General features: G+C 53.4%; 112 protein-coding genes, 1 tRNA gene, 3 pseudogenes and 3 riboswitches (2 of these 119 cut by a window edge). Of the genes and pseudogenes, 61 read left to right on the top strand and 55 right to left on the bottom strand.

Annotated features, from left to right (window positions below; all coding sequences use genetic code 11):
* From uvrB to ACZ5PT_RS04130, 6 genes are all read right to left on the bottom strand, one after another.
* A protein-coding gene (gene uvrB, locus ACZ5PT_RS04155) for an excinuclease ABC subunit UvrB (protein WP_464265544.1) crosses the window boundary here: on the bottom strand, positions 1-1,894 show its 5' portion. It extends 104 nt beyond the left edge of the window; only the first 1,894 of its 1,998 coding nucleotides appear in the window; its start codon is at positions 1,892-1,894; its stop codon lies beyond the left edge, outside the window.
* A gap of 85 nt (positions 1,895-1,979) precedes the next feature.
* Positions 1,980-3,833, bottom strand: a complete 1,854-nt coding sequence (locus ACZ5PT_RS04150; RefSeq protein ID WP_464265543.1) for a two-component system sensor histidine kinase NtrB — start codon at positions 3,831-3,833, stop codon at positions 1,980-1,982.
* Between the two features lie 245 nt (positions 3,834-4,078).
* Positions 4,079-6,160 (bottom strand): putative bifunctional diguanylate cyclase/phosphodiesterase, encoded by a 2,082-nt coding sequence (locus ACZ5PT_RS04145; protein WP_464265542.1) that lies wholly within the window; start codon positions 6,158-6,160, stop codon positions 4,079-4,081.
* 157 nt (positions 6,161-6,317) lie between these two features.
* Positions 6,318-7,112 (bottom strand): M23 family metallopeptidase, encoded by a 795-nt coding sequence (locus ACZ5PT_RS04140; RefSeq protein WP_464265541.1) that lies wholly within the window; start codon positions 7,110-7,112, stop codon positions 6,318-6,320.
* 23 nt (positions 7,113-7,135) lie between these two features.
* Entirely contained in the window at positions 7,136-10,708 is a 3,573-nt protein-coding gene (locus ACZ5PT_RS04135) for a DUF748 domain-containing protein (RefSeq protein WP_464265540.1), read from the bottom strand.
* A gap of 158 nt (positions 10,709-10,866) precedes the next feature.
* The gene (locus ACZ5PT_RS04130; RefSeq protein WP_464265539.1) at positions 10,867-11,022 is read right to left on the bottom strand and encodes a hypothetical protein; all 156 of its coding nucleotides are present in this window, start codon (positions 11,020-11,022) and stop codon (positions 10,867-10,869) included.
* 256 nt (positions 11,023-11,278) lie between these two features.
* Between ACZ5PT_RS04130 and ACZ5PT_RS04125 the strand changes: the two genes are divergently transcribed.
* The 4 genes from ACZ5PT_RS04125 (at position 11,279) to hcp (ending at position 14,341) form a co-directional block, all read left to right on the top strand.
* On the top strand, positions 11,279-11,500 hold the full coding sequence (locus tag ACZ5PT_RS04125; protein ID WP_464265538.1) for a hypothetical protein: 222 nt from the start codon (positions 11,279-11,281) through the stop codon (positions 11,498-11,500).
* A gap of 4 nt (positions 11,501-11,504) precedes the next feature.
* Positions 11,505-11,963, top strand: a complete 459-nt coding sequence (locus ACZ5PT_RS04120; RefSeq protein ID WP_464265537.1) for an iron-sulfur cluster-binding oxidoreductase — start codon at positions 11,505-11,507, stop codon at positions 11,961-11,963.
* Complete coding sequence (locus ACZ5PT_RS04115) at positions 11,963-12,505, top strand: hemerythrin domain-containing protein (protein ID WP_464265536.1); 543 nt, start codon at positions 11,963-11,965, stop codon at positions 12,503-12,505. The genes ACZ5PT_RS04120 and ACZ5PT_RS04115 overlap by 1 nt, the downstream gene beginning before the upstream one ends.
* A gap of 222 nt (positions 12,506-12,727) precedes the next feature.
* Complete coding sequence (hcp, locus tag ACZ5PT_RS04110; RefSeq protein ID WP_464266706.1) at positions 12,728-14,341, top strand: hydroxylamine reductase; 1,614 nt, start codon at positions 12,728-12,730, stop codon at positions 14,339-14,341.
* A gap of 90 nt (positions 14,342-14,431) precedes the next feature.
* Here hcp and ACZ5PT_RS04105 read toward each other — a convergent pair whose 3' ends face one another.
* The 4 genes from ACZ5PT_RS04105 to ACZ5PT_RS04090 all read right to left on the bottom strand — a co-directional run bounded on the left by ACZ5PT_RS04105 (position 14,432) and on the right by ACZ5PT_RS04090 (position 18,302).
* On the bottom strand, positions 14,432-14,938 hold the full coding sequence (locus ACZ5PT_RS04105; protein WP_464265535.1) for a hypothetical protein: 507 nt from the start codon (positions 14,936-14,938) through the stop codon (positions 14,432-14,434).
* A 284-nt stretch (positions 14,939-15,222) separates the two neighbouring features.
* Complete coding sequence (locus ACZ5PT_RS04100; RefSeq protein ID WP_464265534.1) at positions 15,223-16,035, bottom strand: alpha/beta hydrolase; 813 nt, start codon at positions 16,033-16,035, stop codon at positions 15,223-15,225.
* Positions 16,032-17,873, bottom strand: coding sequence for an ABC transporter ATP-binding protein (locus tag ACZ5PT_RS04095; protein ID WP_464265533.1), 1,842 nt, complete (start codon positions 17,871-17,873; stop codon positions 16,032-16,034). The genes ACZ5PT_RS04100 and ACZ5PT_RS04095 overlap by 4 nt, the downstream gene beginning before the upstream one ends.
* Positions 17,874-17,912: 39 nt before the next feature.
* Positions 17,913-18,302: a hypothetical protein gene (locus ACZ5PT_RS04090; protein ID WP_464265532.1), complete on the bottom strand. Its 390-nt coding sequence runs from the start codon at positions 18,300-18,302 to the stop codon at positions 17,913-17,915.
* Positions 18,303-18,415: 113 nt separating this feature from the next.
* Between ACZ5PT_RS04090 and ACZ5PT_RS04085 the strand changes: the two genes are divergently transcribed.
* The 11 genes from ACZ5PT_RS04085 (at position 18,416) to ACZ5PT_RS04035 (ending at position 26,282) form a co-directional block, all read left to right on the top strand.
* Entirely contained in the window at positions 18,416-18,922 is a 507-nt protein-coding gene (locus tag ACZ5PT_RS04085; protein WP_464265531.1) for a DUF309 domain-containing protein, read from the top strand.
* 378 nt (positions 18,923-19,300) lie between these two features.
* On the top strand, positions 19,301-19,588 hold the full coding sequence (locus ACZ5PT_RS04080) for an antibiotic biosynthesis monooxygenase family protein (protein ID WP_464265530.1): 288 nt from the start codon (positions 19,301-19,303) through the stop codon (positions 19,586-19,588).
* A gap of 27 nt (positions 19,589-19,615) precedes the next feature.
* Entirely contained in the window at positions 19,616-21,163 is a 1,548-nt protein-coding gene (locus ACZ5PT_RS04075; protein ID WP_464266705.1) for an acyl-CoA carboxylase subunit beta, read from the top strand.
* A gap of 39 nt (positions 21,164-21,202) precedes the next feature.
* A complete protein-coding gene (locus ACZ5PT_RS04070; RefSeq protein ID WP_464265529.1) occupies positions 21,203-21,571 on the top strand; it encodes an OadG family protein in 369 nt (122 codons plus the stop codon).
* Positions 21,564-21,998 carry a biotin/lipoyl-containing protein gene (locus ACZ5PT_RS04065; protein ID WP_464265528.1) on the top strand — a complete coding sequence of 145 codons (435 nt, stop codon included), beginning with the start codon at positions 21,564-21,566 and terminating at the stop codon, positions 21,996-21,998. Before ACZ5PT_RS04070 ends, ACZ5PT_RS04065 begins: the two co-directional genes overlap by 8 nt.
* Positions 21,999-22,060: 62 nt before the next feature.
* Entirely contained in the window at positions 22,061-23,188 is a 1,128-nt protein-coding gene (locus ACZ5PT_RS04060) for a sodium ion-translocating decarboxylase subunit beta (protein ID WP_464265527.1), read from the top strand.
* Between the two features lie 77 nt (positions 23,189-23,265).
* Positions 23,266-23,481, top strand: a complete 216-nt coding sequence (locus ACZ5PT_RS04055; RefSeq protein WP_464265526.1) for a hypothetical protein — start codon at positions 23,266-23,268, stop codon at positions 23,479-23,481.
* Between the two features lie 643 nt (positions 23,482-24,124).
* The gene (locus tag ACZ5PT_RS04050; protein ID WP_464265525.1) at positions 24,125-24,325 is read left to right on the top strand and encodes a DUF2905 domain-containing protein; all 201 of its coding nucleotides are present in this window, start codon (positions 24,125-24,127) and stop codon (positions 24,323-24,325) included.
* A 10-nt stretch (positions 24,326-24,335) separates the two neighbouring features.
* A complete protein-coding gene (locus ACZ5PT_RS04045) occupies positions 24,336-24,797 on the top strand; it encodes a pyridoxamine 5'-phosphate oxidase family protein (RefSeq protein WP_464265524.1) in 462 nt (153 codons plus the stop codon).
* Complete coding sequence (locus ACZ5PT_RS04040; RefSeq protein ID WP_464265523.1) at positions 24,790-25,818, top strand: nucleoside recognition domain-containing protein; 1,029 nt, start codon at positions 24,790-24,792, stop codon at positions 25,816-25,818. Before ACZ5PT_RS04045 ends, ACZ5PT_RS04040 begins: the two co-directional genes overlap by 8 nt.
* Entirely contained in the window at positions 25,812-26,282 is a 471-nt protein-coding gene (locus tag ACZ5PT_RS04035) for a dihydrofolate reductase (protein ID WP_464265522.1), read from the top strand. Before ACZ5PT_RS04040 ends, ACZ5PT_RS04035 begins: the two co-directional genes overlap by 7 nt.
* A gap of 6 nt (positions 26,283-26,288) precedes the next feature.
* Here the strand turns inward: ACZ5PT_RS04035 and ACZ5PT_RS04030 are convergent, their stop codons facing one another.
* Positions 26,289-27,185, bottom strand: coding sequence for a patatin-like phospholipase family protein (locus ACZ5PT_RS04030; RefSeq protein WP_464265521.1), 897 nt, complete (start codon positions 27,183-27,185; stop codon positions 26,289-26,291).
* A gap of 177 nt (positions 27,186-27,362) precedes the next feature.
* Here ACZ5PT_RS04030 and ACZ5PT_RS04025 point away from each other — a divergent pair, with 177 nt between their 5' ends.
* From ACZ5PT_RS04025 to pncB, 3 genes are all read left to right on the top strand, one after another.
* Positions 27,363-28,100, top strand: a complete 738-nt coding sequence (locus ACZ5PT_RS04025) for an SIMPL domain-containing protein (protein WP_464265520.1) — start codon at positions 27,363-27,365, stop codon at positions 28,098-28,100.
* 95 nt (positions 28,101-28,195) lie between these two features.
* The gene (locus ACZ5PT_RS04020) at positions 28,196-28,843 is read left to right on the top strand and encodes an isochorismatase family protein (RefSeq protein WP_464265519.1); all 648 of its coding nucleotides are present in this window, start codon (positions 28,196-28,198) and stop codon (positions 28,841-28,843) included.
* Complete coding sequence (gene pncB / locus ACZ5PT_RS04015; RefSeq protein ID WP_464265518.1) at positions 28,840-30,060, top strand: nicotinate phosphoribosyltransferase; 1,221 nt, start codon at positions 28,840-28,842, stop codon at positions 30,058-30,060. The genes ACZ5PT_RS04020 and pncB overlap by 4 nt, the downstream gene beginning before the upstream one ends.
* A gap of 530 nt (positions 30,061-30,590) precedes the next feature.
* On the opposite strand, the gene ACZ5PT_RS04010 is transcribed toward pncB, so the two are convergent.
* Both ACZ5PT_RS04010 and ACZ5PT_RS04005 read right to left on the bottom strand, forming a co-directional pair.
* Positions 30,591-31,820: a TraB/GumN family protein gene (locus tag ACZ5PT_RS04010; RefSeq protein ID WP_464265517.1), complete on the bottom strand. Its 1,230-nt coding sequence runs from the start codon at positions 31,818-31,820 to the stop codon at positions 30,591-30,593.
* Between the two features lie 91 nt (positions 31,821-31,911).
* Positions 31,912-32,649 carry a DUF1722 domain-containing protein gene (locus tag ACZ5PT_RS04005; RefSeq protein WP_464265516.1) on the bottom strand — a complete coding sequence of 246 codons (738 nt, stop codon included), beginning with the start codon at positions 32,647-32,649 and terminating at the stop codon, positions 31,912-31,914.
* 116 nt (positions 32,650-32,765) lie between these two features.
* Here ACZ5PT_RS04005 and ACZ5PT_RS04000 point away from each other — a divergent pair, with 116 nt between their 5' ends.
* Positions 32,766-33,530 carry a TSUP family transporter gene (locus ACZ5PT_RS04000; protein ID WP_464265515.1) on the top strand — a complete coding sequence of 255 codons (765 nt, stop codon included), beginning with the start codon at positions 32,766-32,768 and terminating at the stop codon, positions 33,528-33,530.
* 34 nt (positions 33,531-33,564) lie between these two features.
* Here the strand turns inward: ACZ5PT_RS04000 and ACZ5PT_RS03995 are convergent, their stop codons facing one another.
* From ACZ5PT_RS03995 to ACZ5PT_RS03970, 6 genes and pseudogenes are all read right to left on the bottom strand, one after another.
* Positions 33,565-33,807 (bottom strand): DUF6868 family protein, encoded by a 243-nt coding sequence (locus ACZ5PT_RS03995; protein WP_464265514.1) that lies wholly within the window; start codon positions 33,805-33,807, stop codon positions 33,565-33,567.
* A 35-nt stretch (positions 33,808-33,842) separates the two neighbouring features.
* Positions 33,843-34,202 (bottom strand): VOC family protein, encoded by a 360-nt coding sequence (locus ACZ5PT_RS03990; protein WP_464265513.1) that lies wholly within the window; start codon positions 34,200-34,202, stop codon positions 33,843-33,845.
* A gap of 20 nt (positions 34,203-34,222) precedes the next feature.
* A complete protein-coding gene (locus ACZ5PT_RS03985) occupies positions 34,223-34,864 on the bottom strand; it encodes an alpha/beta hydrolase family protein (RefSeq protein ID WP_464265512.1) in 642 nt (213 codons plus the stop codon).
* 27 nt (positions 34,865-34,891) lie between these two features.
* Positions 34,892-35,572, bottom strand: a complete 681-nt coding sequence (locus ACZ5PT_RS03980; RefSeq protein WP_464265511.1) for a type 1 glutamine amidotransferase domain-containing protein — start codon at positions 35,570-35,572, stop codon at positions 34,892-34,894.
* 65 nt (positions 35,573-35,637) lie between these two features.
* Positions 35,638-35,760, bottom strand: a pseudogene (locus ACZ5PT_RS03975) (RidA family protein); the annotation flags it as partial.
* Positions 35,761-35,970: 210 nt separating this feature from the next.
* Positions 35,971-36,324: a winged helix-turn-helix transcriptional regulator gene (locus tag ACZ5PT_RS03970; protein WP_464265510.1), complete on the bottom strand. Its 354-nt coding sequence runs from the start codon at positions 36,322-36,324 to the stop codon at positions 35,971-35,973.
* A 146-nt stretch (positions 36,325-36,470) separates the two neighbouring features.
* Between ACZ5PT_RS03970 and ACZ5PT_RS03965 the strand changes: the two genes are divergently transcribed.
* From ACZ5PT_RS03965 to ACZ5PT_RS03915, 11 genes are all read left to right on the top strand, one after another.
* The gene (locus tag ACZ5PT_RS03965) at positions 36,471-37,472 is read left to right on the top strand and encodes a YhdH/YhfP family quinone oxidoreductase (RefSeq protein WP_464265509.1); all 1,002 of its coding nucleotides are present in this window, start codon (positions 36,471-36,473) and stop codon (positions 37,470-37,472) included.
* Positions 37,473-37,616: 144 nt separating this feature from the next.
* Positions 37,617-38,753, top strand: a complete 1,137-nt coding sequence (locus tag ACZ5PT_RS03960; RefSeq protein WP_464265508.1) for an HD domain-containing phosphohydrolase — start codon at positions 37,617-37,619, stop codon at positions 38,751-38,753.
* Between the two features lie 63 nt (positions 38,754-38,816).
* Positions 38,817-39,569, top strand: a complete 753-nt coding sequence (locus ACZ5PT_RS03955) for a TatD family hydrolase (protein ID WP_464265507.1) — start codon at positions 38,817-38,819, stop codon at positions 39,567-39,569.
* 58 nt (positions 39,570-39,627) lie between these two features.
* A complete protein-coding gene (locus ACZ5PT_RS03950; RefSeq protein ID WP_464265506.1) occupies positions 39,628-40,398 on the top strand; it encodes a tRNA threonylcarbamoyladenosine dehydratase in 771 nt (256 codons plus the stop codon).
* Positions 40,398-41,153, top strand: coding sequence for a sulfite exporter TauE/SafE family protein (locus ACZ5PT_RS03945; RefSeq protein WP_464265505.1), 756 nt, complete (start codon positions 40,398-40,400; stop codon positions 41,151-41,153). The genes ACZ5PT_RS03950 and ACZ5PT_RS03945 overlap by 1 nt, the downstream gene beginning before the upstream one ends.
* 143 nt (positions 41,154-41,296) lie before the next feature.
* Positions 41,297-41,821 carry a peptide deformylase gene (def, locus tag ACZ5PT_RS03940; RefSeq protein WP_464265504.1) on the top strand — a complete coding sequence of 175 codons (525 nt, stop codon included), beginning with the start codon at positions 41,297-41,299 and terminating at the stop codon, positions 41,819-41,821.
* Entirely contained in the window at positions 41,811-42,752 is a 942-nt protein-coding gene (gene fmt / locus ACZ5PT_RS03935) for a methionyl-tRNA formyltransferase (protein ID WP_464265503.1), read from the top strand. The genes def and fmt overlap by 11 nt, the downstream gene beginning before the upstream one ends.
* A 46-nt stretch (positions 42,753-42,798) precedes the next feature.
* Complete coding sequence (gene htpX, locus ACZ5PT_RS03930) at positions 42,799-43,626, top strand: zinc metalloprotease HtpX (RefSeq protein WP_464265502.1); 828 nt, start codon at positions 42,799-42,801, stop codon at positions 43,624-43,626.
* On the top strand, positions 43,627-44,985 hold the full coding sequence (gene rsmB, locus ACZ5PT_RS03925) for a 16S rRNA (cytosine(967)-C(5))-methyltransferase RsmB (RefSeq protein WP_464265501.1): 1,359 nt from the start codon (positions 43,627-43,629) through the stop codon (positions 44,983-44,985).
* Positions 44,986-45,100: 115 nt separating this feature from the next.
* Entirely contained in the window at positions 45,101-45,766 is a 666-nt protein-coding gene (rpe, locus tag ACZ5PT_RS03920) for a ribulose-phosphate 3-epimerase (RefSeq protein ID WP_464265500.1), read from the top strand.
* Positions 45,766-46,341, top strand: a complete 576-nt coding sequence (locus ACZ5PT_RS03915; RefSeq protein WP_464265499.1) for a CoA pyrophosphatase — start codon at positions 45,766-45,768, stop codon at positions 46,339-46,341. The genes rpe and ACZ5PT_RS03915 overlap by 1 nt, the downstream gene beginning before the upstream one ends.
* Positions 46,342-46,372: 31 nt before the next feature.
* Here ACZ5PT_RS03915 and grxC read toward each other — a convergent pair whose 3' ends face one another.
* Positions 46,373-46,636 (bottom strand): glutaredoxin 3, encoded by a 264-nt coding sequence (grxC, locus tag ACZ5PT_RS03910; RefSeq protein ID WP_464265498.1) that lies wholly within the window; start codon positions 46,634-46,636, stop codon positions 46,373-46,375.
* 165 nt (positions 46,637-46,801) lie between these two features.
* On the opposite strand from grxC, the gene ACZ5PT_RS03905 reads away from it, so the two are divergent.
* The 4 genes from ACZ5PT_RS03905 (at position 46,802) to ACZ5PT_RS03890 (ending at position 52,510) form a co-directional block, all read left to right on the top strand.
* On the top strand, positions 46,802-47,212 hold the full coding sequence (locus tag ACZ5PT_RS03905; protein WP_464265497.1) for a hypothetical protein: 411 nt from the start codon (positions 46,802-46,804) through the stop codon (positions 47,210-47,212).
* Positions 47,213-47,458: 246 nt separating this feature from the next.
* Positions 47,459-49,483: an FAD-dependent oxidoreductase gene (locus ACZ5PT_RS03900; protein WP_464265496.1), complete on the top strand. Its 2,025-nt coding sequence runs from the start codon at positions 47,459-47,461 to the stop codon at positions 49,481-49,483.
* Positions 49,484-49,560: 77 nt separating this feature from the next.
* The gene (locus ACZ5PT_RS03895) at positions 49,561-52,110 is read left to right on the top strand and encodes a molybdopterin-dependent oxidoreductase (protein WP_464265495.1); all 2,550 of its coding nucleotides are present in this window, start codon (positions 49,561-49,563) and stop codon (positions 52,108-52,110) included.
* A gap of 82 nt (positions 52,111-52,192) precedes the next feature.
* Complete coding sequence (locus ACZ5PT_RS03890; protein ID WP_464265494.1) at positions 52,193-52,510, top strand: cupin domain-containing protein; 318 nt, start codon at positions 52,193-52,195, stop codon at positions 52,508-52,510.
* A gap of 137 nt (positions 52,511-52,647) precedes the next feature.
* Here ACZ5PT_RS03890 and ACZ5PT_RS03885 read toward each other — a convergent pair.
* The 16 genes and pseudogenes from ACZ5PT_RS03885 to ACZ5PT_RS03810 all read right to left on the bottom strand — a co-directional run.
* Positions 52,648-53,535 (bottom strand): annotated as a pseudogene (locus tag ACZ5PT_RS03885) (transposase); the annotation flags it as partial.
* A gap of 31 nt (positions 53,536-53,566) precedes the next feature.
* Positions 53,567-54,781 (bottom strand): IS256 family transposase, encoded by a 1,215-nt coding sequence (locus tag ACZ5PT_RS03880; protein ID WP_464265493.1) that lies wholly within the window; start codon positions 54,779-54,781, stop codon positions 53,567-53,569.
* A gap of 67 nt (positions 54,782-54,848) precedes the next feature.
* Positions 54,849-55,418 (bottom strand): annotated as a pseudogene (locus ACZ5PT_RS03875) (transposase); the annotation flags it as partial.
* A gap of 144 nt (positions 55,419-55,562) precedes the next feature.
* Entirely contained in the window at positions 55,563-56,534 is a 972-nt protein-coding gene (gene arsS / locus ACZ5PT_RS03870) for an arsenosugar biosynthesis radical SAM (seleno)protein ArsS (protein ID WP_464265492.1), read from the bottom strand.
* Positions 56,535-56,867: an arsenosugar biosynthesis-associated peroxidase-like protein gene (locus ACZ5PT_RS03865; RefSeq protein WP_464265491.1), complete on the bottom strand. Its 333-nt coding sequence runs from the start codon at positions 56,865-56,867 to the stop codon at positions 56,535-56,537. It abuts the gene before it with no gap.
* A 59-nt stretch (positions 56,868-56,926) separates the two neighbouring features.
* Entirely contained in the window at positions 56,927-57,925 is a 999-nt protein-coding gene (mltG, locus tag ACZ5PT_RS03860; protein ID WP_464265490.1) for an endolytic transglycosylase MltG, read from the bottom strand.
* A gap of 11 nt (positions 57,926-57,936) precedes the next feature.
* Entirely contained in the window at positions 57,937-58,524 is a 588-nt protein-coding gene (gene plsY / locus ACZ5PT_RS03855; protein WP_464265489.1) for a glycerol-3-phosphate 1-O-acyltransferase PlsY, read from the bottom strand.
* A gap of 344 nt (positions 58,525-58,868) precedes the next feature.
* Positions 58,869-59,273 carry an exosortase system-associated protein, TIGR04073 family gene (locus tag ACZ5PT_RS03850; protein ID WP_464265488.1) on the bottom strand — a complete coding sequence of 135 codons (405 nt, stop codon included), beginning with the start codon at positions 59,271-59,273 and terminating at the stop codon, positions 58,869-58,871.
* A 188-nt stretch (positions 59,274-59,461) separates the two neighbouring features.
* Positions 59,462-59,538 (bottom strand) — tRNA-Pro (locus ACZ5PT_RS03845).
* A 169-nt stretch (positions 59,539-59,707) separates the two neighbouring features.
* Positions 59,708-60,175 (bottom strand): Crp/Fnr family transcriptional regulator, encoded by a 468-nt coding sequence (locus tag ACZ5PT_RS03840; protein ID WP_464265487.1) that lies wholly within the window; start codon positions 60,173-60,175, stop codon positions 59,708-59,710.
* A 5-nt stretch (positions 60,176-60,180) separates the two neighbouring features.
* On the bottom strand, positions 60,181-60,789 hold the full coding sequence (locus ACZ5PT_RS03835) for an MlaC/ttg2D family ABC transporter substrate-binding protein (protein ID WP_464265486.1): 609 nt from the start codon (positions 60,787-60,789) through the stop codon (positions 60,181-60,183).
* Between the two features lie 17 nt (positions 60,790-60,806).
* The gene (locus ACZ5PT_RS03830; RefSeq protein WP_464265485.1) at positions 60,807-61,556 is read right to left on the bottom strand and encodes an MlaA family lipoprotein; all 750 of its coding nucleotides are present in this window, start codon (positions 61,554-61,556) and stop codon (positions 60,807-60,809) included.
* An 11-nt stretch (positions 61,557-61,567) separates the two neighbouring features.
* Complete coding sequence (gene mlaD, locus ACZ5PT_RS03825; RefSeq protein ID WP_464265484.1) at positions 61,568-62,014, bottom strand: outer membrane lipid asymmetry maintenance protein MlaD; 447 nt, start codon at positions 62,012-62,014, stop codon at positions 61,568-61,570.
* On the bottom strand, positions 62,001-62,801 hold the full coding sequence (locus tag ACZ5PT_RS03820) for an ABC transporter ATP-binding protein (RefSeq protein WP_464265483.1): 801 nt from the start codon (positions 62,799-62,801) through the stop codon (positions 62,001-62,003). Before ACZ5PT_RS03820 ends, mlaD begins: the two co-directional genes overlap by 14 nt.
* Before the next feature lie 12 nt (positions 62,802-62,813).
* Positions 62,814-63,608 carry an MlaE family ABC transporter permease gene (locus ACZ5PT_RS03815; RefSeq protein ID WP_464265482.1) on the bottom strand — a complete coding sequence of 265 codons (795 nt, stop codon included), beginning with the start codon at positions 63,606-63,608 and terminating at the stop codon, positions 62,814-62,816.
* Between the two features lie 498 nt (positions 63,609-64,106).
* A complete protein-coding gene (locus ACZ5PT_RS03810) occupies positions 64,107-65,567 on the bottom strand; it encodes a SpoIIE family protein phosphatase (RefSeq protein ID WP_464265481.1) in 1,461 nt (486 codons plus the stop codon).
* A gap of 147 nt (positions 65,568-65,714) precedes the next feature.
* Between ACZ5PT_RS03810 and ACZ5PT_RS03805 the strand changes: the two genes are divergently transcribed.
* The 5 genes from ACZ5PT_RS03805 to ACZ5PT_RS03785 all read left to right on the top strand — a co-directional run bounded on the left by ACZ5PT_RS03805 (position 65,715) and on the right by ACZ5PT_RS03785 (position 68,943).
* A complete protein-coding gene (locus tag ACZ5PT_RS03805; protein WP_464265480.1) occupies positions 65,715-66,065 on the top strand; it encodes an MmcQ/YjbR family DNA-binding protein in 351 nt (116 codons plus the stop codon).
* A gap of 235 nt (positions 66,066-66,300) precedes the next feature.
* On the top strand, positions 66,301-66,624 hold the full coding sequence (locus ACZ5PT_RS03800) for a zinc ribbon domain-containing protein (protein WP_464265479.1): 324 nt from the start codon (positions 66,301-66,303) through the stop codon (positions 66,622-66,624).
* A gap of 100 nt (positions 66,625-66,724) precedes the next feature.
* Positions 66,725-67,096: a SpoIIAA family protein gene (locus ACZ5PT_RS03795; RefSeq protein WP_464265478.1), complete on the top strand. Its 372-nt coding sequence runs from the start codon at positions 66,725-66,727 to the stop codon at positions 67,094-67,096.
* A 16-nt stretch (positions 67,097-67,112) separates the two neighbouring features.
* A complete protein-coding gene (locus ACZ5PT_RS03790; RefSeq protein WP_464265477.1) occupies positions 67,113-67,463 on the top strand; it encodes a hypothetical protein in 351 nt (116 codons plus the stop codon).
* 58 nt (positions 67,464-67,521) lie between these two features.
* Positions 67,522-68,943 carry a hypothetical protein gene (locus ACZ5PT_RS03785; RefSeq protein WP_464265476.1) on the top strand — a complete coding sequence of 474 codons (1,422 nt, stop codon included), beginning with the start codon at positions 67,522-67,524 and terminating at the stop codon, positions 68,941-68,943.
* A 248-nt stretch (positions 68,944-69,191) separates the two neighbouring features.
* On the opposite strand, the gene ACZ5PT_RS03780 is transcribed toward ACZ5PT_RS03785, so the two are convergent.
* The 10 genes from ACZ5PT_RS03780 to ACZ5PT_RS03735 all read right to left on the bottom strand — a co-directional run bounded on the left by ACZ5PT_RS03780 (position 69,192) and on the right by ACZ5PT_RS03735 (position 78,624).
* A complete protein-coding gene (locus tag ACZ5PT_RS03780) occupies positions 69,192-69,317 on the bottom strand; it encodes an entericidin A/B family lipoprotein (protein ID WP_464265475.1) in 126 nt (41 codons plus the stop codon).
* A 91-nt stretch (positions 69,318-69,408) separates the two neighbouring features.
* Positions 69,409-70,026 (bottom strand): YigZ family protein, encoded by a 618-nt coding sequence (locus ACZ5PT_RS03775; protein ID WP_464265474.1) that lies wholly within the window; start codon positions 70,024-70,026, stop codon positions 69,409-69,411.
* 55 nt (positions 70,027-70,081) lie between these two features.
* Positions 70,082-70,570, bottom strand: a complete 489-nt coding sequence (gene lspA / locus ACZ5PT_RS03770) for a signal peptidase II (RefSeq protein WP_464265473.1) — start codon at positions 70,568-70,570, stop codon at positions 70,082-70,084.
* 1 nt (position 70,571) lies between these two features.
* Positions 70,572-73,352, bottom strand: coding sequence for an isoleucine--tRNA ligase (ileS, locus tag ACZ5PT_RS03765; RefSeq protein ID WP_464265472.1), 2,781 nt, complete (start codon positions 73,350-73,352; stop codon positions 70,572-70,574).
* 248 nt (positions 73,353-73,600) lie between these two features.
* The gene (locus ACZ5PT_RS03760; protein ID WP_464265471.1) at positions 73,601-73,777 is read right to left on the bottom strand and encodes a hydrogen-dependent growth transcriptional repressor; all 177 of its coding nucleotides are present in this window, start codon (positions 73,775-73,777) and stop codon (positions 73,601-73,603) included.
* A 245-nt stretch (positions 73,778-74,022) separates the two neighbouring features.
* On the bottom strand, positions 74,023-74,340 hold the full coding sequence (locus ACZ5PT_RS03755; protein WP_464265470.1) for a lipid-A-disaccharide synthase N-terminal domain-containing protein: 318 nt from the start codon (positions 74,338-74,340) through the stop codon (positions 74,023-74,025).
* Positions 74,337-75,047: a glycosyltransferase family 2 protein gene (locus ACZ5PT_RS03750; RefSeq protein ID WP_464265469.1), complete on the bottom strand. Its 711-nt coding sequence runs from the start codon at positions 75,045-75,047 to the stop codon at positions 74,337-74,339. Before ACZ5PT_RS03750 ends, ACZ5PT_RS03755 begins: the two co-directional genes overlap by 4 nt.
* A 102-nt stretch (positions 75,048-75,149) precedes the next feature.
* Positions 75,150-76,031: an ElyC/SanA/YdcF family protein gene (locus tag ACZ5PT_RS03745; RefSeq protein ID WP_464265468.1), complete on the bottom strand. Its 882-nt coding sequence runs from the start codon at positions 76,029-76,031 to the stop codon at positions 75,150-75,152.
* Entirely contained in the window at positions 76,031-77,905 is a 1,875-nt protein-coding gene (locus ACZ5PT_RS03740) for an ArnT family glycosyltransferase (RefSeq protein WP_464265467.1), read from the bottom strand. The genes ACZ5PT_RS03745 and ACZ5PT_RS03740 overlap by 1 nt, the downstream gene beginning before the upstream one ends.
* A 62-nt stretch (positions 77,906-77,967) precedes the next feature.
* Entirely contained in the window at positions 77,968-78,624 is a 657-nt protein-coding gene (locus ACZ5PT_RS03735) for an endonuclease III domain-containing protein (protein WP_464265466.1), read from the bottom strand.
* Between the two features lie 70 nt (positions 78,625-78,694).
* Here ACZ5PT_RS03735 and ACZ5PT_RS03730 point away from each other — a divergent pair, with 70 nt between their 5' ends.
* The 6 genes from ACZ5PT_RS03730 (at position 78,695) to radC (ending at position 85,154) form a co-directional block, all read left to right on the top strand.
* Positions 78,695-79,618: a DUF3179 domain-containing protein gene (locus ACZ5PT_RS03730; RefSeq protein WP_464265465.1), complete on the top strand. Its 924-nt coding sequence runs from the start codon at positions 78,695-78,697 to the stop codon at positions 79,616-79,618.
* A 520-nt stretch (positions 79,619-80,138) separates the two neighbouring features.
* Complete coding sequence (locus tag ACZ5PT_RS03725) at positions 80,139-82,661, top strand: helicase C-terminal domain-containing protein (RefSeq protein WP_464265464.1); 2,523 nt, start codon at positions 80,139-80,141, stop codon at positions 82,659-82,661.
* Between the two features lie 13 nt (positions 82,662-82,674).
* On the top strand, positions 82,675-83,289 hold the full coding sequence (locus ACZ5PT_RS03720) for an arylesterase (protein ID WP_464265463.1): 615 nt from the start codon (positions 82,675-82,677) through the stop codon (positions 83,287-83,289).
* Between the two features lie 91 nt (positions 83,290-83,380).
* Positions 83,381-83,878: a ferritin-like domain-containing protein gene (locus tag ACZ5PT_RS03715; protein ID WP_464265462.1), complete on the top strand. Its 498-nt coding sequence runs from the start codon at positions 83,381-83,383 to the stop codon at positions 83,876-83,878.
* Positions 83,879-83,885: 7 nt separating this feature from the next.
* Positions 83,886-84,401 carry a c-type cytochrome gene (locus ACZ5PT_RS03710; protein WP_464265461.1) on the top strand — a complete coding sequence of 172 codons (516 nt, stop codon included), beginning with the start codon at positions 83,886-83,888 and terminating at the stop codon, positions 84,399-84,401.
* 54 nt (positions 84,402-84,455) lie between these two features.
* Entirely contained in the window at positions 84,456-85,154 is a 699-nt protein-coding gene (gene radC / locus ACZ5PT_RS03705; protein ID WP_464265460.1) for a RadC family protein, read from the top strand.
* 20 nt (positions 85,155-85,174) lie between these two features.
* On the opposite strand, the gene ACZ5PT_RS03700 is transcribed toward radC, so the two are convergent.
* Positions 85,175-86,536, bottom strand: a complete 1,362-nt coding sequence (locus ACZ5PT_RS03700) for a sigma-54-dependent transcriptional regulator (protein ID WP_464265459.1) — start codon at positions 86,534-86,536, stop codon at positions 85,175-85,177.
* Between the two features lie 201 nt (positions 86,537-86,737).
* Here ACZ5PT_RS03700 and ACZ5PT_RS03695 point away from each other — a divergent pair, with 201 nt between their 5' ends.
* Positions 86,738-86,998, top strand: a complete 261-nt coding sequence (locus ACZ5PT_RS03695) for a hypothetical protein (protein WP_464265458.1) — start codon at positions 86,738-86,740, stop codon at positions 86,996-86,998.
* Between the two features lie 147 nt (positions 86,999-87,145).
* On the opposite strand, the gene sucD is transcribed toward ACZ5PT_RS03695, so the two are convergent.
* The 5 genes from sucD to folK all read right to left on the bottom strand — a co-directional run bounded on the left by sucD (position 87,146) and on the right by folK (position 91,104).
* Positions 87,146-88,024: a succinate--CoA ligase subunit alpha gene (gene sucD, locus ACZ5PT_RS03690; protein WP_464265457.1), complete on the bottom strand. Its 879-nt coding sequence runs from the start codon at positions 88,022-88,024 to the stop codon at positions 87,146-87,148.
* 17 nt (positions 88,025-88,041) lie between these two features.
* Entirely contained in the window at positions 88,042-89,253 is a 1,212-nt protein-coding gene (sucC, locus tag ACZ5PT_RS03685; RefSeq protein WP_464265456.1) for an ADP-forming succinate--CoA ligase subunit beta, read from the bottom strand.
* Between the two features lie 395 nt (positions 89,254-89,648).
* Positions 89,649-90,290: a fructose-6-phosphate aldolase gene (gene fsa / locus ACZ5PT_RS03680; RefSeq protein WP_464265455.1), complete on the bottom strand. Its 642-nt coding sequence runs from the start codon at positions 90,288-90,290 to the stop codon at positions 89,649-89,651.
* A 45-nt stretch (positions 90,291-90,335) separates the two neighbouring features.
* Positions 90,336-90,587, bottom strand: a complete 252-nt coding sequence (locus tag ACZ5PT_RS03675; RefSeq protein WP_464265454.1) for a PP0621 family protein — start codon at positions 90,585-90,587, stop codon at positions 90,336-90,338.
* Positions 90,580-91,104 (bottom strand): 2-amino-4-hydroxy-6-hydroxymethyldihydropteridine diphosphokinase, encoded by a 525-nt coding sequence (gene folK / locus ACZ5PT_RS03670; RefSeq protein WP_464265453.1) that lies wholly within the window; start codon positions 91,102-91,104, stop codon positions 90,580-90,582. Before folK ends, ACZ5PT_RS03675 begins: the two co-directional genes overlap by 8 nt.
* A 57-nt stretch (positions 91,105-91,161) precedes the next feature.
* Between folK and ACZ5PT_RS03665 the strand changes: the two genes are divergently transcribed.
* The 4 genes from ACZ5PT_RS03665 (at position 91,162) to ACZ5PT_RS03650 (ending at position 96,766) form a co-directional block, all read left to right on the top strand.
* Positions 91,162-91,554 (top strand): VOC family protein, encoded by a 393-nt coding sequence (locus tag ACZ5PT_RS03665; RefSeq protein WP_464265452.1) that lies wholly within the window; start codon positions 91,162-91,164, stop codon positions 91,552-91,554.
* Between the two features lie 245 nt (positions 91,555-91,799).
* Positions 91,800-91,876: riboswitch (cyclic di-GMP riboswitch) on the top strand.
* Between the two features lie 59 nt (positions 91,877-91,935).
* Positions 91,936-92,012, top strand: a riboswitch (cyclic di-GMP riboswitch).
* 62 nt (positions 92,013-92,074) lie between these two features.
* Positions 92,075-92,151, top strand: a riboswitch (cyclic di-GMP riboswitch).
* Between the two features lie 159 nt (positions 92,152-92,310).
* Positions 92,311-93,096: a hypothetical protein gene (locus ACZ5PT_RS03660; RefSeq protein WP_464265451.1), complete on the top strand. Its 786-nt coding sequence runs from the start codon at positions 92,311-92,313 to the stop codon at positions 93,094-93,096.
* 66 nt (positions 93,097-93,162) lie between these two features.
* Positions 93,163-95,394 (top strand): TolC family protein, encoded by a 2,232-nt coding sequence (locus ACZ5PT_RS03655; RefSeq protein ID WP_464265450.1) that lies wholly within the window; start codon positions 93,163-93,165, stop codon positions 95,392-95,394.
* 40 nt (positions 95,395-95,434) lie between these two features.
* Positions 95,435-96,766 carry a tetratricopeptide repeat protein gene (locus tag ACZ5PT_RS03650; RefSeq protein ID WP_464265449.1) on the top strand — a complete coding sequence of 444 codons (1,332 nt, stop codon included), beginning with the start codon at positions 95,435-95,437 and terminating at the stop codon, positions 96,764-96,766.
* Positions 96,767-96,790: 24 nt separating this feature from the next.
* Here the strand turns inward: ACZ5PT_RS03650 and ACZ5PT_RS03645 are convergent, their stop codons facing one another.
* From ACZ5PT_RS03645 to ACZ5PT_RS03635, 3 genes are all read right to left on the bottom strand, one after another.
* The gene (locus ACZ5PT_RS03645; protein WP_464265448.1) at positions 96,791-98,695 is read right to left on the bottom strand and encodes an AMP-dependent synthetase/ligase; all 1,905 of its coding nucleotides are present in this window, start codon (positions 98,693-98,695) and stop codon (positions 96,791-96,793) included.
* Between the two features lie 211 nt (positions 98,696-98,906).
* Positions 98,907-101,078 carry a HAMP domain-containing methyl-accepting chemotaxis protein gene (locus ACZ5PT_RS03640; RefSeq protein ID WP_464265447.1) on the bottom strand — a complete coding sequence of 724 codons (2,172 nt, stop codon included), beginning with the start codon at positions 101,076-101,078 and terminating at the stop codon, positions 98,907-98,909.
* 70 nt (positions 101,079-101,148) lie between these two features.
* A complete protein-coding gene (locus tag ACZ5PT_RS03635; RefSeq protein WP_464265446.1) occupies positions 101,149-101,934 on the bottom strand; it encodes a substrate-binding domain-containing protein in 786 nt (261 codons plus the stop codon).
* A 411-nt stretch (positions 101,935-102,345) separates the two neighbouring features.
* On the opposite strand from ACZ5PT_RS03635, the gene ACZ5PT_RS03630 reads away from it, so the two are divergent.
* The 11 genes in view from ACZ5PT_RS03630 to ACZ5PT_RS03580 are tightly spaced (at most 53 nt apart) and all read left to right on the top strand, a layout consistent with a single transcriptional unit that may run on beyond the window.
* On the top strand, positions 102,346-104,742 hold the full coding sequence (locus tag ACZ5PT_RS03630; RefSeq protein ID WP_464265445.1) for a tetratricopeptide repeat protein: 2,397 nt from the start codon (positions 102,346-102,348) through the stop codon (positions 104,740-104,742).
* Positions 104,743-104,785: 43 nt separating this feature from the next.
* Positions 104,786-105,199 carry a flagellar basal body rod protein FlgB gene (gene flgB / locus ACZ5PT_RS03625; RefSeq protein WP_464265444.1) on the top strand — a complete coding sequence of 138 codons (414 nt, stop codon included), beginning with the start codon at positions 104,786-104,788 and terminating at the stop codon, positions 105,197-105,199.
* An 8-nt stretch (positions 105,200-105,207) separates the two neighbouring features.
* A complete protein-coding gene (flgC, locus tag ACZ5PT_RS03620) occupies positions 105,208-105,639 on the top strand; it encodes a flagellar basal body rod protein FlgC (protein WP_464265443.1) in 432 nt (143 codons plus the stop codon).
* Positions 105,640-105,648: 9 nt separating this feature from the next.
* Positions 105,649-105,951 carry a flagellar hook-basal body complex protein FliE gene (gene fliE, locus ACZ5PT_RS03615; protein WP_464265442.1) on the top strand — a complete coding sequence of 101 codons (303 nt, stop codon included), beginning with the start codon at positions 105,649-105,651 and terminating at the stop codon, positions 105,949-105,951.
* Positions 105,952-106,004: 53 nt separating this feature from the next.
* Positions 106,005-107,600 (top strand): flagellar basal-body MS-ring/collar protein FliF, encoded by a 1,596-nt coding sequence (gene fliF / locus ACZ5PT_RS03610; RefSeq protein ID WP_464265441.1) that lies wholly within the window; start codon positions 106,005-106,007, stop codon positions 107,598-107,600.
* A gap of 31 nt (positions 107,601-107,631) precedes the next feature.
* Positions 107,632-108,642 (top strand): flagellar motor switch protein FliG, encoded by a 1,011-nt coding sequence (gene fliG, locus ACZ5PT_RS03605; protein ID WP_464265440.1) that lies wholly within the window; start codon positions 107,632-107,634, stop codon positions 108,640-108,642.
* Positions 108,629-109,291 carry a FliH/SctL family protein gene (locus ACZ5PT_RS03600; RefSeq protein ID WP_464265439.1) on the top strand — a complete coding sequence of 221 codons (663 nt, stop codon included), beginning with the start codon at positions 108,629-108,631 and terminating at the stop codon, positions 109,289-109,291. The genes fliG and ACZ5PT_RS03600 overlap by 14 nt, the downstream gene beginning before the upstream one ends.
* Positions 109,291-110,613 (top strand): FliI/YscN family ATPase, encoded by a 1,323-nt coding sequence (locus ACZ5PT_RS03595; protein WP_464265438.1) that lies wholly within the window; start codon positions 109,291-109,293, stop codon positions 110,611-110,613. Before ACZ5PT_RS03600 ends, ACZ5PT_RS03595 begins: the two co-directional genes overlap by 1 nt.
* Before the next feature lie 51 nt (positions 110,614-110,664).
* Complete coding sequence (fliJ, locus tag ACZ5PT_RS03590) at positions 110,665-111,105, top strand: flagellar export protein FliJ (RefSeq protein ID WP_464265437.1); 441 nt, start codon at positions 110,665-110,667, stop codon at positions 111,103-111,105.
* On the top strand, positions 111,102-111,608 hold the full coding sequence (locus tag ACZ5PT_RS03585) for a MotE family protein (RefSeq protein WP_464265436.1): 507 nt from the start codon (positions 111,102-111,104) through the stop codon (positions 111,606-111,608). The genes fliJ and ACZ5PT_RS03585 overlap by 4 nt, the downstream gene beginning before the upstream one ends.
* A 40-nt stretch (positions 111,609-111,648) precedes the next feature.
* Positions 111,649-112,382, top strand: partial view of a flagellar hook-length control protein FliK gene (locus ACZ5PT_RS03580; protein WP_464265435.1) — the start only. 895 nt of this gene lie beyond the right edge of the window; only the first 734 of its 1,629 coding nucleotides appear in the window; the start codon lies at positions 111,649-111,651; its stop codon lies off the right edge, out of view.

Genomic DNA, 112,382 nt, shown 5'->3' with positions numbered 1-112,382 from the left:
TCTTTAATTCGACAATTTTTTTCTTCAGTTGATCTGGATTGCCATATTCGGCCAGCTCCTCAGCGATCAGTAACTGGTCGAACTCCTCGCTGCCAGAAAGTTCCTCGAAGATCGAGCGGAACGACTTTTTAATCGTTTGTGGAATGATGCCATGTTCTTTGTTGTGAGCCAACTGCCTTTCGCGGCGGCGTTCGGTTTCATCCAGGCAGGTCTGCATCGATTTGGTGATTTTGTCGGCGTACAAGATTACTCGGCCGTTAACGTTGCGCGCGGCGCGACCACAGGTCTGGATCAGCGATCGTGCCGAGCGTAAAAAGCCTTCTTTGTCGGCATCGAGGATCGTTACCAGCGAAACCTCGGGGATATCGAGCCCTTCGCGAAGCAGGTTGATGCCGACCAGCACGTCGATCTCTCCGGCGCGTAAACTACGGATAATCTGCATCCGTTCCATGGTGTCGATGTCGGAATGCATGTAGTTAACGCGGATGCCGAGTTCCTGCAGGTAGCCGGTCAGGTCTTCGGCCATCCGCTTGGTCAGCGTGGTGACCAGCACCCGCTCGCCTTTGGCGGTGGTGATGCGGATTTCTTCTATCAGATCATCGACCTGCTCTGTTGCCGGGCGGATTTCGATCGGCGGATCGACCAGCCCGGTTGGCCGGATCACCTGTTCAACAAAGACGCCGTGAGCTTTTTCCATTTCGTAATCGGCGGGGGTGGCGGAGACATAAACCGTTTTCGGTTGACGTTCGACAAACTCTTCGAACATCAGCGGCCGATTGTCCAGAGCCGAAGGCATGCGAAAGCCGTAGTTGGTCAGGGTTTCTTTGCGCGAACGGTCACCACGGTACATGGCACCGACCTGGCTGACACTGACGTGGCTTTCGTCGATGAACATCAGCGCATCGTCCGGCAGATAGGAAAGCAGGGTTGCCGGTGCTTCACCGACGTTGCGCCCATCCAGAAAACGGGAGTAGTTCTCGATCCCCTGGCAGTATCCCATCTCCTCTATCATCTCGATATCGAACATGGTCCGCTGCTCGATCCGTTGTGCTTCGACCAGCATGTTGCGCTCTTTAAAATATTGAATCCGCTCCTGCAGTTCGTCCTGAATCTGTTTGATCGCCCGCTTCAGGGTCGGTTTGGTGGCGACGTAGTGGCTGGCCGGGAAGATGCCGGTGCGCTCGAGGCGGTCGATCACCTGACCGCGCAGCGGGTCGATTTCGCTGATGGCATCGATCTCGTCGCCAAAGAATTCAATCCGTAGGGCGCGTTTCTCTTCGTAGGCGGGGAAAACTTCGACGCAGTCGCCCCGAACTCGAAAGGTGCCGCGATGAAAGTCGATGTCGTTGCGCTGGTACTGGATATCGACCAGATGGTGCAGAAACTGGTTACGATCCAGTTCTTGACCGACATGCAGATTGACCAGCATGCCGTAGTAGGCTTCTGGCGAGCCGAGGCCGTAGATACAGCTGACCGAGGCGACGATCAGCACGTCGCGGCGGGTCAGAAGGCTGCGGGTGGCACTGTGGCGTAGCTTGTCGATTTCTTCGTTGATCGAGCTGTCTTTATCGATAAAAGTGTCGGTTGAGGGGACGTAGGCTTCCGGCTGGTAGTAATCGTAATAACTGACAAAATATTCGACGGCGTTGTTTGGGAACAGCTCTTTGAATTCGCCATAGAGCTGTGCCGCCAGGGTCTTGTTGTGGGCCAGCACCAGCGTCGGTCGTTGCAACTGGTTAACCACATTGGCCATGGTGAAGGTTTTTCCCGAACCGGTGACGCCGAGCAGCACTTGATGCTGGTCGCCCCGCTCCAGCCCTTCGACCAGTTCCTTAATTGCCTGTGGTTGATCGCCGCACGGCTGGTATTCGGATATCAGTTCAAATCGGGCCATCTGATTTCTGCTTTCTTGACGAGTCACTTTTAACAGAAACTAGCATAACCTGAAGCAGGGGGCGGCTGTAAAGTGGGGAGTCGATTCAGTTTTGCGCGAGAGGGAGTTCGATAATAAAACGGCTGCCGTGATCCGGTGCCGATTCGACACGCATCCGGCCGTTGTGATTTTTGGTGATGATGAAATAGCAAATCGACATGCCGAGGCCGATTCCTTCGCCCATTTTTTTCGTCGTGTAAAAAGGTTCAAAAATCCTGTTGCAGACTTCTTCACTCATACCGCAACCATTGTCTTCAATTTCACAAATTATTGAACCTTGTTGATGCTGTAGGCGTAGGGTGAAGCGGGGCTTGTCCTGCTGAGGTCGTGTGTTTAGTCCGCCTTCCCGGTCCACTAGTCGGTGGGTCATCGCATAGGTGCCGTTGTTCAGCAAGTTGAGAAAAACCTGTTGTATCTGCGCCGGGTTGCAATAGACCAGCGGGAGGTCTTCTGCATAGCTGCGGACGATATTTATGTCACGAAAGTCATATTTGTCCAGCAGATTGTAGTTGCTAGAGGCCAGGTCGACAGTTTTGTCCAGCAGGACCCTCAGGTCGTGAAGCTGAAAGGTGTCCTCGTTTTTGCGACTGAAATCGAGCATGTTCTGGACGATATCCACCGCCCTGATTGCCGAGGACATGATCGTGTCGATGGTCGCGAGAATGCCACGCTTGTGCACGTAGTGGTGCAGCGCTTCTATCTGGAAGCCTGAGGCTTTGGCTTGAGCGATGTTTTTCGGCAGCACTGGGCTGAGCCGATTTTTTACCACCTGTAGATTTTGCAAAACACCAGCGAGGGGATTGTTGATTTCATGGGCGATGCCGGTGGCAAGGTTGCCGATGGAAAGCATCTTCTCGTGTTGGACGAAAAGCTCTTCCATGCGCCTTTGTTCGGTGACATCGTCGATCCTGATAACCGCTTCGGCAGGGTCATGGTCGGCAATCGGAGAGATCGAGATTTCCAGTTGTTTGATGTGGCCGTCTATTTCCCAGTTGAGTCGCTGCTGATCATCAGTGGAGCGGGGAGCGAAGGCCTTTTCTAGCTGTTTATTGGACAACGGGAAACCTGGTAGCAGCTGATATAGCTCCTGGTCAAGCGCGATTTCAGCTGGAACTTTGAACATTTTTTCCGCTTGCTGGTTCCATAGGCTGATCCGTCCACAGTGGGTGATGCCGATCATTATCGATGGCATTGTATCGATGGTGTTCTGCAATCTGATTTGCAGCTGTTTTTTGTTGTGCGTGGCATTTTGCTGCTCGTCCAAATGGGCTAAGCCATCTCCCAGTCGTCGACTGAATTCGGTGAACAAATCAATTTCGTCGCTGGGCCAAAAATGGCTGCTACGACCTTGGTTCAAACCGAGCAGGAGTGTGGTTTCATGGGCAGGCGTGACCGCTATCAGCAGGATCGAATCACAGTCGAAGCGCTCGCAAAGCAGGGGCGGGCAGTTTTTTTTATCAGCAGTGCGCAAACAGGTTGGTTTCGTTAGCGTAACGGCCGCTGCGAAAAAATCGTACAGTTCGTCTAGCTCCTGGCTTTTAGATGAGGCTTTTTTGCATGTATCGCTGCTTTCTTGTTTGCAAAAGGCAGCGCGCCAAGGTTCCGTTTCGCTCTGTGGGAAAGGGAGTAGCCAGGCCTGATCACAGGCAAAAACGTTCAGACAAAGATCGAGAAAGTCCGTACAGAGCATCTCAAAATCAGCGGCAGAGCGGAGCAGTTGATTGATCTGTTCAAATGCCTGAAGCAGCTGTGAGTTGTTGATGCCATTGTGTTGCTTTGTTCGGGTGGGCGGCTGTTGCTGGTGAGCGGTGAGCGATTTAGTCCGGGGGAGTTCAGTCTCCCCGTTTTTTGAACGCAGCAGCAGCCCTTGGAACAATTCTTCCGAGGGCTTGTCAGCCATCTAGTTTCCCCCTCCTTCTGGTTGAAGAATAGTTAATGCTATCAGTTTTAAAATGGAAATCAAGAACGAAGGTGTTTGTTGCTGCTGTTCCTTGTGGGGTTCAATATAATTGAGAGGTTATCTTTTTGTATGCGCTGGTTTATAACGAACATGGATTAATTATACTGATGGTGATTTTCTCAAGCCACCCGAGATCTTGGTCTCAAGAAAGCCTGTTGTTGGGCTTGTTTTAATGGGGGGGAATCTTAAGCTGAATTCAGTTCGCTGTTAAATTGCGAGGCGAACAGCCGTTCGGCAAACTCGTCCGGTGGCACCGGTCGGCTAAAAAAGAAGCCTTGCGCCCGGTCGCAGCCGAGTTCTTTAAGGTAGGCGAACTGTTCGTAGGTTTCCACGCCTTCGGCAACGACCGTCAGGTTGAGGTGGTCGGCCATGGAGAGGATGGTTTTTACCAGCAGCGTATCGTCATTGTTGATCTTGATCCCCTTGATAAAAGACTGGTCTATTTTGACTTGGTCAAAAGGGAAGCGTTTTAAGTAACTGAGCGATGAATAACCGGTGCCGAAATCATCCATCGCCAGAGTGAAGCCACGTAGCTTGAGTTGCTTGAGTAAAGCGGCAGTTTTCTCGATATCGGCTAGCATCGTGCTTTCCGTTAATTCTAATTCCAACTGGTGCGGATTTACCCCAGTTTCGCGTAAAATTTCTTCCACCTGCTCGATAAAGTCGACCTGTTCCAAGCGGTGCGCAGAAAGATTGATCGCCAACTTGAAATCGTCCAGGCCCTGTCCACTCCAGATTTTCAATTGCTCACATGCGGTGCGAAAGACCCACTCGCCAAGCGGTTGAATCAGCCCGGTCTCTTCGGCTATCGGAATAAAATCATTCGGCATGATCAGGCCACGCTGCGGATGTCTCCAACGGATCAGAGCTTCAGCGCCAATGATTTTTTCGGTAGCAACGTCGACTTGCGGTTGAAAGTGGAGCTCGAAGTCCTGGCGTTGAATCGCCACGCGCAGTTCCTCCGCTATTTTGTGTTTTTGTACGATCTCCTGATGCATGTTGGCCGAAAAAAGATGGTAGCGGGATCGCCCTTCATCCTTAGCCGCGTACATAGCCATGTCGGCATGTTTGAGCAAGGTTTCGGCGTCATCACCGTTTTCGGGATAGAAAGCCAGACCGATACTGGTGGAGGAAAAGATCTGCAGGTTGTTGATTCGGAACTCTCGCTGCATCTGTTCCAGAACCTTATCGGCAACAGCCACCGCAGCGTTGGTATTGACGATATTGGGTAGCAGGATGACGAATTCATCCCCACCTAGCCGGGCCAGGGTATCGCCTAAGCGCAGGCATTTATTCAGCCGCTCGGCAACTGCAGCCAGCAGCGAGTCGCCACAGGCATGACCGTGGCTGTCGTTAATCGCCTTAAAACGATCCAGATCGAGAAACAGCAGGGCAAAACGATTGTCGGAACGTGCCGCGAGGGCCATTGTTTGTAGCAGGCGGTCGTGAAACAAGGATCGGTTGGGCAGGCCGGTAAGGGTATCGTAGTAGGCAAGTTTGCTGATCTGTTCCTTTGCTTTTTTGCGCTCCAGCGCCTGCTCACGCAGATAGACAAAGGCGAGCACAAAGATGCCGAGCAGATAGCAACTGTGGCGGATGGGGGTGAAGTTGGCTTCGTAAACCTCATTGAGGGCCAGATCGGGTATCTTTAGGAATTCGGTCAAAAAGAAGAGCAGCAGTGCTAGAGAAATCAACTGTCGCAGGGTACTTTTGCGACTGCGTAGAACGACAACCAGAGCAATGCCCAGCCATAGCGAAGCATTGCCGCGGAACAACCAGTCACACCAGGTCTGTCCAAACTTTGATGCCGGGTTGGCAAGAATGTATGTGCCCCACCACCAGAAAGTCGCCAGATAACAGAACGCCAAGCTGATCAGGCTGCAGCGCAAATAACGCCGCGCCAGATTCCGATCATGCCGCAGGAAAAGCAGAAAAGCGCCGGAGACGACAAACATGGCTGCGTTGGCCAGGGCATGTTCCAAGGGAGGAAAAACCACGTGTAGCAGTTGGTGGTCAACGAGGCCCAGAGCGAGGCCGAAGGCCAGCCCCAACATAAACAGTTCGCGCGCCAGGCCGAGGGTGAAGCCGAGGATCAGAAGCCGTTCGCGTCCGGAGTTATTTTCATGCTGCCGTTCACGGGCATAAACCAGCAGCGTTCCCCACAGTATTGCCGCCAGGCCGAATTGGACCACGTTGTGGTCAATGCCACCACTGCCACCGGAAAATTGGGACATGAAATTTAGTAAGACATGGAAAAAATCAGACATCAACCCCCCGGTTGAGAACAATTCTTCGAGCGTTGCGGACGCATTTCACATTTGCTAACAAAGTTATAGCCTAGTCGGCAAAAGATTTCAATTTTCTAATGGGTTGCCGTGGTTAGTATACGGTTTGCACAGAAAATTGCGCCGTTGGGGTGCGGGATTATTGGGTAGGCATTGCCGGAACCAGCAGGGCTGGATCGAGGCGCTCGGCAAACCAATTGATCCGCCAGTCGAGATGTGGACCGGTCACCCGGCCGCTGGCACCGACCAGCGCAATCGTCTCGCCCTGTTTTACCCGCTGCCCTTTTTTTACCAGAATTTTTTTCAGGTGCAGATAGCTGGAGGAAAGGCCGTGACCGTGGTCGATGATCAGGGTGGCCCCGGAGAAAAACATTCCCTGGTGCGCCAGTGTGACTAGTCCTGCGAGCGGGGCTTTAACCGGGGTGCCGGTTGGTGCCGCGATATCGACGCCGAAATGCGGTCGGCGTGGTTCGCCGTTGAGAATCCGCTGGCTGCCGTACACTCCGCTGATCCGGCCGCTGACCGGCCAGATAAAGCTGTCCGCAAAGTGGGGGAGGTCGCTGTCGATCTGCCGTGCCCGTCGGGCTTGTGCCGCTTCGCGCTTTATCCGTTTCAGATCTTCTGCACTTGGTGCCATCATCCGTTTGCTGATGCCATCAATCCGTTGAATCCGATAGTCCCGTTTGGCGATGGTGAGCTTTTCAACCGAGACCGTTCCGGAGGGATCGATCAGCGTAAGGCTGTATTTGTCGGTTGCATCCCGGCCAAAACCGAGAATGAACTGTCCGGTCGGCGTCACTTTCAGGGGTGTTTCGCCCCAATAAACACGACTGCCAGGGGAGGTCTGTCCACGGACCAGGCCACCTTGGATCAATGACCCGGTAAGGGCCAGTTCCGCTTGGCTGACAACCGGACAAAGAAACAGGACCAACATCACTATGTAAAATCCGCTGCGACTCATTTGGTTTTGATATTGAACTCAACCCGACTGGCAGGTCCCTTTTCCGGCGCTTGATAGATATCGACGGCTTTTAGAAAAACTTGCTGTTTAATCGCTTCGTTGTCGGCCAGCAACAGATCACGAACCAGCAGGGCGCGGGTCTGGGCCAAGCTCTGCAATTCTTCATTTCCGGCTTGGATATTGGCTAACAACAGTTTTTTCATCTCACTTTCCGGTAATTTTTTCAGCAAACCGACAAAATTACGTGGTCGGGGAAACTCGGCTTCTTTGTAAGCCGTCAGCAGGTATTTTGAGTAGTTTTCATCGCTGATGACAAGCTGCTCACGGCTTGCTGGTGCTTGGTCTTGTTCCTTCAGGTCGCGCCACATGGCGTCGATCATCTGTTGCTTTAACCTCTCCTGCCGATAGCCTTCCGGATCCTTTTCCTGATCGGCAAAGGCGCTGATTTCGAGGATTAACGAGGGGCGCTTTTTCAGCATTTCGGCCAGCTTACCGAGCATCTCCTGCTGCTGGTCGTCAAGCCGGGCTCTGCCGCTGACAAAGGACAGACTGGAGAAGTCCTCTTCTCCTCCGAGCATCGAGGCCAGCAGCGAAAAGGGCGAGGTGGCGGCTTTGACCAGCAGATTTTTGAGGATGGTAAAGACCGTGCCCATAATGCTGAAACTGGGGTCATTGAGATCCCCGGAGATCGGTAAATCAAGATTGATTTCGCCATTGCTGTCTTTCAGCAGGGCGATCGCCAGCCCGACTGGTAGGGAGGTGGCCTGGTCGCTTTTAACCGAGTCGCCAAAGGTAAACTGGTCGATCATCACCTTGTTGGCGGCGGTTATTTTCTGATGCTCGATATGGTAGCTGAGGTCGAGGTAGAGCTTCCCCTTGTCGATGACATAGCCAAGATAGGTTCCGGAATAAGGTGTCATCGGTGCCAGATCGATATCCTTGAAGCTGATGGTCAAATCAGCGAAAAGGTCTTTGCTCAACGGATTAAGTTTGCCGACAATCGTCAACGGTGAATGGTTTTCCAGCTCTCCACGCAGATCAACATCTGCCTGCATCTGTTCTTCGGCGGACAGGCCGGTGATCCGTCCGCCTAACTTATACATGGTGGCACTAAAGGTGCTCGGCAGATGGCGGTCGGTAAAACTGACCGTACCACCCTGCAGGGTGACGGCATCAATGCGGATATCGGCCGGTGGCTCTGTGTCGACCGGTTCTTCCGCCGTGGCAACCACCTCCGGTTGCGGTGCAGAATCCTCTCCGGTCGGCTGCTGCTCTGCGGTCGCCTCGGGTGCGGCAACGTTGTTCAGATTGACCCGCCCTTCGGGATCTATCTGGATTTTTGCCAGATAATTGCTCAGGGCAACTTCCTTAATGGCCAGTTTAAATGGGGTGATTTCACCTTTGATCCCTTCCAGGTTGAGACTCTCCCACGTCAGCAGTTCGCCGGCGTCAAGCGGATCACGCAGATTGAAATCGCTGACCGTGATCCGTCCAGCGAAACTGCCGGTCATGGCCTCTGGTTGTTCGCGTAAATTCACCGCCAGGTTGGTGTGCAGCTTACCGTCATTGAGGCTGACGTTGATATTCTCTGGGAGAAAATCGTTGAAGTCGGCCAGTGGCAGTGCCTTGATCTGGGTTTGTGCTTGTACCCGCAGCGGGCTGTGAGCCAGACTTCCAGAGAGCGCAATTTTGCCTTTCTTGCCGATGCTGGCCTTTACTTTGAAGGGACTCTGTTGCGATTTCGGATAGGCCAGATTAGCCAGGCTGATATTCAGTTGATCGACTTTTAACTGCGGTTTTTTTGCCAGACTGGCGTCGCTTAGCAGAAGGTTGAAATTATTCAGCTCCACCTGCCCGATTTGGGCAGAAAGGGGCGGTGCGGACTCTTTTGTGTCCGTTGACTGTGTCCTGGTTTGCTCTGGCTGTGGGCGCAGCAGTTTTAGGGGCGACAAGCTGCCATCGGCCAGGCGAGTGGCGCGTAGATCGCCGCCGCTCAAGGTCACAGTTGCCAGCGCCGCCTGCTGCTGCTGCAGATCGAAACTGCCGCCGGTGATCAGCAGATCATCCAGGCTGAAACCATCTTTGCCGCTGAAAGGGACGTGCAGTTTATGCAGCGCTAGTTGGGCATGCTGTAGTTGTAGATTTCCCGTGTCATCGTAATTGACGCTGCCAGCCAGATTCAGTTTGCCGGCAATGGGAGCGGTGATAAATTCAGCCAGATAAGGATAGTAGGGTTTCAGTGGAACGCCGTTGATAACCAGATCAACGGCTGCGGTTGGCGGATCGATGCCCACCTCGCCATCGATTTTGGTGGTTAGCTTCCGGTCGGTTGCAAACCAGAACTCCAGCGCGGTTTTCTGATCGAACAGGGTGGATAATTGATTCAGGCGCAGATTGATGCCGTGCAGTTCTTCATTGACTTCGCCCGTCGGGAATTGATCCTGAAAATGAACTTTACCGTCAAACAAGGCCAGCTCTTCAATTTTCAGCAGCGGTAGGGTTGTTTTCTGCTCTTTTTCTGCAGTGACATCTGTGCCTGTTTCAGCCTGCGTCGTTGCCAACGTCTGGAAATTCCACACTCCTTCGTTGTTGCGATTGACGAACAGTTGAGGCTCGTAAACATCGAGGCTGCTCAGATTGAAATCCTGCTGCATCAGGTCGGCCCAATCGAGGTCGAGAATCAGGGTCGGCATGCGGAACAGGTCGGCACCGTTCAGCTCGCGGATATAGATATCGGAAAGTGCCAGTTCGCCGCCGAGGAGCAGTTTGGGTTGTTCGGAGGAAGAAATTCGATAGGTCAGATCGATCTGGGTGTCGAGGGTTCCCGATGTGACCTCAAGCGGTAATGGGATCGGTGAATGGTAGGCATAAAAGGCCAGGTCGATTTCGTTGAGCACTAACGACAGTGAGGTTTCCAGTGATTCATGGAAGGGTTTGAGCTGACCGGCAGCGCTGATTTCCGAACCGTTCAGCAACAGGCGCAGCTGCGGTTCGACATAATCATCGGTCAGGTAGGGGACATTGCCGATAAATGGCACCGATAATGCCAACTCCGTGATCTGGTGCTTCGATTTTTTTGCCGAGGTTTGGTCGGTAAAGTCGACTTTTCCACCGGTGATAATAATGTTGTTAAAGGAAAACAGGAACGGTTTATCCGGTTCATCACTGGCCGGTTGTGGTGTCTCCCCGCCCAAACGGGTGAAATCGGAAAAGTTGAATTCCTGCTTGCCGAGTAGTTCGATCGCCACTGCAGGCTCGTTCAGCTCAACCCGGTCGAGGATCAGCGCCCGGTCGATAATGGAGCGGACGCTGGCGGACAGCATCAGGCGCTTGAAAGAGACAAAAGGTGTCGTGCTTTGCTGTTCGCTCAGCACCACCCCCTCGACTTCGACCGTTAAGACAAAGGGGTTAAAAAAGGCTTTTTCTATCTGGAGGGTCCGGGTGGTGTTTTCAGCGACCCAATTGCTGCCCTGTTTTTTTATCTGCCAGGGAACAACCAGCATTGACAACAGCATTAAGCCAAGAATGACGGCAACGGTAATCAGGGAATATTTTTTCCAGCGTGGCATCGCAGACTCCAAGGGAGATTTAAATGACTGACATAATTCTGAAGTTTAGCATATCCAGGAATTATTTTGCGCCCCGTTTGTTGTTGCCAAAGCTCTCCCTCGAATGATGGATTTCCAGTCTTGCAGGTGTTGGAACGGCAAGTAAATAGCTATTTTATTTATCGGGACAAGCCGCTCTCTGACGGGGTGCGATCCCAGATGTAGCCACAGGACGGACACTTGAGGTTGAGCGGGTTTTCTTTACGGAAGCTGGTACAGGCGCTCAACATGGATAACAGCAGGACGAATAAAATCAGAGCAGTCAGTTTTTTCATAACAATCCCCTTTTCGGCCAAAGGAGGGAAACGACAACGGTCTCCTTATATAGTGCCGCGAAATGCTGAAGATGCAAATCGGTGGGCAATAGTTTTGCAGCTCAGTGGGAGTGTTTTGGTTTGCTAACTGAGCCTTTGGGGTAGTCTCTGAATAGGATATATGACAAAATTGGTTAGAATTTGACCCAGGTCATGTTTTACTCTGTTCTTCTCGCTTATAGTCAGGTCATCAAGAGACAATAAAAGGAGCGACACAATGAAACTTCCTGAAGGTATCGGCGATCAGCCGATCAATAAAACCATCGAGCAGCATCCCTTTATTGGTGAGGTGTTGGAAAAGTACGAGATCGGTTGTGTGACCTGTGGCGTCGGCATCTGTCTGATGAATGATGTGGTCAGTATCCACTCTCTCGGCGACGAAATCGAAGCTAAAATTGAACAAGAAATTACCGACTATTTGAACAATAAAGGAGCATAAAATCATGACCAAACTAGCTTGCGGTTGCCCTGGTTCTCAGGTCCGGACGGTGGAAAAGAAAGAAAACGCTGAAAATGCTGCAGCCGGTCGGGTGGACTCGGAACTGCGGCAGTGGCCAACTCAACTACACCTGGTGCCTCCTTCTGCGCCATATCTACAGAACGCCCACCTGCTGATTGCCGCCGACTGTGCACCTTTTGCCTACGCAGAATTTCACCGTGATTTTATCAAGGGGCGGGTGCTGGTTAACGCCTGTCCGAAGTTGGACGATACCAGCCCTTATGTGGATAAATTGGCGGAGATGATTGCGCAGAACGATATCCAGTCGGTTACCGTAACCATTATGGAAGTTCCCTGCTGCCGTGGCTTGGGCATGTTCGCCAAGCAGGCGATCGAGCAGTCGGGCAAGGATGTGCCGCTGGAGATTGTGGTTATCGGCGTTGACGGACAAAGGAGAGACTGATGAAAACCAACGTCACCCAGGTGATGAGCGATGAGCATCAACTGATCCTGCGGATGATCGCGCTGGTGGAAAAGAATACCGCGTTGCTGGAGCAGGGCAAGTTTCGCAACTGGCAGTTTTTTCTCGACGCGGTTGATTTTATTCGCAACTACGCTGATCGCTTTCACCATGCCAAAGAGGAAGATGTCCTTTTCATTGAGTTGGTAAAAAACGGCATGCCGGAAAAACAGTCGCCGATCGAAGCGATGCAGATGGAGCATGATCAGGGTCGCGCTTTTGTCCGTGCGGTAGAAACTGCCGCGGAAAAGGCCCTGGCCGGTGAGACGGGGCAGATGTCGCTGATTGCCGAAAATGCCAAGGGCTACGCCGAGCTGCTGCGTGGTCATATCGACAAGGAAGATAATATCCTTTATCCACTGGCTGAACGGGTGTTGCCGCAAGAGGTGCGCGCCGGGATGTTGCAGGCCTACCAGCAGGCCGAAGCTAAGATGCCCAAGTTGGAAGACAAATATCGCCAACTGGTCATAAAATACGAACAATAACGGTTTTTTGACTCAGGTCATATTTTTCACTTTCATTCTCGAATATGCTCGCGCCAGCAATTGGGAACGATAAACGCAATATCTTCAAGTCTTGACGCAGCAGTTGAACGAAAAGACTCTTTACGAAAAGGAATAAACAGCATGGGTATTCTCGATATTCTCGGTTTAGGCAAGAAACAGGCGGCAGCAGCCCCTCAAACAAAGGAGACAAATGATATGTCGATGTTCTGTTATCAGTGCGAGCAGGCCGCAAATGGTGGCTGTTCCGTCGTTGGTGTCTGTGGCAAGCAGCCGGATGTAGCCGCCCTGCAGGATTTACTGGTTCATGCGCTAAAGGGGATCGCCTTTTGGGCCGATAAAGCCCGCGCCAATGGAGCCAAGGACCCGGAAGTCGATCGTTTTATGATCGACGGGCTTTTTGCCACAGTGACCAACGTCGACTTTGACGCTGAAGAGATCGTCAAGCTGGTTGTTACCGCTGTTGCTCTGCGTGACAAGGCCAAGCAACTTTGTGGTGCTTATGATGGTGCTGTCCCACATGCCGCGCAAAGCTGGGCCCTACCAGCTTCACGCGAAGAGCAGGTCGCTCTAGGTCAACTGCATGGGGTCAAGAGTTTTACCGTTGACGCCGATATCCATTCCGTTCGCGAGATGACCATGTACGGCATCAAGGGGTACGCCGCTTATGCTGACCACGCCCGGATTCTTGGCAAGGAATCGGATGATATTTACGCTTTTACCCATAAAGCGCTGGCCGCAATGCTCGATGACAGCCTCGATCTGATGGCCAATGTTGGTCTGGCGATGGAAGCTGGGCGCATTAACTATGTGACCATGGAACTGCTCAATCAGGCTCACGTTGAAGCCTACGGTCACCCGGAGCCGACTCCGGTGCAACTCGGCACCAAGGCGGGCAAGGGCATTCTGGTTTCCGGTCACGATCTCAAGTTCCTCGAGGAACTGCTCAAGCAGACCGAAGGCACCGGCGTTAACATTTACACCCACGGTGAGATGCTTCCCGCCCACGGCTACCCGGGCCTGAAGAAATACGACCATCTTGTGGCCAACTTCGGAGGCGCCTGGCAGGACCAGCACAAAGAATTCGCCCAGTTCCCCGGCGCGATCATCTTTAACACCAACTGTATTCAGAAACCGGCCGAAAATTACATCGACCGTCTCTTCACCTGGGGACTGGTTCAGTGGCCGGGCGTCAAGCACGTCGAAGGCTGGGACTTTTCCGCTGTGATCAAAAAAGCGCAGGAATGTGATGGTTTCGAAGATGCTCCGGGCCAGGAAATTCTCACCGGTTTCGGTCACAACGCCATCCTCGGCGTTGCCGACAAGATCATCGAAGCGGTCAAAGGCGGCGACATCAAGCACTTCTTCCTCGTTGGTGGTTGCGATGGTGCCAAATCGGGCCGGAACTATTACACCGAGTTCGCCGAGCAAGCACCAAAGGACACCGTCATTCTGACGCTGGCTTGTGGCAAGTTCCGCTTCAATAAAATGGAGTTGGGTGATATCGGCGGCATTCCACGTCTGCTCGATGTTGGTCAGTGTAACGATGCCTACAGCGCAATTCAGGTTGCCATTGCCCTGGCAGGTGCCTTCGAGTGCGAGGTGAATGACCTGCCACTGTCGATGGTCCTCTCCTGGTATGAGCAGAAGGCGGTGGCGATCCTGCTGACCTTGCTCCATTTGGGAATCAAGAACATCAAGATCGGGCCGACCTTGCCGGCCTTTATCACCCCGAACGTGCTCAACTTCCTGGTCGAGAATTACAATATCGGCCCGATTACCACCGCTGAAGCGGATCTCAAGCAGATCCTCGGTTAAACTGTCCTTTGGAATATTGACAAAAAAAACGGGCTGCTCTTTTGAGCGGCCCGTTTTTTTATCTATTGTTTAAATTTTCAATCTGCTTGATCAGAATTTCCCCAATAATTCGTTTTGCTGCTGGACCGCTTTAGAGTTGTACAGCCAGATGTGACATTGGTCCAGGGCGTAGAGGAATAAGCCGATCAACAGTACTGGAATGAAGTGTGTGGCGATTGCGCCGGAGAAGCTGTAAAACAGATAAAAAGCGCTCCGATAACCGAGATGTTTCCAGGTGGAAGGTGGCCGGACATCGCTGGCCATCGAGGTTAAGGTAATGATCACACAGGACAGGCAGTAAACTGCCAGCGCAACGCTGATCAGAAACGCCGGGGGTGGATAGCCGAGCAGTTGGCGGACAGGTTCGGAAGCAGACTCGAACAGATTGAAATCTCTAAAACCGTAAGCATCGATACTGATCAACATAAACAGCAGCAGGCTCCACAAATTACGCCGTGACCGGGTGTAGCGTTGATCGGTTCGTTCCCACACCTGTGATCCGGTTTCGGTTGATTGTTTGGAGCTGCGACTGGTTTTTGCTTTCAGATATCCACTCATCGATTGTCTCCACCTTTAAGATTTATGTTCTCGTTGATATCTTGTCTATCGCAGGACTCGTGCCAATTTTCAATAAATTATAAAATCGTTAGTATCCGGTAGGTTAGGGTTTTTGCACCGGATTCGACTGTACTTCATCGAACAGGAAAATTCTTGTCTGGCAGGAAAATTCTTGAATCGTGGGAACGATCTGCCCAGGGTTGTCGGCAAAAAAAACGGCCGATTCATTTGCTGAATCGGCCGTCGGATTGGAGCGGGAAGAGTTTATCGTTGTCTATAAGCTATTAGAAGGTCGCCTGAATAAACCTCTGCCATTGCCGCCAATAGCTTTGACCACCGACATCATAAGTATCGTTGTGTCCGGCTCGCGGTATCGAGTAGAAGGTTTTCGGCGCTGGCGCCTGTTCGAACAGCTCCAATCCCATCTGTTGCGGGATGATATCATCCCGGTCGCCGTGGAAAAGCAGCAGCGGTACTTGGATTTGGGCAATTTTTGCCAGGTTGTCGTAGCGAGCTTCTAGTGCCCAGCCGGCCAACATCCAGAGCAACGGGTAGTGGTGCTGTCCCATTTTCTTGATTGAGGTGAAGGGGGATTCCAGCACCAGCCCCCCCGGTGGTTTTTCAAGTGCCAGTTGCAGGGCAACGCTGGCGCCGACCGAGCGGCCGAAGTAGATCAACTGCTCAGTTTTCCAGCCTTTTTTTTGCAACCATTCGATGGCACCGCGCATATCGCTGTAGGTCCCTTTCTCGCTAGTCTTGCCTTCGCTTTGGCCATAACCGCGGTAATCGAAAATAAATACTGCAAGGCCCAGCTCGCGCAACAGGCGTAGGTTGTCGACTCGGTGAGAGATGTTACCAGCGTTGCCGTGGCAGAAAACGACGAGCGGTTGCCCCGCTTCACCCGGCAGGTACCAACCGTGCAGTCTGGTGCCGTCTGCTGCGCTAAAAAAAACGTCCTCAAATTCTAGCCGCATGGTCGCCGGGGTCATGATTATTTCGCTGTCAGGAAAAAAGAGGAACATATGTTCCAGCGCGGCACAGACCGGTGATGGCAGCAGCAAGGTGCTAAGTAGTAAGGGCAGAGTCGTCAGTTTCATCGATAGCCCTCCGCTTGTAGCGAAAAGAGGTAGGCATACTGGCCGTCATGTTCCATCAATTGTTCGTGACTGCCGCGTTCGACGATCCGTCCTTTATCGATGACGACGATCTGATCGGCCATCCGCACGGTAGAAAAGCGGTGCGAAATCAGGATGGTCATCTTGCCACGACTTAAGTCGCGAAAGTGCTCGAAGATGGTCGCTTCGGCGGCGGCGTCCATGGTCGCGGTCGGCTCGTCGAGCACCAGCAGGTCGGCATCGGTGCGCATGAAGGCGCGGGCCAGGGCGATCTTCTGCCACTGGCCACCGGACAGCTCGCGGCCGCCTTTGAACCATTTCCCGAGCTGGGTGTCGTACTGCTGCGGCAGTTTGTCGATAAACGGTTGCGCCATGCCCTTCTCGGCCGCCTGTTGCCAGCGCTGGCGGTCCTCGAAATGGGTCACATCACCAGCCCCGATATTCTCTCCGACCAGAAACTGATAACGGCCGAAATCCTGAAAAATAACGCCGATCCTTTGCCGCAGAGCCTCAGAATCCCACTGCTGCAGATCGAGGCCATCGAGCAGGATGCGGCCGTTGTCCGGTTGGTAAAGGCGGGTCAGCAGTTTGATCAGGGTGGTTTTGCCGGCGCCGTTTTCACCGACCAAGGCCAAACTATCGCCCGGTTTGAGATGCAGATCAACTTCCAGCAGCGCCGCCTCATCGGCGTCTGGATAGCTGAAGCTGACCTTCTCGAAGCGCACTCCGTCGCCCGGTTGTGGGCCCTGTTGTAATTGTCCGCTTTGCTGCGGGACCTCCTGCTCCAGGTATTCGTAGAGGTTGGAGAGGTAGAGGTTATCCTCGTACATACCGCTGATCGCCGAGAGACTGGCCGAGACCGCCGACTGCCCCTGCTTGAAGAGCAGCAGGTACATGGTCATCTGCCCCAGGCTGATACTGCCTTTGATCGCCGACAGGGCGATCCAGGCGTAGGCGCCATAAAAGGCGGCGGTGCCGATCAGCCCGAGTAAAAATCCCCAGGAGTCCCGGCGCAAGGTTAGCTTGCGATCTTCGGCGAACAGTTTTTCAAAGATGCTCCGGTAGCGTTGCAGCAGCTTTGGTCCGAGTCGGAACAGTTTGACTTCTTTGGCGTAATCCTCGCGCGCCAGCACCGTTTCCAGATACATCTGCATCCGTGTTTCCGGCGAGCGCCAGCGGAACAGGCGGAACTTGTCGCCGGAGAATTTCGCCTCGGCGATAAATTCCGGGATACCGCCGATAATCAGGATCAGCACTGCCCAGGGGGAAAACTGTACCAGCAGCACCGCGTAGCTGAGCAGCGAGATGCCATTTTGTACCAGGCCGAAGGTGCGGGTGACCAGACTCAAAGGGCGGGTCGACGCCTCGCGGCGGGCGCGGGTCAGCTTGTCGTAGAATTCCGAATCTTCGAAATGGGCCAGCTTCAGAGTCAGGGCTTTTTCCAGGATCAGCATATTGATCCGTTGCCCCATCAGTGCTCGCAGCAGCGCCTGACAGGTGGAGATGCCGCGTTGCGCCCCGGCGATCAGCGCCACGATCCCGGCTTCGGCAGCGACAAACAGCAGCACGAAAGTGGTATCGGCGTTGCCGGTCTGCTGCTGTTGACCCATCGCTGCGACCACGCCATCGACGATCAATTGACCGATCCAGGCGACTGCCGCCGGCAGGACTCCAGCGATCAGGGTCAACGCGGCGAAGATCAGCGCCAGGCGTTTGCTGGTCGTCCAGACCAGTTCCAGGGCGCGGCGGCTGTAACGGAAGACGTCGAATAAACGCTTCGATGGTGGATCAGTGTCGCTGGCAAGGGGTGGGTATTTCAAGGTGCCTCGGTCATGGTGAAAAAGTTATCAGTTGTGTTTTTAGTTGCTCGGGGGCAGCGACCAGCCCTGATAGTTGCGCAGCAGTTCACAGAGAATCTCGATCTGCGCGTGATCTAGATTGTACGTCAGTCCGCAGAACGATTTGTGGCTGTCGATCAGATCCACCAGCTCCTCGCCCCAGGCGGGATCGAAGAAACTGACCATCGCGGTGAGAAACTGCTCTTCGCCACAACTCTCTTTGGCCAGCTCGTCGGACACCCGTTCCGGGTTTGGTTGCAGGTCATCCCTGTTTTTGGCGCTGTCTGGAGTTTTGGGGCCGAACAGCTCGCTTCCAACCAGTTCTACCCCCAACTTCCACGCGGTAAAAAAGCGCTGCTCTTTCTCTTCGGTCTGTTCGAGCACGCTGAGGACGTAATCTTTATTGACCATGGCTTTTGCTCCTTAAAAATTGCGTGGGCCTGTCTACTATTCTAGCAAAGAAGCAGCGATTTCGGTTTTTTGTTATGCTGAAATTCTTCCCCAGCTATGGACAGGACTGAACTATGCAACCGACCGGGACCGATCCCGACGTGCCGCGCTACACCCAGCAATCGTTCCCGGCTTATCGTTATCTGCCTTTTACACCCGGCATGCCGCACCCGATCCGTGACCCGGACGGTCATTCCTACGGCCGTGATGAGGTTTATTTGCCCAGCTTTAGCGCCGCCGAGTGGCGTGGTTGCCAGCCTTATTTGTACGGCATCGACCTGTTCAACGACCGCTATTGGTGGGAGGCGCATGAAGCGCTGGAGACGGTCTGGCTGGCCGCCGGGCAGGAGACACTGACCGGTAATTTTGTGCAGGGTTTAATTCAATTAGCGGCGGCGCAACTGAAGCGTTTTATGGGCCAACCTCGGGGAGCACAAGTCTTGACCGAAAGCAGCGTCGCCAAGCTGTCCCTCGTCGAAGGGGGTTATCTCGGGATTGATATTACCTCTTTGGTCACCACTGGCGAGCGTTGTCTGCGGGAAAATAGTGATGAGTACCCCCGGATTAAACTGACTTTTTAGCCCTTGGCAGGAGGGGCGCAATGGCTAAATTTATTGCTCCCCTCCTACTGAGTTGATCCTTCTGTCTAGGTCTGGTTGCCAGCCCACTTCGATGATCTTTTTCTTTCCATATCTTGTTCAATAAATAATTCTTTAGGTTCCTCTAATTCCGATTGTTGTGCTTCACCAAGTCTGTCGATTAATCGTTCAAAAATAGAACGTTTTTCTAAGCTGTATAGGAAAAAAACTATGTATTACGAGTATTTATAAAACACAGTTTTTTTTAATGACAATTTACTATTCTTCTTGCAATTCCCATGGATGGGGTATTTTATACCAAATAGTGATGTTTAGGCGTCGTCGTAGCGGGCACAAAAATCAGTCTAAGGAGGGTGTTTTATGTCGGTCAGAATTATCATCGTTCGTCATGTCCCCAAGGAAAAAGCGGTCGAGCTTCGGCCCCTGCTTTTACAGATGCGTTCGCTGGCCAATGCCCAGTCGGGTTACATCTCCGGTGAGACGCTGGTCAATTATGACGACCCCAGCGAGCACCTGGTTATCAGCACTTGGAAGACCCTGGAGGACTGGAACGTCTGGCTGCGCGATGAGCAGCGCCGCAATTTGCAGAACCGGGTCGACCAGATTACCGGCTCGGAAACCATGTATTCGGTCTATTACAACGGTTAATCAACCAAATAAAGGACAGAACTGATGATGGAAGCTAAGATCAATCAACTTCTGGAAATGCAGCAAAAGGCTCTTGAGGGCGGCGGTGCGGAAAAAATCAAAAAGCGCCATGCCAAGGGGCTGCTGTCCGCGCGGGAGAGGATTGAACTACTGGTTGATGACGGCAGTTTCGAAGAATTCGACATGTTTAAGACTCACCGTTGTCACCACTTTGGCATGGAAGAGAATCAGGTTTATGGCGACGGCGTGGTCACCGGCTACGGAACCATCGACGGCCGGCTGGTCTATCTGTTCTCGATGGATTTCACCGTGCTCGGTGGTTCGCTGTCAGAAACCTTTGCCGAAAAGATCTGCAAAGTGATGGACATGGCGGTCAAAAACGGCGCACCGATCATCGGCCTCAACGATTCCGGCGGCGCGCGGATTCAGGAGGGCATCGAAAGCCTGGCCGGGTATACCGATATCTTCCTGCGTAATGTCACCAGCTCTGGCGTGGTCCCGCAGTTGTCGGGAATTTTCGGCCCCTGCGCTGGCGGTTCGGTCTACTCCCCGGCATTGACCGATTTTACCGTTATGGTGCGCAACAATAGCTACATGTTTTTGACCGGTCCCAAGGTGGTTAAGGCGGTTACCCACGAGGATGTCGATGTCGAAACCTTAGGCGGCGCCAGCGTCCACACCACCAAAAGCGGTGTTGCCCATTTGGCGGCCGATAGTGAGGAACAGGCCATCGCCTATTTGCGCGAGCTGTTCTCCTTTATCCCGCAGAACAATATGGAGCCAGCTCCACGGCGTGAGACCGAAGATCCGGTCGCTCGCGAGGATGATGGTCTCTGCCGCTTGATCCCCGACAACTCAAATCAGGCGTACGATATCAAGCAGGTTATTGCCGCGACCGTTGACGATGGCCACTTCTTCGAGATTCAGCCTGACTTTGCCCCCAACCTGGTGATCGCCTTTGGTCATTACGGTGGCCAGTCGGTCGGCATCGTCGCCAATCAGCCGCTGCATCTGGCCGGGGTGCTGGATAACGATTCTTCGATCAAGGGCGCGCGCTTTGTCCGTTTTTGCGATGCCTTTAATATCCCCATCGTCACCTTTGTTGATGTGCCCGGCTTCCTGCCCGGTACCATCCAGGAATATGGCGGTATTATCCGCAACGGCGCCAAACTGCTCTATGCTTATGCCGAAGCGACCGTCCCCAAAATCACCATCACCACCCGCAAGGCTTACGGCGGGGCCTACTGCGTGATGAGCTCCAAACATCTGCGTGGCGATATCAACTATGCCTGGCCGACAGCGGAAATTGCCGTGATGGGTGCCAAGGGCGCGGCGGAAATCCTTTTTGCCAAGGAGGCCAACAAAGATCCCGAGCGTGCGCAGGAAATTTTGGCCGCACATGGGGAAGACTATTCGGACAAGTTCGCCAATCCCTACGAGGCGGCCAAGCGGGGCTACATCGATGCGGTGATTTTGCCACAGCGCACCCGCTTCCGCATCTGCAACGCACTGGTGATGCTGGAAGGTAAACAGGACAGTAATCCGCGCAAAAAGCATGGCAACATTCCGCTTTGAGCAGAAGATGAAAACTAACAAGAAACGGAACAGACGATCATGAATTACAGCTGGCAAAATGTCATCGATGGTAACGCCATCGGCATTACCCTGACCGGGATGCTGATTGTTTTCTCCGGCTTGGCGCTGATCAGTCTCTTTATTGCCGCCCTGCCGCGAACCATTACTTGGGGGACTCAACTTCGCGCCGGCAAGGACGCCTCGGCAAAGACACCTGCGGTGGCCGCAGCGAGCGATCCGACCGAGGCGGAAATTATGGCGGCGCTCTCGCTGGTGCTGCACCTGGAATTGCAACACAGCCTTGGCGAAGATTCCCATCTGACCATTTCCCGACAACAGCGCCAGGGCTCGATCTGGGCTTCTGCCGGTAAAATGCGCTCCCTCTCCGAAGGTGGATCACATGCGTAAATATCAATTAAAACTGAACGATAAGGATTTTACCGTCCGCCTGCGCAGCATAAGCGCCGATGAAGCGACGCTGGAAATCAACGGCAAGGAATACCAGGTGGCGATTACCTCGGTTTCCGAAGTGATCCCCGAAGGGGGGCTGCCGAACATCGGCCCGTCTCCGGTGGCAGCGCCGGTCTCGGTGGCTAAAAGTAAAAGCGGTGGCGGAGGAGAGGGCAGCGTTCTGGCTCCGATTCCCGGTTCGATCATGGAGGTCTATGTGCAGGTCGGCGATAAGATCAAGGCCGGTCAGCCGCTGTTTAAAATGGAAGCGATGAAGATGGAGAACGAGATCAACGCCCGCCTTGACGGCACGATTTCGGTGGTCAGCATCAGCGCTGGCGATACCGTTAATCAAGGGGACGAGCTGCTGGTGATCACGCCCTAGGGAGCAGACCTTCTCTCATTTATCGATACCTTCTTGAGCTTTAAGCGTAGCGGAGACCTGGAATGGGCATGCTTTACGATTTTTTACAGAATACCGGATTTGCCGCCATGACCTGGGGCAATTTCATGATGATTGTCATCGGCATCATCTTTATCACCCTGGCGATCACCAAGGATTACGAACCGCTGCTGCTGGTGCCGATCGGCTTCGGCGTGGTGGTCGGTAATATCCCGCCGGTGGCTGGCATGGCGCTGAGCGTTTATGACGACGGCAGCGTGCTGCAGTACATCTACTTCGGTGTCAGCCATGGAATCTTTCCGCCGCTGATCTTTCTCGGTATCGGCGCGATGACCGATTTTTCCACTATGCTCAGTAACCCGAAATTGGTGTTGCTCGGTGCCGCTGCCCAGATTGGTATTTTTCTGACTTTGATCGGCGCCATGTTTCTCGGCTTTACGCCGGCTGAAGCCGGAGCCATCGGTATTATCGGTGGTGCTGATGGACCGACGGCAATCTTTCTCTCATCCAAATTGGCACCGCATCTCCTTGGTTCCATCGCCATCGCCGCCTATTCGTACATGGCGCTGGTCCCGGTTATCCAACCGCCGATCATGAAGTTGCTGACCACCAGAGAAGAACGCCTGATCCGCATGACCACCCCGCGTCAGGTCAGCCGCAAGGAAAAGATTATTTTCCCCATCGGTGCATTTTTGATCTGCGCCCTGATCGCTCCCGGTTCGATGGTGCTGATCGGTATGCTGTTTTTCGGCAACCTGCTCAAAGAGAGTCTGGTGACTGACCGGTTGGCCAATACGGCGCGCAACGGCATGATCGATATCGTCACCATCCTGCTCGGTTTCTCGGTCGGAGCCAGTACTGCCGCCAAGTATTTTCTGACTTCGCAATCGTTGCTGATTTTTGGTCTTGGAGCGCTGTCTTTCTGTATTGCAACCGCTGGTGGGGTTCTCTGTGCCAAATTTATGAACCTGTTTCTCAAGGACAAGATCAATCCACTGATCGGTGCTGCCGGAGTTTCGGCGGTTCCTGACTCGGCGCGGGTGGTTCACACCGTCGGCCTGAAGGAAGATCCGACCAACTTTTTATTGATGCATGCTATGGCGCCAAACGTTGCCGGGGTTATCGGTTCGGCGATCGGCGCCGGTATCCTTTGGACGGTCCTGGTGCTGTAAAAAAGTTCCTGCTCCCCCCTGACTTGGACACTCAAGGTGGTATAGAATGGAGCTAGGCTTGCGGATGGGAGTAGGTTATGGAAAAAGACAGATTTGAGCGACTTTGTCTGGAAACGGAAACCGGTCACGACGCTATTGTTCGTCACCAGCAAAGCAGCGAAGAAGGCGTAATCACCGGGTGTGACCTGCGTGGTGGTGTGATGTTGATTCAGACCCCGGAGCGGCAATTTCGTCGTTGGGAATTCGATGAGTGTGAGGATTTACGGTCGCCGAAATCAGATCAGACGGGTTGATTTACGCGGCTCAAAAAGACGTTGATGCCAAAAGTCTACGAGTTGACTTCCCCGCTCAGTCGGGCAAGGATGAAGAGCGGGGTGATGCTATTGCTCGGATTGGCGTTGGTACGGACGGTTTTTATTGTCAGGTTGTCGCAGGAAATTAACGGCTGTTTGTCAAACTTGCGACGCCAGCAAAGATCAAAAAGGTCGATAAAACCGTTCGTATGGTGGGCTCTAAATTGTCATAGCTGTTGAAATCGGCAGGAAGAATGTAAAGACCAGCGGCAATCAACAAAACCGACCATATTCTCTTTTTAGTTATGTATTTCATGGTTTTAATATTTTAGAGCACTAATGGTTAAAATACGTGGGGAGCGAACTGTTCGCGTTGAATATGTCAATCGATTGGAGGAGGACATTTTCGCTTTGCTTTTTACGATTAACAATTGAACAAAACCTTACCCGAAATCGGTCACTCTGGCCACAGTCTTAATGATTCCATAGCCCTTTGTTTTTTCACACGCCAAAAAAGGTTAAATTCCCCCTTAAATCTGAGAGCAATTTTATTGCGTGGTTGTTCCGCAAGGCTGCTTGTTCTTCGTTTGCAGCAGCGCTATAGTTGCCGCTGTAGTCCTTCTCATTCGAGGAACGCCGTGCCATGCAGAAAACCCTGATAATTTTGGGCATCACCATTGTTCTTGCCGGACTGTTTTGGCCTTGGTTGAGCAAAATCCCCTTTGGTCGGTTGCCGGGGGACATTATTGTCGATAAGCCCGGGTTTAAACTGTTTTTTCCGATTAGCAGTATGCTGCTGGTCAGTGGTTTGATTTCGTTGATTATGTGGCTGTTCAAGAAATAGAGGCTTTCCATTGCGAAAAAAAGAGCGCCAGATAAGCGATCCGGCAAAGATTGAAGCGATTATTGCGCAGGCCCGTGTTTGCCATCTGGCGCTGCACGATCTCCCCGCCCCCTATGTTGTCCCGCTGAGTTTTGGCTATCGGGATCGGGTTCTGTACTTTCACGCCGCCAGAGTTGGCCGCAAGGTTGATCTGATGCGCGCCAACCCACAAGTCGGTTTCGAGATCAGCCTCGATTTGGGTGATGTTGTCGGCGGCGGGCAGGGCTGTGAATGGAGCGTTAACTATCGCAGTGTCATAGGTTATGGCAAGGTCACTTTTATTGAAGAGACAGAGGAAAAACGCTTAGCGCTGGATCAGATCATGGCCCAGTATGCTCCCGGAGAATTCAGCTACACGGAGGCGATGGTCAAGCGGACATTGCTGTTTAAACTGGAGATCGAAGCGTTGAGTGCCAAAGGTTCGGATGACTGAGCAGACCGATCGGCGCAGTTTTCTAGCGCGCTACTCGGCGGTTATGCGGGAACTGCTGTACGACGCCCTGTGCACCAGTGGTGAACTGTTCAAAATCATCGTGCCGATCAGCATTATTACCCGCTTTTTGCAACAGTGGGGTTTGGTCGATCAACTCGGGGTATTGCTTGGTCCGGTGATGGAGCTGGTTGGCTTGCCGGGGCAAATCGGTCTGGTCTGGGCGACGGCAATGCTTACCAACCTTTATGGCGGCATGGTGGTATTTGCCTCGGTTGCGCCCGGTTTGGATTTGACCGTTGCTCAGGTGACGGTGCTGACAACGATGATGCTGGTCGCACACGCGCTGCCGGTGGAACTGCGCATCGCCCAAAAAGCGGGGACCCGCTTTCGTGCTATGGCCCTGCTGCGGGTCGGTGGTGCCTTGCTGCTCGGTTGGTTGCTGCATTTTGTTTATCAGTTGACGGGGACCTTGCAGCAGGCCAATCAGGCGATCTGGAATCCACCGGCGGTCGATCCAGCCTGGAGCGCGTGGCTGTTTGCCGAGCTGCGTAACATGCTGTCGATCTTTTTGATTATTCTCAGTCTGATGGCCTTGCTGCGGCTGCTGAAAAAAATCGGCATCACCGACCTGATGACCCGATTGCTCGAACCGCTGCTGGCCTTGCTCGGCATGGGGCGGGCGGCGGCGCCGCTGACTATTATCGGTATGACACTTGGCATTGGCTACGGTGGCGCGCTGCTCATCCGCGAAGCCCAAAGCGGAGGGTTGAGCAAGCAGGATGTTTTTGCTTCGTTGGCGATGCTGGGCCTCTGTCATAGTTTGATTGAGGATACCTTGGTGATGCTGCTGCTCGGCGGGCACCTTTCGGGAGTCTTTTGGGGGCGTTTGCTGTTCTCGCTGCTGGTGACCTTTCTCCTCGGTCTGTTGATCAAACGGTTGCCGCAGTCTGTTTTTGAGCGTTATCTGGTGCGGCGCACTATCGCCGACAAACCCGGCTCGAATGAGGTGAACTGTTGTTGATATCGCTGATCGTCGCTATGGCGCAGAACCGGACTATTGGTGCCAATGGCAAACTGCCCTGGCATTTGCCGGGCGATCTGCAGCGGTTCAAGCAGATTACCATGGGGCAGAGTTTGCTGCTGGGGCGCAAGACCTATCAGTCGATCGGCCGACCATTACCGGGGCGAGAGATGATCGTGCTCAGTCATAATAGCGATTTTCGCGCTGCCGGCTGCCAGGTGGTGTCTTCACTTTCGGCGGCTCTGGCGGCGGTCAAAACCGAGCGACTATTTATCTGCGGTGGCGAAGATATCTATCGTCAGGCGTTGCCGCTGGTCGCAAAAATTTATCTGACGGAACTGCTGCAAGAGGTCGCTGGCGACAGCCATTTCCCGTTGCTGCCGGCCGACCAGTATCAGCTGGTGCACTCTGAAGAGCTGGTTGATGCCGGGCAGGCCTGCCGGTTTAGTATTCTGCAGCGCTGAAGAAGCTTAGCGCTGCTTGGTTTGCGTTTCGGAGAAGAGGTGAATCGCTTTTTCTGCCTGATAGCGACCAATTTCAATCAGTTCGGCTGCCCGGTCGAATTCGTACATGGTGCAGCAGTCTTTGGGAATCTCGATGAGGATGTCCGGGCTGTAGGCGGCCAGCATAAAGCGAGCGATGCTGTTTTGCATGACATCGATACTTTGCGAGATGATCTCGAAAAAGCCAGCGTCCTCCTGCTTGTGGTTGTTCTGGAAGCCATTGATAAACTCGATCACCATCTGATGATATTTGTTGCGCGTCGCTACTGGAATCGCCACCGGCACTGGCTGCGCAAGCGGTTCATCGCCTTTGCCGCTTAAACTGACGGCGATGGTCAGGTCGGTAATGTCGTGCAGAGTCGGGGCGATCGGGATTGGGTTCATCAGTCCGCCGTCGACCAGTTTGCGCCCCCGGTAATCAACCGCAGAAAAGATCGTCGGGAAGGCGATGGAGGCGCGGATGGCATCGAACAGTGGTCCCTTGGAAAACCAGAGCTCCTTGCCCCGTTCCAGTTCGGTGGCGACGGCGGTGAAGGAGATCGGCAAGTCCTCGATGTTGCGGGCACCAATCAACTCCCGCAGGGTGTTGATGATCTTTTGCCCTTTGAAGACCGCCGAACCGCTGAAGGAAACATCAAGCAGGCGCAGCATATCGATGGTTTCCAGCGCACAGACCCAGTTGCGGTAGTTATCCAGCTCGCCGGTTGCATAGATACCTCCGACGAGTGCCCCCATAGATGATCCCGAGATCGATTCGATCTTGAAGCCCTGCTCTTCGAGCACCTCAATCACACCGATATGGGCCAGCCCGCGGGCACCACCGCTACCCAATACCAGCGAGACGGTCTGCTGTTTATTTTTCATCTTTTCCTCGCAAACAGCGGTTTTCCTGGGGGGAAAAGCAGGTTTTTTGCCATGTTCGGTCTGTTCTTCAAGTCTAGTCGCTTTAGTTGTTCCGTCAATGGCATGTGGATTGCGGAGTAAGCCTTGAACGAGTATGGTGATGAGGTCTTTTCACTTTAGTCAAAAGGGGATGAACAAATGAATAAAGCCTTTCTGCTGGTTCTGTTGTTACTGGTGGGCTGTGGCCCGAAAACTTTTAACTATGGTGCCTTGCCAACGGCGTTGCCGCAACTGGTCGTGCAGGCCGAAGGGAGCGTCAAGGCGACCCCCGATTTACTGCAGATGCGGCTAGGGGTTGTTACTGAAGGAGCGCAGGCCGGGACGGCGGTGGATAACAACAATCAGCGGATGGCTGCGGTGATGGCGATGCTGAGAGAAATCGGTATCGGCGATGCGGATATGGCCACCGGACAGTTTCAGATTCGCCCTGAATGGAGCCGTCCGCCGCGACCGACCCCCGCCGACTGGCAACGACAGATTGTCGGCTACCAGGTGAGTAATGAGTTGTTGATCTCCACCACCCAGGTCGCGCTGGCCGGTCAGCTGCTCGGCCTGGCGCAGCGGGCAGGAGCCAATCAGATCGGTGGCCTGCAATTTAGCCTGGCCGATCCGAGCGAACATCGCCAACGGGCGATTGAAAAAGCCATCGAGCGGGCGATGCGTAAAGCCGAGACGATGGCTTTGGCCGCCGGTGTTAAATTGGGAGCGGTACAGTCGCTCAGCCTCGGTTCGACCGGCGGGGCTCCGCAGCCGCGACTGATGATGGCCGAAGCGCGGATGGCTGGTGCCGAACCGGTTCCGGTTGCGGCTGGGCAGGTTGAAGTAGCAGCCGCAGTGACGATTGTCTACCGGTTGGAAGAGGGGGCAAAGGAGTAAGCTTTTGCTGAAACTTGTCAGGCTGCCCCTTTAAACTTTATGTCATGCTATGAAACTTTCCTCTGTCCTCAACTTCCACTAAAAAGGAGGTCAGAATGATCACCGTTAAAAAGAACCGCACCGCCAGTTTTGATGTCGATCCGCAGCGTGGATTCACGCCCTTCTGCCCCAACGAACTGCCGGTGGCCGAAGGCGACCAGATTTCCGCCGAGCTCAACGCGCAGGCGGCTTTTGCCGTCGTTCGTCTGGTCAGTAAAGACTGTCATCCTGCCGCCGCGCCTTGGGTCGCCAAATCCCCGAATGAGATCATGACGCCGGTTGGCGACGAATTTCCCGGTCTGGATATCAAGTGGCCGCCGCACTGCGTGGTCGGGACCGAAGGGAATCGTTTGATCCCCGGCCTGCCGGAGGAGAGCAACTACGATCTATTGATTGAAAAAGGTCAGGATCCGCTTAAACATCCCTACGGCGCCTGTTATCAGGATCTGGCGGAAACAGAAACGACCGGTGCGATTGAGTGGTTACAAAAGCGTTCGATTGACAGTGTGATCGTCGGCGGATTAGCCACCGATTATTGCGTCAAAACGACAGTCCTGCAGCTCTGCCGGGCCGGCTTTCGGGTGATTGTCAATCTGGCCGCCTGCCGTGGGGTCGCTCTGGAGAGCAGCGCCACCGCCATTGCCGAGATGGGCGCCGCCGGTGCGGAGTTGATCAGCGACAGCCGCGAACTGGCGGCGATATGAATCCTGTTAAGTTGGACCGCTGGCTGATCGACAGTCTGCTCGATACCGATCTCTACAAGATCACCATGCTGCAGGCCTATTACCATGCCCCGGAGTTTCGCACTGTCGATGTCGAATGGAAGTTTGCCTGCCGCAATACCAACGGCTTCGATCTGGCGGCGCTGATTCCGGAAATCCTCCGCCAGTTGAAACATGTCTGCACCTTGCGCTTCCGTGACGCAGAGCTCGAATACCTGACGACATTCCCCTTTATCAAACCGGACTTCATTGAATTTCTGCGCATCTTTCATCTCGATATGCGTTTTGTCCATCTGCAGCCGAAGGGAGAGGATCTCGACCTGCGTTTCCGTGGGCCGCTGATTCATGTCACGCTGTTTGAAATCTATACCCTGGCGATTATCAGTGAGCTGCACACCGAGGTTCATTGCGCTGGCATCGATCTGGCGGTGGCGCGGGAGAAGTTGGCGCAGAAAATTGACCTGCTGCGGGCACAAGGCGAAATGCCCGGTTTTACCTTTGCCGATTTCGGCACCCGGCGGCGGGCCAGCAAGGCTTGGCAGGCAGAGGTGTTGCTGACCCTTAACCGTCAGCTGCCGCAGTATTTTTCCGGGACCAGCAGTTTGCATTTCGCCTGCAGCCTCGACCTGCGACCGATCGGCACCATGGCGCATGAATGGCTGCAAAGTTGGCAGGCGGTAACGCGCTTATCCGATGCGCAGAAAGCGGCCTTGGAAGGTTGGGTGCGCGAGTATCGTGGCCGGCTTGGCATCGCCCTGACCGATTGCTATTCGATGGATTCCTTCATGCGTGATTTTTCTGACCCCTATTTCGGCAAGCTCTACGACGGTTTGCGCCACGACAGCGGCTGTCCGCTGCAGTGGGGGGAAAAGGCGATTGCCATGTACCGTGACATGGGGATAGATGCGGCGAGCAAAACCCTGGTTTTTAGCGACAGCCTCAATTTTCCGCGCATGATCGAGATCTATAAGCTGTTTAAAGGGCGGGCGAAGATCTCCTTTGGGATCGGCACCAATCTGATGAACGATGTCGGTAATCTGCCGCTCGATATTGTGATCAAGATGGTTGCCGCTGGCGGCAAACCGGTGGCGAAAATCTCCGATGAGCCGGGCAAGAGTATGTGTGAGGATCTTGACTATTTGCGTTATCTGGCCTCGGTTTATGGGATTGATCCGGCGACGGTGCGGATTAATGAATAATTGAATCAAGGTCGCGGGGTGGCGGAATCAGCGGGGATTAGATTTCCACTCCCCTTTGTCGCTGCCGGAGCGGAATAGGTATTTGGGGAGATTTGCCGCGAGGTTAAGCGCAGCGCATTGGAGCGGCCCCCCAATATCTATGGAGCGGAGGTTCCCGCAACGCGGGCAGAGGCATTGGGGTCGTTTTCTTTTGCTTCTGTTTTCTTTATCGATACAAAGAAAATGAAGTCGGCTGGCAGGGCGAGACCTGCCGGTGTTGTTTTTGCCAAAATACAGTCAAAATCAAGGTCGCGGGGTTGCGCCCCCGCCCGGCGCCTTCATTTCTTTGTGCGCCCAAAGAAACGAAGCAAAGAAATGCGCCCGACCTCCTTGCCCGCTTGCAGCGGGTTCCCTGCGTTGCGTTCCACTGTGCAGCGCAGAAAAAAACTCGCCTAGCGGCTCAAACAGTTTTTCTTCGAAACCCTGCACAGCTGCACTGCACTGCGGCGGCGTCACACGGGATGGTGCCATCAGCTGTTTTTTCCGCGTCCCTATTCACTATCGCCACTCAAATTGTTCCACAACTGTTCATACGGCAACAGCAGAAAATCGATACTCAGGCGTTGCTGCTTCTCCCGCAGGGTAAAGCCTTTGGCGAGAATCGCCTGCTCGATCCCTGGCATGTGCAGTGCTCCCCAGGGGATGACGATGGTATCGTATTTGAACAAGGCTTTTGGCAGATAGCGCAGCAGCGCCGCGTTGCGTTTTTTCACCAGATCGTCCATCACAATGCGATTGGTTTCGGCGGTGGCGTTTTTTTCGCTCCACAGATTGAAGTCGCGAAAGCCTTCGGCCAGGGAGTCGCTGTTGAGGATGTATTTGGCCAGGGCGTTGAGGATGGCAATGGTTTGGGCGTCAAACTCTTGCAGATCGATATCGGCCGGGAGGATATCGGTTGTTGCTGTGACCCGGTCATCCAATTGATCGAGGCTGTCCGCGCTGATCACCCGGCCATCAAATGGCATCTGCTCCTGTGAGGCCAAGCCCAGCAGGTCGGCAATTTTCTGGTAGCTGAAGTCCCCCTCCAACCGCCCGGTTTTGTCACTGACTCCCTCGGCCAGCAGAATCGCCTGCTGCCCTTGCAGCGAAGTGGTTAACTGGTCGTAATAGGCCTGTTGACCGAGATGAATCATGCTGGTCAGACGGATGGTTTTATCATGTTTATGGTAGTTTTTTTCGACCATGTACAGGCCGTTCGGTTTGAGCCGGATGAAATTAGCCGTGCTCTCTTCGATCACGTTACTGGCGGTTGCGAAGCATAGCAGCACGATGACCAGCGGCAGCAACGGGATGCTGATCAGGGTAAAGCCCAGCAGGTTGCGTCCGCTGAAACAGGGCCCGGCGAATTGGCTGTTGACCAACAGGCGACTTTTTTTATTGATCGTCAGATTAAGCTGCAGAACCAGTACGCCGAGGAGCAACTGGCCAATGGCGGCGTAAAAGCGGTAATCATCACCGACGACATGTTCCAGCGGCCAGAAATCGAGCATTCCCCAGAGCAGGTACACCAGCGGTGGCACCAAAACCAGTTTTGGCAGGTGCTTGTTAAAAGCAAAGCCGGGAGAGAGCAGCAGGCCGAGAAAGATCGCCAGACCAGTGGCGAAGCTCGGCAGCGAATGCAGGGTGGTCATGCCGAACAGGCGGTAGAGCAGCGCATCGGCGATGCCAAGACCGGCGGCGTTGACGAAGATAATCAGAAATGCATTGGAGAGTGTTTTCATAAAACCGTCTGCCTGTTTGAGAGTGGACAGGATTACCGAGTTTCTGCGGGGTAAATATACAGCAAAAGGGGAGTGGTTGCCGGGAAAAAGCTCATTGTTCTTTGCCGGGAGGGCGAATGTCAGGCGCTGGTTCTAAAAGCCACACCCTGAGTTCGCTCAGTGCTGTTGACGCCAGCAGGTAGGGTTGTTGTTGCCGTAAGGTGCGTTGTTGGATTTCCTGCAGCAGTCTGCTGAGCGACCAGGTTTCAACGGCACCTTTGTTTACCGCAGGAAGTTCCGAAACGTAGCCCCACATATGTTGCAGCGCATTGCGCAGCCCACCCGCGCTCGGGCAGTTCCGCAACTGTTCCGTAAACAGTTTTACCAGCGCCGAAAAATCATCGTCTGGCTTCATTTTGGCAATTTCCGGACCCAATTTTTTGTACAGATTGACATCGCGAGCCAGCAGCGAATATTTATGCTGACTCCAGAGCTGTTGAGCGGTTTTTGGTAAGGGGATGCGGCCCTGTTCTTTCTGCCGATATTTATCCGCGAGGATTTTTACCTGCCGGCCGGGCTGATCGATATAGCTTTTCGGCCACTGGTCTTTGCGCTCGCAGGTGGTCACCGGAGTTTTATCGCAATAGCCGCGCAGCGCCATTTCGGCGGCCAGCAATTGGTGGCGTTGCCGCAGTGCCCAGCCATAACCGACCCAGCGCAGCGTCTCGGGGTGTCTGGCATAGCCTTTTTTCCCCTTGGTCAGAATCGAGACAATACCGTGCAGTTCACGGTGTTCGCCGAGTAGACTCTGCCGGTTCAAATAGCCCGGATCTATATCCCAGATGCGCATGGCGTTCCTTGGTGGGGAGCAGCGTCACCGTTTCCAGCTATTTACAGCTTATCGTTATCCCTCTATCATTGCTGGCATATGGATGTCTTTTTTAGCCTGCTGAAAGGTTGTTGGTCGTGGAAATCGAGATATGGCAGTATTTTACAGTTTTTTTGCTGATCGGTTTTTCCGGCTTTATCGATTCGATCGCCGGCGGGGGCGGATTGATTTCGGTGCCGACCTATCTTGCGTTGGGGATGCCAGCCGACTTTATTCTCGGCACCAATAAGTCGGTCAGTTCAACCGGCACTTCGTTCGCCGTATTCCGCTATATTCGCAGTGGCACCATCATCTGGCCGACCGTTATTTATGCGATTGTTGCTGCCCTGATCGGCTCGGCAATCGGTGCCTCTCTTGCGTCCTACCTGTCGCGTAGCCTGATTTTTGCCCTGCTGCTGGCGGTGATCCCGATCCTGTTTTATCTCCAGGCCAGACACCTGCAGGCGGAGCGGGTCAAATTCGATCTGACGCGACGGCAGGTGATCTCTCGTGCCATTCTCGCCGGTTTTTTTATCGGCGGTTATGACGGTATCTTCGGTCCCGGTACCGGCACTTTTCTGTTGCTGGCATTCATGATTTTTCTGCAGATGAGCACTCGTGAAGCCAGTGCCAACGCCCGCATCGTCAACTACGCCTCGAACGTTTCGGCCTTTATCTACTTTTTGATTCAGGGGCGAATTTACTGGCCGGTTGCCCTGGTGGCGATTGTCGGTTCGATCTGCGGCAACTGGCTCGGCAGCGGGCTGGTGATCCGCAATGCTGACAAGGTCGTGGTGCCGGTGTTCCGTTTTGTCTTGCTGCTGTTGATGCTGAAGTGCAGCTACGATTTGTTTCTGGCGTAAGCCGCAGGGTCAGATAAGGTTTTTACTTTTCCGGTCAGCCAATAATCAGCAATGCGAGGTAGGGCGCGACATTGAAGACCAGAAAGACGATTTTGAACAGACCGAGAAACGAATAAATGATGGCGTTGAAGGTTTCGCGCGGCAGCGGGAAAAATCTGTTTTGCAGGCGGTAGACCAGATCGGGGGTAAACATGCAGAACACTGTCCACAGGGTCAGAATGCCAGCGTTGATAACTGTGCACCAGCCGAAGAAGGCTGTCAGCGTCGGGATATCCATAATGCCACTCCTTGTTTTTCGTCTATGGCCGCAGCTTAAGTCTTGATGTCCGACCATACAGCAAACTCATTGCCGCTTGGTTCTGTAAAGTGGAAACGTCGCCCACCCGGAAAAGCAAATATTGGTTTGCTCACCTTGCCGTCGGCACTTTCAATCTTTGCCAGAGTTGTCTCTAGTTCCTGACTGTAGAATACCAGCAGGGCACTGCCCTTTGCGGTGGTTGCGACCAAGTCGGACAGGTAAAAGCCGCCGTTGATTCCTTGATTGGAAAAGGCACAGTATTCGGGACCGAAATCTTCGAATGACCAGCCAAAGACTTGCTCAAAGAAAGCTTTTGTCGCGCGTAAATCCCGGGCGGGGAATTCGACATAATTTAGTTTTTCGTGCTCGTTCATGGCCGTGTCCTTTTTGTTGATCAGTCAGCAAACACCGTGCGGCAGAAATCGCTTAAGAGTTGTACCAGTTCGCTGCGGTGGTGTTGAAAAATTTCTGTCCCATGCGCATCCCCGGAGTAGATCTTCAGCACTTTCGGCGCGCTCAACAGCTGATACATCCTGCGGGTATCGGCGGCACAATCGTCATCGGCTGAGTTTATCAACAGCTTCGGGATGTTGATGCCGGCCAGTTCCGCAGTACTGTAAAAGGTCGTGCCTTCATATTCGATCGGCGCGGAAATCGCCACGACCCCGACCAGCGATTGATCTTTGTCGGGATTGGCGGCAACTTTTATCGAGGAGACACCGCCGCGGCTGGCACCGAGCAAAATGATCTGTTCGGCCCCCTGGCTACGGAGAAACCTTATCGCAGCTTCAAGTAGAGGGGTCTGGTCGTCGCCCAGCTGTAAATAATCATAACGAAGGATCATGTAGTTATTGGCCGCGAAGGTGGCCACCAGCGGCTGCCACTCTTTTTGGCAATTGGTGTCCATGTTGGAGAGGATAATCGCTTTTGTCCCACGACCGGTCAGTGTGCCATTGATCGGTCGTGTCGTATCTGCAGATATTGGTGCCGAAAAGCTGATCGGGGCACTGACGGCATGTGGTTTGGCTGGCTGCATGAGCGGCTTTCCCTCGCGTTTTCGCGTTTATTCCTTCAGCATTGCCAGCACCGCCAGGGCCGCTGCTTCGGAGGATGCGGGATTCTGCCCGGTTATCAGATTGCCGTCGGTGGTTGTATAGGGAGACCAATCATCGGATTTTGAGTAGTTTGCACCTTTGGCTTTTAACTCATCTTCCAGCAGAAAAGGGACCACCTCGGTCAGTTGCACGGCGGCTTCTTCCGAGTTGCTGAATCCCGTGACCGACTTCCCCTTGACCAGCGGGCTGCCATCTTGATTTTTGCTGTTTTTCAGCACGGCAGGGGCGTGACAAACTGCCGCCACCGGTTTTCCCGCGGCATGCATGCTTTCAATCAAGGCGATCGAATCTGGATTTTCGACCAAATCCCACAAGGGACCGTGACCACCGGGATAAAAAATCGCATCGTAATCGTCGGTTGAAACCCCGCTCAGTTTCAGTGTCTTGGCCAAAGCCGCCTGCGCTTCGATGTCGCCGTTAAAACGTTCCGTAGCGGCGGTTTGAAAATCTGGCTCAGCGCTCTTCGGATCGAGCGGTGGCTGGCCACCAGCGGGGGACGCCAGGGTGATTTCGGCACCGTCATCTTTAAAGACGTAGTAGGGGCTGGCGAATTCTTCCAGCCAAAAACCGGTTTTGGCTCCCGTGTTTCCGAGTTGATCGTGTGACGTCAGCAGCATGAGGATTTTCATGGTGATTCTCCTTTCGTTCTCCAGAGAATAGCACTGCATTAGGACTTGTGGTTTGGCGCTGCGATTTAAGTTGGCAATTCGGCTATGCACTCAATTTCTACCAGCGCGTCCAATGGGTTTTGTTTGACGGCAATCGTTGTCCGGCTCGGTTTGTGTCCCTGAAACGTCTCTGCATAGACCTTGTTCATGCCTCTCCTCCTTCGAAAAATTCAGCAATTGGGAACCACGCTAAGTTGAACAAACGAAAAAACGCCTGCCGGTTTGCAACCGTCAAGCGTCCATTATTCTAATTCGTTCTTGCTGTCCACGATTGCCCCCTGAATAACGTGACAATCACCGCACCCTATTGCAATCGGTTGCGCATGTCAATCGTCAGATTCTACCGGAGGATTAAGGTATCAGCCGACCTGACAATCGATCGGCGCTTGCCCTTCGGTCATTTCGAGATAATCTTTTCCCCACTGGTACATCTGCTGCAGAATCGGCACCACGCTCTGGCCCCGTTCGGTCAGCGAATATTCGACCCGTGGTGGCACTTCGGCGTAAACTTGGCGATGGATCAGACCATCGGCTTCAAGTTCGCGCAATTGCTGGGTGAGCATCTTCTGTGTCACTTTGGCAATGCGTCGTTGTAATTGGCTAAAACGCAGGGTTTTAAAGCTTAAATGCCAGAGGATCAGCGATTTCCATTTGCCGCCGATGATCTCCAGGGTGACAGAAACGGTGCAGCGGTAATTGTCATTCTGGTTCATAACTTATCCAAATCATGCAATAGTTTCTTTTTGGGTACTACAGTACAAAAAAGTGGGTACTTGTGTTTGCTGGTGGTACCAGTTAGTTTTATAGCAACCTAGTAAATAAAGCAAATCATTCCCATCCCAACCGAAGGAGAGCGTACATGTCTCAGGAATTCAAGGCACTGCTGGTTGAGCAGCCGGAGAAAAAGGTTTTTACCCGTAATATTATCACTCGCAAGGTTGCCGATCTTCCGGACGGTGAACTGGTCGTTAAGGTGCATTACTCCTCGCTCAATTTCAAGGATGCCCTCTCCGCCGTTGGCAACCCCGGAGTTTCACGTAATTTTCCGCATACACCGGGGATCGATGCTGCTGGTGAGGTGGTGGAGTGTAGCGACGCTTCTTTTGTGCCGGGCGATAAGGTGATCGTCACCAGTTATGACCTGGGGATGGGAACTTCCGGCGGTTTCGGCCAGATGATCCGCGTGCCGAGTAAGTGGGCGCTGAAATTGCCGGAAGGTTTGAGTCTGAAAGAGAGCATGATGCTCGGCACCGCCGGCTTGACGGCTGCTCTGTCGGTGCAGGAAATTGTCGATAACGGTGTGGTTCCAGAATCCGGTCCGATTCTGGTCACCGGGGCGACCGGTGGCGTCGGCAGTTTGGCGGTAGCGATGCTCGCCAAGGCCGGTTATCAGGTGACGGCGGTCACCGGTAAGATGGATCAGGAAGATTACCTGAAGAGCCTAGGTGCAGAGCGGGTCATCAGTCGTGAAACCCTCATGAAGGGGAGTGATCGGCCGATGCTGAAACCCACCTGGGCGGGTGTTGTCGACTGTGTCGGTGGCGAGATGCTGGCTTGCGCGATCAAATCGACCCTGCCGCTGGGGACGGTCACCTGCTGCGGGCTGGTTGGCTCTCCCGAGTTGCCGGTCAATGTCTTTCCCTTTATTCTGCGCGGTGTGCGCCTGATCGGTATCGATTCCGCCGAATGCCCAATGGAACCACGCCTCAAAGTTTGGCAACGTTTGGCCTCTGGCTGGAAGCTGGATACTCTGGAATCGATGGTCGATGAAGTGACCCTCGACGGTTTGGAAGAAAAGATCCAGGCAATGCTCAAGGGCGGTCTTAAGCGGCGGGCGCTGGTGAATTTGCTCGAGAGCTGAAACTGTTTGAAAATTGCTGAAAAAAACGACCGGGTGCTCCCCGGTCGTTTTTTTTATCCTCGCAGCGATTGCCAGCGGGCAGAACAACGGTAAAATTGTCGACTATGGAACTGTGGTTGTTTTACTTTCAATCGAGGGGGTGGCATGTCCGAATCTTTGCTGCAACAAGATTTCTTTGCCGAAATTCATCGCGGTGGGCGTCTGCAGGACCGGTTGGCCAACGCTCACCAAATGTTTTCCTCTCAGTATCCGGGGCTTGACCGGATCGGTATTGCTCTCTTTGATGATTCAACCCAACAAGTGAAGACCTTTCTCGCCAGTCCGGCGGTTGAAAATTCATTGATAAACTATCGCCTGCCACTCGTTGAAGCGGGATCCCTGGCTTCCGCAGCGGTCCCCGGACAGGCACGGATCGTCAATGATTTGCAACTTTTTGCCGAAGGGAAGCAGGAACATACCAAGAAAATATGGGACCTTGGTATGCGTGCCAGCTATACCTTGCCGATATTTGAGCAGGGGGTTTTATGTGGGTTTGTTTTTCTGAACTCCCGGCAGAAAGATTATTTCGGGCCGAATATCCTCGGGCAGGTTTCGCTGTTTGCCCATTTTCTGATGCAGATGGTGCTCACTCATCAGGCCACGCTACGAACCTTGGTCGCCGCTTTGCGGATTACCAGCAAAATGATGCATTACAAAGATCCGGAAACGGGTAACCACCTGGAACGGATGGCGCGTTTTTCCCAGCTGATTGCCGAGGAAATGGTTGCCCAGCAGCAGATTGTTCTCGACGATGAAGGCATCGATCATCTCTATCGTTATGCCCCTTTGCACGATATTGGCAAGGTGGGTATTCCTGATGGGATTCTGCTCAAGCCAGGGCAGCTCGATGGGCAGGAATGGTCAGTGATGAAAACTCACTCCGGAATCGGCCGGATGATTGTCGACCAGTTAATCAAAGACTTTGATTTTTCCTCCTTGCCCGATATCGAAACCCTGCGGCATATTGCCGAACTCCATCATGAGAAGATTGATGGCAGCGGCTATCCGCACGGACTCAGCGGAGAGCAGGTGCCGTTTGCCGCACGGATTATCAGTGTCAGCGATATCTTCGATGCTTTGACCTCAGAACGACCCTATAAGGAAGCCTGGTCCAATCAGGCCGCCTTTGTCGAGCTGGAAACGTTGGTCGGTAAAAATCGGATTGATGGCAGTTGTGTTGCGGCGTTGCGGGGCCAGATCGCGGATGTCGACCGGATCCAGCAGCTATTCAGTGACCGCTGAATAGGTCTTCCTTTTTCTGCTATTTATCTATCCTGATGGGTGGCTCTTTGCTACCATGCCGCAATGATTCCACTGGTTGATAGCCATATTCATCTTGATGCTCCGGAGTTGCGTGGTAGTGGGGTCCACCTGTTGCCAGAAGCGCGGCGACAGGGGATTGATACTTTTATCGTTCCCGGCGTGCGGGTCAGCGGCTGGCAGGGTTTGGTCGAATTGGCGGCAAAGGAAGATGACGTCTACGCGGCGCCCGGTTTACACCCTGTTTATGCCGAGCAATGGTCGGAAGCGGCCGCTCAGCAGTTACGCGCACTGTCGATCCATTGCAAGGTGATTGCCCTGGGTGAAATCGGCCTTGATGGTGCGGTCGGTCCTTCACTGTCGCTGCAGGAACAGGTGTTGCGCGAGCAGCTGCAGATTGCCCTGGAGGCAAAGCTGCCGGTTCTTCTCCATGCCCGACAGGCGACCGGACGACTGTTGGAGATCCTCCGGGAACTGGATATCGGTCCGCAGGTCGGTGGTATCTGGCATGGTTTTTCCGGTAGTTTGCAGGTCGCGCAGCAGCTGGTCGCGCTCGGTTTCAAGATCGGCGTTGGGCCGATTCTGCTGCGAGCATCTGCCCGTAAATTACCGCAGGCGGTTTTAGAACTTCCCGCTGCGGCGCTGGTGCTGGAAACCGATCTGCCCGATATGGCAAGTCGGCCGGATGCCTTGGTCGCTGTTGCGCAGAAGGTTGCCGAACTGCGCGGCTGTTCGTTGGCTGAGGTCGCCCGGTCTACTACGAACAATGCTCGTGGGCTGTTTGCCAAGATGAATTAATCCTTGTAGGGGCGACCTGGAGGTCGCCCCTACGGTAATAAAGAAGCAGGTAATTTATATGTCGGAACATCGCTTTTCCCGGATGCAGCTGCTGGTCGGCGCGGAGCAGATGAACAAGCTGAAAACTGCCTCGGTGGCGATTTTTGGCATCGGTGGGGTCGGTAGTTATGCCGCCGAAGCATTGGCGCGGGCCGGAATCGGTAAATTAACCCTGGTCGACTTTGACGAGATTTGCGTCACCAACGTCAATCGGCAGATTCACGCCCTCGATGGCACCATTGGTCGGTCCAAGGTCGAAGCAATGGCCGAGCGCTGCCGGGCGATCAATCCGCAGGCGGAGGTTGTGCCGATCCACAAATTTTATGACGCGCAAGCCAGCGAGGAACTGCTGGCCTCCGGTTACGATTATGTCCTCGATTGTATCGATCACATCACTGCCAAGTTGCACTTGCTGCAAAGCTGTCATCAACAGGGCCTGCCGATCATCGCTTCGATGGGCGCGGCCAATAAGCTTGATCCGACCCAGCTTGAGGTGGCCGATATCGCCAAGACCAAGAAGTGTCGTCTGGCGCGGATCATCCGCAAGGAACTGCGCAAGCGGGGCATCGAGAAGGGCATCAAGGTGGTTTATTCGACCGAAGAATTCCGTCCCTTAAGCGATGAGACGGCGGTCTGCGCTGAAAACTGCGTCTGTCCGAACAAAGAAGAGCAGCAGTGGAGTTGCGACGACCGGAGGGTGGTCCTCGGCAGCTCCTCTTATATTCCGCCATTGTTCGGTCTGACCATGGCCGGTGAAGTGATCCGTTCCATGCTCGGGGAGATCGATTGATGGACGCCTATTTCTGGCAACTTCCGCTGTTGTTTGTGGTCGGCATTGTCGCCGGCATTCTCAATGTGCTGGCTGGCGGCGGTTCCTTGCTGACCCTGCCGCTGCTGATCTTTATGGGCTTGCCGTCGGCGGTCGCCAACGGCACCAATCGCATCGCCATTTTCTGTCAGAATATTTTTGCCATTCGGGGTTTTCGCAAGCGCGGCGTGATGCCGATGGAGTTGGCGTTACTTTGTACGCCGCCAGCTTTGCTCGGTAGTTGGGTCGGCGCCAACCTGGCTATCACTCTCGATGATCAAATGTTTAACCGGCTGCTGGCGCTGATTATGCTCGGCGTGCTTATCTTTACCGCCGTTGACCCGATGAAGCGCTTTCGCCAGGAGAATGTCACTTTTGGCGCTTGGCGTAAGGTTATATTGGTCATTTCCTTTTTTGCTGTCGGCGTTTACGGTGGCTTTGTGCAGGCCGGGGTCGGTTTTTTGGTGATTACTGCCCTGTTGGTCCACGGACTCGATTTGGTTCGGATCAATGCCATCAAGGTGTTCGTCATTTTCGCCTACACATTTATCGCCCTTGGGGTGTTTGTCTACCACGATCAGGTCAATTATATGCTTGGTTTCGCCCTGGCGGCCGGCAATTCCATCGGCGGTATGCTCGGCCCGAAACTGGCGGTGGATAAAGGGCACGAGTGGATCAAGAAGGTGGTCAGTCTGACGGTTCTGGTGTTTGCCATGAAGCTGCTGTTTTTCCCTTGAACCGTATCCTGACCCCAGTGCTGGTTCGGATGCTGTTGACTGCTGCTGAAGCAGCACGTATCATGAAAGGTAAACCTTCCGTGTGAGGGTTTTTTCTATGTTGAACCGATGAAAAGACGGCAACTGCCGTCGGGAAGAGACAGATGGCTTTACTGAAAATATTGCACTACCCGGAACCACTGTTGAAGCAGAAGTCGGTACCAGTGACCGAATTTGATGACGAGCTGCGGCAGCTGGCTGAAAATATGGCTGAAACCATGTACGATGCGCCGGGGGTCGGTCTGGCTGCCCCGCAGGTCGGAGTGCTTAAGCGCTTCATCGTCCTCGACTGTTCGCCCAGTGAAGAACCTCCCGATCTGATCTTTGCCGCCAACCCGGAAATTATCGCCGGCGAGGGTGATTCATTGGAAGAGGAGGGCTGCCTGTCGGTGCCCGGTTTCTGGGCCAACGTAAAACGTTTTGAAACCGTCACCATGCGTTACCAGGATGTCAACGGTGACACCCATGAGCGTACTGCTGATGGTCTGTTGGGAATTTGTTTTCAGCATGAAATCGACCATCTGGAGGGGCTTTTGTTCGTCGACCGGCTCTCGCCGCTGAAGCGATCATTGTTCCGCAAAAAATATCTAAAAATGTTGAAGGAGCGGGAGCAAGAACATGAAGCCTGAAACCATCCGTACTGTCTTTATGGGGACGCCCGAGTTTGCCCTGGCAACCCTGGAAGGTCTGATCGACTTCGGTCTGAATCTGGTCGGAGTTTATACTCAGCCTGACCGGCCCAAGGGGCGCGGCAAAAAACTGGCGGCGCCACCGGTCAAAGAGTTGGCGTTGCAGCACCAAATTCCGGTTTTCCAGCCGCAGAAATTGCGCGATCCGGCGGTCGTCGAACAGCTCAAAGAGTTGCAGCCCGACTTGATCGTGGTGGTTGCCTACGGGCAGATCCTGCCAAAATCGGTCCTCGATATCCCGCAGCACGGCTGCATTAACGTGCATGCCTCGTTGCTGCCGAAATATCGCGGTGCTGCGCCGATTAATAAGTCGATTGTCGATGGTGAAAGCGAAACCGGCGTCACCACCATGTATATGGATGTCGGTCTTGATACCGGGGACATGCTGGTTAAGCGGTCTCTGGCCATTGGTGACACCGAAACCGCCGGTCAGGTGCATGATCGTTTAGCGCTGCTCGGTCGCGAGGCGATGGAAGAGACCCTCAAGCGGATTTGTGCCGGCACTCTGGTCGCCGAAAAGCAGGATGATGAATTGACCTGTTACGCGCCGATGATGAAAAAAGAGGATGGTTTGATCGACTGGAACCAACCGGCGATGACCATCCACAACCTGGTGCGTGGACTTGATCCCTGGCCGGGAGCTTACACCCACCTGGATGACGATGTACTGAAAATTGCCGCAACCAGTGTTGACCCCGAACTCTCCGGTGCGCCGGGTGAGATCCTTGCGGCGGATAAGACCGGCGTCAGGGTGGCCTGTGGGGACGGTGGGCTGGTGATCGGTGAGCTGCAACTGCCGGGCAAAAAACGCCTTGCCGCGGTCAACTTCCTTAGTGGTCGGCCGCTGTTTGTGGGCACCCGGTTAAGCTGAATAGTAATAAGTAACCAAGGAAAAAACGGAAAAAGGACAGTGTGAAATGAATACGATGCGAACCGTCATGTTGATGACCCTTTTGACTTTGGTTCTGGTCGGTGCCGGTGGTGCTCTCGGTGGCCAAGGTGGGGCTCTTTTTGCCTTAATCATGGCTGCCGTGATGAACCTTGGAAGCTACTGGTTTTCCGATAAGATCGTCGTCAAAATGTACAAAGGTGAAGAGGTGCAAAGCGGAGCCCTGTTTGAGGTTGTCGCCGAGCTTTGTCAGCGCAACAGTTTGCCGATGCCGAAGGTTTACATGTTGCCGCAGCCGACTCCCAACGCTTTTGCCACCGGCCGTAATCCGCAGCATGCCGTGGTCGCCGCGACCCAGGGGATTCTGCAGGTTCTTTCGCGCGAGGAGCTCAAAGGGGTCATGGCGCATGAGCTGGCGCACGTGCAGAACCGTGATATTTTGATCGGCTCGATCGCTGCAACCATCGCTGGCGCCATCAGCTATATGGCACATATGGCGCAATGGGCGATGATTTTCGGTGGCCGTGATGATGAAGACAGTAATCCGGTGGCGATGATTGCGATGATGATTCTGGCACCGATCGCCGCCATGCTGGTGCAGATGGCGATCTCCCGCTCCCGTGAGTATGTTGCCGATCAAAAAGGTGCCCAACTGTGCGGTAATCCACACTCGCTGGCCAACGCGCTGCGTAAACTGGAGTCCTCAAATCGGCAGATGCCGATGGAGAAGGCCAACGAGGCGACCGCGCACATGTTTATCGTCAATCCGCTTAAAGCTGGAGGTCTGCGTAAGCTTTTCTCTACCCACCCACCGATGGAAGAACGGATTCGTCGCCTTGAAGGGATGCAGATTTAATTGGCTTCACGACCGGACGACAGCCCACGCAGGGCTGCTTATGAAGTTTTATTGCGGGTTGACGAGGGTGCCTTTGCCGACCTGGTGCTCGATTCTACCCTGAATCGCTCGAACCTCGATGGCCGCGACCGAGGCCTGGTGACCGAATTGGTCTACGGTGTCTTGCGCCTGCGGATGCGGATCGACTTTGCCTTGGTGCAATTTTGCGACCGACCGTTGCGGAAAATCCAGAACGATGTGGTGCGGATCCTGCGATTGGGTGCTTATCAGCTGCTGGAACTGGACCGGATACCGGCCCACGCAGCGGTCAATTCGAGTGTGGAGCTGGCCCGCGAACTGGGACAGGACCAGTCTGCTGGTTTTATCAACGCCATTCTTCGTTCGCTGGAGCGAGGCAAGGCGGATATCGATTGGCCACAACCGGATAATATCCGTCGCTACCTGCAGCATGTTTGCAGTATGCCGGTCTGGTTGAGCAAAGAGGTGATGCGTTTGCTGCCGAACGCCGAAGCACAGGCGCTCGGTGAAGCATTGGCCACTGCTGCTCCGTTTAGTTTGCGGGTCAACACGCTGAAGGCCGATCGAGAACAGGTCCTTTTCGCGCTGGAAGAGGCGGGTCATCAGGCGCGTGCCTGCACATACGCCCCAGAAGGGGTCATCATCGAGAAACGCGGTGAAGGGCGCTTGCCGGGCGATGCCGAGGGCTGGTATCAGGTGCAGGATGAGGCGAGTATGCTGATCGCCCATCTGCTTGACGCCAAGCCGGGGCAGAAAATTCTCGATGGTTGTGCTGCTCCGGGCGGCAAAACCACTCACCTGGCGGCCTTGACCGAGAATCAAGCGGAGATTGTTGCCCTGGATAAGCACCCACAACGGGTTGAGCTGGTTGAGCAGGGGGCGAAACGCCTCGGTTGCAGCGAGATCTACGCCCATCAATGGGATTTGACCGAACGTCCCGATGCGGACGAAGATCAGCGCTACGATCGGGTGCTGCTCGATGCACCCTGCAGTGGCCTGGGGGTGCTGCGGCGCAACCCGGAAAGTCGCTGGAACAAGTCGGCGGTCAATATCCGTGAGCTGGCTGAGTTGCAACAGGAAATCCTGTTTAATGTCGCGCCGCTGGTCAAGCCGGGCGGAAAATTACTCTATTCGGTCTGCAGTTTTTCAGTACTGGAAACCGATGAGGCGGTTAAGGATTTCCTTGCTGCCCATTCACAGTTTGTGCTTGAGGATCTGCGTGAGCATACCCCGCCGGAGTGGGACGATCTGTTCACTGACCAAGGTACCCTGCGCAGTTATCCGCATCGGCACGATGGCATGGATGCCTTTTTTGCTGCCCGCTTTAGGCGGCTGGACTGATTTTCTTGATCGCGAAAGGTTGGCGACCCATGGGTCGCCCCTACGTTGTTTATGTCATAGATTCGTTCCCATCTAGGGGCGACCTACAGGTCGCCCGATGTTTTGGAGTATCCCCATGATTAAAATCGCCCCCTCGATCCTTTCTGCTGATTTCGCCAAGCTTGGTGCCGAGATTCAAGCCATCGATGCCGCTGGTGCCGATTACGTGCATGTTGATGTGATGGACGGACATTTCGTGCCGAATATCACTATCGGCCCACTGATCGTCGATGCCATCCGCCCGGTGACCACCTTGCCGCTCGATGTGCATCTGATGATTGAAAACCCCGATCAGTACATTCCCGCTTTTGCCGAAGCGGGTGCCGATATCATCGTTGTCCACGCCGAGGCATCTATGCACTTGCATCGCTCCGTGCAGTTGATCAAGTCGCTGGGCAAAAAAGCCGGTGTTTCCCTTAATCCGGCAACGCCTCTCTCGGCCTTGGAAATGGTGCTACCTGATCTCGATCTGGCGCTGTTGATGACCGTCAATCCCGGTTTTGGTGGCCAATCGTTTATTGAAAACTGTTTGCCGAAAATTGCCGAACTGCGGCGGATGATTAGCGCGTTGGGACGACCGATCGAGCTTCAGGTCGATGGCGGAGTTAAGGCCGCTAATATCGAGCGGATCGCAGCTGCCGGGGCTGACGTGTTTGTCGCGGGAAGTGCCGTATTTGGAGCTGATGATTATCAGGCGACCATCGCTCTGCTAAAAGAGAATGGTCGTCGCGGGCAGGGCTGATGTCGACGTTTAAGCAAATTTCTCTGCAGCTCTCCAACTATCCGGCTAAGCCGATGGCGCGTGGAGATTTGCGTGCCGCCGCAGTTCTGGTACCGCTGTTTCTGCGCGATGACCAACCTTGGATGTTGTTTACCCGGCGGACCGAACAGCTAAAAAATCATGGCGGTGAAATCTCATTTCCCGGTGGTGGCGCCGAAGCGCAGGATGTCGATTTCTGGCAGACAGCGTTGCGGGAAACTGAGGAGGAAATGGGGATTTCCACTGCCGATGTCAGTCGCATCGGGCAACTGGACGATTTTCACTCGATCTATGGTTATCGGGTGAAGGTCTGCGTCGGTAGCTACATCGATCCTTATCCTTATCGGATCGAGGAGAATGAAATTGCTGAGGTTATTGAGTTGCCCTTGGCGCGCCTGCGCGATCCGCAGATTTACCATCAGGAAGACTGGCAACACAAAGGGCGCACTCTGCCGGTCGATTTTTACCAGCTTGACGGGCACCATATCTGGGGCATGACGGCCGCGATTCTCAAGCAGTTGTTGGTCAGGATTGAGCCCCTTTTCCCCCCGCGATAATTTGGGGGGAAAGGTCGAAAAGCGGGCGTGATCAGCTCTGCGTTAAGGCTAAAAGGGGATCCAGTTCGCCCAATTCGTCCAGGGCAAACAGGTCGTCGCAGCCACCGACGTGTAGCGTGCCGATGAATATCTGCGGCACAGTCGTTCGTCCAGAACGTTGCTGCATTTCTTCCTCAAGAGCGTTGTTGTCGGTGACGTCGATGTTTTTGTAGGGCACAGCCTTGATGTTGAGAAGCTCAATCGCGCGCTGGCAGAAGAGGCAGTAGCTTTTGCTGTAAACTTTGATTTTATGCATTTGGTGCTGCTCCCACAAATATTAATATCGACACGGAACCAGCGGTCGAAGGAAAGACAGTTTAGCGGATAACTTTCCTCGTGCAAGCCCTTTTAACACGAATTAAATAGTTTTTTTGCTGCCCGCTAGCCGCCCTGGTTGGGTGGTTTAATTGGAGGTTTGGAAGTGCGCTTTATTGCATGTTTTTTTAGTCTGTCGCTGCTTTTTTTATCTGCATGTGCCGGAGCACTTGATGTTGGTCCCGGCTTGGATGTTATTGGCGGTCAGTTTAGAGAAGCGATGCGTTGGCAGGATTATGTCGGCGCGGGACGGCATTTACAGCAGGATGTTCGTGCTGACTTTGTGGATCAGTTTCAAGCCGAAGAAGATCTGCATGTGGTTGAAAGTCGGCTCGCCAGTATTGAGCTACGGCCGGAAACAGGCTCTGCCGAGGCTGTCTATCAGCTGGAATTTTATCGCCTGCCCTCGACTCGGGTGAAAAAATGGCAGTGGACTCAACAGTGGCAATTTTATCGGCAAAAGTCGCTGAAATCTGGGACCTGGAAGATCGTTAATTCCCCTCCTCCTCTTCCTTGAAATCAACGGTTCAATCCGGGGTATTTAAGGCTAACAAATTGTTTTTCCTCGAATTTAAACCTAAATGTCAACAAGCTAAAGTTGAAAAAATAGCCTTGATTTACGACCGCAGTTTGTGGTATCAACCTGCATACTGTATACGATTTGAAGCTAAAGAAATAGTCAGAACATCGAATGATTCTCCCCGTTTTCGGGGCTTACGGCCTTCCTCTTGGGGAAGGTCGACGCAGGTCATAGGAGGACGGTTTGTCACAGGTTGCTTTTTCCAGTTGGGGAAGACAGGTTATCGATAATCGGCAGGGTGGCGATGCTGAAGTTGACGTCGCCAAGAAGAAACTGCCGGTTGCTTTTGGTGGGGAAAAAGAGATCGCCGCTTTTATGGGTTGGGACGGGTTGATCCTGAACGATCCTAATGTTGACGTCGTGGCGATGGCTGCTGAGTACGCCAAGCGAGTGCAGGAAGATTTCTGCTGTGCCAAGTGTTCCCCAGGCAAAAAGGGTACACGGGTCATGCAGGACACTCTGGCGCGGATTATCGACGGGAATGGCGCGGAGCAAGATCTCGATACGCTGCTAAACATTGCCGATCTGCTGCAGAACTGCAAATGCACCCTCTGCCAAACTTCGGCTATCCCGGTTGCTGATACCGTCAAGCATTTCCGCGATGACTATCTCGCTTATATTGATGGGCAGAAAAAAGATAAGAAAGCGGTCGACTATAAGGTGAAAATGACCGCACCTTGTCAGGATAAGTGTCCAGCCCATATCGATATACCATCATATATTGAAGCGATCAAAGAGCGCCGTTTCGACGAGTCGCTTGAGATTATCCGCGAAAGCATGCCGCTGCCGGCGGTTTGCGGTCGGGTCTGTCCGCACCCCTGCGAGACTGCCTGTCGCCGCGCCAATGTCGACGAATCAGTCAATATCATGGTGCTCAAGCGGACCGCTTCTGATTATGAGTGGAAGCATAATCATCAGCATCCAGTGAATCAGAAGCCGATGAAAGACAAAAAGATAGCTATTGTCGGTGCCGGTCCTGCTGGTCTCGCAGCTGCTTATTATCTTGCCCTTGAAGGTTATCCCTGCACTATCTACGAATCACTGCCGGAAGGGTTCGGCGGCGGCATGATCGCTGTTGGTATCCCCGCCTACCGGATGCCGCGTCATGTCCTGCAGCGCGATATCGATATCATCGCTTCGATGGGTGTTGAGATCATCTACGACACCAAGATCGGAACCGATATCAGCCTGATGGAACTGAAAGAGAAGTTCGCTGCCGTGCTGATGGCGCCGGGTGCTCATAAGTCGAAACCGGCAGGCATCGAGGGTGAGGACGAAGGCTATAATGGCTTCCTCGCCGGAGGTATCGAGTTTCTGCGCGAAGCCTATATGGGCAAGCCGACCGGAATGGGTAAAAAGGTTTGTGTTATTGGTGGTGGTAATACCGCGATCGACTGTGTCCGCGTCGCACTGCGTGAAGGTGCTAAGGATTCGATCCTGCTCTATCGCCGGACGCGTAAAGAAATGCCAGCCGATTCCTGGGAAGTCGACGGCGCTGATGAAGAAGGCGTACAGTTTGAATTCCTGGTGCTGCCGAAAAGGATTATCGTTGATGATAAGCGTCAAGTCACCGGTGTCGAGTGTGTACGCATGGAACTGGGTGAGGCGGGCGAAGACGGTCGCCGTCGTCCTGCGCCGGTTGAAGGCAGCGAGTTTATCGTCGAGTGCGACACGCTGATTCCGGCCATCGGTCAGGATCCAGACCTGTCCTTCATTACCGAGGATACCGGGATCGCCATCACCCGCTGGAACACCGTGGTGACCAAGTATGTGCCGCTGAAGAGCCACGCCGGTCGTGATCTGAATGACGATATGGGGAACCCGCTGTCACGGATTCTGGTGACCGATATGGATGGTGTATTTGCCTCCGGTGATGCCGAGATCGGTCCGCTGACGGTGGTTGCCTGTGTTGGTAACGCCCACCGTGCCGCTAAGGTTATCCAGCGCTACCTGGAAGAGGGTCAGCCTTACCTTACCGATGAGGACTTCCATGAAGACCTCCTCAGTAACTTGGGAGTCTACGATAAAAACGAGGAAGTTCCTTGGCTTGATGCCGTCCAGCGCTTCAATCAGCATGAGATTCATGGTGCGGCGCGGGCAAGCGAGGGGAATTACAACGAGGTTGAGCTCGGTTTCAGCGATACAGAAGCGGTCAAGGAGGCAGAACGCTGCCTGCGTTGTTACCGTGTGTCGATGATCGCTGTTTAACCGCTAAACATATGAACATAAAGGCTGCGTGGTTGGTACGTTGAACTAACGCAGCCGGCATTCGAGGTGAATATAATATGGTCAGTCTGACAATTGACGGTAAGTCGGTAAGTGTGCCCAAGGAAAAAACTATCCTTGAGGCAGCGCGACAACTGGAAATCCATATCCCGACTCTCTGCTGGTTGCAGAAAGTTTCGCCGACTGGCGCCTGTCGAATCTGTGCCGTGGAGATTGAGGGCGTCGACCGGAACATGACGGCCTGCAATACCCAGGTTAAAGAAGGGATCAAAGTCACGACCCAGTCAGAGGCTTTGACGAAAACCCGCAAGCAGATCATGGAATTGATTCTGCTCAATCATCCACTCGATTGTCCCGTTTGCGATGCCGGTGGCGAGTGCGATCTGCAGAATACCTGCTACGAACTTGAGGTTAATCGCCAGTCCTTCGCGGCTGAGGATGTCAATCCTGAGACCATCGATGGCTGGCCGCTGATTCAGCAGGTCCCGTCGCGCTGCGTAATGTGCGAAAAATGTGTCAAGGTTTGTCACGAAGTTGTCGGTGCCAACTCGTTGTTGATTAACGACAAGGGTGATAAAGCGTTTATCGACAAGGATCTTGAAAAATGCATTTTCTGCGGCAATTGTGTTTCGGTCTGCCCGACAGGAACCATGATCTCCAAGCCGTTCAAGTTTAAGGCTCGCCCTTGGGCGCTGCGCAAGGTGCCATCTGTCTGTACCTATTGTTCCAGCCAGTGTCAGATCGATATCAATGTGCAGGGCAATGAAATTTTCCGTATCACCTCGGACGATGAGGGAACGACGAATAACGGGAATCTCTGTATCGGTGGCTTCTTCGGTACTGGTTATGTCAACAGTAAGGAACGCTTGACTGAACCTACGGTGGGTACCCTGCCGGTCTCTTGGGATCGGGCGATGGAAACCTTGGTTGGAGAAATTGAGCGGATCAAGGAAGCTGATGGCGCAGAGGCTATCGCCGGACTTTCTTCGCCACGTTTGACCAATGAAGAAAACTACCTGTTCCAGAAACTGTTCCGGGCCGTGATCGGGTGCAATAATATCGATTCCGAGGCCCGCTTTGGGGCGGTGAGATCGCTGCGTGCCCTCGAAAAGGGACTTGGACTGCACGGCGCCAGCACCCTGCTTTCCGCCGTAGGCAATGCCGATGCGGTTCTGGTGATCGGCGCTGATCCTTCCGCTGAAGCACCGGTCGTCGACTGGCAGATTCAGCAGGCCACCAGAAATAAGGAAGGTCAACTGGTCATTGCCAATATGCGGCAGATCCCGTTGACCAAATATGCCAACAGTCAACTGACCTATAAGCCAGGCAGTGAAATTGCCCTGGTAAACGGACTTGGTCGTTTGCTGGTCGATCGCGGTTTGATCGATGAAGATTATCTCAACAAAATGGTTGCCAATCTCGATGAGCTCAAAGAGCAGCTCGCTGCTGTCGATGTCGATAAAGCTGCGGCCGCATGTGGTTTGACTCGCGAAGCTCTCGAAGCTGCTGCCGATATCATCGGCAAAGCGGATAACGTTGTGATTGTCTTCGGTGGTGACATTACCAAGTCGGAGCTTGGCACGGCTAAGGCCGCTGCAATTGCCAATCTGGCGATCCTCAGTGGCGCCTTGCGCAATCAGGGGGGGCTTTTCCCTCTAGATGAAAAAGGCAACATGCAGGGCCTGCTCGATATGGGTGTTTATCCCGAATCTCTGCCGGGCTACCAGTCGTACGAAGAGAGTAAAGAGAAATTTTCGCGCGCGTGGGGCTCTACCCTGCCGAGCGGTGGTTTGGACGCTGAGGGGATTCTGCAAGGAATTGAGGACGGAAAAATCAAATTCCTCTACCTGGCGGCAACCAACCCGCAAAGCTTTCCGAACAGCAGCCGTTGGATGAAGGCACTGGAAAAGGTTGAGGTTCTGGTGGTGCAGGATATCCTGCCGACAGCTATCACCAAATTGGCAAACATTGTCTTGCCGGGGGTCTCTTTTGCCGAAAAATCAGGCAGTGTCACCTCACTTGATCAACGGGTTCGGGAGCTTGAACCTGCTATCCGACCGGTCGGTAATTCGCGTGAAGATTGGTCGATTTTCGCCGAACTTTATGGGCGCTTAAGTAAAACTCCGGTGACGTTCAGTCGCGCCAGCACCCTTACCGAACTGAGTACTTTAACGTCCCTGTATGGCGATGTTTGTTTTACTGGTGATGAGCGGCATCGTCCCTGTTTGAAGCAGCCTTTCAACCCTGCTGACAAGAGTCTTAATTATCAGCTGGTTTCTGTCAGTGATGGTTCCGACGGCATGCAGTTGTTGAGCGGTAAATCGGTGAGTCACTTCGGGACGACCTCGACTTGGGCCGCTGCGCCGATGGAGGTTGAGCCTGAGGGCCTGATTCAGATTAATGCGGTGGACGCAGTAGCGGCCGGAGTCAAGGATGGCGATGCTCTTAAGCTGAGCAGTGCTTCTGGATCGACCATCGGTAAGATCAAGGTGACCGACGCAGTTCCGCAGGGATTGTTATTTGCTCCGTACAACTTTACCGAGCTAGGGATTCAGCAATTGCTGCCAGATGGAAGTAATCTGACGGCGGTTACGGTTGCCAAGGCCTAAACTTGCTATTATAGTGTGATTGTAACGCCTCGGTTTCCGGGGCGTTGCTGTTTTTAGCCCCCGAGCAGGTAAGGAGTAGTCGATGGCCAGTGAGTTTTGGAATTATCAGGAGAAGATTGCCTATAGTCAAGATAAGGCAAATAAGGTCGAGCTCTGTACGACCGATCTCAGTCGTGCAACACTCTGGTGTCTGCTCCCCGAACAGCATATTCACCCGCATGTGCATGCCGGTGACCATCTCTGGATGGTTCTCGAAGGGTCTGGTCAGTTTCTGCAGGAAGGGCTTGCGCCGGTTGCTATTACACCGGGGATGATTTTGCTGGCTCCGGCCGGAGATTCACACGGGGTTAAAAATACTGGCAGTGACGGCTTGGTTTTTCTGAGTGTCTCCGCTGGCTGAGTGGGGTTCTCGCGAGCAATAAAATAAAAATGGTCAACCAGAGTTTCTGGTTGACCCAGATCACTGACAAACCCCACATTTTCGAATGCGGGGTTTTGTTTTGCTGTTTTTGCGGAAAAACTTGAAGATTCAGAACTTCATGCCCAAGCGTATTGTTGTCCCGGCCCCATAAGCTTAATACTGCGGGCCAATAGCATCAAAAATGCTCGTACAGAGCCTTTTTTGCTCTTCCCTCCTGAATTGCCCAGCATCAACGCCATCTTTTTTATATTCTGACAGGCGGCTGACAATAAACACTGCTCTTGCGCACGCAGCAATCCACGCATCCGGATATAGCGGTGCCCATGGAGCTGTTTTGCATCGGCAAAGCTGCGTTCGATGGTTTCTTTGCGTCGCTTGTAGAGGGATTTGCCGGTCTTGGTCAAACGGTGGGAATCGACTTTCTCTCGATACTCTTCCCAGACATGACGAGTGACGGTTTTCACGTATTGAGCGTAACTGGTACATTGTCCCAACAAAGGGCAATGTTGACAGAGCTTTGGGTTGGAGCGGTATGCGCGATAGCCTTCCCGGTTGGTGGTGCGGTAGGTCAAGAGTTGGCCGTTTGGACAGCGGTAGCCATCCTCTTGAGGATCATAAACATATTCGCGCTTGTAGAGTCGGCCTTTGATATGGGTTGGGCGACGGTAGCCGATAACGCCGTAGAGGTTGCGATCCTCCAAACCCTTGCAGATCGGCGCTGACATGTAGCCGGCATCAAGACCGACTGCTTCGGTTGGAAAATTGAAACGTTGCCGCTGTCGGTCGAGACGCTCCAGATAAGGAATGCTGTCGTGGATGTTGGCGGCGGTCACATGGGTGTCGGTAATCAGATTATGCTTGCCGCAGGTGGTCCGGTGATCAAGATAGAAAAAGCCTTTCGGCTTGCCTTCGCGCACCATGTAGCCACTATCGGGATCAACGGGACTCGCTTTGACCTCTCGGGTTTCTGTCTCCTGCTCTTTGGCTTTTAGAGGTTTCGGGCCTGTAACGCAGATTGTGTAAATGGCCAGTCGGTCAGAGTAGCGGCATTCGCCCTTCAAATATAATCGAAAATTGATTCAGTGCCGATCGCCAGTTGTGGATCGGCATTGTCCATTTCTTTGAAATATTCTGTAACGCTAAGTAGAGCAGCTTGATCATTGATTCGTCATTGGGAAACGATCCCCGGTTCTTCGTGACCTTCCGCAGTGACATGTTCACCGATTCGATGGCATTGGTCGTGTAAATCGCTCTGCGTATGTCGGACGGATATGAGAACAGTGGCGTAATCCGCTCCCAGTTGCGTCGCCAGGATTTAGCAATTGTCGGGTGACTGGCGTTCCATCTATCTTCGAACAGCTCTAAGTTAAACTCGGCCTCTTCGACAGTCGCTGATGAGTAAATTGCCTTCAGATCCTTGGCGACCTCTTTCCGCTGTTTCCAGGAAACGTAGTTTAAGCTGTGCCGCACCATGTGAACAATACAGAGTTGAACCTGTGTATCAGGGAAGACTGTCTCAATCGCTTCAGGAAAGCCTTTCAGGCCATCGACGCAGGCGACGAAGATATCCTTTACGCCCCGGTTCTTCAACTCTGTGACAACTTGCAACCAGAACTTGGCACCCTCAGTTTCGGCGGTCCACATGCCAAGGACTTCCTTGAGGCCATCAAGGTTGACACCAACGGCAAGATAAACAGCCTTATTAATGACTCGATTTTCTTGCCGTACTTTGATCCGAATGGCGTCGAGATAAACAATCGGCCAGATATCATCCAGCGGCCGGTTCTGCCAAAGAACGATTTCCTCTTGGGCCGCTTTCGTCACTTGGGAAACAAGCGTCGGTGAAATCTCTACACCGTACATCTCTTCCAAATGCGCCTGAATATCGCGGGTCGTCATGCCACGGGCATACAGGGCGATGATCTTGTCATCAAAACCGCTGAAGCGGCTTTGCCCTTTAGGCAGTATTATCGGTTCAAAACTGGAATCACGGTCACGGGGAACGGTAATGTCAAGATTGCCGAACTCGCCTTTGACCTTCTTCTGGTAGCTACCGTTGCGGGCGTTACCAGCCTTGTTGTTTGACGGAGCATTCTTTTCGTAGCCGAGATGTTCGGTCAGCTCGGTTTTCATTGCACGTTCCAGAAGCTGTTTGGTCAGTTGTTTCAGTAGCCCAGTTTCCCCGATAAGATCTTCAGGATTCTTGTAATCCTTCATCAGGGAGTCGAGCAAGTCGTCGGGTATGGTCATCAGTTCCTCCAGTGGTTACGGGTTGTAACCGACTGGGAGCATTTACACAAAAGATTTTACACCCTCGAGGTTTCTTGCCATGTGCTTTGCGATCGGCAGTGATTGATTCTTCCAGGTCCGCCAGGTAGCTGCGAGTTGCCTTCTCTACCTGTTTCTTTTTGAACTTATTCTTGTTCGCGCTGGCCTTGAGGTGGGTGGAGTCGGTATAGAGCACCCGACCATTGATCAATCTCTTACGCATCGCCTGCAGGACGATCTCGTCAAAGATCTCCTGGTAGATGGTGCTTTGGGTAAAACGTCTGCGCCGGTTCTGGCTGAAGGTCGAGGCTTCGGGGATCTTGTCCGTCAGACCGAAACCGATAAACCAACGATAGGCGACATTGACCTGAATCTCTCGCACCAGTTGACGTTCGGAGCGGATGCCGAACAGGTAACCGAGAAAGAGCATCTTGAAGAGCACCACCGGATCGATTGCCGGACGACCATTGTCAGCGCAGTACAGGTCTTTGACCTTGTCGCGGATAAAGTCGAAATCAATCACGCGGTCAATTTTGCGCAGCAGATGATCCTTGGGCACCAGTTCTTCGATGCAGACGAATTTCATGCCGATTTGCTTGTTGTCGTGTTCTCTTAACATGCGGATATTTTACAGGATTTCACCCTGCAAAACCAAAAAATCCCCGCCCGAAGGCGAGGACTTTGTCAGCAGTCTGGGTCAACCAGAGTTTCTGGTTGACCATTTTTGTGTCCGGCAACCTAACTAGGTTGCAATCTCACCACCTCAGGTAAAGCCGGAACCGGCGGTGCAGGCATAACAATGCTCACCGACAGCAATGGCTGTCCCCTTTGCTGGATAGTCATGCAGTTCGCTGATATGGGTGGCAGTGCCGCCAAGTGGAATGCCGGCCGCCAGATTGAAATCACAATCAAACAGGTAGCCATCCCAGTTTACCGAAAGCAAAGAACGGCACATCAGTCCCTCTGTGGTACAGGGATTAAAGCCGCTGGCTAATTTCTCCATGTAGGCTTGCAGATTTTCCGAATGCTGCAACCAGTGCAGAAAACGACCCAGGGGCATGTTGGCAAAAATGAACAACTGGTTAAATTCCAAGCCCCACTTGCGAGCGAGATCGCGCTTGAACTTTTTTTCCGCCTGCTCCTGCCCGGTCGGCAAGAAAGCTCCCGAGGGATTGGCGACCAGATCGAGCTGCAGGCCGCTTCCGGGCATGCCGTAACCCGCTTGGTTTAATCTTTTCAGCATTTGTAGAGAGATATCCATCACCCCTTCACCACGCTGTGCTTCAAGCTGTCCGGCGTTGGTCGCCGGGAAGGATGCCACCAAAACTACTTCATGTTCTTTGAACAGTTCGATAAGTCGAACATTGCTTTCCGTATTTAAGGCAGTCAAGTTGGTTCGAAGCATCAGACGTCCGGTCAATGGTGCCAGTTGTTCGACAAGATAAGGAAGGGCAGGAACGAGCTCAGGGGCACCGCCGGTAATGTCGATAGTTGAATAGGTGCACTGGCGGGCATGGGCAATCACTTGCTCCATGGTTTCCCGCTGCATGATCTCGGTCCGCTTTGGCCCTGCCTCAAGATGGCAATGGCGACAGCAGAGGTCGCAGAGCAGACCGGTGTTGATCTGCAGGGTAGTCGTTTGCTCGCGTCGTAACTCAAGGTGGTGTTTCTTGAGTTGCTCGTTAAAATGGTCTATCCCTGGAATCTCCGGGAATTTAACCGGTTGGACAGTCATCTATAGAGACACCTTTTCTGCCAGCTTACGCATCTGGATGCCATGCACCAGCGAAGCACCGCCACGGATAGCATTGGCGACGTGAACCGCCTCTGTCATCTCTCCTAGATTTGAGCCCTTTTCCAGGCAACCAGTGGTGTAGGCTTCGATGCAATACGGGCATTGGACAGCATGGGCGACCCCCAGCGCGATCAATGCCTTTTCTCGCTCAGTCAGTTCACCTTCGGCAAAGACGCTACTGTAGTAGTCGAAAAACTTATTGGCCAGTTCGGGAGCATCCTTGCCTATTTCGGCAAATCTTTTCAGATCCTCGCGTTCATAATAGTCGCTCATCCTAATCCTCCTAAAGAAATTCAGGATTTCAGAATAACAAATATGAGCAAAGATGGTAACTAGCGGCGCCGTTTTAACTGATATTGTCGAACCGCCTGATTGTGTTCTTTGAGAGTTTCGGAAAACTGGTGGCTGCCATCGCCGCGCGAAACAAAATAGAGGAAATTCGAGTCAGCCGGAGTGACGGCTGCCCGGAGTGCAGAAAGGCCTGGGCTGGCAATCGGTCCCGGTGGTAGGCCGCGTATCATGTAGGTGTTGTATGCGGTTGGTGTTTTCAGGTGCTTGCGGGTTAGATTGCCGTCGAAATTCTTGATTCCGTAGATCACGGTCGGATCGGTTTGCAATTGAATCCCACGCCGCAAGCGATTGTGGAAAACGGCAGAGATCAGTGGCATCTCTTCGACCTTGCCGGTCTCTTTTTCGATGATTGAGGCCAAGGTCACCATTTGATGTAGTGTCATCTTGCGTTGTTTGGCTTTTTTCAGCAAGGTTACGTCCAATTGGGCACGGAACTGATCGACCATCATTTTGAGGATTTCTGCTTCACTGATGCCAGGGGTGAACAGGTAGGTTTCTGGAAACAGGTAACCCTCAAGGCTGGTTGCGGTCAGTTGCAGTGTTGCAATGAAATCGGGGTCGGTGGCCAAGCGGCGTAATTTTTTCTGGTCGGCGTAGCCGTTGGCGGCAATCCGGGCGAAGATCTGTTCTTGCGTATAGCCTTCTGGGATGGTCAGGCTGACCTTTTCGACATCGCCGCTGACCAAGCGTTGCAGGACTTGTTCAGGAGTCGCCAGCTTGCTGAACAGGTAGGTCCCGCTTTGAATTTGTCCCGCTTGATCATTGAGCCGGGCAAACAATTTCAGCGCGACAGCGTTGCGTAATACGCCAACCGCTTGAAGATCATCGGCAACTTGGGAAAGGCTGGCCCCCGGTTTGACCTGATAATGAATCTGTTGCTGCGGCGCTAGTGGCGCTAGCAGCTGTTGGTCGATAAAAATGCAGAAGATCGCCAACAGGAGCAAAAATAGCAGAAGCAGGCCGAGCAGTTGCTTTCGCATCAAGTCTCTCTTTAAAAGTTAAACTTGTTTTCGGTGCCAGCGAGCAATCGATCGATATTCTCTTTGTGGCGCCAGACAATCAGTCCAGAAATACTAAATACAATCGGAAAGACCATCATTGATCGATCAAAGAACAGAACCAGATAAGGAATAACGATTGCTGTAACGATCGAGGCGAGAGAGATATAGCGCCACCGCGTCAGGACCATAGCAAAGACAGCTAATGCACAGAGCACAGCCAAGGGAGAGATAACCAGGAACGCACCTAGGGCCGTGGCGACGCCTTTGCCCCCCTTAAAACCGAGATAAACTGGATAGCAATGGCCGATAAGGGCTGCCAATCCCACCAGTGCCAGCTCCGCACCTTGAATGTGCAGCAGCAGGCTGGCAATCAACAGCGGGATGACCGCTTTCATGCAGTCGCCAACCAGGGTAATAATGCCCATTTTACGACCCGCTGTACGGTAAACGTTGGTGGCGCCAATATTGCCACTACCGACTTTACGGATATCTTCCCCACCGGTGAATTTGGTTATAACAACCCCGGTTGGAATGGCGCCGATAAGGTAGGCGGCGATTAGCAGCAGAAAAAGAGTCATATTCATTCCCTTCAAACAGAAAAAGCGACCACAAAAGGCCGCTTTTTTTAAACTCGGGGGATGGATCGGGGCGAGAGGATTTGAACCTCCGACCCCCTACTCCCGAAGCAGATTGCTGCGCTGCCGCTCCGCAAATTCGTGCGTACCCAGCAGACAGAGGACCTTCCCGAGAGACCATTCCCGATGACCAGCGGCAGAGAGCTTTTTACCATTCTTCAGGGGCCGATAGCAAGAAGGTCCATAGCGAACATGTTTTTTAGGCTATAGAGCCCATTATCCCGAAGCAGATTGCTGCGCTCTTCGCAAATTCGTGCACACCTGGCAGATACGTCCCCGAAGTGTCGTTACTGATAAACCGACCCTGAGGGAGTCCAGACGAATTCCGGATTTATGATCGATGAGAAGTCGCCGTCGAAGGAATTTGGGAAGAGGAATGTAGCCGTTTCCCATACTCCGGTCACTCCACGAAAAAACGTCATCCCGATCCCTTTGAGAGGCCCTAATAAATACCCCATAGGACCACGGTCGCGGATAGTTACTATGGTCTGCTTTACGATTTCGGCCGGGCTAGTTACAGCATTACTGATGCCCCGCACTAATTTATAAGATGATTCCTCTAGGTAGCCTTCTGGGGCAAACACCTCTTTTGCGTATGATGGTCCATCAGCGCTGCTAGCAAAAGCTACTGAAGACAGCACTGAAAACACCAGTAAACCCAAGATGCTTTTAAGGATTAATCGATAGACCATGGCTTCCCCTCCTGTTTGAATAGTGTGTATAACGAAATGTAAACAACTAGCTCTAAAGCGACCTAGATGAGATTACCTTATCATTGTATAGCAAATCGAATCGACAAGGCAAAAATATCCCAGCGTATATTGGGAGGTTGAAACAGAAAAAGCGACCTCAAAAGGCCGCTTTTTTTAAACTCGGGGGATGGTCGGGGCGAGAGGATTTGAACCTCCGACCCCCTACTCCCGAAGCAGGTGCGCTACCAGACTGCGCTACGCCCCGACATCATCTTTTCCCGAAGTACGGCGACTATTTTTAGCACTCTCAATTGCTAAAATCAAGTGATTTTGATGAGCTATGCACGTTGTGATGGGGGTTGCCGGAGCGGGAATGCAAAAGATAATCGATCGATCATTGCATGAAATAAACGAGAGTGAAAACCTACCGTCGGTTAGAAGATTGCCGCCAGTCGCTCGAAGGATTTCCGCAGCCGCATCGCGAGGGTTAAATTTGCTCGTTTCAGTACCTGCATGGCGATTGGTGGGTTTTCCTCTTGCAGGTCTTCAAAACGGGCTTGCGTGAGGCTGAGCAGTCTGGCGTTGTCCAGACAGACTGCGGTTAGCGGGCGGGGGAGGTTGTCGAGCAGGCTACTTTCACCGATCATCGAACCCTTGCCGTAGACTCCAACAACGATCTGCTTGTCGGCGAATTCGGTCGCCTTCTTTTCCTCGAAGCGTCCAGAGAGAATAAAGGCGGCGAAGGCACTTTCATCTCCCTCCATCCAGAGCGGTTCTCCGCGGGGAACTTCGCTGACTTCTAGGTAGGCCAGCAGGGTTTTGGCCTCGTTGTCAGGCAGCAAGCGGAGCGCGACCAGTTCTGCCAGGAGCTTGGCATCGACTTCGGCATCATTCGTCTGCATGTTGCTCATTGCTCCTGGTTTTCCTGCTGTAACTGAGCCAGCTTCTCTTCCATTTTTGCCAGCAGTCCGGTAATGCCACTCTTTTTTATAATCTGTCCGTAGCTGCTGCGGTAGTTGTTGACGAAGCTGACCGATTCGATGACCACATCGTATACCTTCCATTCTTCACCGTTTTGAATCAGGCGGTATGAAACGGGGATCTCTTTGTTTTTTGTCAGAATCAAGGTGTCGATGGCGGCACTATTGTTCTTGATCCTCTGCTTGACGAACTCGACCTTTTCATCGGTGTAATTTTCTATGTTATTGAGATAGTTTTTCTCCAGTAATTGCGCCAGGAGCTGGGTAAACCGTTCACGTTCCTGCACTGAGGTCTTTTTCCACTTGCGGGCCAGAATGCGCTGCGCCATGGAATGAAAGTCGAAGGCGTTGCGGATGGTTGAGGACAGTTGTTGCCTTTTTAGCGCTTGATCGAGATCCGGGGTTGTCAAGATTTCCATGACCCGGTTGACGGTTAATTTTACTTTCTCCATCGGTTCTGTGGTGGCAAAAGCAGAGGTTGTCAACAGAAGGGTAACGACTGCAATAAGGAAACAATAACGAGTGGTTTTAAACATAAGTGGACCTCGATTCTTTACTTTTCAATTTTTGCCGCGCGGTTTTGCTCGTAGGCGCTGCGCAGGAACAGGTAGGGGTCGATTTCATGCTTTTTAATGCCCTCGAAGGTGTCTTTATCGAGAGACAGCTCATTTACGCCTTCAACGGTCCTGGCAATCAGGACTTCTTCGTTGCTGAGGTAATAGGGCAGGGGATTCAGAAACACATCGCCGATGCGTCCGACGCCGTCGCGCAGATTGCAGGGACCGATAATCGGCAGCATCAGATAGGGACCCGAGCCGACGCCGTAATGGCCGAAGGTTTGTCCCAGATCCTCATCTTTTTTCGGTAGCCCATTGTCGGAGGCGGGGTCAAAAAGTCCGGCCAGACCGATGGTGCTGTTGACGACGAAGCGGCCTAGTTCGTTGCCGGCAGCCTTGATTTTGAACTGCAGCAGGGAGTTGACCAGGCGCACCGGGGTGGACAGGTTAGAAAAAAAGTTGCTGAGCGATATCCTGGCAGGCTCGGGAACGACGCGAAAACCTTTGGCGACCGGTTTGAAAAGATAGAAATAGAGCTTGTCGTTGAACCAGAAAACGCCGCGGTTGACGGTTTCGATCGGATCGTAAATTTGCAGCTGCTGCGTCTCGTCGGCGAACGGGTCGTCAAGCAGTTGCTCGTCAGCGATTGCCGTTTCTGAGTCAAGTGCTGGCTGCGCAGCCAGCAGAGAATTCGCCGCTAAAGTGAGCAACAGCAGCAAAAAAATCGGCAACAACAGTTTTTTCATCGCAAGGTTCCCTATTCTTTTTCAAAAATATATTTACTGATCAGCTCTTCAAGGTTAATGGCCGCCTCGGTTTCGATGATTTCACCACCCGGTTCGATTAAATCGTCACTGCCTCCCGGCGAAATTTTTACATAGCGATCACCGATGATGCCCGCTGTGCGGATTGCGGCAATGCTGTCGGTTTGCAGTTCGACGGCGCGATCTATTTCCATGCTGACTTCGGCTTCAAAGTCCTCTTTATCGAGTCTGATGTCGGTGACCTTGCCGACCTGGACTCCGGCGATTTCTACCGACGCGCCGGACTTAAGGCCGCTGACCGAGATGAAGCGGGCGACGACGGTCCGTGATTCACTGCCAAAAAGATCGACATCGCCGAGCATAATGGAAAGCCAAGCAAAGCAGATAAATCCGACCACCATAAAAACACCGACCGACGTTTCGAAATTAAACCGTTTCACGATACACGGCCTCCTCTGTTTCACTTGAATAGATGGGTCCCATGGTGACTTCGACAAACTGTCGTATCAAGGGGTTGTCCGAGCGTTGAAAATCTTCCGGGGGCATGCAGTCCTGTATTTCACCGCCTGCCATCAGGGCGACATAGTCGGCCAGTTTGAAAATTTTTGGCACATCATGACTGACGATGACCGCTGTGTACTTGAGGCGCTGCTGGGTGGCATGAAAGAGCCGATAGATTTCGTTGCTCTTGTGGACATCCAGGCCGGTCGTCGGCTCATCAAAAAAAACAATTTTCGGGTTGAGGGCCAGAGCTCGGCCCAGGCCGACCCGTTTTTGCATGCCGCCGCTGATCTGGGCCGGAAATTTGTCGGCCGCTCCTGCCAGGTCCATCATGGCTAACTTATCTTCAACGACGGCGCGGATTTCCGCTTCGGACAATTTGGTTCTTTCCCGCAGAGGCAGGGCCACATTGTCAAAAACCGTCATCGAATCAAATAGTGCGACATTCTGAAACAGTACGCCGTAATCGGTGCGCACTTGGTAGAGTTCCTGTTTTTTCATTCTGGCGAGATCGCGACCAAAAACCTGGACTTCGCCTTTGTCCGGCTTCATCAATCCGAGCATGTGCTTGAGGATGACGCTCTTGCCTTGACCGCTGCCGCCGACAATAACCGTCGTTTTTCCTTTGGCCACCTGCAGATTGACCCGATTGAGGACTTTCTGCTGACCGAAGGTTTTTTCGACGTTGACCAGTTCTATGGCCAGTGGGTGCTTTTCGTTGTTCAACAGGGCCTCCAGTTAAATCATCAGCGCGGTGATCAGGTAATCCCAGATCAGAATCGAAACGGAAGAGATAACCACCGCATCGGTGGTGGTTCGACTGACCCCTTCAGCACCGAATCCGCCGCCCCGTTCGAGGTGTAAGAAATATCCCTTGGCGGAGGTGATCCAGACGATCAACAGGCCGAAAACCAAAGATTTAACGATGCCCATTTCAATATCCAGCCACTGCACGCTCGAATACATCCCCTGAAAGTAGGTCCCCTCGTTGACGCCGAACATCGCCACGCCAACGATAAAACCGCCAATAATGCCAATAATGTCAAAGAGGAAGGTCAGCAGCGGCAAAGAGATGATGCTGGCGACAAACTTGGGGGCGAGCAGATATCTGATCGGATCGATGGCCATGCACTCCAGGGCGTCGATCTGCTCCGAATTGCGCATGATGCCGATTCCGGCACAAATTGCCGAACCGGCGCGACCGATGACCATCAATGCCGTGAGCACGGGGCCCAGTTCGCGAATCAGACTCAACGCAACAGCTGAGCCGAGCAGCCCTTCGGAACCGAATTTGGCCAGGGTGTAATAGCCCTGCAGGCCCAGGACCATGCCGGTAAACAGGCCGGTGAAGAGAATGACGAACCCCGAGCGGGAGCCGATAAAGTACAGTTGGCGGATGATCGGGTGGAGCTTATAGGGTGGAGTGATCACGCTGATCAGGCATACCACCAGAAAAACCCCGGCCCGGCCGACAGTCTCAAAGAAAAAAAGACTCTGGTCACCTATTTTTCTAAACGGTTCACCGATCGACATTGGTTAAAAACGCTCCCCGTGCGGAGATAGGATTAAAAGCAACAGTCAAATATCTCCGAAGTTATAAAAATGGGCCGAATCTGTTTGAGACATCGTAGCGACAGCTAGATAAACAAATATGGTTTTTGGCTAAGGGACATTATTAAATGAAATCTTATTTGAGGCATTTAATAATACAACGGTGTTTGCTGTCAAGTTAATAAGAAAAGCAGCTCTATTTCCCGATCTTATCTAGCTAAGCTGCTGAAAGCATAGATAAAATACTTAGTCCATGTGTCTGTGTGCCACGAGGGTTGGAGCGCTGGCGCGGTCTTGTTACGGCGCTAAAAGTGAGTAAGTCAATGGAATGACAAGGGACTTTAAGTTGCACCGTTGTTTCGCCGTTTGTCGGGGGATGGGCAAGCCGCACGGAGTTTTTTTAAGGGTTGGAGATATTCTTGATGAGCTGTGCGCTATTCAGACTGCAGAACGATTTGCTGGCCCGTTTTGCTACGAGGGTTAATCTGTGACCTTAATCACCATCAGCGTCATATCATCCTCTGCCGGTTGATCCTGACAGAAGTCGCGGATTTTCCGCATGATCAGCTGGTAGATTGAGCGGGCACTTTTCTCCCGATGCGAAGCGATAATCTGTCGCAGTCGCTCGCTACGGAACATCTCCCCTTGTGGATTGCGTGCTTCCCACAGCCCATCGGTGCCGATCAACAGAATATCCCCGCATTCCAGGAGCAGTGGTTCAGGATTTGGGTACCTTGCCCGTGGGTCGATGCCCAACGGAATGTCACTTGGGGGCAGCTCGATGATACGGCCCTGCTGCGGACGATAGCAGAAGACCGGCCCGTGGCCAGCGCTGTTCCAGTAGAGCAGTCGCTGGCGGGGAGCAAGTCGGCCTAAAAACAGCGTCAGAAAGCTGCTGTCGGTGGCGCTGCTGATAAGTTGTCGGTTGAGGGTTCGCAGCAGGCGATCTTGTTCCATCAAGCTATGCTCAGCTTCGTTCTGCAGGATCCCCTTGGTCAGGGCCATCAGCAGGGCGGCGCCGATATCGTGGCCGGAGACGTCGCCGATGGCAAAAGCCAGCCCGTCGCCGATTTCAGCAGGAGGGATAAAGAAGTCGTAATAATCGCCGCCGGTTTCCTGACAGTAGCAGGTTTGCACATAGATGTCGTAGCCGGGCAATTGTGGAATTTCGGCGGGCAGCAGCCGCTGTTGAAATTCTTTGGCCAAGGCCAGGTTTTGGCGTAGTTGTGCGTTTTGCAGCCGTTCACTTACATCGCGAACAATCATGACTTGCAGGTGGCAGCCCTTGAGGGTGAAGCGGCCCAGGGAGATTTCGGCAGCAAAGCAATGACCATCCTTACGACAATGACGAGCCATGCTCTGTTGTGCGCTTTGCCACTCCGGTTCGGTGGCGCTGATCAAGGCGAAAACCTTGCTCTGTAGCAGTTCTTTTTCCGTGTAACCGTAGAGACGCAGTGCGGCGTTGTTGGCTTCGCGAATTGTTCCACTTTGCTGCTCAAAGAGAATAATGGCATCCTGCTCGGCGCGGAACAGCTGTCGGTACTTTTCTTCGGTTTCGCGTAACGCCTCTTCGGCTTCCATCCGCCGGGTGATATCACGAACGATTAGCGAGGCACCGAGGATCTGCCCGAAGTTATCGATGACCGGTGAAACGGAAAGCGAGACGAAGAGGCTCCGGCCGCTTTTCTGCAGGTGGATCGTCTGCAGACGGTGGACCGGGTTGTTGCTCCGCAGGCTTTGCAGCATATCCAGAATTTCTGTACGCCGTTCCGGTAGCGACAAAAGGGCGATTGATTGTCTTTCCACCTCTTTTAGGCCGTATCCGTAGATCTGCTGGGCGCCACGGTTCCAGCTATAAATCTGGCCTTGCAGGTTCAGGCCGATGATGGCGTCATCCGAGGATTCGACTATTGCGACCAGAAAAGCGCGGAGTTCGTCCATGCTCTCTCCTTCTAAATGGCTTTGTTTAGTTTAGCTGCTTTGTTGCATTTGCCAATCTGTTATGGGCGGCCCATCACCAATTGTCTAAATTTTTCTGCTACGGTGCTAAACTGAAAGACCTGTGGCCAATAGTCAAAGGGGGCGTTGATGGATTTTGCAGTTTTACGTGGTTATTTGTTGGCCAAGCCCGAGGTGGAGGAGGATTTTCCCTTCGACCGCACGACTTTGCTCCTGAAAGTCGGCGGCAAAATGTTTGCCCTGCTGGGGATCAATGAGCAGCCGTTGCGGGTGGACTTGAAATGTGATCCGCTCAAAGCGGAACTTCTGCGGCAGCAATATCCGGCGGTACTCCCTGGCTACCATATGAATAAACGTCACTGGAATACGGTCGTATTGGATGGTTCGATTGACGAAGCTGAAATTCGGCAGATGATCGATGAATCCTACGATTTAGTCGTCAAAGGGTTGCCGAAGGCGCGTCGACCAGCCTTGGGTTGAGAAGTTCAAACTCAATCAAGAAAAAGAGGAAAATATTCCATCAATAACGAATGTTGTGGCCGAATAAGACTCTTTGTCATTGCTCTGCCAAGAGAAAACAATCAATCTATTTGGGGGTAATGGTGATAATCTTTTGTATAGAGGACAACTGCACATCGACTAAAATATGGGGCCTTAGAGAGTCAAATGGATAAGGGGAAGTGGCTTCTGCTTCCCGGTAACAAGAGAGATGACAATGGGAAAATGCTCCTTCTGCGCAGAAGAGATTCAAAAAGACGCCATTAAGTGTAAGCATTGTGGTGAGTTCCTGGATGCACCGGGCTCTCCCCATGCAGAAAAAAGGACTCCTTGGTATTTCGGAAAATCCTTTATTGTTTTTGCCTTTCTTTGTGTTGGACCACTCGCGCTACCGCTGATTTGGTGGCGTCCGCAAATATCGATGGCATGGAAAATCAGTCTGACAATAGTGACCTTGGCTCTAAGTTGGGTCCTGTTTAAAGCCACCATGGAATCGATTCACATTCTCGAAGAGTACTACCGACTGCTTGAAGATCTGTGAGGATTTAGGTTTGTGCCCCCGCTTGTCTTTCGGGTGCGTTGAGATACCATTCAAAGATGAGTGATTGCAGGTCTAACCTCAGGTAAATGGGGAGGACGTGATGTTGAAATACAAGCTGCTGCTAGACGAAAGTATTCTCATTGTCAACCCAGAAGTCCCATTGGAAACCAATGATTTTGCCGAACTAAATCGCGCCATTAATCCCTATCTCGAAGAAGTCGAAAAGCTGCAAGGTTTGATGATCTACACGGAATTATTTTCTGGTTGGGACAACTTTGCAGCATTTCTTTCACATGTAAAATTCACAACAGAACATCATCAGAAGATACAAAAAGTTGCGGATGTCACCGATAGCGGGTTCCTGTCAACTATGCCGCGTGTCGCTAGCCATTTTGTTCAGGCGGAGATCCGACATTTTGCTTTGGATGAGAAAGACGCCGCTTTGTATTGGCTTAAATCAGAACGTGCCTGAGGGGCGGAGGCGGGGATTGGTTGAGAGATTCGAGCAACATACAGAGTTCCCTGAGACCCAAAGCCACGTTTTTAACGAGGTCCAGTTGATTCTGGCTGAGAAACGTACTGCTTTGTCGGCATTGCGCACCGGCATCGCAGTCTTTGTCCTGCCGCTTTCTGTTTTGAGCGTGCTGGTTGCCACCTCAAAATTCTACGAGATCACACAGGTCATGCATTTACTCGCCCCCTTGTTGGTCATGTGCACGATTCTGATTCTGCTTGGATTCTACCTCATAGTTCACTCGATTCTCCGTATCCAGCGTCATGACCGTTTGATCCGGAAGATCAAACAGAAGCATAGTTCAATCGCAGAATTTATGGATTAGATGCGCCATGGGCGATTCGAGCATCGGCCCCCCTATCTTAGTAGAATAGGATGTCACGATGAAAAATGATAAACGGAATACTGCTTTTCGGCAGACCATCATTTCCAATCTCATCAAACTTGGGCGGGCTGATACCCTGTACCGTGATGTCTACCTGCTCCGGTCGCGCGATTATCTTGAGCTAGATCTCTCGCACCAGGGCTATATGGAGCTAAGGCGGATGCAGGTCAAAGAGGCAGGTTTGCCCAATCAGATCCGTAATGCCATGACTCACAATGATTGGCAGCAGGTACATGACTTAAGCGGACAGTATAAACGGTTTCAGGATGAACTTGAGAGCAAAAGAACGCTACAGGATTTAGCTCGGAAGATTTACGATAACCAAGATATCCCTATCGATCCTTTCTCACCCGGAATGCATAAAATAGCTGGTTATTCATCAAACCAGCTTGCTGGTTTACGCGATGAAATTATCTGCAGCCTTAAGGAACTGTCTCAAGCGGATAAAAAGTGGTTAGAGTTTTATACCCAACGCTTAACTGTTTTCACTGCATTGACCATTAACACAAATGGCTTGGAAAAATCGACTCAACCGGCATCGGCAAGTGTTCTTGAAGAAGAAGCTGCTCAGGCACTACAGGCTGGCAACATGGCCCGTTTGGAGATACTGGCAGAAAAACTTTTACAGATTCCACGCAATCCGGACAAAGCCACTACACCCGCCGAGCTATTAGAGGGGGCGCACAAACCCCCGGACGATTATTTTTTCGAGTTTTCGAAAGATACTCTCAAAAAAGCTCAATTGCTTGGACTTGACCTTTTTTCTGTCCCTTCGCGCAGAGAAGAATATGCCCCTTTTTTACGTTTTGCTTGGCATCCGACCTATTCAGATCTTCAGGGGGAGCATAAGAGCGTGCTGAGGGTGCCAGAGCTTCCCCTCCCAGCAGACTTACCAGAAGCTTTAAAAGCTCGCATCCAACTTTTCGCCTTTCATCCCTTTGTTAATTCTGGTGGCGTTCGTTTTTTGCCGAGCATGGTTGCTGAGGACGTACTGGTTGAGAATTTTGCCGAACCTGAAGCTGGATCAGAGCTCCCCTCGTCTGGGTTAATGGAAGCTCTGGGTTTAAGGCAGCGTAATCAGCTCACCCGGCAACAGATTGAAACAGTACTGTTGGAAAAGGGCAGTGAGGTTGTCCGTGATGAGCTTGGCCTCGACCCTAGAGAATTCAAACTTATCTGTATTCCACCTGATCTGCATTTGCGGATCGGGTTGGAGCGCGGATGGGGGCAGCAGCAAATCTGGACTCATTTCGACGGGTACATGATCTTGGCTGACGGAAACCGCCAGGCACTAGCCGGTGGAGATGTACGCTATGGGGGGATTTATGATTTGCTCGGAATCAGCAACAACTACGACTCTGATCGGATTATCTCGCGCTTTGCTGTTGTACAGAGACGCAGAATGGCTATCTGGCAATAAACCATCTGTAAGATAGGGCGGTCCAACTTGACCCCAATCAGTTTGGCCCTCTTAAATGATGTTGAATTGCCCCTAAACAAGTAGGCACTTTCGGATCTCAAGTATTGTAAGTTTTGTTACCCCCGGCACCTGCCGATCATTGATCGGTTTTGCAGTCATCAGCCTGATTCACTCACACCGATAAACTAAAAGCCCCACCAGGTATCATCGCTGGTGGGGCTTTGGATTTGTTGGAATATGTAGCGTGCTCAGCTGCTGCGGCGTTCCAGCCAGCTCCCGGCTTTTTGCAGGTCGCGACCGAATCCACTGATGCATTCACAACCGGAGAGGAACAGGGTCGAAAGCAGGATCAGGATCAGGAATTTGCGGATCATGGATATTTCCTCCTTGTCAGGATCAATTTAGACCCAAGCATCATAGCAGCGGTGTTGATTGAAGTCGATGCTTACTTAATGATATCAATGCTTACTCTGATGACTGGAACGAAATATTGCCAGCGGTCAGGTTGGTCAGTTGCCTTTGCAACGGATCTGCTTGCTCGGCGGGAAGTTTCAGCCGAAGCTTGATCTGTGCGGAAAATTCCCGGTCAACAATTTCTGCTTCAAGCTCTGGCAGTAAACGTTCGATGCCGCTGAGTTGCGCGTATTCAAAAGTGACAACAACTTCCAGCCAGTCGATCTTTTCTGTCAGTGTCAGCTGTTCCAAGGCGGTCTGAACTGCGCGGGTGTAGGCCTTGACCATTCCCCCCTTGCCGAGCTTGATGCCACCGAAGTAGCGGGTGACGACCACGGCAATATCGCCGATACCGGCGTGTTGCAGGACGGTCAGCATCGGCTTTCCTGCGGCGCCGTGGGGCTCGCCGTCGTCACTCAAACCGATTTTGTCACTGCTGCCGGGCGGTCCGATCAGGTAGGCCCAGCAGTTGTGATTGGCATCCGGGAATTCCTGCTTAAGGAGGGCGACAAAAGCCAGTCCGTCCTCTGCTGTTGCGGCCGGTTCGATGCTGGTGATAAAACGGCTGCGCTCAACTTCGATTTCGCTGCGCTGAAATCCGGTCGGAATGGGGTAGCGGGTTTGACTCATAACTATGAATTCACAAGAAAAATCCCCTTCTGCTTGGTGCCGAAGGGGACGGGATTTAACGGTTGGCCAATTTTTTCTGTCGCTCGTCCCGCCAGGAACAGAGGAACATGACGACCACGCCGATACAGATAGCGCTGTCGGCCACGTTAAAGGCCGGCCAGTGGTGTTGGTACCAGTGGGCGTCAAGGAAATCGATCACCTCGCCGAGGCGAATCCGGTCAATCAGGTTGCCAACGGCGCCGCTGAAGATCAGCCCGAGGGCGAAATGTTGCCAGCGGTCAGTGAAGTCAACCTTGCGCAGGTACCACATAATGCCGATACCGGCGAATACCGATACCGCGATAAAAAACGGAATCCGGATGACGCTGTCGGCGAGGATACCGAAGGCGGCACCGGGATTGCGCACGTAGGTGATATGAAAAAAATTCTCAATCACCGTGATCGATTCATAAAGCGCAAAAGTACTGTCGATATAGACCTTCGTCAGTTGATCAAGCAGCAGGCAGATGCCGGCCGTCAATATGAAGACCCTGTAGGTGCCCATGTTACTCCGCAATCAAGGCATCTGCACAGCGTTGGCAGATGCCTGGGTGTTGGTCGTTGGCGCCGACGTTGGTGACAAAGTTCCAGCAACGCTCGCACTTTTCGCCTTCCGCGGGCAGGACTTGCAACTTCAGGCCGGGTAGTTGTTCGGCTTCAACCCCTGCGCTTAACTCATCGACCAGGTCGACCTGTGAGACGATAAAGTAGCTGGCTAGCTGAGTCTGGTACTGTTGCAACAGTGGCAGCAGCTCCGCTGGTACCTGCAGGCAAACCTTGGCTTCCAGTGACTGGCCGAGCTGTTTTTCGGCACGGGCTTTTTCCAGCACTTTGGATACCTCGGAGCGCACCTTTTGCAACTGCTCGTAGCGTGCTTCCAGTTCGGCGTCGAAGCGCTGTTCCATCAGTTTCGGGAAACTGGCCAAGTGGACGCTCTCTTCGCGCTCGCCCGGCAACTGGGTCCAGATTTCGTCGGCGGTGAAGGTCATTATCGGGGCGATTAAGCGGGTGATACTGTCGAGCAGCAGGTACATGCTGGTGCGGGCACTGCGATATTCGACGCTCCCTTTGGGGCTGGTGTAAATCCGATCCTTGAGGATATCGAGATAAAAGGCCGAGAGGTCGATGGCGCAGAAGTTGTGCACCGCATGGTAGATGCTGTGAAACTCATATTTTTCGTAAGCATTTTCGACCTTGCTGACCAGCCCGGAGAGGCGCGAGAGCGCCCAGCGGTCGAGCTCGAGCAAATCGTCGTCGGCGACCATGTCGGTTGCCGGGTCGAACCCGGCTAGGTTGCCGAGCAGGTAGCGGGCGGTGTTGCGGATCCGGCGGTATGCGTCGGAGAGGCGCTGCAGGGTCTCGTTGCCGAGGCGGATATCGTCACGATAATCGGTCGCTGCTACCCACATACGCAGAATTTCAGCACCGTACTTATTGATGATCTCTTCCGGCTTGATAATGTTACCCACCGATTTAGACATCGGTCGGCCGTCTTTATCCAAAACGAATCCGTGCGTCAAAACCGCTTTGTAGGGTGCGCGATCGCGGGTACCGACCGACTCGAGCAGACTTGAATGGAACCAGCCGCGATGCTGGTCAGAGCCTTCCAGGTAGAGATCGACCGGGCTGCTCAGGTAGTCGCGGTGTTCGCAGACGGCAGCGTGGGAGACGCCGGAGTCGAACCAGACATCGAGGATGTCGGTTTCCTTAGTGAACTTGTCGTGGCCGCAAGAGGGGCAGGTGGTACCTTCCGGCAGTAGTTCGCTGGCCTCTTTTTCGAACCAGATATCACTGCCGGTCGCTTCGAACTGGTCGGCAATATGGTGCATGATTTTGCCATCGCACAGATCGTCACCGCATTTTTCACAGTAGACAACGGTGATCGGGACACCCCAGCTGCGCTGGCGACTGATGCACCAGTCGGGGCGCGCTTCGACCATGTTGTAGATCCGGTCGCGACCCCAAGCGGGAATCCATTCAACCTTGTCAATTTCCTGCAGGGCTTTTTTGCGCAGATCGTTCTGTTCCATGCCGACGAACCACTGCTCGGTGGCACGGAAGATGATTGGTTTTTTACAGCGCCAGCAGTGCGGGTAGCTGTGGCTGATCTCGCTTTGATAAAGCAGCGCACCGACTTCTTCGAGCTTTGCGTTGACCGCCGGGTTGGCGTCTTTGAGTTTCATCTTGCCGAACAGTTCCAGCTCTTCGCGGTAGCGACCGTAATCATCGACCGGGTTGTAGATCTCCAGGCCGTATTTGAGGCCGACGACGTAGTCATCCTGACCGTGACCGGGGGCGGTGTGGACGCAGCCGGTACCGGCTTCCAATGTGACGTGGTCGCCGAGCACGATCAGCGAGTTGCGCTCGTAGAACGGGTGCTGGCAGTTTTTCTTTTCGAAAATTTCAGCATCAAAGGTGGCGACGATCGAAAACTCTTCGATGGCGAGGGTTTTCATCACCTGTTCGGTCAATCCTTCGGCCAGTACCAGCAGTTCGCCGTTTGCTTCGACGATAACGTAGGGCAGCTCCGGGTTGAGGCAGATCCCCAGGTTGGCGGGAATGGTCCAGGGGGTGGTCGTCCAGATGACGAAATTCAACGTCTTACCGGTAAACTGTGTCAGTGATTCCGGCAGCTCGTCAACATAGGGGAATTTGACGAAGATCGACGGTGACGTGTGGTCGGCGTACTCAACCTCGGCCTCGGCCAGGGCGGTAACGCAAGAAGAACACCAGTGGATCGGTTTCTTGCCCTTGAACAGCGAACCGCGCTCGGCCAATTTGGCCAGTTCGCGGGCGGTCTGCGCTTCGTAGTGCGGCGTCATGGTCAGGTAGGGGTCCTGCCAGTTGCCGAAGATGCCGAGACGCTGAAACTCTTCACTCTGGATTTTGACCCAATCGGCAGCGTAGGAGCGACACTCGCGGCGCACATCGGCCTTGCTCATCTCGCGTTTCTTCTTGCCGAGTTTCTTGTCGACCATCAGCTCGATCGGCAGACCGTGGCAGTCCCAGCCCGGAACGTAGGGGGAGTAGAAGCCCTGCATCCGCTTGCTTTTGATGATGATGTCTTTGAGGGTTTTATTCAGCGCATGGCCCATATGCAGGTGGCCGTTGGCATAGGGAGGGCCGTCGTGCAGGATGAAACTTTTACCACCCTGGTTGGCATTTTCCAGTTTGTCGTTGAGGCCGATCTCTTCCCAGCGTTTGAGGATTTGCGGTTCGCGATTGGGGAGATTGGCGCGCATTGGAAAATCGGTTTTCGGTAGATTCAGGGTGTCTTTGTAATCCATGCCTGTGCCTCTTTCTTATGGTCGCCCGAAGCCGCTAATTTGCTGCGGATTTGGAGGTCGTGTCATCATGAAAAGATTAGTCAGGCAGGCTAACAAAAGCAGCAGACAAGTTCAAGGGGAAAGGCTGTGATTTACGGTAGTTTTTGCGTGTTTTGCGATGGGTCAGGTCAGCTGTGAACGTCCCCTCCAAACGTTCACGATCTGATTTCATCTAAACCGGCAACCGCCAGGTTGTTGGTTGGCCGGTTTTAGGCGCTCATGCGCTGTTGATTGTCGTTGCCTTGAAGTGTCAACAGGGATTTGCGCAACAGGTCGGAGATACTGCTGTCCGACTCTTTGGCGATGCTCTGCAGCAGGTCCATTTCTTCATTGTTGACACGACAGGATACGATAAATTTCTTTGCGTTAATTGCTCTGCGGCCCATGGTGTGGCTCCTTTCAAAATCAAAAAAAACTGGTGTGGGCAAGTCTGCCCGACGAATCATGCTGGGGAAGTGTGCAAAGGGATTGCCAGTTTTGAGGGAAATGCTAGGAAATCTTTGTGGTAGCTGTTAAATCAGATAGTTGGGCGTATACTGAAACAAAAATGGCCATAATGAGACAATGCCTCATTGGTCATTTTGTCACAATTAGCTGTATACACGGACAAAAGTATACAGCTAATTGTGGCTTAATCTTTGTCGCTGGAGGTGGTTTCCGCGAGTGCGGCTTTTTCTTTTTGTTCACGCCTGATCAGGGCCAGGTTGCGGGTGTAGATAATAAATCCGGTTGACTGGCCGACAATGAAGACCGGGTCTTTCTTGAGAATTGCGTAGGTCAGCAGCAGGCAGCTGCCACCGAGACTGAAGTACCAGAATGCGGTTGGGATCAGGCTACGCTTATGTTTTTCCGAATAGAGCCATTGGACAAAAAAGCGCATGAAAAACATCGCCTGGCCGGCAAAACCGATCACCAGGATAATAATTTCGGTCCGGGTTAAATCCATCATTTTTCTTCTTTTACCTCAATCGACAGGTGACGGCTCTGCATCCAGCGCACCGCGATTACGTCGTAAAAACCTTCGATGCCGCGGCGCAGGTTGGTGTACTTGGATTCACCGTACAGTCGATGGCGATGGTTGACCTTGACCTCGATAACCTTGGCGCCTTCCATGCGCATCAGGGTCGGCAAAAAGCGATGCAAGCCCTTGTAGATGCGGACCCGCTTGAGCATGGCCGCGTTCATGATTTTAAGTGAACAGCCGGTGTCGTGGATGGTTTCTTTGGTCAGCCAGTTGCGAAAGCCGTTGCCGATTTTGCTGGCGATCTTTTTCGACAGAGTATCCTGGCGATTAAAGCGCCAACCGTTGACCATGTCGAAGTCGCCGTAATGTTTGATCATTTGTCGCAGGTCGGCTGGATCGTTCTGCAGGTCGGCGTCCATGGTGACGATGGCATCGCCGTTGGCGGCTTGGAAGCCGGCGTAGAGGGCGGCTGACTGACCGCTGTTGCGCAGCAGCGCCAGAGGGCGGATGGTTTTATCCTGAGCTGCCAGCTCACGAATGATCTGCAGGCTGCGGTCGGAGCTGCAGTCATCGACCAGCAGGATTTCGTAATTATCGGAGAGGTCCGGGGCGACGGCTTGAATCTCTTCGACCAGTTTGGGAATATTTTCTTCCTCATTGTAGATAGGTACAACGAAGCTGATTTTTGGCATTGCGTTCTTGCTCCCGTGGATACGGATTTTATTACTGACGACAAATCGCAATTCATATCATGCGGTGTGGTTCGAGTCAGTAAAAAAATGACGTAAAAAGAGCTATTTTTCGGTGTTTTCCACTGCGGGCAGTGGCAGTTGCTCGGTTGCTGGTGCTATTGCCGGGGCCGAAACCGGTGGTGGCGTAACGGGGATGGTCTGTGCCGGCAGTGCGTTGGTTTTCTTGGTCAGCTCGGCCCACAGCAGGCCGAGTTGTTCGTGCAGCCAGTATTGGGTTTTCATCAAGGTTTTGGCATTGGGGAAAATCCATTTACTGCGCACCGGTTTGCTCAGATGATTGGTTGGCGCCGGGGTCGGCTCAAGGCCAACCTGATGAAACAGGTCCATTGCCCGCGGCATATGCAGGGCGGTGGTCACCAGGACTAAACTGTTGTCATTAAACTTTTCGGCAATCAGGGCGGCCTCTTCAGCGGTATCCTTGGGGCCGGTAAAGCTGAGAATGTCCTCTTTCGGAACCCCCAGTGCCAGCGCCAGCTGTTTGATCTTATCAGCAAAGGATTCTGGCTGGCGACCATTGTAGCCGGTAAAAATCAGTTTACTGCCAGGGTTAAGGCGGTAGATGCGGATGCCTTCGACCAGCCGAACCACGGCGGTCGGACTCAGCTCGCTGGTGAGTGGTTGACCTTCCGCGGAAACATGGCCACTGCCGAGCACGGCAACGTAGTCAACCATATTATCGGTTTGCTGATAGCTGGCATATTGCTGTTCCAGCGGTCCGGTGATCTTTGTGCTTAATGGTGGATAGCTGGCGACGAACAGCAGCGCTGTTGCCGCGGCCACAAACAGGAAGCCGAGCCAGCGGGTTTTACGGCGCAACATGAACAACAGTGCCCAGAACAGCAGAAGCAAGAGAATCGGCAGGGGCATCAATAGGCCGCCGAGGAACTTTTTCAACAGAAACAGGTAGTTGTCCAGGTTTTCCATTAATTCCACTCCGGCCAGGTAAGCAGGTTTTCGCCGCGCCACAGGTTGTATTTGCGCTGTCCACCGGCGCCGATCGGAATGCTCTGCTGCCCGAGTTCAACAACATTTTCGAATGAGGCAATCAGCTCGGCCGGCAGCGGCGTGTCTGCATTGTGCAGGATCAGTGCGTCCCAGCCGATTTTATCGACCGGTCCGGCCCAGAGTTCATACTGGCTACTGACTCGGGGAGGGTTGCCGGGCCATTTGTAGGTGATTGGGTGTGCAGGGGCATAAAAGGCCACTGCCGCCGGATACTTTCGCAGTGGCGAGACGATAAAGGTTTCGTCCGGCCTCGGTTGCTGCTGCAGGGTTTCGCCGATCTGCAGGCCTAATTCCTGCCAGCCTTTGATGCGCGCGGTCGGATCTTTTTTGCCCAGCGGGATAAAGTCCAGCTGCATAACAAACGGCAGGAGATAAGCGATCAGGGTCAGGGCGAAGCCGAGTTTCAGGCCGGGAAGGAACCAGCCACGGAGCTTGTCGAAAAATCCCGCAGAAACCTGCCCCCGCGCCCAGGCTGCCAATAACAGCAAACCCGCCGGGTAAAAGGTCGCCGGCCAGTTGGGGTTGCTGCTTTGTTTGAAGCTGAAGCCGACAAAGGCGAGTAAACCGATAGCGCCGAAGATAAACAGGAACTTGGTTTGCCGTGACCAGCGCAGCATGCGGGGCAAAAGGGCGAGACTGAGCAGCACTAACAGTAGCCAGGTGATCGGCGTCAGTAGGCCCATCTGGCCGCCGACAAATTCACCGAAGGTTTTGAAGTGATCGAGCAGGCTGGTTCCGGTCAACTCAATATGGTGAGCGGTATGCTTGAAGGTGATCCAGTCGTGGCGGGAGTTCCACCACAGCGGCGGCAGCAAAAACAGCAGGGACCCGAACCACAGCAGCCAGGGCCAACGTTGTTTCAGGTGTTTGCGGTCGGCTCCGGAAAACAGCAGGTAGAGGAACATCAGCAGCGGAAAGACCATCATCATCTGCTTGCTCAGTGAACCGAGCCCGACCAGCAGCAGGGTCAGCAGCCACCAGAACAGTTTGCCCTTGGGCGCTTCCAGAGTCCGCCACAGGCAGTAGAGGGCCAAGCTCCAAAAGCAGACCAGCAACACGTCGGTTGCCATGATCATGCCCAGAGCGGCAGTTCCCGGCGTTGCCAGCCAGGCGGCAACGCCCCAGAAGGCGACCTCGGCGTTAAACATTCGCCGTCCGCAGAGATACATACCGAACAGTCCGATGCTGCCGAACAGCACCGCTGGCATACGTACCGCTTGCGCGCTGATGCCGAGCAGGCCGGTAGACAGGGCATTGATCCAGGCGATCATCGGCGGTTTGCTGTAATAGCCGAGATCGAGTCGCCGCGACCAGTCCCAGTAGTAACTTTCATCCGGCCCCAAGTCGAGCGGAACGATATAGAGGTAGCCGAGTCGGATCAAGGTCACGCAGGTCAGCAGCAGAAAAAACATCGAGTCCCAGCGGAGGTTGGCCGGTTTTGGCGGTTTGGTTGCCTCCTCGGACGCGGTCGCTTGCGGATTTTCCGCTTGCTCCTCTTCCACTTCACTATCGTCCAGTTCCGCGTCGATGACTTCATCACCCTCAGCGTCATCCGGGCTGGCTGTTGCCGTGGATTCCGCCTGCACGTCCGGTGCTGGTGACTCGCCCGGCTCGCTTTGCGTCGCTGCGTTCAATTCGGGCTCATCAAGATAGACAGCATCAATGACTGGATCGGATTTGGTTGTCGACTCCAGGTCTGACTGCGCGCCTTCTGCCGGGTCGGTTTGGGGGGGCGTCAGTTCAGGATCGGTTGGCGGAGTGTTTTCAGGTTTGGTCTCAGAAGAATCGCTCATATCATATTCTTTCATTGCAAATTGGGTTGTTCCGCCGAAAATACCGCAGCGGCGTCGATCGATCAAGGATTCTGTTGCCGATAATGACAGAGAGTTTCCAGCGGACAGCCGGGACAGAGCGGTCGCTTGCGACAATGGTCCTTGCACTGGATGACGATCAGGGCGTGATACTCGTTGTAAAGGGCGACGTCTGGCGTCAGGTGAACCATGAAAAAGTTGCGGATTTGCGTATATTTTTCTGTGCCCTGCAGTATCCCGAGGCGGCTGAACAGGCGATTGGTATAGGCATCGATGACGAAGGACAGATGTTCTCCGGCGTAAAGTAGAATCGAGTCGGCGGTTTCCGGGCCGATACCTTTTAAGCCCAATAACTCTTCGCGCAGTGGCAGCAAGGGGTGTTGCAGCATGCTTTCCAGGCGACTGTGATAATTATCGCGCAGATAGCAGGCAAACAATTGCAGCCGCTCGGCCTTTTGGCGGAAAAAACCGGAAGGGCGGATCAGTTCTTCCAGCCTATCGGGCGACAGGGCGCAGATCACTTCGCAGCTCAGGGCGTTGGCGTTGCGCAGGTTGACAATCGCCTTCTCGACGTTGTTCCAATTGGTGTTCTGGGTCAGAATCGCGCCGATGGCCATTTCCAATGGACTGTCAGCCGGCCACCAATGGCGCTTCCCGTAGCGATCAAGCAGGCGTTGATAGATCTTCATCAGCTCTGACATCAAAGTCCTCACTCCCAGAAAATTCCCGGCAGCATAGCATGGCAAGTAGCAGTTGCGGTATTCTGAAACAATGAAAAGCACACGCAATCCACGGCTGAACACTCTGCTGTTGACGTTGTTGCTGGTTTGTCTGCCCCTGTTGGCGACGGCGGACTGGGATTACAGCAAGAGGTCAATTCCGCTCGATGAGATTCAATCGGGCGGTCCGCCCCGCGATGGAATCCCGGCGCTGACGACGCCAAAGTATATTCCGGCCGGACAGGCGACCATGCTGCGCGATGAAGAACAGGTGCTGGGCGTTTACCTTAACGGCGTTGCCAAGGCCTATCCGACCCGGATTCTTTCCTGGCACGAACTGGTTAATGACTACTATCGCGATCTGCCGGTTCTGGTCAGCTGGTGACCGCTGGCTTTTGCCGGGGTCGTGTACTCCAGACAAATTAAAGAGAAAGAGCGTTTTTTCGGTGTCTCGGGGCTGCTTTATCGCAGTAATGTGTTGATGTACGACAAGAGTAGCGAATCGCTCTGGTCGCAGATAAAAGGCGAGGCGTTGATCGGACCGCTGACTGGCACAGAATTCGAAGTGCTGCCGTCGACGCTGACCAGCTGGAAGAAATGGCGGAAGAAGTACCCTGACACCCAGGTGCTGTCGTTTGATACCGGTTACAGCCGCAATTACGCTTCTGACCCCTATCGCGATTATTATCAGCAGCAGAGCGGCTTTTGGTCGTTTTTCAAACTTGGTCCAGGCGAAAAAGAGAAGGAATTGGTGGTCGGGATTGTTCTTGATGGGCAGGCCAAGGCGTACCCGTTGCGCAGCATTAAAAGGGCTGGAAATCTTAAAGATACACTGGCTGGCATTGAGTTAACGCTTAGTTTCGAAAAATCGACCGACAGTCTGACCGTTGTCGATAGCGACGGCAACACTGTCGAGCAGATGACCGTCTACTGGTTTGTTTGGAAAGCGATCTGGCCGGAAACAAAAAGGTTTTGATTATAGCTTTTGCCCCCCCTCCCGTGTGACGCAGCCGAAGCAGAATTCGCCTTTTGCGAAGAGGGCGGCAAATGTTTGAGCGAAGCGAGTTTTTGCCGACCCGCAAACTGCGAATGGAGTGCAGGGAACCCGAAGGGCAAGGAGGTCGGGCGCCTTTTTCTGCTTACTCTTTTTTGGCGTGACAAAAGAGTAAGGCGACGAGCGGGGGCGCTACCCCGCGGTCTTGATTTTCACCTCTCCCACAATGCAAAAGAAAAACCGGCGGGTCTCGGCCCGCCAGCCGACTTCATTTTCTTTGTGTCGACAAAGAAAACGCAAGCAAAAGAAAACGACCCCAATGTCCCCACCCGCTTCGCGGGAACCTCCGCTCCACAGTTTTTTCAGGGCCGCTCACATGCGCTGCGCTTAACCTCGCGGCAAATCTCCTGAAAAAAATGCTCCTCTTCGGTGGGAACAAGGGGGGGATGGTCACCATCTTTTATTCACCATTCTTTTTGCCATTCCTCTATAATCCCTGCCCATGCTTGATTACTTTTCCCCCGACAGTATTGCCCAGCTTCGTTACGCCATAAATGACGCCGGCGGCAACGAAGTTTTTGTTCTCGCCCAGACCGATGCCGAGCAACGTATCGTCCAGATTGAGGTGTTGGCACGCGGCTCGGAAGCTGCGGTTCCGGCTATCCTGCAGACCTGTGGATACGGCGATGTGGTTATCCACAACCATCCCTCCGGTGATCTTCGGCCCTCCGCCGCAGACATCGAAGTTGCCTCACAATTCGGCTCACTTGGAGTCGGTTTCTACATTGTAGATAACACTGTGGATAAGCTGTATCGGGTTGTGGAAGCTTTTGTCGCCAAGGATGAACAGCAGCTCGCGCCGGAGACGATTTCCGAGCTGCTCGGTCCCGAGGGTGTGATCGCGGGAAAGTTGCCCGATTACGAGGATCGGCCTGACCAGTTGCGGATGGCGTTTGCGGTTTCTGAGGCGTTCAACAAAGGGCAGCTGGCGGTGATCGAAGCGGGGACCGGGACCGGGAAAAGTCTCGCCTACCTGGTGCCGGCGGTGCTTTGGGCCAAGACCAATCAAGAACGGGTGGTCGTTTCCACCCGGACCATCAACCTGCAGGAGCAGTTGATCCGTAAGGATCTGCCTTTTTTGCGCCGCGCCACCGGCCTGGAAATTTATGCAGTGCTGGTCAAAGGGCGCAGTAATTATCTCTGCTGGCGGCGCAGCGAAAATGCCGGGCGAGAACTGGGCTTGTTCGACCAAGAACAGGTCGACGAGATTCAGCAAATTCTTGCCTGGGCGGACAATACCGCCGATGGCTCAAAAGAGGAGCTGTCTTTTATCCCCAGTTACCAGGCCTGGGAAGAGGTCTGCTGTGAGGCGGACCAGTGTGCCAAGGTTCGCTGCCAGTACTACAGCCGCTGCTTTTTCCATAAAGCCCGTCGTCAGGCGGCACGTGCCGATATTCTGGTGGTCAACCACGCCCTGCTGCTCTCCGATCTGGCCCTGCGGCAGCAGACCGATAACTATTCGGCAACGGCGGTGCTGCCCCCTTTTGAGCGGGTGATTCTCGATGAGGCCCATCATCTCGAGGATGTCGCCACCAGTTACTTCTCGGCGCAGATCACCCGCTTTACTTTTGGCCGCGTGCTCGGTCGCTTGCGGCATCCGCGCAAGCCGAACCAGGGTTTGCTGCCGCGACTGCTTGATCAACTCTCCCGCGAATTACCGGACAGCGAGGATACCCTCTATCGGGCGTTGCACGGGCAGATTGAAAGTCTGGTCGGCAGACGTCAACAGCTGCTCGATATGGCGGTGGAGGAATTACAGTGTATCGGCGAAGAGCTGCCGGCGGCGCTGGGGAAAAAGGTGACGGCGTTCAGCGATGTGAAGCATCGGGTCTTGCCGGCTTTTCTGCAGACCGCCGAATGGCAGCAGATTTGCAGTCGCAGTGAGCGCTTGCGGGTCGGCAGTCATGAACTGGCCAATGGTTTACTCGATTTGTTGCGCGCTGCCGATGCTCTGCCGGAAACGGTGGCCGATAAATTGAATTCGGCACTGGTTGACTTGCGCGGTCTCGCCGGACGCTTAGAGGGGATCTCTGCCGATTTGGGCTCCTTTCAGGCCGTCGCCGCTGGCAGCTGTGTCTGGCTGGAAATCCGGGAGGGCCGAATCGGTCGTGGCAAGGGCTTGATCACCAGTCTCTGCCAAGCACCGCTGGAGGTGGCCGACAGTCTCAATAAAGCGCTCTATCAACGGTTTCGCACGCTGGTGATGACCAGCGCTACTTTGACCGTGGCCGGTGCGTTCGGCTACTTTCACTCGCGGGTTGGGCTCGATCGGGTTGAGCCGGGACGTTTGTTTGAGCTGAGCCTCGAGTCGCCGTTCGATTATCAGAACCAGGCGTTGGTTGCGGTGCCGACCGATCTGCCGGAACCGGGCAAGCCCGGCTTTAGCGAAGCGGTGCGCGATGCCGTGGAGAAGGCGGTGCTTTGCAGTGGCGGTCGCAGTTTTGTCCTCTTTACCTCCTATGCCTTGCTGCAACAGGTCCACGCGGAGCTCTCTCCGGTGCTTGAAGCGCAGCGCCTGCGCTGTTTGAAACAGGGGCAAGAGAATCGACATCGCCTGCTCAAGCGTTTTGCCGAGGATGAAAGCAGTATTCTCTTTGGCACCGATTCTTTCTGGGAAGGGGTCGATGTGCCGGGCCGTTCGTTGGAGCAGGTGATTATTGCCCGTCTGCCATTTAAGGTGCCGACCGAACCGGTACTAGAGGCGCGCGCCCAGGCGATTGAACAGCGCGGCGGTGATGCCTTTATGGAATACACGGTGCCGCAGGCGGTGATCCGTTTTAAGCAGGGCTTTGGCCGCTTGATTCGCCATCGCAATGATCGCGGGGTGGTCTTGATCCTTGATACCCGGGTGGTGCGGCGTGGCTACGGACGAATGTTTCTGCGTTCCTTGCCACCAGCGCGGGTGGTAAAGGGCAATAGTGAACAGGTTTTTGCCGAAATCGGGCAGTTTTTTTCTGAACAATAAAAAGGTGGTCAAAATGAACAAGCAGCGAAATTTTGTTTATGGTCTTTTGATTCTTTTGCTCCTGGTTGCCTGCGATAGTGGACAGAGTGTGCCGCCACTGCGGCCCAATTCAACCATTCTTGCTTTTGGTGACAGTCTCACTTCCGGCACCGGGGCTGAGTCAGAGTTGAGCTATCCGGCCCAGCTGGAGCGGCTGATTTCTGCCACGGTGGTCAATGCCGGGGTGCCGGGCGAAGTCAGTGCCGAAGGTGCGCGGCGCCTGCCGGCTCTACTTGACGAGTACCAGCCCGATCTGCTGCTGCTTTGTCATGGTGGTAACGATCTGTTACGCAAGCTTGATCGGCAGCAGTTGCGCGACAACCTGCGGCGGATGTACGAGGCGGCCAATCAACGTGGCATCCCGGTGGTCCTGATTGCCGTTCCGCAACCTGGATTGCTGATCGATGATGCTGATCTTTATCAGGAACTGGCTACTGAGCTACAAATCCCGCTGGTGGAAGATATTCTGACCGACCTGCTCAAAGACAATCAGTATAAAAGTGATCGCATTCATCCCAATGCAGCCGGTTATCGCAAGTTTGCCGAAGCGGTGGCCGAGCGTCTGAGCAAGCTGGGAGCTTTTCTTTAGGGATACTGTCGACAATTTGACAAAAGGCGCCTCTCGGCTATCTTTAAACGGTAGCTTGATGAGTACCAACCCCGCTCAAGAGGAGGTGCCGATGCCACAGGAAATGAAACATCAAGAAGCGCTGAAAATTGCCGTCGAGACCGAAAAAGGCCTGATCTGTTTTTATCGCCGGGCGTCTGAACTGGTGAGAGACGAGGGGGCCAAAAGAATCTTTGCGCGTTTGGCGATGGACAAAGAAGAGAATGCCGGGCAGTTTTTCCGCTATTATCGGGGCACCGATTTCGGCACTCTGGATGAGTTTGTCAATCAGCCCTGCACCTTGAATGCGGCCGCGATGCAGGAGTTAAACAGCCTCGGGGATGTCGAGGTGAAGGAGCGCCGCGCGCGCGAAATCGCCATGGAAAAAGAACAACATCTGGAAAAGATCCTACTCGGTAAAGCGAAGAACATTATCGATCCCGGGGTACGGACCATTTTTGAGGAGATGGCGAAGAAAAGCCGCAATCATTACCAGATCATTGAGTCGGAATATGCCCGGACAATGGGCATGCCGCATGAAACAGATATCGATACCTTTGTCAGAGAATAGGGCTTTTATGAAAAAGATGTTGTTGGGGCTGCTATTGCCCCTTTGCCTGAGTTGGACGGTTTTTGCCAGTGAGGGAAACATCTCCCAGTTTCAGCAGATTCTCGATACAAACTGCAGCCAATGTCACACGCGAGAGCGGATCGAAGCGGCGATGCGCGGTGGTGTCAATTACGATGAAACGATTCAGAAGATGATCCGTTTCGGTGCCAAAATTTCCGCTCAGGAAAGACAGGTTCTGGGGGTTTTTTGGCAAACGCAAGAGGCGCAAGAGGACCCAGGGCCTGCCCTGCAATCGAGCGGACGAACCGTTAGCAAAGATCCGCTCGGTGAGTTTCGGGCGGTATTGGACAGTCGTTGCACCGGTTGTCACACTCTGGATCGGGTTGAAGAAGCGATGCTGCAAGACCGTTCCATTGCTGACCTGATTGAGATGATGCGCCAGCGCGGTGCGATTGTTACCGAGGCGGACAAAAATGTGCTTGGCACCTTCTGGGGGAACCCGCTGAAGGTTACACCGGAATAGTCTTTATCCGCGCCGCTGGAAATTTTTCAGCGGCGTTTTTTATTAAATCAAGCATTGCCGGGGGGGGAGATGCGTTCGATTAAGGATTGGCCGGCCGACGAACGACCGCGTGAGAAATTGCTTGCCCAGGGAGCGGACAAGCTCACCGATGCCGAGCTTCTGGCGCTGATTATCCGCACCGGAGATTCCAGTAGTAAATGCAGTGCCGTCGATTTGGCGCGTGGCTTGTTGAAACGTTTCGGCGCCTTGCGTCAGCTCTCCAGCGCCAGCATCGGGGAACTCTGCCAACAGCCAGGGATCGGACCGGCGAAAGCCGCCGAAATTCAGGCGCTGTTTCAGATTGCTCGCCGCTTTAGCGATAGCCGTTTGCAACCGGGACAAGCCTATCGCAGTTCAACAGACGCCTTTGCCCATTTTCACGAACGGCTCTGTGACTATCGTAAAGAGGTTTTTATCGCCTTGCTGCTCGACAGCAAAAATCGTCTGATCCGCGAAGTCCAGATCTCCGAAGGCAGCCTCACCGCCAGCATCGTTCATCCCCGCGAGGTTTTTGCCCCGGTCCTGCGCGAATCGGCTGCCGCAATCCTGTTTGTCCACAATCATCCCTCCGGTGACCCGACCCCCAGCCGCGAAGATATTGAAATCACCACGCGATTGAAACAGGTCGGTGATCTGATGGGCGTTCGGGTGCTCGACCACATCATTATTGGCAAAGGGGACTATGTCAGTCTGGCGGATCGGGGGCTGTTGTGAGTTGTTCGTTGCCATCAATCTTAATCAATCCGGTATTCCTTGATCTTGTACATCAACGAACGCAGGCTGATTTCCAGTAATTGCGCCGCCTGGGTGCGGTTGCCGTCGGTTTTGGCCAGGGTTTTACGGATGTATTCCTTTTCCAGCCGCTGCGAAGCGATTTTTAAGGAGTATTCTTCGGGATTGCTGCTGTTCGGCGTGGATTGTCGGATCCGCAGTGGTGGCAGTTCTAGGGTTTCGCCGTGGCTGAAGATCAGCGCTTTCTCCAAATAGTTCTGCAACTCGCGGACATTTCCCGGCCACAGGTAGCTGTTGAGTTGTTTTTTGTCCTCGGTCGAGAGTTGTGGTCGCTGCCGCCCTTCCTGCTCACAGAGAGTGGTGAGAAAATACTCCGCCAGGGTGACGATATCATCGGGACGCTCACGTAGCGGCGGCAGGGCGATGTCAACCACCGCCAACCGGTAGTAGAGGTCGCTGCGGAACAGTTTGTTTTGTACCGCGTCGTGCAGATCCCTGCCGGCGGCCCCGACAACTCGGGTGTGGATCTTTTCGGTGCGGGTCGCACCGACCTTTCTTAGCTCCCCTTCTTGCAAAACGCGCAACAGTTTCGGCTGCAACTCCAGAGGCAGCTCGGCAATTTCATCGAGAAACAGGGTACCGTCATTGGCGATGGAAAAGAGCCCCTGTTTTTCCCGGTCGGCACCGGTAAAGGCCCCTTTGACGTGGCCGAAGAGTTCGCTCTCCAATAACCCTGAAGTTATCGCGCTGCAGTTGATCGCCAAAAACTGCCCCTTGCGCCCGCTTTCGCTGTGCAGGGCTCGGGCAATCAGTTCTTTGCCGGTGCCGGTTTCGCCACTGATCAAGACCGGGGAGTCGGCGCTGGCCGCCGCTTTGACAATCTGCAAGACTTTCTGCATGCCTTTACTGGAATGGATGATCCGCTCGATGGAGAAACTTTTTTCTTGTTTCGACAGGGCACTTTTCAGCTGCAGATTTTCCTGTCGCAACTGCTGCCGTTCTTCGGCTTTACGCAGGGTCAGCAGCACTTCGTCCGGCTTGAATGGCTTGGAAATATAATCATAGGCGCCAAGTTTCATGCACTCCAGTGCCGTATCGATACTGCCGTAGGCGCTCATCATGATAATCGTGATCTCCAGCTGTCGAACCTCGGGCTGTGCGAGGAAATCAAGGCCATCCATGTCCGGCATACGGATATCGGAGAGGATCACGTCGAACTTTTCTTTGCGGATCAATTCGAGGGCATCGACGCCGCTTTTGGCTTCACTGACCCGATAGTTGTGCGGCTCGAGCACCAGGCGCAGCATATGCCGCATTGATGCTTCATCGTCGATAATCAGGATGTTGCTGAACTGTTCAGTCATCGGCACCTCTATTTGGAATCATTTCGACAGGGTACCTTTAAATCGGCGAATGAGCAATTGCTAGTCAGGACTTAAAACCAATGACGGTGTGAAGAATATTCGTGGGAAAAATCTTGCAGAAGAATGAAAACGGTGTATGCTCTTACATTATGGTGATAAAATACCTTAAGTCGCAATTGTCGCATTGGTTGGGAGGTCTCTATGGAAAAGCGTTTGATTGATGCACGGCTTTGGTCTCAGGCTGATGGGCCAGTGAACGAACAGAACTGCTCCGATGCCTGGCAGGTTTTATCTCGCCTGGGAGCCCCCTATCGTTTTGCTGGTAAGTCTGCTGATGGACTTTTTGAGTACCTGGTTCTTCATCCCCAAACCGGGGACGTTATCGCCTCTGGGCGAGGAAAGTCTTCGCCACGGGCCATGTGTGAGGCCGCGCTGGCAGCACGGAAAATCTTAAAGCCATAGCGCATTGGTTTCCTCCGATTGAGCGCTAAGCGGAATCAAGAGGGTAGGCTCAGCCACGCTTGCAGAAAAAGGACCGGCCTTAACAGCACCGGTCCTTTCCATTCACACATCTTTTGAGCTGTATTTCATCAGGTTTTACGCAAGAAATTATTTGCCTAAGACTTCAGCGACTTTCTTGCCGATATCTGCTGGCGACTGAACCACGTGTACGCCGCACTTTTCCAGTGCTGCCATTTTGGCTGCAGCTGTGTCGTCGCCGCCGGAGATAATCGCTCCGGCGTGGCCCATTCGCTTACCCTTGGGGGCGGTTTGTCCGGCAATGAAGCTGACTACCGGTTTGTTGAAGTTGGCTTTGATCCACTCGCCAGCCTTAACTTCTGCCTGACCGCCGATTTCGCCGATCAGCACAACACATTCGGTCTGGGCGTCAAACTGGAACATCTCCAGCAGGTCGATATATTTCAGGCCGATGATCGGGTCACCACCGATGCCGATACAGGTGGACTGGCCGTAGCCGAAGTCACTGACCTGCTTGACCGCTTCGTAGGTCAGGGTACCTGATTTGGAAATAATGCCGACGGTTCCGGGGGTGTGGATTTCACCCGGCATGATCCCCATTTTACATTCACCGGGAGTGATGACGCCTGGACAGTTCGGGCCGATCAGCATGGTTTTGGACGCGCTGGTATACATCAGTCGCTTGACCTTGATCATGTCCTTGACCGGAATCCCCTCGGTGATGCAGACACAAAGGTCAAGGTTGGCGTCGATCGACTCCATCACCGCGTCAGCAGCAAAACTAGGTGGAACATAGACGATCGAGGCGTTGGCGCCGGTTTTGCGGATCGCTTCTTCGACGGTATCGAAGACCGGGGTGCCATCAACTTCCGTGCCGCCCCGACCGGGAACCACACCGGCGACGATGTTGGTTCCGTAGTCTTTCATTTTCTGGGCGTGAAACTTACCCTGAGAGCCGGTCAGCCCCTGTACGAGGACTTTGGTTCTATTGTTAACAAGTATGCTCATTGTTTTCTCCCTCTTACTTAGGACTTCGCAGAAGTTTTCTTTTTAGCCGGCTTGTCGCCAGCCGCCAGCTCCACAGCTTTTTGCGCTGCATCGGCCATGGTTGTGCCAGTGACAATGTTCAGTCCCGACTTCGCCGCCCCTTCTTCGAGGATTTTCCGGCCTTCTGTCACGTTGGTTCCGTCCAGTCGGACCACAATGTGCCGATCGCTTGGCACCTCGTCAGAGGCAGTCAGAACGCCTTGAGCAATCAAGTCACAGCGGACAATCCCGCCAAAAATATTAACAAAAATAACTTTGACCTTTGGGTCGGTCAAAATGATCTTGAAGGCTTCACGCACCTTGTTGACATCAGCGCCGCCCCCGACATCGAGGAAGTTTGCTGGGTCGCCGCCGTAGGAATTGATGATATCCATGGTCGCCATGGCTAGACCGGCACCGTTGACCATACAGCCGATGTTGCCTTCCATGCTGACATAGGAAAGGTCAAAAATAGAGGCTCTGACTTCCTGCGGCTCAAGCTCGCCGTAGTCTTTCATCTCTTCGATCTTCGGGTGCCGGAAGAGAGCGTTGTCGTCAACACTCATTTTGGCATCGAGACAAACGACCTCTCCCTCACCGGTGATGACCAGCGGGTTGATCTCGAGCATCATGCCGTCGTGATCGGCAAACACCTGATAGAGCTTGTTGGCGACATCGGCAAATTTATTCAGCAGGCTGGAATCGAGTCCGATCTTTTTGGCGATTTTACGACCGAGAAAAAGGCCCATCCCGGTAACTGGGTTGATTTTTTCGGTGATAATCGCTTCGGGGGTTTTGTCGGCGACCTCCTCAATGTCCATACCGCCTTCAGAGCTGGCGATAATCATGTGCTGCTCAGAGTCGCGATCGACCAGAAAGCTGAGATAGATCTCTTGTTTAATATCGGTGGCTTTTTCGATCAGGGTCCGGCGGACAATCTTGCCTTCCGGTCCAGTTTGCTTGGTGACGATTTTCATCCCCAGCATCTGCGAAGATTCGTCATAAACGTCGCTGAAGGTATTGACGATTTTTACCCCGCCTGCTTTACCGCGACCGCCAGCGTGGACCTGGGCCTTAATGACCCAGGCATCACCTTTCAGTTCTTTGGCGACACGTAGAGCGTCACTGGCAGTGGAGGCAACTCCGCCATCAGGAACGGGGACGCCGTAATTCCTGAGCAGCCCTTTAGCTTGAAATTCATGTAAATCCATGGCTCACCTTTCATGTTCTGTCTGGTTTCGCGTTTGTTTTTGAGAAAAACATAGGGTTAGTTTTTCAGCAGGTATTCCGCATCGATTGACTAAACTTTCGCGCTGCGCGTCATCCGCCTCCTTGCAGTGTCGGAATCAAGATGTCTCCGATTTTTTGCTCGGTTTCCATCTAAAGAAAAATTCTTTACTGTTGCTAAAAAATAGTGTCTTTGAGCGTATACACGAATTTGCGGCAGACTGTCAAGTGGTCTTACCAGTCTGCGAGGTGTGGGTCCGTTTTTGGCAATTAAAAAACTATAACGTGGTGTTGTGATAGGGCAAGGGCAGGGACAAAAAAAACAGGCCAGAAAAGGTTTCTGGCCTGTCGGAAGAGATAAGGTTGTCAGGGAGTCTAGTTATTTGGTTTTTTCCCAATCAGCGAGAAATTTTTCGATGCCGATGTCGGTCAGTGGGTGCTTGGCCAGCTGGGTCATGACTCCGTAAGGGATGGTGCAGATGTCGGCACCGATCAGCCCAGCGTTTAAGACATGCATGGGGCTGCGGACCGAAGCGACAATGATCTCGGTGTCGTAGCCATAGTTGTCGTAAATGCTGCGGATCTGCTCAACGCATTCCATTCCTTCGTGACCGATGTCGTCGAGGCGCCCGACAAAGGGGGAAACGTAAGTGGCTCCAGCTTTAGCGGCCAGCAACGCTTGCAGCGAAGAGAAGATCAGGGTGACGTTGGTGTTGATGCCGTCGGCGGTAAACTGCTTGGTGGCTTTAAGGCCCTCGGTGGTCATTGGCACCTTAACGACGATGTTCTCGTGGATCTTGGCCAGTTCACGACCTTCGGTGAGCATTCCCGGCGCATCGAGAGCGATGACTTCGGCTGAAATCGGGCCGTCAACAATGGCGGTGATTTCGGTGATAACTTCTTTGAAATCACGGCCGCTCTTGGCGATCAGCGAGGGGTTGGTGGTGACACCGTCAACCAGACCCAGATCGTGGGCGGCGCGGATTTCGGCGACTTCTGCGGTGTCGATAAAAAATTTCATCGATGGCTCCTTGCGAGGGTTAATTTTCAATAAGGGGAGAAAACTTTAGTGGGCCTTTTTATATGTTTTGAGGCATTTTTTCGAACAGAAGTGATGCTCTTTGCCGTTGATGTGAGCGCTGATCGCATCGCTGATCGGCAGAAAGGTTCCACACTGCGGATCTTCCACCATCTGTTCACCGTCACGAGTACGGTTGCGCGGCATTTTTTTTCCGCGATCTTCTTTGGGGCGAATGATGCCCTGGATCATCGAGTAGCCAACAAAACCGAGCAGAATCAGCATCAGTAGTTTAATCATGGTCTATCCATCTATCCTCTAAGCGGGTGATTCCCTGTGCTTCTGGCAGTGCCGCCAGCAACTCGGACATCGTTTGTTGCCAGCGTGGGTGTTTGACGTCTGCCGCTAACTCCACCAGCGGGAATAGCACAAAGTGTCGCTCATGCAGGCGTGGGTGCGGCAAACTCAGTTCCGGTGTTTCGAGGGTCAGTTGCTCAAAGAGAAGCATGTCAATATCGAGAGTCCTGGCGTCCCAGCGAATGGCACGGGTTCGGCCGGCAGCATTTTCGATCTGACGACAAAAGTCAAGCAACTCTTGCGGAGATAGATCGGTTGCCAGTTCGACGACCGCGTTTAAATAGTCGGGTTGTCCGGCTGGTCCACCGACCGGTGGTGTTCGGTAGAGGGACGATGCCGTCAACAGATTAATCCGGGGGTGCTCTTGCAGCGTTGCGCAGGCGTGTTTAAACGCCTGTTGCGGATTTCCAAGGTTGCCACCCAGGGCAAGAAATACTCGACTCTTTGCTTCTGCTATCATAACCTGATGGATTAAAGCACAGACGAGAAAACAAAATCAAATTGATAGGACGTATACATGCAACTGAGTTTAACTTTGGCCGTTGCCGACCTGCAACGGACAGATGCTTTTTACCGGGAGATTCTGCAATTAAACCCCCAGCGTAGTCAGGCTGATGGCAAAAATCCCGACTTCATTCTGCTACGTTTCGGTGAATGCTGCATCGTTTTTCGGCCGTTGCGCGATCTGGAGGCGCAGCATCCGGCGCTGCTGCAGAACCTGACCCGGCAATCGCTCGGTGCCGGTCTGCAGTTGGAGCTGAGTTGTCCCGACCTGACGGCAGTTAGGAAATGCATCGAGCGTTACCAGTGGCCGGTCGCTTATGAGCTGCAGGATGATGAGCATCAGCGTCAGGAACTCTGGTTGCACGATCCTGATGGCTATCTACTGGTGCTGAATGAAGAACATTGACGACGATGGCCAGGTTATTGTCCGGCAATTGTTTAGGGGAATTTTATCCGCACACAGATTAGTTTGAGCAGGAAGAGGATGAGGAAGAGTTTATCTGGGGGTCGAATGGACCTGGTTAGGCCGTTTTTTTTCGACTTTTGTCTAAGTTTTTTTAAAGAGTTAGTACCCAAGCGGAATTGTGGGCAATAGAAAAGCATTGACATAGCTTCTTGCTGGTAATAGGATTTTGAAAAACATATAAGGATAATCGATAATACTAAACCACTTGTAAGGGTGGGGCGGAAAGCCCATAGGGTCTCACTGAGACAGCCGGGATGCCGAACTATCAGCAGATATTCGGTGTGCCGGTTTTTTTGTGCCTGCACCGTTAAATCTGACGATACACGATAATACTAAACCACTCGTAAGGGTGGGGCGGAAAGCCCATAGGGTCTCACTGAGACAGCCGGGATGCCGAACTATCAGCAGATATTCGGTGATCCGGCTTTTTTTGTGCCCTTCACCGTTTATTAGCAGCGATACACGAAAATACTAAACCATCCGCGAGGATGGGGCGGAAAGCCTATTGGGTCTCATTGAGACAGCCGGGTTGCCGAAGTATCTACCTAAGGTCATCGGTTCCGACTTTTTTGTGTCCGGACACAAAAAAAGTCGGATCCTTGGCGAGAGAAAGGTCTGTCGCGGCGAAATCAATGGGATTTCATTGGCGGGACCTTTCTAGATTTACGTAAGTCTTTAACAAGACGGAGAAAACAAATGTTAAGTGAGTACAAAAAAATTATAGCTATTTTCGGCCTGGTCACCTTTTTGGTGTCCTGCCTGTTTACCGTCAGTTTTGCAAGTGACCGCCGCGATAGCTACAAAAAACATCGTCAAATTCAAAATGGCGACTCCATTCGTAAGTATCAACGGCATAGCGATAGGCATGACCGTGATAGTGATAGTGACGACGATGATCGTTACGGTGACAGCGACAGCGATAGCGATGACGATGAGATAATCGTTCCTGTCCCTGTCCCTGTCCCAGATACCGATACAACTGATCAAGCCGCCGCTGACGCTGCAGCTGCACAAGCCGCCGCTGACGCTGCAGCTGCACAAGCCGCCGCTGACGCTGCAGCTGCACAAGCCGCCGCTGACGCTGCAGCTGCACAAGCTGACGCTGACGCTGCTGCTGCACAAGCTGCCGTTGACGCTGCTGCACAAGCGGCCGCTGACGCTGCTGCCCAAGCGGCCGCCGACGCTGCTGCCCAAGCCGCCGCTGACGCTGCTGCACAAGCTGCTGCCGACGCTGCAGCTGCACAAGCTGACGCTGACGCTGCTGCACAAGCTGCCGCTGACGCTGCTGCACAAGCTGCCGCCGACGCTGCTGCGCAAGCCGCCGCTGACGCTGCTGCGCAAGCTGCCCTCGGTAACCAAGTTTACAATAATATTTGTGCCGGTTGTCATGGCCAGGGCAAATACGGCGATAACGTCCCTTCACGTACCCATATGGGCATCAGTTTGACCACTGAACAACAAGCTGCAGTTAACTCCCTTTAGTCTGTTCAGATAGCTAGTTGCGTTGCCCTCCCTTCGGGGAGGGCAATCTCTTTTGGGGTGACAAAGATGAAAAATTTAGCGAGGCAGCCGTTTATTATGCGACTTGCCATTGTTTTGTTATGTGTCTTTGCTTCGGCAAATGCATTTGCTGAAAGTACTGTTGGTGAGGTCGAGCTGACGCTTAAGACGGCAATGGCATTGGCCATCCGCAATAACCTCGATTTACGGGTTGATGCCTTGGATTCGTCAATGACAGAAGCAGGTTTACACCGCAGTCGGGGCATTTACGACCCCAATCTGAGCATGTCAGCCGAGCATGGAGAATCTTTCTATGCCGGCGAAAGATATGGTACCAAGGACAGCTCAACCTTGTTCGCCTTGACCCAAAAACTCTCGACGGGTGGCAGCCTTTCGGCGACCACGCAAACTTTTCATTCGAAACCGGTTGCCGATTTGTCGGCTGTCGACGCGACCTTCTGGTATTCCTCGGTCGGCATTACCCTTACCCAGCCGCTGTTAAAAAAATTCGGCAAGGAGACTACGGAACTCAACATCTCCGTGGCTGAAATCGATCATCAAGGGTCTTTAGAGCAGTTTAGAGAATCAGTAAGCGATACCGTTTACGCTGTCATTAAAGGGTATAACCGCCTCTACGCGGTGCGACAGGTTCTGGAATCGAAACAGAAAACCCTGGCTTCTGCGCGGCAACTGCTGGAGAAAATCAAACAGCGGCAAAAACCGAGCGTAAATCAGGATGTGGAGCTGGCTAATACCGAGTACGCTATCAGCCAGCGCCTCAAAGAGCTGGTTAACGCAGAGCGGAAGATCAGGGATCAGGAGGCCAAGCTTCGCTACCTGATCGGCGAACAGAGCAGAACCCGCCTTGTTCCCATTGAGCCGCCTTCCAGTGAAGAACCCTTGGAGACAACGGAACAGGCGATTGCTCTGGCTATGGAACAAAACTCCGACCTGAAACAGTTGCGTCTGGATTTAAAATCGAGTGAGTTGGAGGAACGGGTGGCAAAGAGAGGCCAGCTGCCGAATCTTTCCCTCACCGCTAGCACTGGTTTCCGGGGGATTGAGGACAAGTTCAGTGACAGTGCCGAACAGATCGGCGATGGGAAGGGGCAATGGTGGTCGGCCGGGTTACGATTCAGTATGCCATTGGGGAACACCGTGGCCAAAAGCGACTATCGGCGCAAACAATTGCGGACCAAGCAATTGAAAAATGAGTTGACGGCCTCTGAATGGAAATTTCGTGATTATATTGAAGCCGATATGCGGGCCTTGATATCGGCCCGGATTCAGAAACAAGTGGCCGATAAGGCGGTGGCAAGTGCCAGGCTGCGGGTGGCCGGATACCGCAAGAGCCTCCTGGAAAAAAAATCCAGGGTGCAGGATCTGTTGAATGCAGAAACCGATTTAGTCAATGCCCAGAACAATCAAACTGAAGCACTGGAAACTTTTGCTAATGCCGTTGCCCTGCTCTGGAAAGATACGGGGGTTTTGCTTGAGCGCAAGGATGTTCATATTGAAGGGCAAAAACCTGAGAAACTGACCGCAGGAACTGAGAGGATTTCCTACCCGGTCTCTAGTCCGGCACAACTTGCTGCCGGCCAAACCGTGACGAGACTCCCGGCGACCACAGCCTTGCCGCTGCCGCAAAAAGATTCGCCGCAACTGGTTGCAACCGCGGTTGAAAAGCATGCCATTGTCTCTGCGGCAAGGATTTCTCCAGCAGCCCACGTAAAAAAGATCACCACCGATCCGGTTGTCTTTGCCAAGCGGGCCGTTCCGATTCAGGAGAATCTAGCGGAGAAAGTTAAAAGCGCCGTGGAAACCGCAGTATACATCCTGAAAATTGGCGAGTATGCCTCTTCGGAGCTAGTGAACACCGAAAAAATAGTGAAAAAAGCCGGGCTGGTGCCAGCGGTGACGGCGGGGTCCAAGCGGAAAAGACAGGTGATTCGTCTTAACGTTGGTGACTATGAGACACAAGCGGCGGCGCAAAAAGAATTGCGCAAGTTAGCCAAGCGCACCGCCGGCGGCTTTATCCTTAAGTTAGGCAAAGCCGGACTGCGACTCTACGCGGGCTCTTTTTTCAGTCGCAACAGTGCGTTAAAGGAGCAACAACGACTGGTCGCGCTCGGTTTTCCTCTGACGTTGGAAGAGGCGACGGTTCAATTGTCGACAGCGCTGCTGACTGCCGGTCGATTCCCCAGTCGTGAAGCTGCTGTGGCCGGGGCCTTGAAGTTGAAAAGATTGGGAGTGGACGCTGTTGTGCAGAAGCATGGCTGAGAGACATTCAAGAATAAATCGGGTCGCGAGCTAGATGGCAATGGATAACGGACGCCGGAACAGTCATCAGCAGATCGCCTGGATTTTGCTTATCGTTATTGTCGGCACATATTTGCTGATGGCGATCAAGTTCCCCCATGCTTATATCATCGCCACCTATGAGGATCTGGTCGGTGAATGGACGCAGGTTTTTCTTTTTGCCAGCACTATGCTGCTGGCCGGCCGACAGGCCTATTGTTCCTCCCGCTTTCGGCCGTTTTTTGCTCTGCTGGCCCTGGCGTGCCTGTATGTCGTCGGCGAAGAGATCTCCTGGGGACAGCGGCTGTTCGACATTCCGACCCCAGAATTTTTTAACGATCACAACCTGCAGGGAGAAACCAACCTGCATAATTTTCTCACCGGACCGATCAGCACCCTGACCAAGCAGGGGATTGAAATTATTGTTGCCGCCGGGTTGCTCGGCTATGGCCTGCTCTACCCCTGGTTGCTTCGAATGCGCAACCGAGCTGCTTTGTGGCTGGAACGTTTGGGCCTGCCCGGCCCACCTCTTTATCTGAGCCATTTTTTTGTTCTCAGTGCCATTTTCGAACTCGGACTTATCCATTTTAACGAGGCGGAAATTGCCGAAATTCTGATCCCATTCGCCCTGGCGATGATGACTCTGAACTATCGTTTATCCGCTCGTCAGCAGCTCGCGGTGGATGAGCACAATTCTTGGGGAGGCTCTCACTCTAAGCGACTTGCCGGGCAGACGCTGCTGGTGTTTGTCGGAGCCGTCGGTCTCGCCCTCGTAACGACGCTGGCTTGTTACTCCTCGCCGCGCTTAGGGGCGGAGATGTCTAATCGTTATTATAACGGCATCGAAAAATTTGCCGGACGCTATCAGCGGATGGAGCAGTGGGACACCGCCACCCGCTTGTATTTGGAAGCTCAGCAGCGGGAGCCGTACCGGGCGTCGCTGCGCCGGAACCTGTTTCGCTGTTATGAACAATTGGGACAACCCGAAGAGGCGCGGCAGCATCTGGATAACGCAATCGAGTCCGATCTGCAGCGGTTGGTCGACAATCCGAACAACATTGCTGCCCGTATCTCATTGGTGCGCACCTATCAAATGATTGATGATGTGCCGAAGATGCAGCAGTATTTACAGCAAGCTTTGGCGGTTGGCCTGGCCGAAAAGACAGTCGATCCGAAAAACCCCGCTACCGCCTATTGGTTGGGAAGCAGTTATGAATTTAAGGGCGATTATCCTGCCGCTTTACGGGAGTTTGAACGGGCGGTTAATTTGCAGCCCGAATATCTCCGATATAGAAAAGCCCTGCTGGCGGTTAGCCGTCTCGTTTCGGAGCACCTGAAAGTCGATAAATCGTAAACCGGGAAAGTTTTCCGCCACAGTTTATTTAAGCAGTTTGCCGATCACTTCACGGTACTTGGTTTCAATCACGTGGCGCTTCTTTTTCAGCGTATTGGTCAGCTCTTCCCCCGGTTTGAATTCCTTCTCCAAAAAATGGATATTCTGCAGTTTTTCGAACGGTTTAAAGCCTTTTTTCGGCTGTAACAGGCGGTTGATTTCGGCCTTGACCCGGTCGAGCACCTGTTTGTTATTTAACAGCTGCTCGGGTGTTTCCGTGCTGCGCTCGAACTTGCTGCTGACAAAATTGCGCAGCTGTTCAAAATCGGGGACGATCAGTGCCCCGAGCCCCTTTTTGTCCTGGCCGACCAGCACCGCATCGCTGACGAAAGGCAACTGGGTGATGGTCGATTCGATGCGGCTCGGGTCAATGTTTTCGCCGCTGGCTAGGACGATGATCTCTTTGGAGCGACCGGTAATCACCAGTTCTCCGCTCAGCGTCAGTTTTCCCAGATCACCGGTTTTGAAAAAGCCGTCTTCGCTAAACGCCTTGGCGTTTTCTTCCTCGTTGTCGTAGTAGCCGGGAAAAACCTGTTCGCCGCGCAGCTGAATTTCGCCGACCTGTCCCGCTGGCAGTAGTTGCCCCTCTTCGCCGATAATCCGCAGATCGGTGCCCTTGGTCGGTGGACCCAGGGTGCCGAAAATTTCACAATTTAGGGCCCGCCCGGCAATCGCCGGGGCGCATTCGGTCATCCCATAAGCATTAACGATGCGGATGCCGATGGCATCGATCCATTCATCCAGATAGGGGGGCAGACTGCCACCGCCGCTGATTGCCATGCGCAGTCGACCGCCAAACTTCTCCTGCACTAACGCCAGTTTTTTAACCGCCAGCTTGTTGAAGGGCGAGAGCAGCAGCAGCAGGATGGTGGAGCGCAGTTTCTGCCAGTGATAGCCGAAGAATGAAGGTTTTTTAAATTGCGGCAGCTGATTTTTCAACACCCGGCTGTGATAGCGGTAGCGGGTCGATACCTTGACCAGTATTTTAAAGATTCGGGCCTTGCGCGGATCCTGTTTTTCCAACGTCTGGTTGATCTTGCTGTGCATCGATTCCCACAGTCGCGGCACGGTGGCAACCAGGGTCGGCTGGTATTTTTCCAGATCGGCGGCAAAGGTTTTCACCGTTGAATAAACAGTACAGCAGCCGTGTGAGAGCGCCAAATACTCAGCGGCCCGTTCAAAGATGTGCCAGCTCGGCAGGATCGATACCCAGCGGTCGCTCTCTTCCAACGCGATCATTTCTGGCAGGGTGCGGACGTTATACATAATATTAGCGTGGCTCAACACCACCCCTTTGGGAGTGCCGGTGGTCCCCGAGGTGTAAATCAGGGTAAAGGTGTCGTCTGGGGTTATTGCGTAACGTCGGCCGACAAACTCGTCATGGTCGGCTTTAGTGATGCGCCGATCCTTGAGGATATCGTTATAGCTGTAGATATTGTCGAACCACTTGTGCGTCTTGTCCCCCTCAATGACGAAAATCGCCTTGAGGTTTTTTAATCTCTTGAGCATCTCCTCGTGGGCTTTGAGCAGTTGTTCGGTCTCGATTACCAGAAATTCACACTGCGCATGCTGGAGGATGAATTTCAGTTCCCGGGTCGGGGTGTCGCTGCCGCGCGGCACGCTGATGGCGCCTAACGACAGCAGGGCAAAGTCGGTGACGATCCAACCGTAGCGATTGTCCGAGAGCAGCATCACCTTGCTCCCTTTAGCGATTTTCCGAGTTTTGAAGGCCTTGGCAAGAATCAGTGCATCATCAAATAATTTCTGGTAGCTGACCTCAAATTCGCTGTTGGCGGCGCGATAGATAAAGGCGGTGCGTTCGGCATAATCGTGGCTGCTGCTAAGTAACATGTTGAACAAGGTTGTATGGTTTACTTCTGCACCCGGCATTTTTTCTCTCCAAGAGTAAGGACTATTTCACTATAGCATCCTGCCGGGGGTTGCCCACTTAACAAATAAAGATTTCAACCGAAACAGCGAACATCGCTTGCTGCAAGCCGCTCATCGGATACTGCAGGCTGGATGAAAATACCCCCTGTGAAACAGAAAAGGCGCCCCGGATCGGAGGCGCCTTTTCTGTTGCTGGGTGGAAGGAGAAAAATCAATCCAAAGTAATCATCTCATCGGTTTGCTCTTGCACACTGGCCCAGCCGATCCCGGTCTGCGGGGCTTGGCGAGTGGGTGTCGGCGGAGCAAACGATTGGGTGTGGTTGCCCTGTTTGAGGGTGAAGCGCTGCAGCATGACCTGCAGTTGTGCTGCCTGCCCTGAGAGTTGTTCACTGGTGGCGGCACTCTCTTCGGCGCTGGCGGTGTTCTGCTGAATCACCTGATCGATCTGGCCGAGGCCCTGATTGACTTGTGAAACCCCGTTGGCCTGCTCGCTGCTGGCGGCTGAAATTTCACCGAGCAAATCGTCGACCTTGGTGATGGCGCCGACAATCTCTTCCAGTGACTCTGCCGTGCGCTGCGCAATCTGAGTACCGTTGCTGGCCTTTTCCACCGAACCTTCGATCAGTGCGGCGGTTTCGCTGGCCGCCTTGGCGCTGCGGGCAGCCAGGTTGCGGACCTCTTCGGCAACCACGGCAAAGCCTTTACCGTGCTGTCCGGCGCGGGCCGCTTCGACGGCAGCGTTGAGCGCCAGTAGATTGGTCTGAAAGGCGATTTCGTCAATCACCTTGATGATTTTGTTGATGTTCTGGCCAGCGTCATTGATCTCGCCCATCGCCGCAATCATTTCGGTCATCCGTTTACTGCCAGTGGTGGCGGCAGTGGATGCTTCACTCGCCAGGCGATTGGCTTGGCGGGCGTTTTCAGCGCTTTGGGTGGTTTGTGCGCCGATTTCGTTCATCGAGCTGCTGATCTCTTCCAGTGATGCGGCTGACTCGGTAGCACCTTGGGACAGCGATTGACTGGAATCGGCAACCTGACTGCTCCCGGAACTGATCTGCTCACCGGAAACCTGAATCTGGCCAATCATTTGGTTGAGGTCGGTGCCGAGATGCTGCAGCGAACTGCGCAGCGTATCCTGTTCGTCTCGCGGAATGGCATCAAAGGTCAGATCCCCTTGTGCAAGCTGTTGCAGTGGTTGGACGATTTCATTCTGTAAGCTGTCGGCAAAGCGATCCATCGCGTCGGCCATTTGGCCGATTTCGTCGCCACGCGACAGGTTCAGGCGGCGCTGTAAATGGCCCCGCTCCAGTTCTGCCAGCATTGAGACGGTCTGTGCCAGAGGACGGGTAATGCTTCGGGAAAAGAGCAAGCCCATGATCATGGAGCTGAGAATGCCCCCGACAATGATCAGCCAGAGAAAGGTGGAAACCTGGCTGGCGGTACTGGCAGCCTGCTCGGTACTTGCGTTCATCGATTGGCGGGCTGAAGCGACAATTTTTTGCAGTTCCTGTTGGGCCTGGTCAAGGACCGGAGCGCTGACCTGCAGAGCATGGGTCTGCATCTGCCGCTGGATAGCGAGGGCTTCGGCGATCGGAGCGAGGACATGTTGGATCGATTGCTCGACGCCCATTACGCTCGGTTTAATTTCCAAGGTGTAGGTTTCCTGGGCCAGTTCCGGCTCGTCGATCTCAAAATAGTCGAAGATCGAACCCATCGAGCTGCCGACCGCTTCGAGTTGTTGTTGCAATGTTTCTTGGGCTTTCGTTATCTGCTTGTTCTGGCTGTTAAGGCTTTGTACCCATTGACCAATTTCGGTTTTCATCGGGTCTTTTTCGACCGAGATTTCAACCGCATCCATGATGTTTTCACTCAGCTGGATGGCCCAGCTCTGATAGGACGAAAGTTTCTGTTGCGCCTCTAAAGCCAGCTGCGCGGGGTTGTCGATTTGCGCGTCATCGTATTGTTTGGAGAGACTGATGAATTGCTGCAGTTGCGGAGTCCAGGACTTCCACTCATTGATAAAGGTTTGCCAGAGCAGTCTCTCTTCACCTTCTCGTTGCAGGGCATCGACCGTGGCGATCGCCTGTTCGGCATCGTCACGCGCTTTTTCAATCAGATTGTATTCATTCTGTCTTTGTTGCAGGGACAGGGTGCCATCGAGTAGGGTGCGTTCTGAACTTTTCATCGCCTCAAGGGATTTACTGAGGGTCAGTATCGCTTCCAGGGCAGGCACATCGTCTTGGCTGATGGTCGCTAGATTTTCATTTAATTGCGATGTTCCCCACCAGCCGGCCAGACCGACCAGCAGGCAAACCAGTGCCACGAAGGAGAAGGCACCCAACAGTTTTTTTTGCAGACTGATGGAGCTGAAGACGCTGTTCATAGTTGATCCTTGTAGCTAACGCGGCCAGCCCCCCCCCACTGGCCGCTTATTTAAATGTAGTCCTCAGGTTTTACTGAAAGAACTTCTGACCGGCTGGGGATTTGAAGAAATCGATCAGTTTCTGCACTTCTGGGGTCGGCTCGCCAACGGTGATCAGTGCCAGCGGCCGGCTGATGTCGTCGGTTTTGACGATCTTTGAGTTTTCTGGATTCAGCTTATAGAAGCCTTCGCTGACCGCACCGATGGCGCCTTTGTCTTTCGAGACGTGCTGAATTTCCAGTCGGGTACTCTTGACCAAGGTGGCATCGGCAGCATAGTCGGCCTTTTTCATGACCTGTTTTTGGAAGACCGCCTTGGTGGCGCTACCAGCGTGGCTGGTGACAACCTTGACCGGCATATCCGGGCCGCCGACGTCCTTCCAGTTGGTGACTTCACCGGTGTTTAATTTGGTCAACTGCTCAAAGGTGAGGGCGTCGACCGGATTATCCTTATGCACGATCGGCACGATGATATCCTTGGCGATCACGTGGAAGATCAGGTTGTCAGGAATGGTAATCTCTTTGCCGGCTTTCTTGGCGGCTTTTTCCGCCGACTTGATGGAGCTTTCCAGCGGGCTGGAGGCGGCGGCCACCACGGCTTTTCCTGAGATCAGCGCCATCATCCCTTTACCGGTGCCAACGCCTAAGACCTTGATGTCATCACCAGTGGCCGCTTTAAAAGCCTCGTTGCCTGGCTCCAGAAACCGCTTCTGACAGGTGGTCGAACCCCAAACTTTGATGGTGCCGGCCATGGCCAGTGAACTCACCAGTAGCAGGCAGGTCGTCAGGCTGAGGATTTTAATTAATTGTTTGCTCATCTTTTTGATTCTCCTTTGGTTGTTATTGGCGACAATTTGGCTGTGACAAGAAAGTTTTCTTATCTACTTTATTTGATAATTCGAATAAAACGTTCTTGACTTGTTTGCTCTGGGAATGAATTATCAGGTAATTGTATTAGCTTGTCAACATTAAAGAAGATTAAAAATGATAGGGGATCTCATGGTTTGACAGGGAAACGAGGGACTCGGATTTTACTCGATTTTCTTTGTCAAAATGACGACGTTTTCCTTTTCGCGGGTTTGCGTATTTTCCGTCTGGCGTTTTTGGAATAGGTTGTTTTGCTAATAATCTTGATTGATTACAGATGTTTACCTATGTCGTCTCCGTGGTTGGCACGTTTCTGGCCATAGAGAGTCTCCGGCTAACTTTATTAACTATCGGAGGCATGGATGAGCTATCCAACCCAGATCATCAAAATTTTGGCCGTTGTACTGTTTCTGCTGCTGTTCTTTCTCAGCAGCGTGTTGACCGTGCGAGCGGCGGCGCAGGTCACCTTGACCGGCATGAAGAAGCAGGAACAGATCGACAGCACCCGGATTACCTTACTTTTTACCGAGTTGCCTGATTTCGAAGTTGAACACTCCGGGCAACGGGTCGACCTGCTGCTGAAAGACGTCTGGGTCTCGGCCAAGCTGCGCAACCTGCCGGAAGATGAGACGGTGGTGAAGATTTTGTTGGCGCAGAAGCACCGCGATCTATTGATGTCTTTACTGCTGCGGCGTGCCCCCAAGCAGGTGATAACCGAATCGAAGAACGATCCGGCCCGGGTGGTGATGGACATTTACTGGGAAGGCGACCAGAGTGCGCGCCATGGGGTGGCTTTTCGGATCGCCGATATGCCGGTGCGCAAGGCGGGCAAAAAGGCAACAGCATTTCAAAAAGAGTCCCCGTGGACGGGGCGCTGGCACGATTTCTTTCGCGATTACCGAACCTACTGGAAACTGGAACTGCCGCAGCACTACACCCTGCCGCCGTTGCCAGCGTTGATCACCAATCAAGAGAGTCCGCTTTGGCCCCTGCAGCAATTCTATGCTGAGGGGCAATGGCTGAGTTTGTTGCGCAAGTCGAGTCAGATCGAGGGTCTGGACAAGGAACAGCGTTACCTGCGCAGCCTGCTGGTTGCCGAAGCGCAAATTCGCAGTGCCGCGACCGAAGCGGCCTTGGCCCGGTTGTACGCGTTACAGGATCAACCGGGGGCGGAGCAGACTCGTGTCGATTATTTGACAGCTTATGCTCAAGCTGCCAGCGGACAATCCTTCGTCGCCCAATTGACTTTGCAGGAACTGCTGCCGAAATTAGCCGCCGGACAGCAGTTGACAGACTTTTGCTATCTGCTTGCTGCCGAGACCGCCCTGGCGGCCAATCAACCCAAACTGGCACTTGAGTACTTGCAGAACACCGAGTTGGTGTGGCCTGTCGAGCTGCTCGCCGTAGTCGATTTGCGCACTGCCGATGCTCAGGCCGGCCTCGACCAATTGCCGCAGGCCATTGCCAGTTATCAGACGCTGGCCGAAGAGCCGGGTTTGTTCGACCGCTATCTGTCCTCTGCTAACCTGGCGGCATTCAGCGCCTATAAACACGGTGACTACGCGTTTGCCAATCGGCTTTATCGCAAATTAAGCGACCTGGTAAAGGAATCGCCGGGACCGGACTTGGTCCAGTTTGCCGCCGGTGCCTCTGCTTATTCCGCCGGAGATTTAAAATGGGGGGTCATCTGGTTACAGAAAGCCAGCCTCGACTGGCCGGGAATAGAAGGTGGCGAGCGGGCCGATCTGCGTTTGATCGATCACCAGCTGATCACCGGTGGTGAGTTAGACATGGCCAAAGCGGCCAGCGATTACGACCGCATCAGCAAACTGGCTGGCAGCCGGCAGGTCAGGGAGGAGGGCACATTTAAGCGCGCCCTGGCCCTCTATCTGCTGGCTGATCACCGACAGAGTGTTGACGAGCTGATGCGGTTCCGCCGTGAGTTCCGCAGTTCCAAGTTGCGTCGCGAAACCGATCTGCTGCTCTTGGAGCAGCTGCCGACGGTGATTCACAGCCTGATGAAGCAAGAGCGGGAATTGGAAGCGGTGGTGCTGGTTGAACAGAATCGTAAGCTGCTCCTGCGTGGCGGTTTTGATCGCGCGTTCCTGCACGATCTGGCCGGGGCCTTTAATAACCTCGGTCTCTATGCGCGGGCGGCCCGTGTGCTGCTCTACCTGTTTGACCAAGTCGAAGACGAAGCTTTGCGCAAACCCCTTTACCTGCCTCTGGCGCGTTCGTTTCTTAAGCGCGGCGAGTTCAGTAAGGCCAGCGGTTATGCCAGCAAGTATCTGCAGAAATATCCCCGTGGAGCCGACAGTGCCGCACTGTTTGGGGTGTTGCTCGATGCCTTTGAGAAGCAGGGGCGTGACGAAGAGTTGCTGGCCTGGCTGGCGCGTAAGAATCGACCCAGTAGCCCGGAGTTGGAAATTCGCGCCGCATGGATCTATTGGGATCAGCAGCGGCTGAAGGATGTGGTCAAAAGTCTTGAGCGGGCGGGGAAACTGCACGTCAAAGAAATGGCACTGCTGGCGGAAGCCTACTATCAATTGCAGAAGAATTCCGCTGCCGAAAAAATATATCGTCAACTCGGAGCTGATCCCGGATTCAGCACTCAGGCCAGCTACCGTCGGGCGCAGATCTTGCTGCGCAAGCAGCAGCGCAGGGACGCACTTAACCTTCTGACGCAACTGGTCGAAGAAGATGGTAGCAGTTCTTGGGGGCAGTTGGCCCAGGACTTGCTCATTCAAGAAAAGCAGTAGAAAAATTTAAGCCAAGTGTCAGAAAACGGGCAGGAGAAACATTATGGCAGAGATCAGAATCGCTGATCAAACGATGTCGGTATTAAAGAAGAGCCTGGATTTGCGGGCCCAGAAACAGCAGGTGATCGCGGCCAACATCGCTAATGCAGAAACCCCTGGTTATGCAGCACGTAAGATGACCTTCGAAGCTGATCTTCGCAACGCGATCGCCGCACCGGAAACGGCCGGACGGATCAGCAATGCCAAGCATTTTCCGATCGGCTCCAGTGGTATTAACGGTGTTCAGGGGCGGATCGTCAAGCAACGTGATCCGAATCCGATCGGTGATGGCAACAGCGTTTCGCTCGATGATGAAATGTTCGATCTGGCCGAAAATCAACTGCTCTTTGAGGCCAGTGCCCAGATCCTGAAGAAGAAACTCACTCTGCTGAAATATGCTGTCAGCGACGGTCGCTAGGAGATTCCATGGATATTTTCACTACGATGAAAATCAGTGCTTCGGCGCTCAAGGCCCAGCGGGTGCGGATGAATACGATCAGCTCCAATCTGGCCAACATCGAAACCACCCGCTCTCCCGATGGCGGTCCCTATCGCAAACGGGAAGTTGTTTTTCAAACCAGCCGCCAGGGGTTTGCCGATACGCTCGATTCTCGACTGCGTGACGCTGCACACGGGGTCAAGGTTTCTCACATCCAGGCGAGCAGTGCGCCGCCGCGGATGATTTACGACCCTTCGCATCCCGATGCGGATGAGAAGGGCCAAGTGGCGATGCCGAACATCAGTCTGGTTGAGGAAACGGCCGACATGATGTCTGCCAGTCGCGCTTACGAAGCCAACGTGACCGTCGTGAAGTCGGCCAAGCGGATGGCAATGAAAGCATTGGAAATAGGACGCTAGAGGTGATTTATGAGTTCAGTTGTTGATATTACCCTGAAATCGCACTTGCAGGGGATTTCGGGGCCGAAAAGTTCTCCGATCCAGAATATGAGTGGCAAGTTTGCTGAGGCGCTCAAAGGTTCGCTTTCTGAGGTCAATCAGGCGCAGGTGTCCGCCGACCGCGCTGCCGAACAGGTTGCTGCCGGTGAGACCAAGAATCTGCACGAAACGATGATCAAGTTCGAAGAAGCTGATATCTCGTTGCGGATGATGGTTCAGCTTCGCAACAAGGCGCTTGAAGCCTATCAGGAAATTATGCGGATGCAGGTTTAAAACTGAATCCTGTTGTTTGAGTTAAGCGCAATCGATTCCGGAGGATAATGTCGATGGCTGAAGAAGCATTGCAAAAAGTAACGCCCGAAAAGAAAACCATCCTTGACGTCCTCAAGGAGTGGTCATTGGCGCGCAAACTGAGCCTGATCGGCGTGACTCTGGTCAGCATTCTGCTGTTCTCGACCATTATCATGCAATCGCAGGTGGCAGATTACAGCCTGCTGTTCGCAAATATGCCGAGTCGCGACGCTTCTTCGGTGATTGAATGGTTAAAAGATCGCAAAATCCCTTACCGTCTGGAAGATGGTGGCAAGGATATCCTGATTCCTGCCGACAAGGTTTACGAAGCGCGCATCGAACTGGCCGGTTCCGGTTTGTCCGAGGGTGGTGTCGGCTTCGAAATCTTTGACAAACAGAGCTTCGGCATGACCGATTTCGCGCAGAAGGTTAATTATCGCCGCGCCCTGCAGGGTGAGTTGATGCGCACCATTACCTCTTTAGCTCCGGTCGAAGGTGCACGTATCCACCTGGCGCTGCCGGAAAAACGCCTGTTCCGCGAGCAGCAACAGCAGGCAACCGCCGCAGTCATCGTCAAGCTTTCTTCCGGACGTTCACTTAAAGAATCGCAACTGCAGGGAATTATCCATCTGGTTTCCGGGAGTGTCGAAGGTCTGGAAGCGGAAAATGTCACCGTTGTCGACTCCAGCGGCAAGGTTCTGTCCAAGAGTCGTTCCGACGAAGTTGCCGGGCCGATGACTCCCGGTATGCTCGGTTATCAGCATACGATGGAGCGTCGCCTGGAAACCCGTGCCCAATCGATGCTTGACCGTGCTCTCGGCGCTGGTAATTCACTGGTACGAGTCAACGCCGATGTTGACTTTGACCAGCGCGAGCGGGTTGAAGAAGCGATCGATCCGAACGGTGCCGTGGTTGTCAGCGAGCATGTCAGTACCGAAAAAGGCAGCGCCGAACTTGCCGGTGGTGTCCCCGGTGTGGTTTCCAATCTGCAAGCGAATGGGGCTGGTGTCACCGTGACGTCCACACCTTCAAGTCGTACTGAAGAGGTGGTCAACTACGAAATGAGCAAGATCGTCAGCAAAACCGTGCAATCGGTGGGAACCATCAAATCGTTGTCGGTTTCCGTGCTGGTGGCTGACAAATTGGCGCCGGGAGCTGAAGGTGCCGAACCGACCCCCGATCCCCGCAGTGCCGAAGAAATCAAAGAAATCGAGAAAATGGTGCGCACTGCTCTTGGCATCAACGACACCCGCGGCGACCTGATTTCCGTTGTCTCGATGCCGTTTGAAAGTGGCTTTGATACGGAACCGATGCCGCAACCATCCCTGATCGAAAAGATCTATCCTTTTATGCCGCTGATCAAGTATGCCCTGCTCGGGATTGCCGGGTTGATGGCCTACCTGCTCTTTTTGCGGCCGTTACTGGGAGCCTTGCGCGGTGCCTCTGAAATGACTGCACCGATGAAAACCGTTGAAGAACTTGAGGCCGAACTGCAGGCTGAAAGTGGGACCCCGCTGCTCGGTGGGCCCAGTGATCCATTGGCACAGATCCGCCAGGAAGTTCTCGGCGGCGACATGATGCCGGTCCAAGTGGTTAAAAATTGGCTGCGCGAAGAACCGGCTGAATCCTGATATCCCTGACTTATTTGTGCTGGAGTAATTTGTGTTAAAGGCGAAACATTTACAAGGAGCAAAAAAAGCAGCCTTGCTGCTGCTCTGCCTGGGAGAGGAAGCCACGGCAAAAATTTTCGAGGCCTTGGATGACGGCGAGGTGCGCGAAATCAGCCGTTGCATGATGGAAATCGACCACGTCGATCCCGCTATCGCCCGCGAAGTACTGGAAGAATTCAAGCAGTCGCGCAACAGCGATGTCGGGGTTTATATCCGTGGTGAGGAATTTGCCAAGCACGCGATTTTGGGTGGATCGGACAATGAGCGGGCTCATTATCTGCTCGACCAGGTTTCCGCCGGGATCGAGGGGCGACCGCTGGAAACGATTTCGAAGATGCATCCGCGGATGGTGGCCGGACTGCTGGAGAATGAACATCCACAGACAGTCGCGCTGATTCTTTCGACGCAAAAAGAAGAACACACCAGCCGGATATTGGCTGAACTCCCCGACGATTCCCGTGGTGAAATTATGTACCGCATCGCCAAGTTGGATAATGTTTCCCCCGAAGTCATCAACCAGATTGAAGATGCCCTGCAGCGCGAAGTTGGTGTTGTCGTCGGCCGTGATAGCAAACAGGTTGGTGGCCTGGAGAAGGTTGTGGAAATCCTCGGCAAGATGGACAAGGGTGCCGACCAGGTGATCCTCACCAGCATCGAAGCCGTCGACCCCGATATGGCCGAAGATATCCGCCGCATGATGTTCACCTTTGAGGATATGGCGCTGATTGATCAGCGCGGTATGCAGGCGATCTTGCGTGAGGTCAGCACCGATATGCTGACCCTGGCGTTGAAGACCGCTTCCGATACCATCAAGGAAAAGATTTTTGCCAATATCTCGCAGCGGGCCGCCGACATGATCATCGAAGATCTGGAAGCGATGGGGCCGCGCAAACTGTCTGAAGTTGAAGCGATGCAGATGGAAGTGGTTAAGGTCGCCCTCAAACTTGAGGAAGATGGCAGTGTGGTGATTCCAGGACGCGGAGGTGGCGATGAGCTTGTCTAAGGTGCATCGCGGCGCGGAAGTCGGCGATCTGAAAGAATTCCAGTTCCATTCATTTGGTGACCCTCAGCCGCAGTCTCCTCTGGAGGGAGACAATTTCACAGCGTCGAAGGCTGCCGTGGCGGCGCCGCCGACCCCAGCAGCAGTGCCGATGGCCAAACAGCTGGAAGAGGCTTTTTCACGAGGGCGGCAAGAGGGTCTGACGTCGGCTGAACAACGCCTTGAATCAACCACCCGGGCCCTGACTCAGGCGCTGGAGGATGTCAGCCGGGTGCGCGCTTCTTTGGCTCAGGCCGGCAGCCAGGACATGTTGCGCTTGGTAATGGCGGTCGCTGAGCAGGTTATCCTGTGTACCGTCAAGGCCGATCCTGCGGTGGTTTCGGCAATTATCGAAAATGCCCTGAAGGCTTCAGTCCGCGCCGACAGTTACCGGATCTGCATCAATCCCGACGATTTAGAGGCGGTTACCAAGCAGAAACCGCTCTTTCTGGCCAGCATCAGTGGTATGAAAAATCTTAGCTTCGAGGCCGACTCAAATATCTCTCAGGGCGGTTGTCGGGTCGATTCGGAATTGGGTGATGTCGATGCCACCATCGAAACCCAGCTGGAGAGCATCCGTAGTGCTCTTAGCGTAGCGATAGAAGAAGGCTGATGCAGGATCTGGTTGCACGCATCCAGGCGGTTAACCCGCTTAAGGTCAGTGGCAAGGTGACCCAGATTGTCGGTCTGGTGGTCGAAGGCTATTGTCCGTCGGCGACCGTCGGGACGCTCTGTCAGCTAACTCCCCTCGGTGGCGGTGCGCCGGTTCCGGCCGAAGTGGTCGGTTTCAAAAATTCCCGTGCTTTATTGATGCCGCTTGGTGAATTGCGCGGTTTGGGTCCTGGCAGTTTAATCGAGGTGTTGCGTGATAGTGCTGCTCTGCCGGTCGGTGACCACCTTCTTGGTCGGGTTATCGATGCCCTCGGTCAGCCATTGGATGAGCGGCCGCTGGCTGCTTGCGAACTGGAGTACCCGCTTTACGCTTTGCCCGCCAGCCCGATGTCGCGTAATCCGATTGTGCAGCCCCTCGATCTGGGGGTGCGGGCGATCAACAGCCTGCTGACCTGTGGTAGCGGGCAGCGGATGGGGATTATGGCTGGGTCCGGGGTCGGCAAAAGTGTTCTGCTCGGCATGATGGCCAAACACACCCGGGCCGATGTCAACGTCATCGCGCTGATTGGCGAGCGAGGCCGGGAAGTGCGTGAATTTATCGAACGCGATCTGGGTCCGGAAGGGCTAGCTCGATCGGTGGTTGTTACCGCCACCTCCGATGTTTCGCCACTGTTACGGATGCGTGGCGCCTTTGTCGCCACCACGATTGCCGAATATTTCTGCGCCCAGGGTAAAAACGTGCTGCTGATGATGGATTCAGCGACCCGTTTTGCCATGGCGATGCGCGAGGTCGGGTTGGCCATCGGCGAACCGCCAACAACCAAAGGCTATACCCCTTCGGTGTTCGCGACCCTGCCGAAACTTCTCGAACGGGCCGGTAGTTTTAAGGGCAAAGGCAGCATTACCGGACTTTACACGGTGCTGGTCGAAGGGGATGACATGAACGAGCCGATTGCCGATGCGGTGCGCTCGATTCTCGATGGGCACATTGTCCTCTCGCGTGATCTGGCGGCGCGTAATCATTTTCCGGCTATCGACATCCTCGGTTCCACCAGTCGGGTCATGCGCGACATCGTCAGCCCCGAGCATATGCAACTGGCTGGAACGGTCCGTGAGGTTCTGGCGACGCACAAAGAGGCCGAGGATCTGATCAATATTGGTGCCTATGTCGAAGGGAGCAACGGCAAGATCGATTATGCCATTTCACGCATCGAGGCGATTACCGAATTTTTGCGCCAAGGGATGAATGATGCGGTTGATCTCGACACCACCCTGCAAGAGATGGCGGTCTTAGCCCAGGACCGGCGCCAGGAACCGAGGTAACTATGCAAATAATTGCACTCTTGATTCACTATTTTCCTACGGCTGCAGACCATGGCTAAAAAATTCAAACTGCAGTCGGTGTTGAACTATCGCCAGATTATCGAGGACCAGACGCAACAGGTTTTAACTTTAAGCCTCCAGCGCAAGATCGAATTGGATGTCGAACTGCAGGGCCAGTTGGACGCTATGCAGCGCTACGATGCCGATTTGCAACAACGCCAGCAGGAAGGGTTGACGGTGGCTGAAATGAACCTGTTTGAAACGCAGATTCAGCATGGCCGCCGGGTCATTTCCCAGCTGCAGCAGGAACTGGATCGCCTGGAACGACAGATTGTCGGCGAGCGCGAAGAACTGCTCAGCGCAGCACGTGATCGGCAGGTGATGGAAAAGTTAAAAGACAAGCAGGAGGCTGAATGCCGCAACGAATTAAACCGCAAAGAGCGGGAAACTCTGGACGAAATCAGCCTTCGCTGCAAAGGGGATAGTTCATGAAAGGTCGCGCGCTCCTTACTGTTCTGGCCCTGTTGTTACTGGTATTTCCGGCCTCTGCACAGAGCTTGATTGATGACCAGCAGATCGACTCGGTGGAAGAACGGCGTATCTTGGTTTCGATCGAGAGTGAATACGAAAAACTGGCCGAGCGCGAGTCTGATCTCGATAGTCGCGAATTGCAGCTAAAGTCCCTCGAAGTTGAGGTCGATAAGAAACTCGCGGCGATGCAAGAGCTCAGAGAAGAACTGGTCAAGCTGCTTAATCGCAAGAAGGAAAAAGAAGGCCTGCGGGTTGGTGAGCTAAGTAAGATTTATGAAAAGATGGATCCGAATAAAGCAGCCAGTTTGATCAAGCAACTCGACCAGCAACTGGCGGTTGAATTACTGATCGGCATCAAGAAAAAGACCGCCGGTCAGATACTTGACAGCCTCGACGCAAAAACCGCAACCGCACTGAGTAAGGCTTTTACCGAAATACCGGTGAATGATAAATCGGGCTACTAAGCCCGGAGCAACACAAACCAAACGGAAGGAGGTGAAACAGATGCAAGCATTGTCCATGATCGACATGGGTGCCAAGGCACCCGAAACGGTTAGTCCGGTCAAGTCGGCAGAGCCGAAAAAGCAGGATTTCGGCAAAGTGCTTGGTGCTCAGAATCGTCAAGAAAAGCAAGCGGATGTGAGCGAGTCAAAAACCAAGCAACAACCGGCTGAAAAAGTGGCTGTTGCCAAGCAAAACAAGCCCGAAGAACGACCAGTGCAAAAGCAGCAGACGGATAAGGCGATCGCCGAAGAAACAACTTCGACCCAGGCTGAAGCGAGTGTGAAGGCGGAGCCGACGGTTAAAGCGGATGCGACTGTCAAGGCGGAGCCGAAAGTTCAGCATGCCGTTGTCGACCTGCTCAAAGCGATCACCAATGGTGACCTGTTGGAGAGTGGCGAAGAGGCCGGCTCGATGGAAGAACTGCTGACCCAACTAGTGCAGCAACTTGAGAGCACCGAACTCAAAGGGGAGCAGGTTCTGACTGGTATCGATCTGTCAGGATTGGTTGAGCAGCTACAAGTCGTCAGCGAAGAAGGTGGCGAGGAGCAATTGACGCTACTGATTTCTCAGTTAGAAGAACAGCTGGCGATTGCCGGTGGGTTGATGGAAAACGCTGAACTGGCTGCAAACATGCTACCAGTGGCCGATCAACAGGCTGCTGCACCGATTTTGGTGGGGAACCTGGCGCAGGCTCGGCAGATTCTGCAGAAGGCGCTCGATTCCGTGACCACGCA

Source organism: Desulfuromusa ferrireducens, from assembly GCF_055389805.1.
This window is presented reverse-complemented; position numbering and strand designations above follow the sequence as displayed.

Bases quoted from the DNA above. Each gene is read 5' to 3' on its own strand.
- ACZ5PT_RS04030 (WP_464265521.1), bottom strand. From the start codon at position 27,185: ATGAAAAATAAACAGCAGACCGTCTCGCTGGTATTGGGTAGCGGTGGT.
- fliJ (WP_464265437.1), top strand. From the start codon at position 110,665: ATGGCTAAAAAATTCAAACTGCAGTCGGTGTTGAACTATCGCCAGATT.
- folK (WP_464265453.1), bottom strand. From the start codon at position 91,104: ATGATAGCAGAAGCAAAGAGTCGAGTATTTCTTGCCCTGGGTGGCAAC.
- ACZ5PT_RS04075 (WP_464266705.1), top strand. From the start codon at position 19,616: ATGGAAGCTAAGATCAATCAACTTCTGGAAATGCAGCAAAAGGCTCTT.
- ACZ5PT_RS04010 (WP_464265517.1), bottom strand. From the start codon at position 31,820: ATGAAAACACTCTCCAATGCATTTCTGATTATCTTCGTCAACGCCGCC.
- ACZ5PT_RS03740 (WP_464265467.1), bottom strand. From the start codon at position 77,905: ATGAGCGATTCTTCTGAGACCAAACCTGAAAACACTCCGCCAACCGAT.
- ACZ5PT_RS03960 (WP_464265508.1), top strand. From the start codon at position 37,617: ATGTCCGAATCTTTGCTGCAACAAGATTTCTTTGCCGAAATTCATCGC.
- ACZ5PT_RS03660 (WP_464265451.1), top strand. From the start codon at position 92,311: ATGTTAAGTGAGTACAAAAAAATTATAGCTATTTTCGGCCTGGTCACC.
- ACZ5PT_RS04100 (WP_464265534.1), bottom strand. From the start codon at position 16,035: ATGAAACTGACGACTCTGCCCTTACTACTTAGCACCTTGCTGCTGCCA.
- ACZ5PT_RS04125 (WP_464265538.1), top strand. From the start codon at position 11,279: ATGAAACTTCCTGAAGGTATCGGCGATCAGCCGATCAATAAAACCATC.
- grxC (WP_464265498.1), bottom strand. From the start codon at position 46,636: ATGCATAAAATCAAAGTTTACAGCAAAAGCTACTGCCTCTTCTGCCAG.
- ACZ5PT_RS03970 (WP_464265510.1), bottom strand. From the start codon at position 36,324: ATGAACCAGAATGACAATTACCGCTGCACCGTTTCTGTCACCCTGGAG.
- mltG (WP_464265490.1), bottom strand. From the start codon at position 57,925: ATGCGAAAGCAACTGCTCGGCCTGCTTCTGCTATTTTTGCTCCTGTTG.
- fliF (WP_464265441.1), top strand. From the start codon at position 106,005: ATGGCTGAAGAAGCATTGCAAAAAGTAACGCCCGAAAAGAAAACCATC.
- ACZ5PT_RS03640 (WP_464265447.1), bottom strand. From the start codon at position 101,078: ATGAACAGCGTCTTCAGCTCCATCAGTCTGCAAAAAAAACTGTTGGGT.
- ACZ5PT_RS03665 (WP_464265452.1), top strand. From the start codon at position 91,162: ATGCAACTGAGTTTAACTTTGGCCGTTGCCGACCTGCAACGGACAGAT.
- ACZ5PT_RS03695 (WP_464265458.1), top strand. From the start codon at position 86,738: ATGGAAAAGCGTTTGATTGATGCACGGCTTTGGTCTCAGGCTGATGGG.
- ACZ5PT_RS04105 (WP_464265535.1), bottom strand. From the start codon at position 14,938: ATGAGTGGATATCTGAAAGCAAAAACCAGTCGCAGCTCCAAACAATCA.
- ACZ5PT_RS03735 (WP_464265466.1), bottom strand. From the start codon at position 78,624: ATGTCAGAGCTGATGAAGATCTATCAACGCCTGCTTGATCGCTACGGG.
- ACZ5PT_RS03775 (WP_464265474.1), bottom strand. From the start codon at position 70,026: ATGAGTCAAACCCGCTACCCCATTCCGACCGGATTTCAGCGCAGCGAA.
- ACZ5PT_RS03655 (WP_464265450.1), top strand. From the start codon at position 93,163: ATGAAAAATTTAGCGAGGCAGCCGTTTATTATGCGACTTGCCATTGTT.
- ACZ5PT_RS03785 (WP_464265476.1), top strand. From the start codon at position 67,522: ATGAAAAATGATAAACGGAATACTGCTTTTCGGCAGACCATCATTTCC.
- ACZ5PT_RS04055 (WP_464265526.1), top strand. From the start codon at position 23,266: ATGGAAAAAGACAGATTTGAGCGACTTTGTCTGGAAACGGAAACCGGT.
- rpe (WP_464265500.1), top strand. From the start codon at position 45,101: ATGATTAAAATCGCCCCCTCGATCCTTTCTGCTGATTTCGCCAAGCTT.
- ACZ5PT_RS04140 (WP_464265541.1), bottom strand. From the start codon at position 7,112: ATGTTGGTCCTGTTTCTTTGTCCGGTTGTCAGCCAAGCGGAACTGGCC.
- ACZ5PT_RS04005 (WP_464265516.1), bottom strand. From the start codon at position 32,649: ATGCGCATCTGGGATATAGATCCGGGCTATTTGAACCGGCAGAGTCTA.
- ACZ5PT_RS03720 (WP_464265463.1), top strand. From the start codon at position 82,675: ATGAACAAGCAGCGAAATTTTGTTTATGGTCTTTTGATTCTTTTGCTC.
- ACZ5PT_RS03780 (WP_464265475.1), bottom strand. From the start codon at position 69,317: ATGATCCGCAAATTCCTGATCCTGATCCTGCTTTCGACCCTGTTCCTC.
- sucC (WP_464265456.1), bottom strand. From the start codon at position 89,253: ATGGATTTACATGAATTTCAAGCTAAAGGGCTGCTCAGGAATTACGGC.
- ACZ5PT_RS03985 (WP_464265512.1), bottom strand. From the start codon at position 34,864: ATGCAGCCAGCCAAACCACATGCCGTCAGTGCCCCGATCAGCTTTTCG.
- ACZ5PT_RS03760 (WP_464265471.1), bottom strand. From the start codon at position 73,777: ATGGGCCGCAGAGCAATTAACGCAAAGAAATTTATCGTATCCTGTCGT.
- def (WP_464265504.1), top strand. From the start codon at position 41,297: ATGGCTTTACTGAAAATATTGCACTACCCGGAACCACTGTTGAAGCAG.
- lspA (WP_464265473.1), bottom strand. From the start codon at position 70,570: ATGGGCACCTACAGGGTCTTCATATTGACGGCCGGCATCTGCCTGCTG.
- arsS (WP_464265492.1), bottom strand. From the start codon at position 56,534: ATGACTGTCCAACCGGTTAAATTCCCGGAGATTCCAGGGATAGACCAT.
- flgB (WP_464265444.1), top strand. From the start codon at position 104,786: ATGGCAGAGATCAGAATCGCTGATCAAACGATGTCGGTATTAAAGAAG.
- ACZ5PT_RS04060 (WP_464265527.1), top strand. From the start codon at position 22,061: ATGGGCATGCTTTACGATTTTTTACAGAATACCGGATTTGCCGCCATG.
- ACZ5PT_RS03750 (WP_464265469.1), bottom strand. From the start codon at position 75,047: ATGCCAAAAATCAGCTTCGTTGTACCTATCTACAATGAGGAAGAAAAT.
- ACZ5PT_RS04080 (WP_464265530.1), top strand. From the start codon at position 19,301: ATGTCGGTCAGAATTATCATCGTTCGTCATGTCCCCAAGGAAAAAGCG.
- sucD (WP_464265457.1), bottom strand. From the start codon at position 88,024: ATGAGCATACTTGTTAACAATAGAACCAAAGTCCTCGTACAGGGGCTG.
- ACZ5PT_RS03835 (WP_464265486.1), bottom strand. From the start codon at position 60,789: ATGTTTAAAACCACTCGTTATTGTTTCCTTATTGCAGTCGTTACCCTT.
- ACZ5PT_RS04120 (WP_464265537.1), top strand. From the start codon at position 11,505: ATGACCAAACTAGCTTGCGGTTGCCCTGGTTCTCAGGTCCGGACGGTG.
- ACZ5PT_RS03815 (WP_464265482.1), bottom strand. From the start codon at position 63,608: ATGTCGATCGGTGAACCGTTTAGAAAAATAGGTGACCAGAGTCTTTTT.
- ACZ5PT_RS04130 (WP_464265539.1), bottom strand. From the start codon at position 11,022: ATGAAAAAACTGACTGCTCTGATTTTATTCGTCCTGCTGTTATCCATG.
- ACZ5PT_RS03585 (WP_464265436.1), top strand. From the start codon at position 111,102: ATGAAAGGTCGCGCGCTCCTTACTGTTCTGGCCCTGTTGTTACTGGTA.
- fsa (WP_464265455.1), bottom strand. From the start codon at position 90,290: ATGAAATTTTTTATCGACACCGCAGAAGTCGCCGAAATCCGCGCCGCC.
- ACZ5PT_RS03755 (WP_464265470.1), bottom strand. From the start codon at position 74,340: ATGATGGATTTAACCCGGACCGAAATTATTATCCTGGTGATCGGTTTT.
- ACZ5PT_RS03965 (WP_464265509.1), top strand. From the start codon at position 36,471: ATGTCTCAGGAATTCAAGGCACTGCTGGTTGAGCAGCCGGAGAAAAAG.
- ACZ5PT_RS03700 (WP_464265459.1), bottom strand. From the start codon at position 86,536: ATGACTGAACAGTTCAGCAACATCCTGATTATCGACGATGAAGCATCA.
- ACZ5PT_RS03830 (WP_464265485.1), bottom strand. From the start codon at position 61,556: ATGAAAAAACTGTTGTTGCCGATTTTTTTGCTGCTGTTGCTCACTTTA.
- ACZ5PT_RS03865 (WP_464265491.1), bottom strand. From the start codon at position 56,867: ATGAGCGACTATTATGAACGCGAGGATCTGAAAAGATTTGCCGAAATA.
- ACZ5PT_RS04090 (WP_464265532.1), bottom strand. From the start codon at position 18,302: ATGGTCAATAAAGATTACGTCCTCAGCGTGCTCGAACAGACCGAAGAG.
- ACZ5PT_RS03645 (WP_464265448.1), bottom strand. From the start codon at position 98,695: ATGCCGGGTGCAGAAGTAAACCATACAACCTTGTTCAACATGTTACTT.
- ACZ5PT_RS03980 (WP_464265511.1), bottom strand. From the start codon at position 35,572: ATGAAAATCCTCATGCTGCTGACGTCACACGATCAACTCGGAAACACG.
- ACZ5PT_RS04150 (WP_464265543.1), bottom strand. From the start codon at position 3,833: ATGGCTGACAAGCCCTCGGAAGAATTGTTCCAAGGGCTGCTGCTGCGT.
- ACZ5PT_RS04135 (WP_464265540.1), bottom strand. From the start codon at position 10,708: ATGCCACGCTGGAAAAAATATTCCCTGATTACCGTTGCCGTCATTCTT.
- ACZ5PT_RS03840 (WP_464265487.1), bottom strand. From the start codon at position 60,175: ATGCAGACGAATGATGCCGAAGTCGATGCCAAGCTCCTGGCAGAACTG.
- ACZ5PT_RS03600 (WP_464265439.1), top strand. From the start codon at position 108,629: ATGAGCTTGTCTAAGGTGCATCGCGGCGCGGAAGTCGGCGATCTGAAA.
- htpX (WP_464265502.1), top strand. From the start codon at position 42,799: ATGAATACGATGCGAACCGTCATGTTGATGACCCTTTTGACTTTGGTT.
- ACZ5PT_RS04050 (WP_464265525.1), top strand. From the start codon at position 24,125: ATGCAGAAAACCCTGATAATTTTGGGCATCACCATTGTTCTTGCCGGA.
- plsY (WP_464265489.1), bottom strand. From the start codon at position 58,524: ATGACTCTTTTTCTGCTGCTAATCGCCGCCTACCTTATCGGCGCCATT.
- ACZ5PT_RS04020 (WP_464265519.1), top strand. From the start codon at position 28,196: ATGATCACCGTTAAAAAGAACCGCACCGCCAGTTTTGATGTCGATCCG.
- ACZ5PT_RS03715 (WP_464265462.1), top strand. From the start codon at position 83,381: ATGCCACAGGAAATGAAACATCAAGAAGCGCTGAAAATTGCCGTCGAG.
- ACZ5PT_RS03805 (WP_464265480.1), top strand. From the start codon at position 65,715: ATGGATTTTGCAGTTTTACGTGGTTATTTGTTGGCCAAGCCCGAGGTG.
- ileS (WP_464265472.1), bottom strand. From the start codon at position 73,352: ATGGATTACAAAGACACCCTGAATCTACCGAAAACCGATTTTCCAATG.
- ACZ5PT_RS03915 (WP_464265499.1), top strand. From the start codon at position 45,766: ATGTCGACGTTTAAGCAAATTTCTCTGCAGCTCTCCAACTATCCGGCT.
- hcp (WP_464266706.1), top strand. From the start codon at position 12,728: ATGTTCTGTTATCAGTGCGAGCAGGCCGCAAATGGTGGCTGTTCCGTC.
- ACZ5PT_RS03955 (WP_464265507.1), top strand. From the start codon at position 38,817: ATGATTCCACTGGTTGATAGCCATATTCATCTTGATGCTCCGGAGTTG.
- ACZ5PT_RS03850 (WP_464265488.1), bottom strand. From the start codon at position 59,273: ATGGTCTATCGATTAATCCTTAAAAGCATCTTGGGTTTACTGGTGTTT.
- ACZ5PT_RS04025 (WP_464265520.1), top strand. From the start codon at position 27,363: ATGAATAAAGCCTTTCTGCTGGTTCTGTTGTTACTGGTGGGCTGTGGC.
- ACZ5PT_RS03650 (WP_464265449.1), top strand. From the start codon at position 95,435: ATGGATAACGGACGCCGGAACAGTCATCAGCAGATCGCCTGGATTTTG.
- fmt (WP_464265503.1), top strand. From the start codon at position 41,811: ATGAAGCCTGAAACCATCCGTACTGTCTTTATGGGGACGCCCGAGTTT.
- ACZ5PT_RS03995 (WP_464265514.1), bottom strand. From the start codon at position 33,807: ATGGATATCCCGACGCTGACAGCCTTCTTCGGCTGGTGCACAGTTATC.
- ACZ5PT_RS03950 (WP_464265506.1), top strand. From the start codon at position 39,628: ATGTCGGAACATCGCTTTTCCCGGATGCAGCTGCTGGTCGGCGCGGAG.
- ACZ5PT_RS04085 (WP_464265531.1), top strand. From the start codon at position 18,416: ATGCAACCGACCGGGACCGATCCCGACGTGCCGCGCTACACCCAGCAA.
- ACZ5PT_RS03990 (WP_464265513.1), bottom strand. From the start codon at position 34,202: ATGAACGAGCACGAAAAACTAAATTATGTCGAATTCCCCGCCCGGGAT.
- ACZ5PT_RS03595 (WP_464265438.1), top strand. From the start codon at position 109,291: ATGCAGGATCTGGTTGCACGCATCCAGGCGGTTAACCCGCTTAAGGTC.
- ACZ5PT_RS04070 (WP_464265529.1), top strand. From the start codon at position 21,203: ATGAATTACAGCTGGCAAAATGTCATCGATGGTAACGCCATCGGCATT.
- ACZ5PT_RS04065 (WP_464265528.1), top strand. From the start codon at position 21,564: ATGCGTAAATATCAATTAAAACTGAACGATAAGGATTTTACCGTCCGC.
- ACZ5PT_RS03800 (WP_464265479.1), top strand. From the start codon at position 66,301: ATGGGAAAATGCTCCTTCTGCGCAGAAGAGATTCAAAAAGACGCCATT.
- ACZ5PT_RS03725 (WP_464265464.1), top strand. From the start codon at position 80,139: ATGCTTGATTACTTTTCCCCCGACAGTATTGCCCAGCTTCGTTACGCC.
- ACZ5PT_RS03635 (WP_464265446.1), bottom strand. From the start codon at position 101,934: ATGAGCAAACAATTAATTAAAATCCTCAGCCTGACGACCTGCCTGCTA.
- ACZ5PT_RS03890 (WP_464265494.1), top strand. From the start codon at position 52,193: ATGGCCAGTGAGTTTTGGAATTATCAGGAGAAGATTGCCTATAGTCAA.
- ACZ5PT_RS04040 (WP_464265523.1), top strand. From the start codon at position 24,790: ATGACTGAGCAGACCGATCGGCGCAGTTTTCTAGCGCGCTACTCGGCG.
- flgC (WP_464265443.1), top strand. From the start codon at position 105,208: ATGGATATTTTCACTACGATGAAAATCAGTGCTTCGGCGCTCAAGGCC.
- ACZ5PT_RS03945 (WP_464265505.1), top strand. From the start codon at position 40,398: ATGGACGCCTATTTCTGGCAACTTCCGCTGTTGTTTGTGGTCGGCATT.
- ACZ5PT_RS03710 (WP_464265461.1), top strand. From the start codon at position 83,886: ATGAAAAAGATGTTGTTGGGGCTGCTATTGCCCCTTTGCCTGAGTTGG.
- ACZ5PT_RS03745 (WP_464265468.1), bottom strand. From the start codon at position 76,031: ATGGAAAACCTGGACAACTACCTGTTTCTGTTGAAAAAGTTCCTCGGC.
- ACZ5PT_RS04115 (WP_464265536.1), top strand. From the start codon at position 11,963: ATGAAAACCAACGTCACCCAGGTGATGAGCGATGAGCATCAACTGATC.
- ACZ5PT_RS03795 (WP_464265478.1), top strand. From the start codon at position 66,725: ATGTTGAAATACAAGCTGCTGCTAGACGAAAGTATTCTCATTGTCAAC.
- ACZ5PT_RS03675 (WP_464265454.1), bottom strand. From the start codon at position 90,587: ATGATTAAACTACTGATGCTGATTCTGCTCGGTTTTGTTGGCTACTCG.
- ACZ5PT_RS04145 (WP_464265542.1), bottom strand. From the start codon at position 6,160: ATGTCTGATTTTTTCCATGTCTTACTAAATTTCATGTCCCAATTTTCC.
- ACZ5PT_RS03630 (WP_464265445.1), top strand. From the start codon at position 102,346: ATGAGCTATCCAACCCAGATCATCAAAATTTTGGCCGTTGTACTGTTT.
- ACZ5PT_RS03880 (WP_464265493.1), bottom strand. From the start codon at position 54,781: ATGACCATACCCGACGACTTGCTCGACTCCCTGATGAAGGATTACAAG.
- pncB (WP_464265518.1), top strand. From the start codon at position 28,840: ATGAATCCTGTTAAGTTGGACCGCTGGCTGATCGACAGTCTGCTCGAT.
- ACZ5PT_RS03810 (WP_464265481.1), bottom strand. From the start codon at position 65,567: ATGGACGAACTCCGCGCTTTTCTGGTCGCAATAGTCGAATCCTCGGAT.
- ACZ5PT_RS03895 (WP_464265495.1), top strand. From the start codon at position 49,561: ATGGTCAGTCTGACAATTGACGGTAAGTCGGTAAGTGTGCCCAAGGAA.
- fliE (WP_464265442.1), top strand. From the start codon at position 105,649: ATGAGTTCAGTTGTTGATATTACCCTGAAATCGCACTTGCAGGGGATT.